Origin of the sequence: Rhizobium sp. 'Codium 1', assembly GCF_020889605.1 — a bacterium.
GTDB classification, from domain to species: Bacteria; Pseudomonadota; Alphaproteobacteria; order Rhizobiales; family Rhizobiaceae; genus Allorhizobium; species Allorhizobium algae.
Window position 1 is genome coordinate 56,040 of sequence record NZ_JAJGPW010000005.1, and the last position, 112,393, is coordinate 168,432.

109 protein-coding genes and 1 tRNA gene (2 of these 110 only partly in view) are annotated in these 112,393 nt (G+C 61.9%); 50 read left to right on the forward strand and 60 right to left on the reverse strand.

The window, feature by feature from the left end:
- From purF to alr, 6 genes are all read right to left on the reverse strand, one after another.
- Window positions 1–604, reverse strand: the start of a protein-coding gene (gene purF, locus LJE98_RS13815; protein ID WP_229575811.1) for an amidophosphoribosyltransferase. The gene continues 887 nt to the left of window position 1, outside the view; 604 of the gene's 1,491 nt are visible here — the first part of the coding sequence; it begins with the start codon at window positions 602–604; its stop codon lies off the left edge, out of view.
- Between the two features lie 124 nt (window positions 605–728).
- Window positions 729–1,325: a CvpA family protein gene (locus LJE98_RS13820; RefSeq protein WP_229575812.1), complete on the reverse strand. Its 597-nt coding sequence runs from the start codon at window positions 1,323–1,325 to the stop codon at window positions 729–731.
- 88 nt (window positions 1,326–1,413) lie between these two features.
- Window positions 1,414–2,817, reverse strand: coding sequence for a DNA repair protein RadA (radA, locus tag LJE98_RS13825; protein ID WP_229575813.1), 1,404 nt, complete (start codon window positions 2,815–2,817; stop codon window positions 1,414–1,416).
- Complete coding sequence (locus LJE98_RS13830) at window positions 2,818–3,138, reverse strand: type II toxin-antitoxin system RelE/ParE family toxin (protein ID WP_229575814.1); 321 nt, start codon at window positions 3,136–3,138, stop codon at window positions 2,818–2,820.
- Window positions 3,135–3,425: a ribbon-helix-helix domain-containing protein gene (locus LJE98_RS13835; RefSeq protein ID WP_229575815.1), complete on the reverse strand. Its 291-nt coding sequence runs from the start codon at window positions 3,423–3,425 to the stop codon at window positions 3,135–3,137. Before LJE98_RS13835 ends, LJE98_RS13830 begins: the two co-directional genes overlap by 4 nt.
- Before the next feature lie 52 nt (window positions 3,426–3,477).
- Entirely contained in the window at window positions 3,478–4,644 is a 1,167-nt protein-coding gene (gene alr, locus LJE98_RS13840; RefSeq protein WP_229575816.1) for an alanine racemase, read from the reverse strand.
- 84 nt (window positions 4,645–4,728) lie between these two features.
- On the opposite strand from alr, the gene LJE98_RS13845 reads away from it, so the two are divergent.
- From LJE98_RS13845 to LJE98_RS13855, 3 genes are all read left to right on the forward strand, one after another.
- Window positions 4,729–5,592 carry an AraC family transcriptional regulator gene (locus LJE98_RS13845; RefSeq protein ID WP_229575817.1) on the forward strand — a complete coding sequence of 288 codons (864 nt, stop codon included), beginning with the start codon at window positions 4,729–4,731 and terminating at the stop codon, window positions 5,590–5,592.
- A 69-nt stretch (window positions 5,593–5,661) separates the two neighbouring features.
- Window positions 5,662–6,363, forward strand: coding sequence for an AzlC family ABC transporter permease (locus LJE98_RS13850; protein ID WP_229575818.1), 702 nt, complete (start codon window positions 5,662–5,664; stop codon window positions 6,361–6,363).
- The gene (locus LJE98_RS13855) at window positions 6,360–6,662 is read left to right on the forward strand and encodes an AzlD family protein (protein WP_229575819.1); all 303 of its coding nucleotides are present in this window, start codon (window positions 6,360–6,362) and stop codon (window positions 6,660–6,662) included. The genes LJE98_RS13850 and LJE98_RS13855 overlap by 4 nt, the downstream gene beginning before the upstream one ends.
- A gap of 37 nt (window positions 6,663–6,699) precedes the next feature.
- On the opposite strand, the gene LJE98_RS13860 is transcribed toward LJE98_RS13855, so the two are convergent.
- The 7 genes from LJE98_RS13860 to LJE98_RS13890 all read right to left on the reverse strand — a co-directional run bounded on the left by LJE98_RS13860 (window position 6,700) and on the right by LJE98_RS13890 (window position 13,345).
- Window positions 6,700–8,196 (reverse strand): replicative DNA helicase, encoded by a 1,497-nt coding sequence (locus LJE98_RS13860; protein ID WP_229575820.1) that lies wholly within the window; start codon window positions 8,194–8,196, stop codon window positions 6,700–6,702.
- Window positions 8,197–8,449: 253 nt separating this feature from the next.
- Window positions 8,450–9,025: a 50S ribosomal protein L9 gene (rplI, locus tag LJE98_RS13865; RefSeq protein ID WP_229575821.1), complete on the reverse strand. Its 576-nt coding sequence runs from the start codon at window positions 9,023–9,025 to the stop codon at window positions 8,450–8,452.
- Window positions 9,026–9,038: 13 nt separating this feature from the next.
- Window positions 9,039–10,016, reverse strand: coding sequence for a DUF2232 domain-containing protein (locus LJE98_RS13870; RefSeq protein WP_229575822.1), 978 nt, complete (start codon window positions 10,014–10,016; stop codon window positions 9,039–9,041).
- A 181-nt stretch (window positions 10,017–10,197) separates the two neighbouring features.
- A complete protein-coding gene (gene rpsR / locus LJE98_RS13875; protein ID WP_003502063.1) occupies window positions 10,198–10,446 on the reverse strand; it encodes a 30S ribosomal protein S18 in 249 nt (82 codons plus the stop codon).
- A gap of 23 nt (window positions 10,447–10,469) precedes the next feature.
- Complete coding sequence (gene rpsF / locus LJE98_RS13880; protein ID WP_229575823.1) at window positions 10,470–10,925, reverse strand: 30S ribosomal protein S6; 456 nt, start codon at window positions 10,923–10,925, stop codon at window positions 10,470–10,472.
- A gap of 311 nt (window positions 10,926–11,236) precedes the next feature.
- The gene (locus tag LJE98_RS13885) at window positions 11,237–12,169 is read right to left on the reverse strand and encodes a calcium/sodium antiporter (protein WP_229575824.1); all 933 of its coding nucleotides are present in this window, start codon (window positions 12,167–12,169) and stop codon (window positions 11,237–11,239) included.
- A 132-nt stretch (window positions 12,170–12,301) separates the two neighbouring features.
- Window positions 12,302–13,345, reverse strand: a complete 1,044-nt coding sequence (locus LJE98_RS13890; protein ID WP_229575825.1) for an aldo/keto reductase — start codon at window positions 13,343–13,345, stop codon at window positions 12,302–12,304.
- Window positions 13,346–13,553: 208 nt separating this feature from the next.
- On the opposite strand from LJE98_RS13890, the gene fabD reads away from it, so the two are divergent.
- The 7 genes from fabD to gmk all read left to right on the forward strand — a co-directional run bounded on the left by fabD (window position 13,554) and on the right by gmk (window position 20,146).
- Window positions 13,554–14,498 carry an ACP S-malonyltransferase gene (gene fabD / locus LJE98_RS13895; RefSeq protein ID WP_229575826.1) on the forward strand — a complete coding sequence of 315 codons (945 nt, stop codon included), beginning with the start codon at window positions 13,554–13,556 and terminating at the stop codon, window positions 14,496–14,498.
- 29 nt (window positions 14,499–14,527) lie between these two features.
- Window positions 14,528–15,265 carry a 3-oxoacyl-[acyl-carrier-protein] reductase gene (gene fabG, locus LJE98_RS13900; protein ID WP_229575827.1) on the forward strand — a complete coding sequence of 246 codons (738 nt, stop codon included), beginning with the start codon at window positions 14,528–14,530 and terminating at the stop codon, window positions 15,263–15,265.
- 277 nt (window positions 15,266–15,542) lie between these two features.
- Entirely contained in the window at window positions 15,543–15,779 is a 237-nt protein-coding gene (locus LJE98_RS13905; RefSeq protein ID WP_006727438.1) for an acyl carrier protein, read from the forward strand.
- A 132-nt stretch (window positions 15,780–15,911) separates the two neighbouring features.
- Complete coding sequence (gene fabF / locus LJE98_RS13910) at window positions 15,912–17,168, forward strand: beta-ketoacyl-ACP synthase II (protein ID WP_229575828.1); 1,257 nt, start codon at window positions 15,912–15,914, stop codon at window positions 17,166–17,168.
- 190 nt (window positions 17,169–17,358) lie between these two features.
- The gene (gene mltG, locus LJE98_RS13915) at window positions 17,359–18,582 is read left to right on the forward strand and encodes an endolytic transglycosylase MltG (RefSeq protein ID WP_229576019.1); all 1,224 of its coding nucleotides are present in this window, start codon (window positions 17,359–17,361) and stop codon (window positions 18,580–18,582) included.
- 22 nt (window positions 18,583–18,604) lie between these two features.
- Window positions 18,605–19,495, forward strand: a complete 891-nt coding sequence (locus LJE98_RS13920; protein ID WP_229575829.1) for a YicC/YloC family endoribonuclease — start codon at window positions 18,605–18,607, stop codon at window positions 19,493–19,495.
- A 3-nt stretch (window positions 19,496–19,498) separates the two neighbouring features.
- Window positions 19,499–20,146 carry a guanylate kinase gene (gmk, locus tag LJE98_RS13925; protein WP_229575830.1) on the forward strand — a complete coding sequence of 216 codons (648 nt, stop codon included), beginning with the start codon at window positions 19,499–19,501 and terminating at the stop codon, window positions 20,144–20,146.
- Between the two features lie 61 nt (window positions 20,147–20,207).
- Here gmk and betC read toward each other — a convergent pair whose 3' ends face one another.
- Both betC and LJE98_RS13935 read right to left on the reverse strand, forming a co-directional pair.
- The gene (gene betC / locus LJE98_RS13930) at window positions 20,208–21,725 is read right to left on the reverse strand and encodes a choline-sulfatase (RefSeq protein WP_229575831.1); all 1,518 of its coding nucleotides are present in this window, start codon (window positions 21,723–21,725) and stop codon (window positions 20,208–20,210) included.
- A gap of 11 nt (window positions 21,726–21,736) precedes the next feature.
- Window positions 21,737–22,693, reverse strand: a complete 957-nt coding sequence (locus tag LJE98_RS13935) for a choline ABC transporter substrate-binding protein (protein WP_229575832.1) — start codon at window positions 22,691–22,693, stop codon at window positions 21,737–21,739.
- A gap of 100 nt (window positions 22,694–22,793) precedes the next feature.
- Here LJE98_RS13935 and LJE98_RS13940 point away from each other — a divergent pair, with 100 nt between their 5' ends.
- Entirely contained in the window at window positions 22,794–23,705 is a 912-nt protein-coding gene (locus LJE98_RS13940) for a LysR substrate-binding domain-containing protein (RefSeq protein WP_229575833.1), read from the forward strand.
- Between the two features lie 40 nt (window positions 23,706–23,745).
- Here LJE98_RS13940 and rsmA read toward each other — a convergent pair whose 3' ends face one another.
- The 6 genes from rsmA to lptF all read right to left on the reverse strand — a co-directional run bounded on the left by rsmA (window position 23,746) and on the right by lptF (window position 31,271).
- Entirely contained in the window at window positions 23,746–24,573 is an 828-nt protein-coding gene (gene rsmA, locus LJE98_RS13945) for a 16S rRNA (adenine(1518)-N(6)/adenine(1519)-N(6))-dimethyltransferase RsmA (RefSeq protein ID WP_229575834.1), read from the reverse strand.
- Window positions 24,573–25,595, reverse strand: coding sequence for a 4-hydroxythreonine-4-phosphate dehydrogenase PdxA (pdxA, locus tag LJE98_RS13950; RefSeq protein ID WP_229575835.1), 1,023 nt, complete (start codon window positions 25,593–25,595; stop codon window positions 24,573–24,575). The genes rsmA and pdxA overlap by 1 nt, the downstream gene beginning before the upstream one ends.
- Window positions 25,596–25,613: 18 nt before the next feature.
- On the reverse strand, window positions 25,614–26,558 hold the full coding sequence (locus LJE98_RS13955) for a SurA N-terminal domain-containing protein (RefSeq protein WP_229575836.1): 945 nt from the start codon (window positions 26,556–26,558) through the stop codon (window positions 25,614–25,616).
- A 134-nt stretch (window positions 26,559–26,692) separates the two neighbouring features.
- Window positions 26,693–29,026 carry an LPS-assembly protein LptD gene (locus LJE98_RS13960; RefSeq protein WP_229575837.1) on the reverse strand — a complete coding sequence of 778 codons (2,334 nt, stop codon included), beginning with the start codon at window positions 29,024–29,026 and terminating at the stop codon, window positions 26,693–26,695.
- Entirely contained in the window at window positions 29,026–30,069 is a 1,044-nt protein-coding gene (lptG, locus tag LJE98_RS13965; protein ID WP_229576020.1) for an LPS export ABC transporter permease LptG, read from the reverse strand. Before lptG ends, LJE98_RS13960 begins: the two co-directional genes overlap by 1 nt.
- Before the next feature lie 35 nt (window positions 30,070–30,104).
- Window positions 30,105–31,271: an LPS export ABC transporter permease LptF gene (gene lptF, locus LJE98_RS13970; protein WP_229575838.1), complete on the reverse strand. Its 1,167-nt coding sequence runs from the start codon at window positions 31,269–31,271 to the stop codon at window positions 30,105–30,107.
- 270 nt (window positions 31,272–31,541) lie between these two features.
- Between lptF and LJE98_RS13975 the strand changes: the two genes are divergently transcribed.
- Together LJE98_RS13975 and LJE98_RS13980 are read left to right on the forward strand one after the other, a co-directional pair.
- Window positions 31,542–33,038: a leucyl aminopeptidase gene (locus tag LJE98_RS13975; RefSeq protein WP_229575839.1), complete on the forward strand. Its 1,497-nt coding sequence runs from the start codon at window positions 31,542–31,544 to the stop codon at window positions 33,036–33,038.
- Between the two features lie 20 nt (window positions 33,039–33,058).
- Window positions 33,059–33,508: a DNA polymerase III subunit chi gene (locus LJE98_RS13980; protein WP_229575840.1), complete on the forward strand. Its 450-nt coding sequence runs from the start codon at window positions 33,059–33,061 to the stop codon at window positions 33,506–33,508.
- Between the two features lie 119 nt (window positions 33,509–33,627).
- On the opposite strand, the gene LJE98_RS13985 is transcribed toward LJE98_RS13980, so the two are convergent.
- Window positions 33,628–35,517, reverse strand: coding sequence for an ABC-F family ATP-binding cassette domain-containing protein (locus LJE98_RS13985; protein ID WP_229575841.1), 1,890 nt, complete (start codon window positions 35,515–35,517; stop codon window positions 33,628–33,630).
- Window positions 35,518–35,620: 103 nt separating this feature from the next.
- Window positions 35,621–36,643, reverse strand: a complete 1,023-nt coding sequence (locus LJE98_RS13990) for a diguanylate cyclase domain-containing protein (protein WP_229575842.1) — start codon at window positions 36,641–36,643, stop codon at window positions 35,621–35,623.
- 292 nt (window positions 36,644–36,935) lie between these two features.
- On the opposite strand from LJE98_RS13990, the gene LJE98_RS13995 reads away from it, so the two are divergent.
- Together LJE98_RS13995 and LJE98_RS14000 are read left to right on the forward strand one after the other, a co-directional pair.
- Window positions 36,936–37,235, forward strand: a complete 300-nt coding sequence (locus LJE98_RS13995) for a hypothetical protein (protein ID WP_229575843.1) — start codon at window positions 36,936–36,938, stop codon at window positions 37,233–37,235.
- The gene (locus tag LJE98_RS14000; RefSeq protein WP_229575844.1) at window positions 37,232–38,824 is read left to right on the forward strand and encodes a methyl-accepting chemotaxis protein; all 1,593 of its coding nucleotides are present in this window, start codon (window positions 37,232–37,234) and stop codon (window positions 38,822–38,824) included. Before LJE98_RS13995 ends, LJE98_RS14000 begins: the two co-directional genes overlap by 4 nt.
- A 104-nt stretch (window positions 38,825–38,928) precedes the next feature.
- Here the strand turns inward: LJE98_RS14000 and LJE98_RS14005 are convergent, their stop codons facing one another.
- Window positions 38,929–39,435, reverse strand: coding sequence for a DinB family protein (locus tag LJE98_RS14005; protein ID WP_229575845.1), 507 nt, complete (start codon window positions 39,433–39,435; stop codon window positions 38,929–38,931).
- Between the two features lie 134 nt (window positions 39,436–39,569).
- Between LJE98_RS14005 and LJE98_RS14010 the strand changes: the two genes are divergently transcribed.
- Together LJE98_RS14010 and ndk are read left to right on the forward strand one after the other, a co-directional pair.
- On the forward strand, window positions 39,570–40,253 hold the full coding sequence (locus LJE98_RS14010; RefSeq protein WP_229575846.1) for a glutathione S-transferase family protein: 684 nt from the start codon (window positions 39,570–39,572) through the stop codon (window positions 40,251–40,253).
- 117 nt (window positions 40,254–40,370) lie between these two features.
- Window positions 40,371–40,793 (forward strand): nucleoside-diphosphate kinase, encoded by a 423-nt coding sequence (ndk, locus tag LJE98_RS14015; RefSeq protein WP_102021392.1) that lies wholly within the window; start codon window positions 40,371–40,373, stop codon window positions 40,791–40,793.
- 109 nt (window positions 40,794–40,902) lie between these two features.
- Here ndk and LJE98_RS14020 read toward each other — a convergent pair whose 3' ends face one another.
- Both LJE98_RS14020 and LJE98_RS14025 read right to left on the reverse strand, forming a co-directional pair.
- Complete coding sequence (locus LJE98_RS14020) at window positions 40,903–41,415, reverse strand: hypothetical protein (protein ID WP_229575847.1); 513 nt, start codon at window positions 41,413–41,415, stop codon at window positions 40,903–40,905.
- Window positions 41,412–41,963: a CGNR zinc finger domain-containing protein gene (locus LJE98_RS14025; protein WP_229575848.1), complete on the reverse strand. Its 552-nt coding sequence runs from the start codon at window positions 41,961–41,963 to the stop codon at window positions 41,412–41,414. The genes LJE98_RS14020 and LJE98_RS14025 overlap by 4 nt, the downstream gene beginning before the upstream one ends.
- A 60-nt stretch (window positions 41,964–42,023) precedes the next feature.
- On the opposite strand from LJE98_RS14025, the gene LJE98_RS14030 reads away from it, so the two are divergent.
- The gene (locus LJE98_RS14030; protein ID WP_229575849.1) at window positions 42,024–42,920 is read left to right on the forward strand and encodes a branched-chain amino acid ABC transporter permease; all 897 of its coding nucleotides are present in this window, start codon (window positions 42,024–42,026) and stop codon (window positions 42,918–42,920) included.
- Here the strand turns inward: LJE98_RS14030 and LJE98_RS14035 are convergent.
- The 5 genes from LJE98_RS14035 to LJE98_RS14055 all read right to left on the reverse strand — a co-directional run bounded on the left by LJE98_RS14035 (window position 42,910) and on the right by LJE98_RS14055 (window position 47,150).
- Complete coding sequence (locus LJE98_RS14035) at window positions 42,910–43,383, reverse strand: molybdenum cofactor biosynthesis protein MoaE (protein WP_229575850.1); 474 nt, start codon at window positions 43,381–43,383, stop codon at window positions 42,910–42,912. The genes LJE98_RS14030 and LJE98_RS14035 overlap by 11 nt on opposite strands.
- A gap of 25 nt (window positions 43,384–43,408) precedes the next feature.
- Window positions 43,409–43,663, reverse strand: coding sequence for a molybdopterin converting factor subunit 1 (moaD, locus tag LJE98_RS14040; protein WP_229575851.1), 255 nt, complete (start codon window positions 43,661–43,663; stop codon window positions 43,409–43,411).
- Window position 43,664: 1 nt separating this feature from the next.
- Window positions 43,665–44,246, reverse strand: a complete 582-nt coding sequence (gene pgsA / locus LJE98_RS14045; RefSeq protein WP_229575852.1) for a CDP-diacylglycerol--glycerol-3-phosphate 3-phosphatidyltransferase — start codon at window positions 44,244–44,246, stop codon at window positions 43,665–43,667.
- A gap of 121 nt (window positions 44,247–44,367) precedes the next feature.
- Complete coding sequence (uvrC, locus tag LJE98_RS14050) at window positions 44,368–46,395, reverse strand: excinuclease ABC subunit UvrC (RefSeq protein WP_229575853.1); 2,028 nt, start codon at window positions 46,393–46,395, stop codon at window positions 44,368–44,370.
- On the reverse strand, window positions 46,392–47,150 hold the full coding sequence (locus LJE98_RS14055; protein ID WP_229575854.1) for an SDR family oxidoreductase: 759 nt from the start codon (window positions 47,148–47,150) through the stop codon (window positions 46,392–46,394). The genes uvrC and LJE98_RS14055 overlap by 4 nt, the downstream gene beginning before the upstream one ends.
- A 367-nt stretch (window positions 47,151–47,517) precedes the next feature.
- Between LJE98_RS14055 and LJE98_RS14060 the strand changes: the two genes are divergently transcribed.
- Window positions 47,518–48,177, forward strand: coding sequence for an outer membrane protein (locus LJE98_RS14060; RefSeq protein WP_229575855.1), 660 nt, complete (start codon window positions 47,518–47,520; stop codon window positions 48,175–48,177).
- An 80-nt stretch (window positions 48,178–48,257) separates the two neighbouring features.
- Here the strand turns inward: LJE98_RS14060 and LJE98_RS14065 are convergent, their stop codons facing one another.
- The 3 genes from LJE98_RS14065 to LJE98_RS14075 are packed head-to-tail and all read right to left on the reverse strand — an operon-like array spanning window position 48,258 to window position 50,520.
- Window positions 48,258–48,854: a glutathione S-transferase gene (locus LJE98_RS14065; RefSeq protein WP_229575856.1), complete on the reverse strand. Its 597-nt coding sequence runs from the start codon at window positions 48,852–48,854 to the stop codon at window positions 48,258–48,260.
- 30 nt (window positions 48,855–48,884) lie between these two features.
- Window positions 48,885–49,643, reverse strand: coding sequence for a ribonuclease T2 family protein (locus LJE98_RS14070; protein WP_229575857.1), 759 nt, complete (start codon window positions 49,641–49,643; stop codon window positions 48,885–48,887).
- A gap of 13 nt (window positions 49,644–49,656) precedes the next feature.
- Window positions 49,657–50,520, reverse strand: coding sequence for a 23S rRNA (adenine(2030)-N(6))-methyltransferase RlmJ (locus tag LJE98_RS14075; protein ID WP_229575858.1), 864 nt, complete (start codon window positions 50,518–50,520; stop codon window positions 49,657–49,659).
- Between the two features lie 33 nt (window positions 50,521–50,553).
- On the opposite strand from LJE98_RS14075, the gene LJE98_RS14080 reads away from it, so the two are divergent.
- Together LJE98_RS14080 and LJE98_RS14085 are read left to right on the forward strand one after the other, a co-directional pair.
- Window positions 50,554–52,710: a molybdopterin-containing oxidoreductase family protein gene (locus tag LJE98_RS14080; protein WP_229575859.1), complete on the forward strand. Its 2,157-nt coding sequence runs from the start codon at window positions 50,554–50,556 to the stop codon at window positions 52,708–52,710.
- Between the two features lie 4 nt (window positions 52,711–52,714).
- Window positions 52,715–53,302: an NUDIX domain-containing protein gene (locus tag LJE98_RS14085; protein WP_229575860.1), complete on the forward strand. Its 588-nt coding sequence runs from the start codon at window positions 52,715–52,717 to the stop codon at window positions 53,300–53,302.
- 9 nt (window positions 53,303–53,311) lie between these two features.
- Here LJE98_RS14085 and purN read toward each other — a convergent pair whose 3' ends face one another.
- Entirely contained in the window at window positions 53,312–53,968 is a 657-nt protein-coding gene (gene purN, locus LJE98_RS14090; RefSeq protein ID WP_229575861.1) for a phosphoribosylglycinamide formyltransferase, read from the reverse strand.
- The gene (gene purM, locus LJE98_RS14095; RefSeq protein WP_229575862.1) at window positions 53,965–55,038 is read right to left on the reverse strand and encodes a phosphoribosylformylglycinamidine cyclo-ligase; all 1,074 of its coding nucleotides are present in this window, start codon (window positions 55,036–55,038) and stop codon (window positions 53,965–53,967) included. Before purM ends, purN begins: the two co-directional genes overlap by 4 nt.
- A gap of 240 nt (window positions 55,039–55,278) precedes the next feature.
- Between purM and LJE98_RS14100 the strand changes: the two genes are divergently transcribed.
- From LJE98_RS14100 to ppx, 4 genes are all read left to right on the forward strand, one after another.
- The gene (locus LJE98_RS14100) at window positions 55,279–56,433 is read left to right on the forward strand and encodes an AI-2E family transporter (RefSeq protein WP_229575863.1); all 1,155 of its coding nucleotides are present in this window, start codon (window positions 55,279–55,281) and stop codon (window positions 56,431–56,433) included.
- Window positions 56,434–57,147 (forward strand): DnaA regulatory inactivator HdaA, encoded by a 714-nt coding sequence (gene hdaA, locus LJE98_RS14105; RefSeq protein ID WP_229575864.1) that lies wholly within the window; start codon window positions 56,434–56,436, stop codon window positions 57,145–57,147.
- A gap of 63 nt (window positions 57,148–57,210) precedes the next feature.
- On the forward strand, window positions 57,211–59,400 hold the full coding sequence (locus LJE98_RS14110; RefSeq protein ID WP_229575865.1) for an RNA degradosome polyphosphate kinase: 2,190 nt from the start codon (window positions 57,211–57,213) through the stop codon (window positions 59,398–59,400).
- 12 nt (window positions 59,401–59,412) lie between these two features.
- Window positions 59,413–60,933, forward strand: coding sequence for an exopolyphosphatase (gene ppx, locus LJE98_RS14115; protein ID WP_229575866.1), 1,521 nt, complete (start codon window positions 59,413–59,415; stop codon window positions 60,931–60,933).
- 69 nt (window positions 60,934–61,002) lie between these two features.
- On the opposite strand, the gene LJE98_RS14120 is transcribed toward ppx, so the two are convergent.
- The 11 genes from LJE98_RS14120 to LJE98_RS14170 all read right to left on the reverse strand — a co-directional run bounded on the left by LJE98_RS14120 (window position 61,003) and on the right by LJE98_RS14170 (window position 72,957).
- Complete coding sequence (locus tag LJE98_RS14120; RefSeq protein WP_229575867.1) at window positions 61,003–62,361, reverse strand: esterase-like activity of phytase family protein; 1,359 nt, start codon at window positions 62,359–62,361, stop codon at window positions 61,003–61,005.
- A 108-nt stretch (window positions 62,362–62,469) separates the two neighbouring features.
- Window positions 62,470–64,155 carry an aconitase X gene (locus LJE98_RS14125; RefSeq protein ID WP_229575868.1) on the reverse strand — a complete coding sequence of 562 codons (1,686 nt, stop codon included), beginning with the start codon at window positions 64,153–64,155 and terminating at the stop codon, window positions 62,470–62,472.
- The gene (locus LJE98_RS14130; protein WP_229575869.1) at window positions 64,155–65,165 is read right to left on the reverse strand and encodes a DUF2891 domain-containing protein; all 1,011 of its coding nucleotides are present in this window, start codon (window positions 65,163–65,165) and stop codon (window positions 64,155–64,157) included. The genes LJE98_RS14125 and LJE98_RS14130 overlap by 1 nt, the downstream gene beginning before the upstream one ends.
- Window positions 65,162–66,139, reverse strand: a complete 978-nt coding sequence (locus LJE98_RS14135) for a small ribosomal subunit Rsm22 family protein (RefSeq protein ID WP_229575870.1) — start codon at window positions 66,137–66,139, stop codon at window positions 65,162–65,164. Before LJE98_RS14135 ends, LJE98_RS14130 begins: the two co-directional genes overlap by 4 nt.
- A 9-nt stretch (window positions 66,140–66,148) precedes the next feature.
- Window positions 66,149–66,646: a GNAT family N-acetyltransferase gene (locus LJE98_RS14140; protein ID WP_229575871.1), complete on the reverse strand. Its 498-nt coding sequence runs from the start codon at window positions 66,644–66,646 to the stop codon at window positions 66,149–66,151.
- A gap of 3 nt (window positions 66,647–66,649) precedes the next feature.
- Window positions 66,650–67,795 carry a ribonuclease D gene (rnd, locus tag LJE98_RS14145; RefSeq protein WP_229575872.1) on the reverse strand — a complete coding sequence of 382 codons (1,146 nt, stop codon included), beginning with the start codon at window positions 67,793–67,795 and terminating at the stop codon, window positions 66,650–66,652.
- Between the two features lie 115 nt (window positions 67,796–67,910).
- Window positions 67,911–68,798: an MBL fold metallo-hydrolase gene (locus tag LJE98_RS14150; protein ID WP_229575873.1), complete on the reverse strand. Its 888-nt coding sequence runs from the start codon at window positions 68,796–68,798 to the stop codon at window positions 67,911–67,913.
- Between the two features lies 1 nt (window position 68,799).
- On the reverse strand, window positions 68,800–70,209 hold the full coding sequence (locus LJE98_RS14155; RefSeq protein ID WP_229575874.1) for a multicopper oxidase family protein: 1,410 nt from the start codon (window positions 70,207–70,209) through the stop codon (window positions 68,800–68,802).
- 98 nt (window positions 70,210–70,307) lie between these two features.
- A complete protein-coding gene (locus LJE98_RS14160) occupies window positions 70,308–71,546 on the reverse strand; it encodes an MFS transporter (protein ID WP_229575875.1) in 1,239 nt (412 codons plus the stop codon).
- A 130-nt stretch (window positions 71,547–71,676) separates the two neighbouring features.
- Window positions 71,677–72,522, reverse strand: a complete 846-nt coding sequence (locus tag LJE98_RS14165) for a hypothetical protein (protein ID WP_229575876.1) — start codon at window positions 72,520–72,522, stop codon at window positions 71,677–71,679.
- Between the two features lie 3 nt (window positions 72,523–72,525).
- Window positions 72,526–72,957: an ABA4-like family protein gene (locus LJE98_RS14170; protein ID WP_229575877.1), complete on the reverse strand. Its 432-nt coding sequence runs from the start codon at window positions 72,955–72,957 to the stop codon at window positions 72,526–72,528.
- 99 nt (window positions 72,958–73,056) lie between these two features.
- On the opposite strand from LJE98_RS14170, the gene LJE98_RS14175 reads away from it, so the two are divergent.
- The 3 genes from LJE98_RS14175 to aspS all read left to right on the forward strand — a co-directional run bounded on the left by LJE98_RS14175 (window position 73,057) and on the right by aspS (window position 76,472).
- Window positions 73,057–73,656 (forward strand): TetR/AcrR family transcriptional regulator, encoded by a 600-nt coding sequence (locus tag LJE98_RS14175; RefSeq protein ID WP_229575878.1) that lies wholly within the window; start codon window positions 73,057–73,059, stop codon window positions 73,654–73,656.
- Window positions 73,657–73,716: 60 nt separating this feature from the next.
- Window positions 73,717–74,517, forward strand: coding sequence for an endonuclease/exonuclease/phosphatase family protein (locus LJE98_RS14180; RefSeq protein ID WP_229575879.1), 801 nt, complete (start codon window positions 73,717–73,719; stop codon window positions 74,515–74,517).
- Window positions 74,518–74,681: 164 nt separating this feature from the next.
- Complete coding sequence (gene aspS, locus LJE98_RS14185; RefSeq protein WP_229575880.1) at window positions 74,682–76,472, forward strand: aspartate--tRNA ligase; 1,791 nt, start codon at window positions 74,682–74,684, stop codon at window positions 76,470–76,472.
- Between the two features lie 124 nt (window positions 76,473–76,596).
- Here aspS and LJE98_RS14190 read toward each other — a convergent pair whose 3' ends face one another.
- Window positions 76,597–77,793, reverse strand: coding sequence for a hypothetical protein (locus LJE98_RS14190; RefSeq protein ID WP_229575881.1), 1,197 nt, complete (start codon window positions 77,791–77,793; stop codon window positions 76,597–76,599).
- Window positions 77,794–77,999: 206 nt separating this feature from the next.
- Here LJE98_RS14190 and parC point away from each other — a divergent pair, with 206 nt between their 5' ends.
- Window positions 78,000–80,276: a DNA topoisomerase IV subunit A gene (gene parC, locus LJE98_RS14195; RefSeq protein WP_229575882.1), complete on the forward strand. Its 2,277-nt coding sequence runs from the start codon at window positions 78,000–78,002 to the stop codon at window positions 80,274–80,276.
- A gap of 74 nt (window positions 80,277–80,350) precedes the next feature.
- Here the strand turns inward: parC and LJE98_RS14200 are convergent, their stop codons facing one another.
- Window positions 80,351–82,414, reverse strand: a complete 2,064-nt coding sequence (locus LJE98_RS14200; protein WP_229575883.1) for a putative bifunctional diguanylate cyclase/phosphodiesterase — start codon at window positions 82,412–82,414, stop codon at window positions 80,351–80,353.
- Window positions 82,415–82,577: 163 nt separating this feature from the next.
- Between LJE98_RS14200 and LJE98_RS14205 the strand changes: the two genes are divergently transcribed.
- On the forward strand, window positions 82,578–83,621 hold the full coding sequence (locus LJE98_RS14205; RefSeq protein ID WP_229575884.1) for a class I SAM-dependent methyltransferase: 1,044 nt from the start codon (window positions 82,578–82,580) through the stop codon (window positions 83,619–83,621).
- Between the two features lie 84 nt (window positions 83,622–83,705).
- Here LJE98_RS14205 and LJE98_RS14210 read toward each other — a convergent pair whose 3' ends face one another.
- The 3 genes from LJE98_RS14210 to hemB all read right to left on the reverse strand — a co-directional run bounded on the left by LJE98_RS14210 (window position 83,706) and on the right by hemB (window position 86,132).
- A complete protein-coding gene (locus LJE98_RS14210) occupies window positions 83,706–84,467 on the reverse strand; it encodes an arginyltransferase (RefSeq protein ID WP_229575885.1) in 762 nt (253 codons plus the stop codon).
- 120 nt (window positions 84,468–84,587) lie between these two features.
- Window positions 84,588–85,046: an RDD family protein gene (locus LJE98_RS14215; protein WP_229575886.1), complete on the reverse strand. Its 459-nt coding sequence runs from the start codon at window positions 85,044–85,046 to the stop codon at window positions 84,588–84,590.
- Window positions 85,047–85,115: 69 nt separating this feature from the next.
- Window positions 85,116–86,132 carry a porphobilinogen synthase gene (gene hemB, locus LJE98_RS14220; protein WP_229575887.1) on the reverse strand — a complete coding sequence of 339 codons (1,017 nt, stop codon included), beginning with the start codon at window positions 86,130–86,132 and terminating at the stop codon, window positions 85,116–85,118.
- A gap of 174 nt (window positions 86,133–86,306) precedes the next feature.
- On the opposite strand from hemB, the gene LJE98_RS14225 reads away from it, so the two are divergent.
- From LJE98_RS14225 to LJE98_RS14270, 10 genes are all read left to right on the forward strand, one after another.
- Complete coding sequence (locus LJE98_RS14225; protein WP_229575888.1) at window positions 86,307–86,744, forward strand: DUF6163 family protein; 438 nt, start codon at window positions 86,307–86,309, stop codon at window positions 86,742–86,744.
- A gap of 132 nt (window positions 86,745–86,876) precedes the next feature.
- Window positions 86,877–87,386: a transcriptional regulator LdtR gene (gene ldtR / locus LJE98_RS14230; RefSeq protein ID WP_229575889.1), complete on the forward strand. Its 510-nt coding sequence runs from the start codon at window positions 86,877–86,879 to the stop codon at window positions 87,384–87,386.
- A 299-nt stretch (window positions 87,387–87,685) separates the two neighbouring features.
- On the forward strand, window positions 87,686–89,014 hold the full coding sequence (locus tag LJE98_RS14235) for a L,D-transpeptidase family protein (protein ID WP_229575890.1): 1,329 nt from the start codon (window positions 87,686–87,688) through the stop codon (window positions 89,012–89,014).
- Between the two features lie 189 nt (window positions 89,015–89,203).
- On the forward strand, window positions 89,204–90,493 hold the full coding sequence (glyA, locus tag LJE98_RS14240) for a serine hydroxymethyltransferase (RefSeq protein WP_229575891.1): 1,290 nt from the start codon (window positions 89,204–89,206) through the stop codon (window positions 90,491–90,493).
- A 12-nt stretch (window positions 90,494–90,505) separates the two neighbouring features.
- On the forward strand, window positions 90,506–90,982 hold the full coding sequence (gene nrdR / locus LJE98_RS14245; protein ID WP_229575892.1) for a transcriptional regulator NrdR: 477 nt from the start codon (window positions 90,506–90,508) through the stop codon (window positions 90,980–90,982).
- Between the two features lie 3 nt (window positions 90,983–90,985).
- Window positions 90,986–92,074, forward strand: a complete 1,089-nt coding sequence (ribD, locus tag LJE98_RS14250; RefSeq protein ID WP_229575893.1) for a bifunctional diaminohydroxyphosphoribosylaminopyrimidine deaminase/5-amino-6-(5-phosphoribosylamino)uracil reductase RibD — start codon at window positions 90,986–90,988, stop codon at window positions 92,072–92,074.
- Window positions 92,075–92,653: 579 nt separating this feature from the next.
- Window positions 92,654–93,112, forward strand: a complete 459-nt coding sequence (ribH, locus tag LJE98_RS14255) for a 6,7-dimethyl-8-ribityllumazine synthase (RefSeq protein ID WP_229575894.1) — start codon at window positions 92,654–92,656, stop codon at window positions 93,110–93,112.
- Window positions 93,113–93,115: 3 nt separating this feature from the next.
- Window positions 93,116–93,592 (forward strand): transcription antitermination factor NusB, encoded by a 477-nt coding sequence (nusB, locus tag LJE98_RS14260; protein WP_229575895.1) that lies wholly within the window; start codon window positions 93,116–93,118, stop codon window positions 93,590–93,592.
- Window positions 93,593–93,602: 10 nt separating this feature from the next.
- Entirely contained in the window at window positions 93,603–94,829 is a 1,227-nt protein-coding gene (locus LJE98_RS14265; RefSeq protein ID WP_229575896.1) for an MFS transporter, read from the forward strand.
- A gap of 154 nt (window positions 94,830–94,983) precedes the next feature.
- Window positions 94,984–97,122 (forward strand): sodium-translocating pyrophosphatase, encoded by a 2,139-nt coding sequence (locus LJE98_RS14270; protein WP_229575897.1) that lies wholly within the window; start codon window positions 94,984–94,986, stop codon window positions 97,120–97,122.
- A gap of 95 nt (window positions 97,123–97,217) precedes the next feature.
- On the opposite strand, the gene LJE98_RS14275 is transcribed toward LJE98_RS14270, so the two are convergent.
- A complete protein-coding gene (locus tag LJE98_RS14275; RefSeq protein ID WP_229576021.1) occupies window positions 97,218–97,721 on the reverse strand; it encodes an outer membrane protein assembly factor BamE in 504 nt (167 codons plus the stop codon).
- Between the two features lie 240 nt (window positions 97,722–97,961).
- Between LJE98_RS14275 and LJE98_RS14280 the strand changes: the two genes are divergently transcribed.
- The 9 genes from LJE98_RS14280 (at window position 97,962) to LJE98_RS14320 (ending at window position 104,649) form a co-directional block, all read left to right on the forward strand.
- Entirely contained in the window at window positions 97,962–98,501 is a 540-nt protein-coding gene (locus LJE98_RS14280; RefSeq protein ID WP_229576022.1) for a ubiquinol-cytochrome C chaperone family protein, read from the forward strand.
- A gap of 64 nt (window positions 98,502–98,565) precedes the next feature.
- A complete protein-coding gene (locus LJE98_RS14285) occupies window positions 98,566–99,126 on the forward strand; it encodes a YceD family protein (RefSeq protein WP_229575898.1) in 561 nt (186 codons plus the stop codon).
- A gap of 101 nt (window positions 99,127–99,227) precedes the next feature.
- A complete protein-coding gene (gene plsX, locus LJE98_RS14290; RefSeq protein WP_229575899.1) occupies window positions 99,228–100,274 on the forward strand; it encodes a phosphate acyltransferase PlsX in 1,047 nt (348 codons plus the stop codon).
- Window positions 100,275–100,290: 16 nt separating this feature from the next.
- A complete protein-coding gene (locus LJE98_RS14295) occupies window positions 100,291–101,262 on the forward strand; it encodes a beta-ketoacyl-ACP synthase III (RefSeq protein ID WP_229575900.1) in 972 nt (323 codons plus the stop codon).
- A 109-nt stretch (window positions 101,263–101,371) separates the two neighbouring features.
- The gene (locus LJE98_RS14300; protein WP_054150580.1) at window positions 101,372–101,710 is read left to right on the forward strand and encodes an integration host factor subunit alpha; all 339 of its coding nucleotides are present in this window, start codon (window positions 101,372–101,374) and stop codon (window positions 101,708–101,710) included.
- A gap of 125 nt (window positions 101,711–101,835) precedes the next feature.
- On the forward strand, window positions 101,836–102,369 hold the full coding sequence (locus LJE98_RS14305; RefSeq protein WP_229576023.1) for a MerR family transcriptional regulator: 534 nt from the start codon (window positions 101,836–101,838) through the stop codon (window positions 102,367–102,369).
- Between the two features lie 84 nt (window positions 102,370–102,453).
- Window positions 102,454–102,882 (forward strand): hypothetical protein, encoded by a 429-nt coding sequence (locus LJE98_RS14310; RefSeq protein ID WP_229575901.1) that lies wholly within the window; start codon window positions 102,454–102,456, stop codon window positions 102,880–102,882.
- A 165-nt stretch (window positions 102,883–103,047) separates the two neighbouring features.
- Window positions 103,048–103,124 (forward strand) — tRNA-Pro (locus LJE98_RS14315).
- Between the two features lie 445 nt (window positions 103,125–103,569).
- A complete protein-coding gene (locus tag LJE98_RS14320) occupies window positions 103,570–104,649 on the forward strand; it encodes an alpha/beta hydrolase family esterase (protein ID WP_229575902.1) in 1,080 nt (359 codons plus the stop codon).
- Here LJE98_RS14320 and LJE98_RS14325 read toward each other — a convergent pair.
- From LJE98_RS14325 to LJE98_RS14350, 6 genes are all read right to left on the reverse strand, one after another.
- A complete protein-coding gene (locus LJE98_RS14325; RefSeq protein WP_168801209.1) occupies window positions 104,609–104,758 on the reverse strand; it encodes a hypothetical protein in 150 nt (49 codons plus the stop codon). The two genes, LJE98_RS14320 and LJE98_RS14325, sit on opposite strands and share 41 nt — an antisense overlap.
- A 78-nt stretch (window positions 104,759–104,836) precedes the next feature.
- Window positions 104,837–105,130, reverse strand: coding sequence for a hypothetical protein (locus LJE98_RS14330; RefSeq protein ID WP_229575903.1), 294 nt, complete (start codon window positions 105,128–105,130; stop codon window positions 104,837–104,839).
- A gap of 60 nt (window positions 105,131–105,190) precedes the next feature.
- Complete coding sequence (locus LJE98_RS14335; protein WP_229575904.1) at window positions 105,191–106,423, reverse strand: O-antigen ligase family protein; 1,233 nt, start codon at window positions 106,421–106,423, stop codon at window positions 105,191–105,193.
- Entirely contained in the window at window positions 106,420–107,973 is a 1,554-nt protein-coding gene (locus LJE98_RS14340; protein ID WP_229575905.1) for an undecaprenyl-phosphate glucose phosphotransferase, read from the reverse strand. Before LJE98_RS14340 ends, LJE98_RS14335 begins: the two co-directional genes overlap by 4 nt.
- Window positions 107,974–108,081: 108 nt before the next feature.
- Complete coding sequence (locus tag LJE98_RS14345) at window positions 108,082–109,224, reverse strand: glycosyltransferase family 4 protein (protein WP_229575906.1); 1,143 nt, start codon at window positions 109,222–109,224, stop codon at window positions 108,082–108,084.
- A gap of 3 nt (window positions 109,225–109,227) precedes the next feature.
- Window positions 109,228–109,797, reverse strand: a complete 570-nt coding sequence (locus tag LJE98_RS14350) for a polysaccharide biosynthesis/export family protein (protein WP_370660380.1) — start codon at window positions 109,795–109,797, stop codon at window positions 109,228–109,230.
- A 191-nt stretch (window positions 109,798–109,988) separates the two neighbouring features.
- Here LJE98_RS14350 and LJE98_RS14355 point away from each other — a divergent pair, with 191 nt between their 5' ends.
- Complete coding sequence (locus LJE98_RS14355) at window positions 109,989–112,205, forward strand: exopolysaccharide transport family protein (protein ID WP_229575908.1); 2,217 nt, start codon at window positions 109,989–109,991, stop codon at window positions 112,203–112,205.
- Window positions 112,206–112,224: 19 nt separating this feature from the next.
- Here LJE98_RS14355 and LJE98_RS14360 read toward each other — a convergent pair whose 3' ends face one another.
- Window positions 112,225–112,393, reverse strand: partial view of a GNAT family N-acetyltransferase gene (locus tag LJE98_RS14360; protein ID WP_229575909.1) — the 3' end only. It continues 1,097 nt past the right edge of the window; 169 of the gene's 1,266 nt are visible here — the last part of the coding sequence; the start codon falls outside the window, past its right edge; its stop codon occupies window positions 112,225–112,227.

The following is a 112,393-nucleotide window of genomic DNA, read 5'->3' on the forward strand; positions in this document are numbered from 1 at the left end:
CCAGCGGCCGGATACCGATCGGATCGCGTGCGGCAATCAGCTTGGTGCGGGTGAGGGCGATCATCGCATAGCCGCCTTCCATCTGGCGGATGGCGTCGATGAAGCGGTCGGTGGTCGAGGCATGGCGTGAGCGGGCGATGAGGTGCAAGACGACCTCGGTGTCCGAGGTCGACTGGCAGATGGCGCCGGTCGCAATGATCTGGCGGCGCAGCGTCAGGCCGTTGGTGAAATTGCCGTTATGGGCAATCGCGATGCCGCCTTCTTCGAGTTCGGCAAACAGTGGCTGAACGTTGCGCAGAGCCACTTCGCCTGTGGTCGAGTAGCGGGTGTGGCCGATTGCCTGCGGGCCGGGCAGCTTCGCCAGCGTCACCGGGTTGGTGTAATGGTCACCGACCAGACCCATGTGCTTTTCGGTATAGAACTGCCGCCCGTCGAAGGAGACGATACCGGCCGCTTCCTGACCGCGATGCTGGAGCGCGTGCAGGCCAAGCGCCGTCAGCGTTGCCGCTTCCGGATGCCCGAGAATGCCGAACACGCCGCATTCTTCATGGAACTTGTCGTCATGGCTACCATAGACGACATGGGAGGGGCTGGACTGCTTCATGGCGAGGGCCTTTGCTCCTGGGACAGATGCGGGTGCTGCGCTTTGAACAGTCAAGCCGCCGGTCTGTCCCGATCCGGCGGCGTCTGTCGTGTCTCAAATCGCGCGACGCAAGGCCGCGAGAGGATCAGTTGGCGGGTGCCGGGGTCTGTTCGGCAGGCGCCTGGTCTGCAGGGGCCGTTTCGCCGGCAGCGCCGGCTTCGGCATCTTCGCGACCCAGGATCCGTTCCCGGATCTGCGGCTCGATATCTTCAGGCAGGACTGCCTCGAGTTTCTGCACGAGCGAGTCGAGGAAGGGCTTGGACTTGGAGTTGTTGACCCAATCCGGTCGCTGCGGCTCGTTGATCAACCAGTTCCAGAAGGCGACGGCGACGACGAGCAGCAGCAGGCCGCGCGCAGCGCCGAAGAGGAAACCGAGCGTCCGGTCCAGCGCGCCGATCCGGCTGTCGATGATGAAGTCGGCAATGCGCGAGGTGATGAAGGAGATGACGATCAGTGCGATCAGGAAGATGATGCCGGCAGACCCCGCGAGCGCGATGCGCGCGTCGCTCGTATAGTTCATGAGGTAGGGCACGAGCAGGGGATAGAGATAGTAGGCGGCTGCCACCGAGCCCGCCCAGCTTGCGATGGACAGCACTTCACGCGAAAAGCCGCGCACCATCGCCAGCACCGCTGAAAACAGGACGACGCCGAGGACGATACCGTCAAAAATAGTGATGGGCATAAATTCCAACTCCAGGGCCACCGGCTAAAACCGGCATTGATGTCACCGCGAACCCGCCGGAACGCGTTCTCTCACGCGTCGGACCGGGTCAACCGTCCTCCTGATCTGCGGGGGCTTTCAGCCGGGAACCGGCGATCCGCGCCACGAGATCGGGAAGGCTGTCCACTTCCCTCCATTTGCCCTTCGAACCCTTCGGCAGGTCCGGCGAGGCAGCCGGCAAGACCGCGGCGGAGAAACCAAGCTTTTCCGCCTCTTTCAGCCTCTGGGCCGTGTGAGCCACCGGCCTCACTGCCCCCGACAGGCTGACTTCGCCGAAATAGACGCAATCGGCGGGAAGGGCAAGACCGGCCAGCGATGAAACCAGTGCTGAAGCAATCGCCATGTCGGCCGCCGGTTCACGGATCCGGTAGCCGCCGGCGACGTTCAGGTAAACGTCATGCTGCCCGAGCCTGACCCCGCAATGCGCCTCCAATACCGCCAAAATCATGGCGAGACGTGACGAATCCCAACCGACGACGGCGCGGCGAGGGGTTCCGAGTGATGTCGCAGCCACAAGCGCCTGCACTTCGACGAGCACGGGTCGCGTGCCTTCCATGCCGGCGAAGACGGCCGCCCCGGGCGCCTTTTCGTTGCGTTCGCCGAGGAAAAGCTCGGACGGATTGGCCACTTCCCGCAAGCCCTTGTCCGACATTTCGAAGACGCCGATCTCGTCCGTCGGCCCGAAACGGTTCTTGACCGTGCGCAGGATGCGGTAGTGATGGCCGCGATCCCCCTCGAAATAGAGGACTGCATCGACCATGTGTTCGACGACACGGGGGCCGGCGATCTGGCCTTCCTTGGTCACGTGCCCGACCAGGACCATGGTGGCGCCCGTCTGTTTGGCATATCGGATCATCGCCTGCACGCCGGTGCGCACCTGGGTCACTGTGCCCGGCGCGCTGTCGGCGGTATCGCTCCACAGCGTCTGGATCGAATCGATGATGACGAGATCCGGCCGTTTGCTTTCCGAAATGGTGGCAAGGATATCCTCGACATTCGTTTCGGCGGCGAGCAGCACGTCGGTATCGGCTGCACCGAGGCGCTGAGCCCTGAGCCGAACCTGTGCCACGGCCTCTTCGCCCGACACATAGATGACGCGATGGCCGCGCCTCGACAGGGCCGCCGCCGCCTGCATGAGAAGCGTCGATTTGCCGATGCCGGGATCGCCGCCAATCAGCACCGCCGATCCGCGCACGAAGCCACCGCCGGTGGCACGGTCGAGTTCGCCCATGCCGGTCGGAATGCGCGGTGCCTCCTCGATCTCACCGGAAAGTGCGGTGAGCGTAACGGCACGCCCCTTCTTCGGCGCCTTGCCGGGGCCGGACCCGATCCCGCCCATCGGATCTTCCTCGACGATGGTATTCCACTCGCCGCAGCCATCGCATTTGCCCGCCCAGCGGGAATGAACCGTGCCGCAGTTCTGGCAGACGAATTGGGTCTTGGCTTTGGCCATTCAGTCTTCACTTTCAGGAAAGGTGTCGGGCGTGATGCCTTGTCGACCATGCGTGATGCGGAGAACAACAAGAGCGTCTTCGACGGCACGGAAATAGATGCATCGACGCCTGTAGGGAAATGCGCGTAATCCTGGTTTCAGCCGTTCACGACAGACGCCGGGGTTTTTGGAGCCAGCAAGGTCGATGATCTTCCGCTCGCTATCGCTCGTGAAGCGCTCGGCCGCAAGCGGGCTTCGCTCATACAGGTGATTGTAGATCTGGATCAGATCCTCGATGGCCTGGGGGGGCAGTCGATAGCGTCGACCGGAGCTGCTGCTCACCGTCGTGCCTTCGCTTCCGCGATGACGAACGCAGTGAGATCGCCCGGCTCGGAAAACTCTTTGAAGTCGCCGGCCTCTATGGCTTCATCCGCCTGATCGATCATAAATCGCAGTTCGACGACCCGCTCCTGCTGACGCTCGCTCTCGTCCAGGAGACGAAGACCGGCGCGCAACATATCCTCAGCGGAGGCATAGGCGCCGTTGCTCACCTGCCGTTCGACAAACGCGGATTCGTCCGGCTCCAGGTCCACCTGCACGGTCGAATGGGATGGATGGTCTTCGGTCATCGGTGACTCCATTGCTGGAACAATAGCAGAACAAACCCGGGCGCGCCAGACCTCAGTCCTCGCCCTCCAGATAGATCCGTTCATACCGCAGACCAAGACCCGTCAGCATTTCGTAGCCGATCGTGCCTGCAGAGCGGGCAACGTCATCGAGTCTCATCGAGGGGCCGAAGAGTTCGACATGATCGCCGCTGCGCACAGCATTTTCCGGCAGATCGGTGATGTCGAAGATGGTGAGGTCCATGGTGACCCGCCCGACGACGGGCACGGGCTTGCCGGCGATAACGCCGTGCGCACCCGGAAGCCCGGTCTCGCGCAGCGGGATTCCGGAGCCGGAGAGGTTGCGCAGATAGCCGTCGGCATAACCGGCGCTCGCGACTGCAAGCCGGCTGTCGCGCGCGAGCGCATGGGTCGCACCGTAGGAGACGCTCTCGCCGGCCTTCGCCTCGCGGATCTGCAGGATGCGCGCCTCGGCCTTGACCACCGGCTGCATCGGGTTTTCCGCACCGTTGACGGCTTCGCCGCCATAAAGTGCAATGCCGGGGCGGGTGAGATCGAAGTGATAATCGGATCCGAGGAAAATGCCGGCGGAAGCCGAAAGACTGGAATCGATTCCTTCGAAAGCCGCGCTAACCGTCCGGAATTTCTCCAGTTGTAGCCGGTTCATCGGCGCGGCCGGATCATCTCCGCAGGCGAGGTGGCTCATCACCAGCACGGGATCGAGGCTTGCCGGGCGCGAGACGTCGTCGACAAGGGCGAGCGCATCGGCAAGCGGCAGGCCGAGACGGTTGAAGCCGGTATCGACATGCAGCGCGCAGGGGTAAGGGCCGCGCTCGGTCAGCACTGCCATCCAGAAAGCGAGTTGCTCCTCCGAGGCGATCACCGGGACCAGATCGTTGGCGAAGAAGACGTCTTCCTGGCCCGGCCAGATGCCTGACAGCACGAAGATCCGGGCTTCCGGAGCATAGGGCCGGAGTGTCGCTCCTTCGGCCGGCACGGCGACGAAGAAGTCACGCGCCCCCGCACGGTAAAGTACCTGTCCGACATCCTCTATGCCGAGGCCGTAGGCATCTCCCTTGACGACCGCGGCGGCCCGCGCCCGGCCGGATCGCCGCGCCATTTCGCGCCAGTTCTCGGCGATTGCCGAGAGATCCACGGTCAGGCGCAGCGGTGCCGAAAGAAACTCCTCCGGCGCATCGAGAATGGTGAAACGGTCTGTCATAAAGGCTTCTGGTCGGTTGATCTGTCCCGCGACCCTAGCACTTTTCTTCAAGACGAAAATGCGGCGGCCCGATATTATGCTGCTATGCACAGTGTTTCGCAGCAAGAGGCGGCCGAAGCCAACCCGGTCTCACGGCAGGAGCAGACCCGCTTCTGGCGGGATGCACGTTTCCGCGACATGGAATGCCTGAGCGCCTCTTTCATCACCCATGAATTCTCGCCGCACTCGCACGATACCTTCTCGATCGGAGCGATCGAGGTCGGCTGCCAGGTCGCGAGTATCCGCGGCACGCGCGAGCACACCGGCCCCGGGGCGCTCTACCTCATCAATCCGGGCGAGGTGCATGACGGCCAGCCAGGCGCACCGGAAGGCTATCGCTACCGGATGATTTATCCCGAGGTGTCATTGCTGACGGATATCATCGAGGACGTGACCGGCCGCGCTTTCAACGGCATGCCAAGCTTCGACCGGCAATTGCTCAGTGATCCAGAAGTCGCCAGGGCCTTCAACCTCGCACACAGCCGGATGGAGAACGGCGGGGTGGCGGAACTGGAAAGCGAGGAGAGCATGTACTGCGTGCTCGCCACCATGTTCGCCCGCCACGGCAGCGATATCCTCCGCGCACCCGATCACAGCGAGCCGCGCGCCATGCGTCGCGTGCGCGATTACATCGCCGCCCATTTCGACGCGGAAATCGGATTGGAAGCACTGGCCAAGGCGGCAGGTCTCAGCCGTGCCCACATGATCCGGGCCTTCCGCAAGCACTATTTCATTACGCCGCATGCCTTCCAGACGGACATGCGCATTCGCCATGCAAGACATCTTCTGCGCATGGGCGCCACCCCTTCGGAGACGGCAGCCGCCTGCGGCTTTGCCGACCAGGCCCACATGACCCGTCAATTCAAGGCTCGTACCGGCCTCACGCCAGCGGTCTTTCGCGCCGGCTGATCACTTTCATTCAAGACCCGGCGCAGGCAGGCGCCTATCCCGGCGACTGTGTTCTGTATGGGAGACGCCATGACATCCGCTGCACGCCTGGAGATGCGCCAGGGCTTTCACTCCATCCTACCGCTGACCGTCGCAGTCGTACCCATCGGGCTCGTCTTCGGCGCCGTCGCTGCCACCAAGGGACTTTCCGCCCTTGAGGCCATGCTGATGAGCGCGCTTGTCTTTGCCGGTGGCTCGCAATTCGTCGCGATGGACATCTGGACCCATCCGGCAAACATGGCAGCGCTCGGCAGCGCTGCCCTTCTCGTCAACATCCGGCATGTCCTGATGGGGGCCTCTATCTCGCAGCATATGGCTGAATTCTCTGATCGGCAGAAAGTCATGTCGATGCTCTTTCTCGCCGACGAGATCTGGGCGGTCGCAGAGTTTCGCGCGCGGGGACATCGGTTGACCCCGGTCTGGTTCTTCGCCGCCGCCTTGCCTTTCTATCTTGCCTGGGTGCTGTCGGGGCTCGCCGGAGCCCTCCTCGGCGCCATGGTCGGAGATCCTGCGGTGATTGCCATGGACTTTGTCTTCCCGGCCGTCTTCGTCATCCTGATCGTCGGCTTCTGGCGTGGCAACCATACCGGATGGATCCTCGTCGGAAGCGCGGCTTCAGCCCTCCTGGTTCATCATGTCGTGCCGGGTGTCTGGTATATCCTGGGCGGCGCACTCGGCGGCGTTGCCATGGCCGCCCTTGCCTCGCGCAGGGCGCGGGAGGTTCGTCCATGACCCTCGATCTGATGACGGTACTTGCGATCTGCGCCATGGCGGCAGCCACCGTCGCGACCCGTTTGGCCGGCCTGTGGGTCGGTCGGCTTCTGAAGCTGTCGCCGAATACCGAGGAGATCCTCGGCGCCATCCCGCCCTCGGTTCTGATGGCCGTGGTGGCACCCACCGCCTTTGCCACCGGCTGGGCCGAGACGATCGGATGCGTCGTAGTGGCGATTGCCGCCACCCGCCTGTCGCTCCTGCCCGCCGCCGCATGTGGCGTGGGTGTGGTCGCGGCCCTTCGGTCGCTGGGCCTCTAGCAAACAGAAAGGGCGCCTTGCGGGGCGCCCTTCGATCTCACGGCTCTTCGTATTGAATGAAGCTCGGCTCGGCCAGGTCCGCGAAGCGGGTGAATTCCGACTGGAAGGCAAGCTTGACGGTACCCGTCGGTCCGTGACGCTGCTTGGCGATGATGACGTCGGCCGTGCCCTTGACCTTGTCCATATGCGCTTCCCATTCGGGATATTTCGGATCGGCAAGATCCCGGGGCTCCATGTTCTTCACATAGTATTCCTCACGGAAGACGAAGAGCACGACGTCGGCGTCCTGCTCGATCGAACCCGATTCGCGAAGGTCGGAGAGCTGCGGGCGTTTGTCTTCGCGGCTTTCCACCTGACGCGAGAGCTGCGACAGGGCAACGATCGGTACGTTCAATTCCTTGCCGAGCGACTTGAGGCCCGTGGTGATCTGGGTGATTTCCTGCACGCGGTTTTCGCCCGCCTTGCCGGCACCCGTCATCAGCTGGATATAGTCGACGACCAGGAAGTCGAGGCCGCGCTGACGCTTCAGGCGGCGGGCTCGGGCGGAAAGCTGGGCAATCGAGATGCCACCGGTCTGGTCGATGAACAGCGGCACCTTCTGCATGGTCTGGCTGAAGCCGACGAGCTTCTCGAATTCATGCTCGGTGATGTCACCACGGCGGATCTTCGACGAGGAGACCTCCGTCTGCTCGGACATGATACGCGTGGCGAGCTGTTCGGCGGACATTTCCAGCGAGTAGAAGCCGACGACGCCGCCGTTCTTTGCCTTGAAAGAGCCGTCGGGCAGGACTTCGGGCTCATAGGCCGCCGCGATGTTCCAGGCGATGTTGGTCGCAAGCGAGGTCTTGCCCATGCCCGGGCGTCCGGCGAGAACGATCAAGTCGGAGCGCTGCAACCCGCCCATCTTGGCATCGAGGGACTGGATACCGGTCGAGACACCGGAGAGGTTGCCGTCGCGTTCGAAAGCCGCGCCCGCCATGTCGACGGCCTGGGCGACCGCATCCGAGAAGGATTGGAAGCCGCCGTCGTATCGACCGTTTTCGGCGAGTGCGAAGAGCCGGCGTTCGGTATCTTCGATCTGCGCCTGCGGTGGCATGTCGAGGGGCGCATCATAGGCGATGTTGACGACATCTTCGCCGATCTGGATCAGCGAGCGGCGCAAGGCCAGATCGTAGATAGCGCGACCATAGTCCTCGGCATTGATGATCGTCACCGCTTCGGAGGCCAAACGTGCGAGATATTGCGCAACCGTCAGGTCGCCGACCTTCTGGTCGGCCGGCAGGAAGGTCTTGATGGTGACCGGGTTCGCCGTCTTGCCCATGCGGATGATTTCCGAGGCAACCTCGAAGATCTTCCGATGCAATGGCTCATACAGATGTTCGGGCTTGAGGAAGTCGGACACACGGTAGAAGGCATCATTGTTGACGAGGATCGCGCCCAGCAATGCCTGTTCGGCTTCGATGTTGTTCGGCGCCTCCCGGTAGAGGGGCTCGGCCGGCTGGACCGGGCTCAGTTTGCGCGCAGCATCGTTCATTCGTTCGCATCCGTTCAGTGTGTCGGCGGTGGCTGCACCATAGCGACAAAGCGGGCCGGCGGAATGGCTTCCACCTCAACCCACATTGATTCACAGGCACATTGTCTCCACTTCACAAAAAGCCCAGGAATCCGATCTTTTCGGTTGACTGTGACATTCGGCGAATCGGCGTTGGGATGGTCTATTTTAGCAGAGCACAAACGAAAAACGCCCGGAAAAATCCGGGCGTCTCGTTTCAGCCTGGGGCTGAAAATCAGGCGTCGTCGCCGTCCATGTCGGCATCCGGATCGAAGAAGTCTTCCGGACGCAGGGCGTCTTCGTCGATGCCGTAGATGGCGTCGGCCGAGGTGAGGCTTTCGCCCTTGGACTGGCGCTCGGCTTCGTCGGCCGAACGTGCAACGTTGAGTTCGACGGAGAGTTCGACTTCCGCATGCAGGTGCAGCGTGACCTGATGCAGGCCGATGGCCTTGATCGGGGTGTTCAGCTCGACCTGGTTGCGGCCGATGTTGAAGCCTTCGGCAGCCAGGATCTCGACGACGTCGCGGGCAGCGACCGAACCGTAGAGCTGGCCGGTTTCACCAGCCGAGCGGACGACGATGAAGGACTTGCCGCCAAGAGCGTCGGCGACCGTCTGGGCTTCCGACTTGCGCTCGAGGTTGCGAGCTTCGAGCGTGGCGCGCTCGGAATCGAAACGCTTCTTGTTGGCTTCGTTGGCGCGCAGCGCCTTGCCCTGCGGCAGCAGGAAGTTACGAGCGAAGCCGTCACGAACCTTGACGGTTTCGCCCATCTGGCCGAGCTTTGCGATGCGTTCGAGGAGAATGACCTGCATGATCCTGTTCCTTTCAGTTGTCAGTGTCGGAGTTTGATGTGTCGGCCTTGCCGGCCGGCGTCAGGGCAACGGTCCTTCGTGTGTCCGAAAGGCCGATGATGAAGGGGATCATGAGCGGAAGCAGCATGATCGAAGAGAGGTAGGCGAGTACGAGTGCCGGCAGGCGCCAGTCCTTGCCGCGGGTCTTCAGATGCAGCGAGGCGAAGCCCGCCATCAGGAAGCCGGCGCCGAAAGTGCCGCAGACGGTTGCGCCAATCATCGCGGGTACGCCGCCGATGAAGCAGGCGACGATGCCGGCGAGGAAGATGAAGACCGTGTTGCGGTTCATGCGCAGAGCCGACGGAAAATCCTCGCGCGGACGCTTGTTGCGGCCCGAAGCGGTGACGATCCGCATGGCGATGTAATACATCATCGTCAGGAGCAGCACCCAGGTGCCGCCCTGGATGATCGGCAGCAGCACGACCATGCTGCGCTTCAGCTGTTCGAGCGCCACCGCATCCGGTGCCATGGCCGGATCCTGCGCATTCATCGCCTGTGTCATGGCGTCGACCAGCTGGCCGGTAAACTCCGGCCCGAAGCCAATGATGACGCCGAGCACGACGACGGCAATCGCCACGAAGCTGCAGATCTGCAGAAGAATGTCGGAGAGCGGGTACCAGGCGATCAGATGATCCGGACCGCCGATTTCGGACGCCGGGCGCGCCAGGCTCGACAGGTGGGCCAGCCAGCCGGCGGGGGCGAGCGTGAAGATCGCCATGCCGAAGGCAAACATTGGCGAGACGCTGACCGTGCCGAGCAGGGCGGCGGTCACGATCGCGGTGATCGCCGCGGCATTGCCCCAGCCGAGGCCGACGATGAGAACGGGAAGGGCGGATGCTGCATAAAGAATGGAGGCAAGCGTCGGCTGCGCCGCAGCACCCAGCACAAGCAGGGCGGCGGTGATGCCGGCAACAAAGCCGGTCGTCAGCAATTTCGCATTCAGTTTTTGCAACGTCGCTGTCCTGCTGGTTCAAGCAGTTAGGGGAGGGGCTCGAGCGATCTCGCAGAAGCATCCCCAACATGGGATTTCGCCTGGCGTCGCGACAAGCGCGCCACCGGGCGTCGGTTCCGATCCGCGCCCAACGCGGAAGGGATGAAGCCCGCCGGCAGGCGCCGGCAGGCTTCAGATCAGATTACGCTACGACGTAAGGCAGCAGGCCGAGGAAACGGGCGCGCTTGATGGCCTGGGCCAGTTCGCGCTGCTTCTTCTGGGAAACTGCGGTGATACGCGAAGGAACGATCTTGCCGCGCTCGGAAATGTAGCGCTGCAGGAGACGGACGTCCTTGTAGTCGATCTTCGGAGCATTCGCGCCCGAGAAGGGGCAGGTCTTGCGACGACGATGGAAGGGACGACGTGCCTGAGAAGAGGATGCATCAGCCATTGTGTTTTCTCCTTTTGCTCAGATTACGCGCGGTCTTCGCGCGGACGGCGCTCGAAGCCACCTTCGCGGGGGGCACGGTCCGGACGCGGACCACGATCGCCGAAGTCGCGGCGCGGGCCACGATCGTCGCCGTCACGACGCGGACGGTCGTCACGGTCGCGCTTCTGCATCATCGCGGACGGGCCTTCTTCGTGGGCTTCGACGGCGATGGTCATGTAACGAAGAACGTCTTCGTTGATGCGCATCTGGCGCTCGACTTCGTGAACAGCAGCCGCCGGAGCGTCGATGTCCATGAGAGCGTAGTGAGCCTTGCGGTTCTTCTTGATGCGGTACGTCAGGGACTTGAGGCCCCAGTTTTCAACGCGCCCGACCTTGCCACCGTGAGCTTCGATAACACCCTTGTACTGTTCGACGAGGGCATCAACCTGCTGAGCGGACATATCCTGCCGGGCAAGGAATACGTGTTCGTAGAGAGCCATGTAAGCTTTGCCTTTTCTTGCGGTTGTCGTCACCCGGATCCGGCGCTAAGCCTCAACGACTGCTCCTGTGCGGCACAGGCCACGGCAAGAAAAGCGTTGTGTTCGAGACGGTCGAGAGCGGAGACACGGGAGGCCGGAAACCCTTATGGTTCCTGCTGCAAGCCTCGCGACCTGCCAGCCCTCCGTTCAGCCACCAGCCAGAGGACCGGGTGTTGTGAACGGCGCGCTTATACGCGCATTGGCCACAAAAGCAAGGGCCGCACGGCAATTTCTGCCGGCGGCCCTGCCGATAATCTGTGGCCGTCCCGTCTTCAAACCTGCACCAGTGCCGCTGTGTAGCCGACATAGGCGACCAGCATCGCGCCTGCCGTCAACCTGCGCACTCCCAGATGGGCCAGCAGCAGGAAGGCGAAGCCGAGCGTGACGGCCAGCATGACAGGCACGTCGAAGCTTCCAAAGCGTGGCGCGACGGCAATCGGCTGGATGACCGAGGTCACCCCGAGAATAAACAGGATGTTGAAGATATTCGACCCGACGATATTGCCGATCATGATGTCGGAATGCTTTCGAAGTGCCGACATGACCCCCGTGGCGAGTTCCGGAAGGGAAGTCCCGACGGCGACCACTGTCAGTCCGATGACCGCCTCCGAGACGCCGAAGTCGCGAGCGAGGCTGGTTGCGCCGCGCACGAGAAGTTCGGCGCCGACGAAAAGCGTTGCGAGGCCGCCGAGAATGAGCACGGTCATGAAGCCCGTGCCGAGCGTCTCGTGCCTCACGTCTTCATCCGCGAGCTCTTCGAGCGATCCCTTGCCTTGAACATAGGCATAGACGATGTAGGCAAGCAGGGCCGCGACCATCAGCAGCCCTGCCAGCCGTCCGATGGTCGGAAACTGCGTGAGGCCGAGCAGAAGGATTGCCGCGCCGATCATCACATAGGTGTCGCGCTTCACACCCTTGTCCCAATGGGTGATGGGAAAGATCATCGCGCAGGCGCCGACGATCAGCAGAATGTTTGCGGCATTGGAGCCGACGACATTGCCGAGCGCGATATCGGATGAGCCGGTCAGGGCGGCACGGACGGAGACCAGAAGTTCTGGCATGGATGTGCCGAAGCCGACGATGACCAGCGACACGATCAGCGTTGGAATGGCCAGCTTCTGTGCGACGGCAATCGCCCCGCGCAAAAGCCACTCCGCCCCGAAGTAAAGGCCGACCAGGCCTCCGGCTACGAAAAGGTAATCCAAGCATTCCCCCTGTGTTCCGGACGAAATGGCCGATGTCCTGATCGCCGCCGTAAATGGGATCGGGCAGCGGCGATGGTAGGGTGCACCTATTCACGTTTTTGTAGGTGCTGGACGCCGACTATCCTCGAGATGTCAGATCGGCATCGGATACTCGCGGTGGATCTTCGCGATTTCCTTGATGATGTCGTCGGAGAGGGTGAGGTCGGCGGCTCCGATGTTGATCTTCAACTGGTCCATCGTGGTCGCGCCGATGATGACCGAGGCCATGAAGGGGCGTGTCAGGCAGAAGGCCAGCGCCATGGCCGAGGGGTCGAGTCCGTGTTTGGCGGCCAGCTCCACATAGGCGCGGGTGGCGGCTTGCTGCTGCGGTACCAGACGTCCGCCGATGTCGCCATTGATTGAACCGCGTGAACCGGCCGGCTTCCGTCCGTCGAGATACTTGCCCGACAGAATGCCGCCGGCGAGTGGCGAATAGGCGAGCAGGCCGACGTCCTCATGGTGCGAGAGTTCGGCGAGATCGAGATCGTAATGCCGGTAGAGCAGATTATATTCGTTCTGGATGGTCGCGACGCGCGGCAGACCAGTGGCTTCCGCGAGCGAGAGATATTTCTGCGTGCCCCATGTGGTCTCGTTCGATAGCCCGATGGCTTTCAGCTTGCCGGCCTTCACGCAGTCGCCAAGAGCCTCAAGGATCTCCGAGATCTCGGCGGAAGCCCTTGCCTTGTCCTGCTTGAAGGGGTTGTAGCTCCAGGCGCCGCGGAAATGGAAATGTCCACGGTTCGGCCAGTGGATCTGATAGAGATCAACATAATCGGTCTTGAGCCGCATAAGGCTGGCATCGAGGGCCTCCTTCACCGTGGCGCCGGTAATCGGCTTGCCCTCGCGGATATAGGGTCGGCCCGGTCCTGCGACCTTTGTTGCCAGAACGACCTTGTCACGCTTGCCTGAATTCTTGAACCAGTCGCCGATCAGGCGTTCCGTGTCGGCATAGGTCTCTGCAGAAAGCGGCGTCGTTGGGTAGAGTTCGGCCGTGTCAAAGAAGTTGACGCCATGCTCGAGCGCATAATCCATCTGCGCGAACGCATCCTCGGGACTGTTCTGTGACCCCCAGGTCATCGTGCCCAGGCAGATTTCGGAAACAAGGATATCGGTTCGGCCGAGCCGGTTCATCTTCATGGGTATGCCTCGATAAATGGAGAGAGTGTCTTGGGAGACGGAGAGCGGTCAGCGGCAATTTAGGCAGAAATTGATGCACCGCAAGATGCCGATAGCTGTGGAGCAGCCCTTGTGGAAGGCCCGTTGGGCTGGTTGCGGAAGGGGTGCGAGGCTTGACTCGCAAGGTCCATATGTGAATTGACAGGGAAAAACCCAGGGAGAAACGCCCATGTCAGTCGCATTCACATTTCCCGGCCAGGGAAGCCAGGCCGTCGGAATGGGCAAGGAACTTGCCGACAATTTCGCCGAAGCCCGCGCCGTCTTCGCGGAAGTCGACGAAGCGCTCGGCCAGAGCCTGTCCGACATCATGTGGAACGGTCCGGAAGAGACGCTCACTCTGACCGCCAATGCCCAGCCGGCTTTGATGGCGGTCTCCATGGCAGTCATCCGCGTGCTCGAAGCCAAGGGTCTCGATCTGAAGACGAAGGTCGCCTTCGTTGCCGGCCACTCGCTCGGCGAATATTCGGCGCTGTGTGCCTCTGGCACGTTCTCGATCGCCGATACCGCGCGTCTCCTGCGCATTCGCGGCAATGCCATGCAGGCAGCCGTGCCGGTCGGCGCTGGCGCCATGGCCGCGATCATCGGTCTGGAACACGGCGACGTACAGGCCATCTGCGCGGAGGCCTCTGCTGTCGGTCCGTGCCAGATCGCCAATGACAATGGCGGCGGCCAGCTGGTCATCTCCGGCGGCAAGGCGGCCGTCGAGAAGGCTGCAGCGCTGGCGACCGAGAAGGGCGCCAAGCGCGCCATCATGTTGCCCGTTTCTGCGCCTTTCCATTCGGCCTTGATGGGCCCGGCGGCAGATGCGATGCGCGAAGCTCTGTCCAAGGTCGAGAAGAAGGATCCCGCGGTGCCGCTGATCGCCAATGTCCGCGCAACGCCTGTCACCTCCGCTGCCGAAATCGCCGACCTGCTGGTCGAGCAGGTGACGGGTCAGGTCCGCTGGCGCGAAACCGTCGAATGGTTCGGCGCCAACGGCGTCACAACGCTTTATGAAATCGGCGCCGGCAAGGTCCTCACGGGGCTCGCCCGCCGCATCGACAAGAACATCAGCGGCATTGCCGTGAATGGCCCGGCCGATATCGACGCGGCGATCGCCGCGCTGAACGGCTGATCGCCTCAACGACAAGAAGGAATTCAATCATGTTGGATCTGACCGGCCGCAAGGCACTCGTCACCGGCGCCACCGGCGGCATTGGTGAAGAAATCGCAAGGCAGCTGCATGCCCAGGGCGCAATCGTCGGCCTGCACGGCACGCGTGTCGAAAAGCTGGAAGCGCTTGCTGCCGAACTCGGCGACCGCGTGAAGATCTTCCCGGCAAACCTGTCGGATCGCGACGAGGTGAAGACGCTCGGCGAAAAGGCCGAAGCCGAACTGGAAGGTGTCGACATCCTCGTCAACAATGCCGGCATCACCAAGGACGGCCTGTTTGTGCGCATGTCCGATGCCGACTGGGATGCGGTTCTCGAGGTCAATCTGACCGCCGTCTTCCGCCTGACACGCGAACTGACCCATCCGATGATGCGCCGCCGTTTCGGCCGCATCATCAACATCACCTCCATCGTCGGCGTGACCGGCAATCCGGGTCAGGCCAATTACTGCGCATCCAAGGCCGGCATGATCGGCTTTTCGAAGTCGCTCGCCCAGGAAATCGCCACGCGCAACGTGACTGTCAACTGCGTCGCGCCCGGCTTCATCGAAAGCGCAATGACGGGCAAGCTCAACGACAAGCAGAAGGACGCCATCATGGGAGCAATCCCCATGAAGCGCATGGGCACCGGAGCCGAGGTCGCCTCCGCCGTTGTCTACCTCGCCTCCAATGAGGCAGCCTACATGACGGGGCAGACGCTGCACGTGAACGGCGGTATGGCGATGATCTGATCTCGTTGCCGGAAACTGCCCCTCTGCAATAGGATGTTGACCGAGGCAAAGGGGCGAATTTCTGGCTTTGCGGCGCGCTGAAACCGTGTTAAGCGGGCCATGACTGTGAGCAGTTGCTCCGTCTCATGAGCCGAAGTTTATGCTTTTGTTCGCATAAACCGCTCTGGGTCTGGGCCGAACGGGTTTGCTGGTGGGGACGAAAGCGATCACTGGCGGAATGCAGGGCAGGGACGCCATTAAGGCTCCCTCTGAATTTTAGAAGGTCGAGGATACCGACATGAGCGATATCGCAGAACGCGTGAAGAAAATTGTAGTTGATCATCTCGGCGTTGACGCTGAAAAGGTTGTCGAAGGCGCCAGCTTCATCGACGATCTGGGCGCTGACTCGCTCGACACCGTCGAACTCGTCATGGCGTTCGAAGAAGAATTCGGCGTTGAGATCCCGGACGATGCTGCTGACTCGATCCTGACGGTCGGCGACGCTGTGAAGTTCATCGAGAAGGCTCAGGCCTGATCGATCACACTGCTGCGGAAGGCGGGCTTTATGCCCGTCCTGTCCGCTTGGGCCCGCGATGAGCGGGCCTTGTTGTATCTGGACCTTTGTTTACAATGACTTCGGTCAAAGAATTTGGGTGGGCCTCGCACGATGAGACGTGTCGTCATCACCGGTACCGGCATGGTATCGCCTCTGGGATGTGGAACGGAATTGACCTGGCAGCGGCTGCTGGCCAGCCAGAGCGGCGCCCGGCGCGTCACGGAGTTCGAGGTCGAAGATCTGCCTGCCAAGATCGCCTGCCGCTTGCCCACCGAGGGCGAAGGTGCCTGGAATCCGGATGACTGGATGGAGCCCAAGGAGCAGCGCAAGGTCGATCATTTCATCATCTTTGCAGTCGCTGCGGCCGACATGGCGCTGAAGGATGCCGGCTGGGCGCCGAGCACCTACGAAGACCAGTGCCAGACCGGCGTGCTGATCGGCTCCGGCATCGGTGGCATCGAAGGCATCGTCGAGGCGGGGCACATCCTGCGTGACAAGGGGCCGCGCCGGCTCTCGCCCTTCTTCATTCCAGGCCGCCTGATCAATCTGGCCTCCGGCCATGTCTCCATCCGCCACAAACTGCGTGGCCCCAACCATTCCGTCGTCACGGCCTGCTCCACCGGCGCGCATGCGATCGGTGATGCTGCCCGTCTCGTGGCGCTCGGCGATGCCGACGTCATGGTCGCCGGCGGCACGGAATCGCCGATCAACCGCGTTTCTCTCGCGGGCTTTGCCGCCTGCAAGGCACTCTCGACCGCCCGCAACGACGATCCGACAGCGGCCTCCCGTCCCTATGACAAGGACCGCGACGGTTTCGTCATGGGCGAGGGCGCCGGCATCGTCGTGCTCGAAGAACTGGAACACGCCAAGGCTCGCGGCGCCAAGATCTATGCCGAAGTCGTCGGCTATGGTCTTTCTGGCGACGCCTTCCACATCACGGCGCCTTCGGAAGACGGCGACGGGGCGTTCCGCTGCATGACCATGGCGCTGAAGCGTGCCGGCCTTTCGGCGGGCGATATCGACTATATCAACGCCCATGGCACCTCGACCATGGCGGACACGATCGAACTCGGCGCCGTTGAACGGCTTCTGGGCGAGCATGCTCCGAAGGTCTCGATGTCCTCGACCAAATCGGCAATCGGCCACCTGCTCGGTGCCGCCGGTGCCGTCGAGGCAATCTTCTCGACGCTGGCGATTCGCGACAACATCGCGCCGCCGACGCTCAACCTGGACAATCCCGATGTCGAGACGAAGATCGATCTCGTGCCCCACAAGGCGCGCAAGCGTGAGATCAACGTCGCCCTGTCGAATTCCTTCGGCTTTGGCGGCACCAATGCATCGCTGGTGCTGAAGCGCTACGAGGGCTGATCTGAACCCGGGCGGCAGGAGTTTGGTCCCGTCGCCCGTGATAGCTCTGGATGAAGGCGGGATGCTCTTGCCCGCTCCCTTGGACTGCGGTTAGAAATCATGCCAACGCCCGGCGCACCGCGCCGGACGATGACCCGGATTTTTGCCGCATTGCTGGATGAAACAGCCGCGAGTGCGAAACAAAGAAGGATTGCCGGTGACCGACAACAGCCAGAATGGCGGTAGCCAGAACAACGGTGTCTCCTTCGGCCGCGATGCCGATAACCAGCCGGGCAAGGGCCCCTTCATTCCGAAGTCGCCCAACGAGGCGCTGCGCCCCGAGCGCGTGCCCCAGCCGCCGCGCCGCTCGCGCAAGGCTCGCAGCCAGCTCGTGATCTTCCTGAACTTCCTGATGACCATGGCGGTCTTCGTCTGCGTCGTCGCTGTCGCAGGCTTCTTCTATGTCATGGACAGCTATCAGAAGCCCGGACCTCTGGCGGCCAACACCAATTTCGTGGTGCGCAGCGGCGCCGGTCTCGCCGAGATCGCCAACAATCTCGAGCGCAACGGGATCGTCTCGGATGCCCGGATCTATCGATACGTTACCACGACCTATCTCGCCGACGGCCAGACCCTGAAGGCCGGTGAATACGAGATCAAGGCCGGTGCCTCGATGAAGGAGGTCACGGCCCTGCTCGAGTCCGGCAAGTCGATCCTCTATGCGGTGTCCTTCCCGGAAGGCCTGACCGTCAAGCAGATGTTCCAGCGTCTTGCTGCCGATACGGTGCTGGAAGGTGAACTGCCGACGGAACTGCCGCCGGAAGGCAGCCTGCGCCCCGACACCTACAAGTTCACCCGCGGCACCAACCGCGCCGAGATCGTCACGCAGATGCGTGCGGCACAGGATCGGTTGATCGACCAGATCTGGGAGAAGCGCGATCCGGATCTGCCGGTCGAGACCAAGGAAGAATTCGTCACGCTCGCCTCGATCGTCGAGAAGGAAACCGGCAAGGACGACGAACGCGCCCACGTGGCCTCCGTGTTCATCAATCGCCTGAACAAGGGCATGCGCCTGCAGTCGGACCCGACCATCATCTATGGCCTCTTTGGCGGTGACGGCAAACCGGCCGATCGTCCGATCTTCCAGTCCGACATCCGCAAGGAGACGCCCTACAACACCTATGTGATCAAGGGCCTGCCACCCGGTCCGATCGCCAATCCGGGCCGCGCGGCACTCGAATCCGTCGCTCATCCGTGGAAGACGGAAGATCTCTACTTCGTTGCCGACGGCAATGGTGGCCACGCCTTCGCGCCGACGCTGGACGAGCACAATGCGAACGTGCGCCGCTGGCGCAAGATCGAGGCCGAACGCGCCCAGACGCCGCCGGCGACCCTCGATGTCGAACCGGAAATCGATCCGGCGGCGAACGATTGAGACTGGCATCAGGGGGCGGGGCATGACACTGCAATCCATGACGGGCTTCGCCCGCATCGAAGGTTCGTCCGGGCGATACCGCTGGGCCTGGGAACTGCGTTCGGTCAACGGCAAGGGGCTGGATCTGCGCACGCGACTGCCGCAGGGACACGAAGCGCTGGAAACCGACATTCGTCGGCTCGCTGGCGAGCGTCTGACCCGCGGAAACCTGCAGATTGGTCTCAGCGTGGCGGTCAGCGAAAACCGGGTGGAGGCCGTGCTCAACCGGGATGCGCTCGCAGCCGTGCTTTCGCTTCGCGACGAACTGGGCCCCGACATGCTCGATCCCGCGCCGCTGCGACTCGACACGCTGCTGTCGATCCGGGGCCTCGTGGACATGCGCGAGGCGACCGACGACGCGGATGCGATTGCCGCTCGCGACACCGATATCCTTGAAGGCCTCGAGCGCGCGGTCACTGCGATCACCGAGATGCGCACGGCGGAGGGCGCGGCGCTCCGTCGTATCCTCGAAGAACAGATCGCAAGGATCGAGGATCTCGCCCTCCAGATCGAGGCCGATCCTTCCCGTTCTCCGGAAGAGATCGCCCGCCGCCTCGAAGCCCAACTCGCCACGCTGATGGATACGACCAATGGCCTCGACCGCGATCGCCTGCATCAGGAAGTCGCCATGATCGCCACCAAGGCGGATCTGCGCGAGGAGATCGACCGGCTGAAGGCGCATGTGACTGCCGCCCGCGAATTGCTCGCCACAGGCGGCCCTGTCGGCCGCAAGCTCGATTTTCTGGCGCAGGAATTTAACCGAGAATCAAATACTATCTGTTCCAAATCCAATGCCGTCGCCGTCACCGCAGCCGGCATCGAATTGAAGGTCGTCATCGACCAGTTCCGCGAACAGGTCCAGAATCTGGAGTAGTCCATGGCCGAGAGTGAGTCTGCACACGTCAAGATTGCCAGGCGCGGCCTGATGCTGGTCATCTCCTCGCCATCGGGTGCGGGGAAATCCACCATTGCCCGCACGCTGATGGACAAGGACAAGCGGATTGGCCTTTCGGTCAGCGTCACCACGCGCCAGCGTCGCCAGAGCGAAATCGAAGGCGTGCACTATAATTTCGTGTCGCAACGGGAATTCGAGCGACTGCGCGACAGCGACTCGCTTCTCGAATGGGCGCAGGTGCACGGCAATTATTACGGCACGCCGCGCGAGGCCGTGGAAACGGCTATGGGCGAGGGGCGCGATATGCTCTTCGACATCGACTGGCAGGGCGCCCAGCAGTTGCAGGACAAGATGTCGGCCGATGTCGTCTCGATCTTCATCCTGCCGCCGACCATGGCGGAGCTCCAGTCCCGGCTGCATCGCCGGGCCGAGGACACCGAGGAGGTCATCCAGACCCGCCTTGACAATTCCCGTGCCGAGATCGCCCATTGGCGCGAATATGACTATGTGATCGTCAACGACGACCTGCAGGCGGCTTTCGACGCGGTTCAGTCAATCGTCAAGGCCGAGCGTCTGCGCCGCGACCGCCGTCACGGTCTCTTCGATTTCGTCGAGGGGCTGATCGCCTGACACTTTAAAATTGCGAATGAAAGAAGGGCGGCAGATTGTATCGGCCGCCCTTCTTCTTGGATCATTCGCCTCTCGGGAAGCGCTGGTTTTCCTCGAGAATGTTGAGGTCCATGTGATTGCGCATGTAGCGCTCCGAGGCCTTCTGCAATGGCTGGTAATCCCAGGGGAAGTAGGCGCCGTTGCGCAGCGCGGCATAGACGATGTGTCGCCGCGCCTGGCTTTCCCGAACGGCTGCATCGAAGCGCTGAAGATCCCAGCGGCTTGAGGCTTCCTCGCCAAGCAAGGCCATGATCTCGGCTGCTGCCGGATCTTCCGCCAGATTGGTGAGTTCGTCTGGATCGGCTTCGAGATCCGTCAGGACCGGCGGATCAGCCTCGCAGAGCGTCAGTTTGTACCGCTCATTGCGCAGCCCGACCATTGGGCTCACCGTACCCTCCGCCGCATATTCCATGGGCACGATGCCTCGCCCACCGGTGCCGGTCGCAAGAGGCATCAGGTCCTCGCCATCGGTCCAGTCGGAGATGGTCGAGATGTCGATACCCGCAAGGCCGGCAAGCGTTGGCGTGACATCGAGCGTGGAAGCCGGCGTCGTCACCAGTCTGCCTTCGATCCCCGGGATTGCCATCATCATCGGCACCCGCGCGGAGCCCTCGAAGAAATTCATCTTGAACCAGAGGCCGCGCTCGCCCAGCATGTCGCCATGGTCGGAGACGAAGAAGATGACCGTATTGTCCGACATGCGGGTGCGATCGAGCACGTCGAGGATCTCGCCGATCTTGTCATCGACATAGGAGATGTTGGCGAAATAGCCCTGGCGTGCCCGCGCGACATTTTCGTCAGTGATGTCGAATTCGAGATGGTCGCAAGCATCCATCAGGCGGCGCGAATGCGGATCCTGACCGTCGTAGGGAATTGCAGGCACTCGCGGCGCAAGGGCCTCGCAGCCGTCATAGAGATCCCAGTATTTCCGCCGTGCGACATAAGGGTCGTGCGGATGCGTAAAGCTCACCGTCAGGCACCAGGGTCGCTCGTCATGGCCGCGCGAGAGGTCGTAGAGCCGGCGGGTCGCGTTGTAGGCCACCTCGTCGTCATACTCCATCTGGTTGGAGATTTCAGCGACACCCGCACCGGTGACGGAGCCGAGATTGTGGTACCACCAGTCGATGCGCTCGCCCGGCTTGCGATAGTCAGGCGTCCAGCCGAAATCGGCGGGGTAGATGTCGGTCGTCAGCCGCTCCTCGAAGCCATGCAACTGATCCGGCCCGACGAAATGCATTTTGCCCGAAAGGCTCGTCTGGTAGCCGGCCGCTCGCAAGTGATGCGCATAGGTCGGTATGTCCGAGGCGAATTCGGCCGCATTGTCATAGACGCGGGTGCGGCTCGGCAATTGGCCCGACATGAAGGAGGCCCGTGCCGGGGCGCAGAGCGGACTTGCCGTATAGGTATTTGCGAAGCGCACGGAGCGCTTCGCCAGGGACTTGAGATGCGGGGCATGCAGGAAGTCGGCGGGACCATCCGGAAAGAGGGTCCCGTTGAACTGATCCACCATCAGGATCAGGATGTTGGGGCGAGAGGTCATGCGTCGATCCCTCAAAGACCGAGAGCCGACTTGACCGCAGCGTCACCCGGCTGCCCGTCGAAGGTGGTGACACCCTTCAGCCAGCCGTCCAGAACAGCCGGGTTGGACTTCAGCCAGGCCGATGCGACTTCCTTGGAATCCTTGCCGCCGAGGATCTCGCCCATCAGCACGTTCTCCATCGAGATGTCGAAGGTCATCTGCGTGAACAGAGTTGCGGCATTCGGGCAGCCCTCGCTCCAGCCGCTGCGCGCGAGTGTGTAGACTTCGGCGCCGCCGAAATTCGGACCGAAATAGTCGTCGCCGCCGGAGAGATAGGTCAGATCGAAGCGCTCGTTCATCGGATGCGGTGCCCAGGCGAGGAAGACGACTCCCTTGCCTTCCTTCGAGGCACGCTCGACTTGGGCCAGCATGGCCTGTTCACCCGACTCGACCAGTTCCCAGTCCTTCAGTCCGAACTCGCCGGCATCGATCATTTTCTGGATGTTGGCATTTGCCGGAGCGCCCGGCTCGATGCCGTAGATCTTGCTTTCGAATTCGTCCGGGTTCTTGCCGAGATCGGCGAAATCCTTGATGCCCTTTTCCGCGGTCGCGGTGGGTACGGCGAGCGTGAACTTGGCACCTTCCAGATTCTTTGCAACAACCTCGATGGCCTTTGCGCTGTTCAGGTCGTCGATGAAGGCCTGCTGCGCCGGCATCCAGTTGCCGAGGAAGACGTCGATTTCGCCGTTCTTCATCGACTGGTAGCCGATCGGCACGGAGAGCGTCTTGACGTCCGGCTGGTAGCCGAGAGCCTCCAGGACGACCGTGGCGACGCCATTGGTCGCGGTGATGTCGGTCCAGCCCGGATCGGACAGGCGGACGGTCTTGCAACTCTCGGCGTCCTGCGCGGCTGTGCTGCCAGCCATGAGAAGCAGTCCAAGACCCGCTAAGCCGCCGAGCCTGCTGCGATTGCCTGATGTCATGCGCATGGTGGTTCCCTCTTTTTGTGGTATTGTCTTCGCTTATTCAAGATGCGGTACGAGTGCCTGTGAAGCTGGTATTTTTTGATGTTTGCCATAAGTCCTCTCTATGTCTGACGAGCTGATAGATCTGGCCTGGATGCGGCTTCTGGTCGAGGTCGATCGCCGAGGTTCGCTGTCGGCCGCCGCCGAGGCGCTCGGCCTCAGTCAGCCGGCCGTCAGCTATCAGATCCGTCTTTTGGAGCAACGTGCCGGACTGCCGCTTCTCCAGCGGCTCCACCGAGGCGTGCGCTTCACCGACGAGGGCCGTCGCCTGCTGGCGATCGCCGAACGCACCGTGGCAGAGGTGGACAGCCTGCAGCGGAGCCTGCGCGCCGCTCGCCGCCGTCCGACCGTCCGTCTTGCGACCGATTACGCGTTTTCCAGCCTCTGGCTCATTCCGCGCATGCATGCGTTTCGCCAAAGTCATCCGGAAATCGACCTGCAGATCGTCGCCACACAACGACTCGGACACCATTGGCGTGAAGATGCTGATCTGGCGGTCGCCTTCGGAACCGTGGACGAGTTTTCGGCCCGGGGCAGGTTGCTAATGCCGGAGCGGGTGGTGCCGGTCTGCACGCCGGCTCTCGCCGCGCGGCTGGCTGGGAACGCGAGCGCCCTGGTGCAGGCGGGACCACTAATCCATCTCGAAGCGGATAATCTCTCCCCCTGGCTCGATTGGAAAACCTATTGCGCAGGCGCTTCGATCGGCGCCATAGAGCAGGATCGTCCAGGTGATCTGCGCTTCAACACCTATGCGCTGGTCATCCAGGCCGCCTTGAGCGGGCAGGGGTTTGCCCTCGGCTGGTTGGGCATCATCGATCAACTGATCGATTCGAACCTGCTGGTCGTGACCGGACAGACAGTGCAGGTTCCGGAACGGGGATATTGGCTGGTGGATGGGACCGACAGCCCTGCTGCCAGACTTCTGGCCACCTGGCTGGTCAACGAAACAACAGCGCCGGTCGCGGCTCCGCCCTGAGCCCGGCCCACAGGGCGGGCGGCTCACCGCTTGCTGAAATTCAGATCAGGTTGGCGATCCGGCAGAATTCCTCGACGCTGAGCGTTTCCGCCCGGCGCTGCGGATCGATATCGGCGCGGGAGAGCAGCGCCTCGCCGCCGATCGGCTTGAGGCTCTGTCGCAGCATCTTCCGACGCTGGCCAAAGGCCGCCAACGTCACCTTTTCCAGCTTGTCCGGATCACAGGGCAGGGGCTTTTCGATCGGCTCCAGATGGACCACGGTCGACGTCACCTTGGGCGGCGGCGTAAAGGCCTGCGGCGGTATGTCGAAAGCCATGTGCGCATTCGTCCGCCAGCCGCAGAGCACGCCGAGACGGCCATAGTGATTGTCGTCCTCGCTGGCCACGATCCGCTGTCCGACTTCCTTCTGGAACATCAGCGTCAAAGACTGCCAGAATGGCGGCCAATGCCCGGGTAGCAGCCAGTTGACCAGCAATTGCGTGCCGACATTATAGGGGAGATTGGCGATGATCTTGACCGGTTCCCCCCGAGCCAGCGTTTCGAAGTCCGTCTTCAGCGCATCCCCCTCGATTACCTCGAGGCGGCCGGGATAATGATCTGCGATTTCCTGGAGTGCCGGCAGGCAGCGCGCATCGCGCTCGATGGCGATCACCTTTTTTGCCCCGAGCGCCAGAATCGCGCGGGTCAATCCGCCCGGTCCCGGTCCCACCTCGATGACGGTCGCCCCTTCGAGCGAGCCGGCCGTACGTGCGACCTTCTGCGTCAGGTTGAGGTCGAGCAGGAAGTTCTGTCCGAGTGCCTTCTTGGCATCCAGTCCATGGCGCGCGATGACATCGCGCAGCGGCGGCAGTCCGTCGAGTGCAGCCATCAGCCGGTTACACCCTTCGCCTGGCTCATTCTGTCGGCCATCTGCAACGCTGCAACCAGGCTGGTTTCCCTGGCATGCCCTGTGCCGGCAAGGCCGAAGGCCGTGCCGTGATCTGGTGACGTGCGGATGAAAGGCAGTCCCAAGGTGACGTTGACGCTGTCGTCAAACCCCAGCGCCTTGGCGGGGATCAAGGCCTGGTCGTGATACATGCAGATCGCAACGTCATAACGGCCCCTGGCATCATCATGGAACATGGTGTCGGCGGGCAGGGGGCCGAAGGCGTCGATGCCTTCGTCGCGCAACAGGCGGATCGCGGGATGGATGATGTCGTCGTCCTCGTGCCCGATGGCGCCCCCTTCTCCCGCATGCGGATTCAGGCCCGCGACGGCGAGCCGTGGCGAGGCAAGGCCGAAGCGGGCGCCGAGATCCCGCGCAACGATGCGACACGTGTCTACGATCAGGGTCTCGGTGAGCGCCGTAGGGACATCCTTGATCGGAATGTGAATGGTCACGGGAACCGCCTTGAGCTTCGGCCCGGCCAGCATCATCACCGGCATGCAGGGTGTGCCGGTCGTCCGCGTGGCGAGAGCGGCGAGGAATTCGGTGTGGCCGGGAAAGCCGAAGCCGGCCTCATAGAGCACAGACTTGGCGATCGGATTGGTGACCACGGCGCGAACCTGGCCGGACAGGCAGAGCGAAACGGCCGTCTCGATCGCTGCGATCGTGCCGCGCGCATTCGAAACATGCGGCTTGCCGGCGAGGACATCGACCCCGGTCGGAATGCTGTGGACTGGCAGGGCATCGCCGAAAAGCGCGCCGGCATTTGGCGCATCCGTCTCGACGATGGGCACATCCAGATCGAGCTGTCGCGCACGGACCCGGAGGACGGCCGGATCGCCGATGTAGAGAAACGGCGGCAGTCCGCTTTCGCCCCGTCTCAGCCATGCCTGGAGAGCAATATCCGGCCCTATACCGGCCGGATCGCCCTGGCTGAGGGCAAGCGGGAGGACGCCATCGGTCATCGATCGGCCTTTCGCCGCTTACTGCAATACGATCTGGGCCTTGGACCGCAGTTCTTCGAGGTATTTCTCGGCGTTCGGGTTCTCGCCCTGCTGTTCCTTGCCGATGTCCTCGGCGCGGAACACGACCTCTGCTGCGACATCGTCCGAGACCTGGCGCTGATTGCAGATGGCGAGATATTCGACGCCACGTTCGGTCACGCGTGTGCCGGTCGTCCCGCCATTCGCCTTCTCGATCAGGGGCTTCCACTCCGGCGGCAGTTCCGGCTCCAGCACCCGGCCAAGATTGCGGATCGAGACGTCGAGATAATTCTTGGCGAACTCCATCGCCTGATCGCAGCCTGGGAAGGAGGCGCGGGACTTCTCTGCCTCCGCCTTGCGCTTGCCCACGATGCCTTTTTTCGATGCGGGTACGACGAAGACGACCTGCTTGAGGAAGTATTCGGTCGTGATCGGCTTCTGCTTGTTTTCCAGAAGGCGCGTGACGAGATCCTGGTTCGACAGGCGACCGCGCGAACCGGCGCCGTAACGCGCATTGACCAGACGCGGCCAGCTCATCGAAACCGCAATATAAGCCTTGAAATGTGCCGCGCCGACGCCGGCCCGATCGAGGACCGAAGTGAGCTGCGAGACCGACAGCTTGTTCGAACTGGCGAAGCGTTCGAACGAGGCATCGACATCCGCCGTGCTGACGGACAGGCCGACGCGGGCGATCTCTTCGCGCTTCAAGGCTTCGTTGACGAGTTCTTCCTTGGCGATTTTCTGCAGGTTGCCGCTGCGGCGCTGCAGGCGCAGGAAAGCGGCACGCCTTGCGACATCACCGCTTGTGATCGCCGTCTTGTTGACGACGGCAACGACGGATGTCGCTGCCTGCGCCGGCGCGCTCATCGGAGTGGGGCTCACGCTCAGGGACAGCGCGATGACGCCGGCAAGCAAGACGCTGGTGCCCTTTTTCGCTGTAGCCATCTGTAATCCTTTCTCCGGAAGATCATGCATCATCCGGACGTTCAACATTAAACGTTCGACGGAGTTTAAAACTGCCGCACGGATTGCACAATCCGTGCGGCAAAACAATGACCTCCGCAGAAGCGGTTCCGACGTCAGAACGACGTATCGCTCAGATTGATCTCGCCGAGCGTGCGGAAGACCAGCCTGCCGCCGACCGTCCAGTCGTTTGCGGTCTCGTCGTTCGGGTCATACTTGTCCGAATAGGCGATCGAGAAGACGGTACATTCGTCAGCATAGGAAATGCCCACGCTGCGGCGGTTGAACGAATTCGCGTCGATATCGTAGTTAACCGAACCGAAAACGGACCAGTTCTGATTGAGCTTGATCGTCGATGAACTGGCGACGGTCTGATTGTCTTCGTCGAAGGAATATTCGGGACGGGCATCGACATGGGTAAAGGTCAGGCTCGTCTCGAAGCGGTCCTGCGCGTAAGTGGCGTTCAGGTCGGTTCTGCGAACTTCGAGCGTCTTCTCATCCAGGCGCACGCCGGCGGAAAGGGATAGGCCCACCGGCAGTTCGAAGCCAGCCGATGCCACAAAATCGGAGACATCCGTCTCGAGACCTGAATCGGTGCCGACAGCCAGAAGGTCCTCGGTCGCATAGGAGTTCAGGCCAGCCAGATGATAGGACTGGCCGATAACCGCGCGGACACCGACGCCATTGTCGAAGCTGCCCGTGTAACGCATGCCGACATTGGCCCGCGTTCCACCCTCGACGCGGTCGAAGCCCGAGAACTTGTTGCGCGAGAAGAGGTTGCTCGCATCGAAGACCAGGCTTTGCGAGTCCTCGTTGGGCAATTCGCCCGCGTAGTCCTCGTCGTTGCGTGCATAGATCTGGGCGATCGGCTCGATGATATGCGTGCTGTTGCCGCTGGTGATCAGCCAGGGATACCGAACCTCGACGCCAGCCGTCAGCAAGGCGCGCGCCGGGGCGTCGTTCGAGGTGTAGCTGCCGGCATAATTGGCAGGCGTATCCATCGCGAGACCATAGACGTCGCCGCGTGCGGCGAGCAGAGGCGTGATCTGCAGGCCGCCCGGCCCATCAAAGGTGCGCTCCCATGCGAGTTCGCCGCTGAGGCGGTTCATGTTGCCCTTGAGGCCACGATAGAGATCGTCGACACCGTCGTCATCCATATCAGCCGTTTCGTCCGAGAAACGGGAGAGCGAGGTGAAATTCAGCGTTCCGGACAGCTGGCCGCCTGCCACGAGTTCAGGCGCATAATAGCTGTAGTCGATGACCGGCAGGACCGTAGCCTGCTTCTCTTCGGCAGTGTTCTCAAGATCCGCGTCCTGAACGTCGAAGTAGTAGCCGCGCATGTCGAAGAAATTGCGCTCGCCGACACCGGTCAGGTAGGCGGTGTTGGTGTTGGTCGAGCTATTCAGACCTTCAACGCCATAGGTACGCGCGAAGTTGTTGTCCGTCTGAAACATCACGTCCCAGCCGAAGCTCCAGCGCGGATTGATCTTGAAGTCGCCCTTGGACGCGACGAGGCCGCGGAAATCCCGCTGGGCGTCGCTGGTGCCAGCGGTGAACTCGTCGGTATTCATCTGGCTTATGCCGGCAAGGCGCAGGCTGGCCTGTCCCTTTTCAAACCGCTGACGAACTTCGGCTTCCAGAAGCACGCCCTGGGCGCTGAACCCGGTCGTCGTGATCGTTGCATCGCGATCCGGCGCAATGGCAATATAATAGGGGACCGAAATGCCGAAGCCGACATTTTCACCCGAGCGGAATGCGGGGAAGAGGAAACCGGACTTCCGCTTCACGGTATTGTCGGGAACCTCGATGAAAGGCAGAGTGGCAATCGAGCGTCCGAAAAGTTCGAATCGTGCCTTTTCCAGACGAACGGTCTGCTTTTTGCCGTCCTGCACGACCCGTTCCGCCTTGACCTGCCAGATCGGCGGTCGCGACGGATTTTCGGCGCAAGGCAGGCAGGCCGTATAGACGCCCTTGTGCAAGATCATCTGGGTGCCGCCGACGCGCTCGGCGCTTTCGGCAACAAGACGCGTATTGTCGGAGGTCTCGACGCGAAGCGCCCTCAGGAAACCGTCGGAAAAATTGTCCGTGACATCAAGCGATTCCGCATAGATGCGGTTGCCGGTCGGCTCCACAAGCTCGATATTGCCGGCCGCGGTGACGCGACCCGTCTTCTGGTCGTAGACGACCTGTCGGGCAACCATCTGGTAGCCCGCATAATTGATCTGGACCGCGCCATTCGCGACAACGCGCTCGGCATCACGGTCATAAACGAGTTCATTGGCTGCAAGGAGCAGCTTCGCGTCATCAGGGAGTTTGCTTGCCGTCGTCGCTGAGTCCGACAGGCTCTGCGCATGCACGAGAGGCGCGGTGAGCGGCAAAGCGCACACAGCGACACTGGTCAGCAGGGCTACTGAGAGCCTCCTGATATTCCCGCGGTCTTTTACCGCCACTAACCATCCTCCTTGTGAAGCAGAATCGTTGCCCCTAATGCCATCGCTACGACAACTGGGACCCAGGCCGCAACATACGGCGGCATGACGCCGCTGCTTCCGAATGCCCTGACGAGCACTGTGACAACATAAAGCACGAAGCCTGACAATATTCCACCGAGAATCACCGTCCTCGATTGGTTGATACGGCTGAATTTCAGCGAAACGGTTGCCGCGATAAGCGTCATTGCAATCATCAGGAAAGGCAGCGAAAGCAGCGAGTGGAACTGGGTCTCGAGCGCATATGGCGCGATTCCGAATGACCGGGCAACTTCAATTTTCCGAAAAAGATCATAAAAAGCAACGCTTTCAGGCTTTGCCAGTCGTTGCTGAACGAATTCCTCGTTGAGGTTGGTGGCCACGCGCGCATCGGCCACGCGCGACTGGATCTCGCCGGGACGTGTCTCCAGCACGTCGGTAAGCATCCAGTAACCATCTTTCAACTTCGCAGTGCGTGCATCCTGACGAAGGATGATGCGGCCATCCGGGTCGAAGTGCAGCAATACGGCATCGACGAGCAGCGCCCCATCCTCCAGGACGGCGCGCGCGCCAAGCGCAACATCGTTATCTCCGCTCGATTGGCGCAGCCACGGAATGGGTGCGGGCTTGGAACTGCCCGAGGTTCCGCGCCATTGTGTCTCGATTTCGGTGCCCTGCCTCGCGCCCCAGGCTGCCAGGGGGTTGATCACCAGCATCGTCAGCAATCCGAGCAGAGTGGCGCCGACAAGAAAGGGGGTCATGAACTGCCAGACGGAAATGCCCGCCGCCCGCGCGACCACCAGTTCGGACTTGCGGTTCAGCGCGATCAGCGTCGCCATTCCGACGAACAGGCCGATGAAGGGTACGGTCTGCTGGAGGATGAGCGGCAGCCGTAGCGCGGTCAGGTAGAGGACGCCGGGGACCGAGTAACCCGGCAGGCTGTCGTACCGGCCCGAGGTTTCGGTGAAATCGATGAGGTAGGTGATCGAGACGACGCCAAGCAGGAACCAGAACGCGGTGATCATGTAGCGGCGAAAGAAATAGAGGCCCAGAGTCCAGATCACGCGGCACCTCCGGTTCCTGCGCCGAGGCGCTTCTGTGTCAACGTCACCGCAGTCTGGATCAGGGACGAGATCGCTTTGGGCAGCTTCGGGCTGCGGTTCGTGACCAGCATGAAGGCAGCCGCAGCGCCGCATGCGAGCGGAACAAGATAGAGCAGCGGGACGAGTGCGGTCGAAGCCTCCGCCAGTGAAGTCATGTAGTTCGACGCCCAGAACAATGTGAGCGCCATCAGCAAGGCCGACGCCATCGGGTGCAGGCGCGCCTCGCGATGGGAGCGAGCATCTCCGCACATCATCAGGCTGATCAAGGCAAAGACGAGCGGGAAGAAGGAGGCGCTGATCCGGCGGTGAAGTTCTGCGCTGAAATCATTCGGCTTGGCGATGTACCGCTCGTCGAGCGGATCCGGATCCATCAGATAGAAGAGATCGCGGTCCTTCGCACTGAACCGGGCCTGGCCGCGCTCCTCGGACAGGTCCGAAAGGTCGAAAGCGTAGCGATCGAAGCGGATTACGGTTACGTCGCCACTCGGCGCCTTGCGTTGCACTTCGCCGTCCTGCATCACGAGCGACTTGCCGCTCTCGTCCACGGCGCCCTCGCGCGCATAATAGATGAGTTCGGAGGCGGGGTCGCGGGAATCGGCAACGAGAAGGCCCTTCATCGTCCGTCCCGACTGGCGCTCGGAAATCTGGACATAGAGACCAGGCTCGATCTGACGAAACGTCTTCTCCTCGATGACCGAAGAAAGCAGGTCTGCATAGGCGGTCGCGATCATCGTGCGAACATTGACGCGCATGGCGGGTTCGACGAAGCCCATCATGACAAAGGAGAAGATGCTGAGCCCGGCAGCAAGCAGGATCAATGGCCGCTGGATGATCGAACGAGGTGCCCCGGCCGCGTCGATCACGGCGAGCTCCGAATCGTTGTTCATCGTGGTCAGCGTATGGGTGATGCCGATGACGAGTGCGAAGGGCAAAACCGTCGCGACGATGGTGGGCAGGATCATCGTCGCCAGCACCATGAAGGAGCCTACGGACTGCCCGCTGTCGGTCACAAGGTTGATGCGCTGCAATACCTGCGTGGTCCAGATGATCGCCAGCACCGGAAGCAGTGCTGTAAGAAACATCAGGACGACCCGTCGCAGAATGTATTGTTCGAGTATCTTCATAGGGTTCCCTTGCAGGCGCGACACGCAGACTTCGCGCCGAGGATCGACTTTCTCTACGACGCTTGCGTCGATTTGGCGACCAGCCCATCGCATTTTCCCCGGTCCCGTAAAATTGTTTTTTCTGGCACCGCGATAAATCGGACACGCTCGCGACGGATCCGAGCAATCCGGGGATGAGGCGACGAATGACGGGGCAAACTCTTGCCATCGTTTGCGAAAAGACCATGATCCCTGCAACCCTTCCGTCATACCAATTCAAGGTGCCCCCAAATGTCGTTGAAACTCGTCATCTCTTTCGCCAAGTCCCACACTGCGACAGGCGGCCTCGCCATCCTGCTGACGGCGTCTGGCGCAGAGAAGCCGGCAGGGGCGACGGAGGCGGATCCGGCGGGCGTCTTCGCCCGTGCAGCGAAGGCTGGGAAGTTCACCGGCAAGGCACTTTCGACGCTGGATATCGTCGCACCGCATGGTTCCGCACTGGATCGCCTCGTGGCGCTCGGAATGGGCAAGCCTGATTCACTGGTCGCCCATGACTGGCTGAAGGCTGGCGGTTCTGCGACGGCCGCCTTGAAGGGGGCAGAGAATGTCGCGGTCTATCTCGATGCGTCCGGCATTGACGTAACGCCCAAGGCGGCTGCCGATTTCGCCCTGGGCATGCTGATGCGCGCCTACAAGTTCGACACCTACAAGACGAAGAAAAAGGCGGACGACGACGAGGAAAAGGCGGCAAAGACTGTCAAGGTGACCATCGTGACCGAGCAGGCGGCCGCCGCGAAGAAGGCATTTGCCGAAGCCGAAGCCATTGCCGAAGGCGTCGTGCTCGCCCGCAATCTGGTCAATGAGCCAGCCAATGTTCTCGGTCCCCTAGAATTTGCCGCCAAAGCAAAGGAACTCGAAAAACTCGGCGTCGAGGTCGATATTCTCACCGAGAAGGAGATGTCAAAGCTCGGCATGGGCGCACTTCTCGGCGTGGCACAGGGCTCGGTGCGTCCGCCGCGCCTCGTCGTCATGCAGTGGAAGGGCGGCAAGTCCAAGGACAAGCCGATCGCCTTCGTCGGCAAGGGTGTCGTTTTTGATACGGGCGGTATTTCGATCAAGCCGGCCGGCGGCATGGAAGACATGAAGGGCGACATGGGCGGCGCAGCCGCAGTGGCCGGTCTCATGCACGTGCTGGCGGCCCGCAAGGCCAAGGTCAACGCCATCGGCATCCTCGGCCTTGTCGAGAACATGCCGGACGGCAATGCCCAGCGTCCGGGTGATATCGTGACCTCCATGTCGGGCCAGACCATCGAGGTCATCAACACCGATGCCGAGGGACGCCTCGTTCTCTGTGACGCACTCTGGTATTGCAACGATCGTTTCGAGCCGGCCTTCATGATCAACCTCGCCACCCTGACGGGCGCCATCACGGTTGCGCTCGGCAATCAGCAGGCCGGCCTGTTTTCGAACGACGACGACCTGTCCGAAAAATTGCTGGCGGCGGGCAAGGTGACCAACGAACGCCTGTGGCGCATGCCGCTGGGCAAGGAATACGACAAGATGATCGACTCGAAGTTCGCCGATATGAAGAACACCGGCGGGCGTCTGGCGGGCTCGATCACGGCTGCCCAGTTCCTCAAGCGCTTCGTCAAGGACACCCCCTGGGCGCATCTCGACATCGCCGGTACCGCCATGGGCTCGCCCAACGACGAGGTAAACCAGTCCTGGGGCTCCGGCTACGGTGTCCGCCTGCTCGACGAACTCGTGCGGGCAAACTACGAGTCGTGATCCTGGAGCCTGAGCGCCGGATGGCCGAAGTCCTGTTCTATCACCTGACGGAATCGAAACTCGAGGATGCGCTGCCGCCTCTCCTGGAGAAGAGCGTCGAGCGCGGCTGGAAAGTTGCTGTGCAGACGCGCGATGCCGAACGGCGTGATGCGCTCGATGCCCATCTCTGGACCTTTCGGGAGGAGAGTTTTCTCCCGCATGGCACGGATGAGGGTGCATCGCCGGATCGGCAACCCGTGCTGCTCACGATCGAACGGGAAAACCGCAATGCAGCGAGCGTCCGTTTCCTCGTGGATGGAGCCGAGCCGCCCGAGGATCTCGCTTATGACCGCGTGGTCTTTGTTTTCGACGGCTATGACGCTGCGCAGCTCGAGGCAGCACGCGGCCAGTGGAAGAAACTCAAGGCCGCGGGACATGCACTGACCTACTGGCAGCAGAGTCCCGAGGGGCGGTGGGAGAAGAAGGCGTAGCGGCCCGATGCAGATCGCCGCAGCCAGCCGATATCGGTGCGGTGAGGATCCTCGCCAGCATGGAGAAGGACAGCACTGGAGGCCTCGGCGCCGTTCTGGGGGAAGCAGGCGCGTGGGCTTTAGCCGGCCATGCCTTCTTCATACTCGGCCGAAAGCTCGAGCCACTGCTCTTCCGCCGCTGAAAGCTTGGCGGCCGCTTCGCCGCGCTGTTTGGCTTTTTCGGCCGCCTTGGCTGGTGCCTTTTCATACAGCATCGGGTCAGCAAGCTCCTTGTCGAGCGCCTGAATCAAACTCTCCAGCTTCTTCGTCAAGGCCTCGACTTCGTTGATCTTTTTCTTCAGGGGCGCAAGGCTCGCCCGCCGGTCGGCCGCCGCTTTGCGCTGCTCGGCCTTGTTGACGGTGTCAGCACCGCTGTCGACCTTGTCCTTCTCGACCGGCTTTTTGCCCGATGCGATGATCAGCGAGCGATACTCCTCCATGTCGCCGTCGAAGCTGGTCACAGTGCCGTTGTTGACCAGCCAGAGCCTGTCGACGGTCGCCTCGATCAGATGGCGATCATGGCTGATCAGGATGACGGCGCCCTCATAGTCGTTGAGCGCCTCGATCAGTGCCTTGCGGCTGTCGATGTCGAGATGGTTCGTCGGTTCGTCGAGGATCAGAAGGTTCGGCGCGTGGAAGGCCGCAAGCCCCATGAGAAGACGGGCCTTCTCGCCGCCCGAGAGATCCTTGGCGGCCGTTTCCATCTTCTCGGTCGCCAGGCCCATCTGCGCGACACGGGCACGCACCTTGGCTTCCGGCTCCAGCGGCATCAGCCGGCGCACATGGGCGACCGGGCTTTCATTCGGGATCAGATCGTCGAGTTGGTGCTGGGCGAAGAAGCCGATCTTCAGGCTCGACGCGGTCTTCAACTGTCCGCCCTGGGCTTCCAGACGTCCGGAAATGAACTTTGCAAAGGTCGATTTGCCATTGCCGTTCGAGCCGAGCAGCGCGATGCGGTCGTCATTGTCGATCCGCAGATTGAGGTTCTTCAGGATCGGTTTGCCGGGCTCATAGCCGACCACCCCCGCGGAAATCGCGACGATCGGGGAGGCGGGCTGCTTCTCCGGCTTGGGGAAGGTGATCGGATGGACGTGATCCTCGATCACCGCTGCCACGGTGCCCATGCGCTCCAGCGCCTTGATGCGGCTCTGGGCCTGCTTGGCTTTGGTTGCCTTGGCGCGAAAGCGGTCGATGAAGCTCTGCAGATGTTTGCGCGCCGCGTCGTTCTTCGCCTTGGCCTTGGTCTGCAGTTCGTCGTTCTCGGCCTTTTGACGCTCGAAGCTGTCATAGCCACCACGATAGAGGGTGAGCTTCTGCTGATCGAGATGGATAATTGAATTGACGGCCGTGTTCAGAAGATCCCGGTCATGGCTGATGATGATGACCGTGTGCGGATAGCGCCGCACATAGTCCTCAAGCCAGAGCGTGCCTTCAAGGTCGAGATAGTTGGTCGGTTCGTCGAGCAGCAGCAGGTCCGGCTCGGCGAAAAGCACTGAGGCGAGCGCCACGCGCATGCGCCAGCCGCCGGAAAAGGATGAAGCCGGGCGCAGTTGCGCCTCATGGTCGAAGCCGAGGCCTGACAGGATCGTCGCGGCGCGGGCTTCCGCCGAATGCGCGCCGATGTCCGCCAGGCGCGTCTGGATTTCGGCGATGCGGTGCGGGTCGGTCGCAGTTTCGGATTCCGCAAGCAGGGCCGCGCGTTCCTTGTCGGCGGCAAGCACGATCGAGATCAGCGAATCTTCGGTCCCCGGCGCTTCCTGTGCGACCTGGCCGATGCGAGCGTTTTTCGGGATCGAGATATTGCCGCTTTCGGAGGCCAGATCGCCCGTGATGATGCGGAAGAGGGTCGACTTGCCCGCTCCATTCTTGCCGACAAGGCCAGCCTTTGTGCCGGCCGGCAGCGAGACGCTGGCATGGTCGATGAGCAGGCGGCCTGCGATGCGGGCGGAGATGTCGTTGATGGTGATCATGGTTCTGGCTTTTGGCCGATGTCACGGCCAAAGGCAAGCGGGCGAGGGCGCCCAGTTCAACCTGCCAGTCGAAGCCGTCAGTCGAAGCTGTCAGCCGATTCCGTCAGGCGACGTTGCGCTTGCCGGGCTTGTGGCCGATGATCGGCTGGCGCGGGTTCTGCCGGGCCAGCATCGTGGCTGTCTTGGCAATGGCAAGCCAGCTTGTCGGATCCGGCGCCTCGTGGGCCATGGCGTGGCCGATGGCGAGCGGCAGCCCGCCGGCATTTTGTGAGGTTGCCGAGGCGAAGACGAGATTGTTTTCCGCCGTCGTGAACAGCCGTTCGGCGATGATATGCGCCTCATCGGCATTGATGCCATCGAAGACGAAGGCAAAGGTGTCGGCCTCGATCCGCGCGATGACGTCATGCTTCTTGATGGCCTTGCGGAAAATGCCGGCAAGTCCCCTGATGAGCTTGCTCACGGCCTCGTCGCCATACTGCTGCTTCAGGCCGGAATGATCGAGGATCTCGATCAGCACGAGCGCACTCGGCTTGGCAGCCGAGGCCTCGGCATGGGCCTCTTCCAGTTTCTGCAGGAGGCTGATGCGGTTCGCGAGCCCCGTCAGGTGATCACGGTTCATCGCTGCCTGGGCGGCGCGGATGCCGCGATCGGCGCTTATCAGGCTCTCCAGCCCTTCCGCGACCTCTGATGAAAGTGCGGTCTCGGCCTTGATCATGTCTGTTGCGATCGAGGAGAGCAGGTTCAACTCGCCGAGAAGCTGATTGATGCCGATGGACTCATCTTCGCGGATCGAGCGGATGACACCCTCCACCGAATTGGTAAAGGCCCGCTTCTGGGTGAGGCCGAGCGACAGGTGATTGCTCATTCGGGTCAGCGTCTTCAGGGTCTCGTCCTGCAACCGCTCGGCCGAAACGCCGCAATGAGCGGAAATGCGATGCTTGAGGCCGAGCTGGTCGAGTGCCATTTGCGGCGGGCGTGTGCCGAGCGCGGCGAGTTCGCGCGCAAGCTCCAGATTTCCGGCGGTAAAGGCTTCATGAACCAGTTCGAAATTGCGTGGAAGGCCGGCGATCTGGTGCTTCAGCATGAAGGCCGTGACCTTCTGGAGATCTTCTGCAAGTCCGCTCATCAATACCGTCCTGACCATGCGATGTATTGCGTTTCATCTGCCGGGAGCTCGAGTTTTTCCCGCACATTTTAGGCGTTTTAACACTGGAATACATACGAAACGGTTAAATCAGAAGATTTGGCCCCCTGCATTTCTATGCTTCATGTGAGGGCAAAATTCCCCAGAAAAATGAGGGGGTTCACCGTTCGATTAAGCATATATTAGAAATGTTCATGGTTTAACCAACTGTCTGATTGCATGCCGGGCGTATGGCTTTCGCTGGAGCCTTCGCCCGGCGAACATCCATAGGCCCATGAAGTTTCTTATTTCCGCAGTCTACTTCTCGCTGGCGGTCGCCGTCGTCGCTGTCATTGCGGCAAGGCCGTCCGGCCCCTTCGTGCTCGTCGTAACCTCACCCACTGCGCAAGCGGCTGGTTCAATGGCCGTCATCGACCGGGCAGACGGCGCTTTTGTTTGGGCCGGAAGCGTCCCCTGGATGTCGGTCGCCTACTCGCAGGCTCCCGATTTCGCGGAGCGGCTACTCGACGCGGGCGCGTTGCTCGTCATCAACCATGATCTGGCACTTGGTTGCCTGCAAGGAATGAACACATGAACGAACTTGAGAAGCTCAGAGACAGAGTCTCTTACGGCATCGTCGGACTGCTCTGGACCAACTTTGCCCTGATCGTGATCCGCAACCTCTTTCGCGAGGAAGGTGCCGACTGGACGATGATCCTCGGCACCGTCATGCTGTTGCTGCCGGCCACCTTGCTGTGGAGCCGGGATCGCACGGGCGCGACCACCCGTATGGTGACCTCGATGGCCAATGCAGCAACCGTTGCCATCCTCGTTTTCGCGTTCCAGGGATCGCCGCTGCAGATCGACCTGCACATGTATTTCTTCGCAAGCCTGGCAATCTGCGCAGCCTGGATCGACTGGCGGGCCATCATCGGCTATGCCGCCCTCGTCGCGGTCCACCATCTCCTGCTTTATGTCGCTATGCCCTTGGCCGTGTTCCCGGGCGATTCCGATTTCTCACGCGTCATTCTGCATGCCGTCGTGCTGATCGTGCAGAGCGTGGTCCTGATCGCCCTGACATCGGCCGTCGTCAAAGCCTTCGATGTCTCGGACAAGGCGGTTGCCGAGGCGGTTGCCGCCGAGCGCGAAGCGGTCGAGATGGCCGATCGTGCCCGACGCACGGATGCGGCTGCCGAGGCTGAACGCTGCAAGCGGGAAGCGGAGAAGGCGCGGGAAGCCGAAGCAATCGACTACGCCGTGGCCGAACTGGCGAAATCATTGCAGAAGCTGGCAGATGGCGATCTGTCGTGCCGTATCGACGGCAATTTCTCCGGCCCGCTCGATGAACTGCGGACCTCCTTCAACGCTTCTGTCCAGAAACTCGAAGTCGTCGTGTCCCAGGTTGGCCAGGTCGCCACTGTCCTGCGGAATGGTGCCGGTCAGATCGACCACGCCAACAACGACCTGTCAGCGCGGAGCGAACGCCAGGCGGTTTCCGTCGAAGAGACCGCAAGCGCATTGTCCAGCGTGATGTCGACCGTCAAGGAGACGGCATCCGTTGCCGATTCGGTCGGCAAGCTGGTCAACCAGGCAAGAACGGGTGCAGAGCGCTCCGGAACCATCGTTACTGATGCCGTCTCCGCCATGAGCCGCATCGAGCAGTCGTCGCAGTCGATCTCCAACATCATCGGCGTCATCGACGAAATCGCCTTCCAGACGAACCTGCTCGCGCTCAACGCCGGCGTCGAAGCAGCCCGCGCCGGTGAAGCCGGCAAGGGTTTCGCAGTCGTCGCCCAGGAAGTCCGCGAGCTTGCGCAACGCTCGGCCAATGCCGCCAAGGAGATCAAGGCCCTGATCAACACCTCGGGCGAGGAAGTCCGCCACGGTGTGTCGCTGGTCGACCAGGCGGGCGAGGCGCTGAGCACGATTTCGACGGAGGTTCAGGCGATCAGCCGGGAGATCTGCAAGATCATCGATGGTGCGAAGAGCCAGGCACAGGGGCTGGCCGAAATCGACTCAGCCATTGGCCACATTGACAGGAACACCCAGCAGAATGCGGCAATGGTTGAAGAATCGAGCGCCGCAATCCAGCAATTCGTCCAGGAGGCAACGACCCTCGATCAGCTGATGGCTCAGTTCCAGGTGGGCTCGAGGACAGGCCACACGTCCCGGCGGGCCGCCTGACGGCGGACGGGTTTCCACAAGTTGTGAAACACAGGAGGTCGCGGTTGCCGCGGCCTCCTTTTTTTGTGTCGAGGCCCGATCGTTCAGAGCGCTGGTGCGACACCTCACACCCAGGCCTTGCCCTCGCTGCGCAGAAAATAGATGAGGTCGAGTCCGAGGCTTGGCTTGCCCATTGACGTCAATCCGGCATGCACCTGTCCCCTGTGATGGGTCTGGTGATTGAAGATATGGGTAAGGGCAGGCCAGAGCTTCTGCGTGACGATTTCGGGTGAACTGACCGGCGAATAGCTGAACGGCTGCTCGATCGCCTCCGGTGTCAGGCTCCGGGTAAAGCGGATGAGGCGGTCGTCTTCTTCCACCCGCGCGGCACGCAGATCCTCGAGCCGCTCATAGGGGCGTTCGTTGAGGGCCTTTGGCTTCGGGCCTTGGCCGGTGAAGCGGTTGAGCCAGATCCGGTCAGCGGTGATCAGATGGCTGAGAGTGGCGAAAACCGAGCCGAAGAAGGCACCCGTGTCCTGGTGCAGCTCTTCCTCTGACAGCTGCGCTGCCGCAGCATAGACGAGCCTGTTGGCCCAGGCATTGTAGTCGGCGAGCATGTGGTAGTTTTGCATGTCGTGCTCCTGATCAAGGTCCAGGTTCAGTCTAGACAGGTTTCGCCGAAATGGGATTGATGGGTCCCATGAAAATTGCTGATTTGCATCCCGCTACCGGATGGGCATGTGTGATGGGACACAAGGAGAAACCGATGACGATCACGCTTTATTCGCTGTGCGGTGCCGATGCCGCTCGCCCCTTCTCGCCACACTGCTGGAAGGTGGTCATGGCGCTGCGTCACAAGGGCTTGAGTTTCGAGGAGCGGCCGCTGGCCTTCACGGTGATCCCGACCGTGGAGAACGGAGCCTCGAAGACCGTACCGGTCCTGCGCGATGGACAGGAACTGATCTCCGACAGTTTCCGCATCGCGCAATACCTCGAAGAGGCCTATCCGGATGCGCCGAGCCTCTTCGGCGGGCAGGGCGGTGTGGCTGCGGCGCGTTTGGTGGAAGGCTATTCGCAGCATGTCGTGCATGGCGTGATCATGCGCATCCTGCTGGTCGATATCCATGACATGCTAGCCCCTGTCGACCAGGCCTATTTCCGCAAGAGTCGTGAGGAGCGGCTGGGAAAAAGCTTCGAAGAAATGGCCGCAGGACGCGATGCCGCGATCGCCGCCTTGCCGGCAGCCCTCCAGCCGCTGCGCCACACGCTCTCCTTCCAGTCCTATATCGGGGGCACGACGCCACTCTTCGGCGACTATATCCTCTTCGGCGCCTTGCAGTGGTTGAGGGTCACCACGGGGTCGATTCATCTTCCGGACGACGATCCGGTGAGCCTCTGGTTCGACCGCTGCCTCGGTCTCTACGACGGTGCCGCTCGGGCGGTTGCATGAGTGTCTTCCAGGGCCGGATTGTGACGTCCGCGTGAAAATAGAAGACCCCTCTTGTCTTCGTGATTCGGGGCGGGTAGATACCGCCCACTTTCCCTGACAGACAAAAGGATGAGACAGATGGCGATTGAACGCACCTTCTCGATGATCAAGCCCGATGCCACCAAGCGCAACCTGACCGGTGCGATCACCAAGGTCTTCGAAGACAACGGCCTGCGCGTCGTCGCTTCCAAGCGCGTATGGATGAGCCAGCGCGAAGCCGAAGGCTTCTACGCCGTTCACAAGGAACGCCCGTTCTTCGGCGAACTGGTTGAAGGCATGACCTCGGGCCCGACCGTCGTTCAGGTTCTCGAAGGCGAAAACGCCATCCTGAAGAACCGCGAGATCATGGGTGCCACCAACCCGGCCAACGCTGATGAAGGCACCATCCGCAAGATGTTCGCTCTCTCGATCGGCGAAAACTCGGTACACGGTTCGGACGCTCCGGAAACCGCTGCCGAAGAAATCAAGTACTGGTTCGCCGACACCGAGATCGTCGGCTGAAACAAGTCCTGAGGCGAGAGCTTCCAGATATCTTGAAAACGTGAGAAACCGGGGCCGAAAGGCTCCGGTTTTTCGTTGCGAGACGATGGCCGGCGACAGACGCTGGAGCTCAAGCGGCTGGGCAGGTCTGCCCCTTGGCATAATCTACCGTACCGTCGGCGCCATAGACCTCGGGATTGGGGGTGTAGACTGGCCCAACCACCAATGCCTTCCCCGGCATGACCGTCTGGTCGAGGCTTGAGGTCAAAGTCGTCTCGATTGTCTGCAGCACTTTGTCCGACGCATCGAGGATACGGATCGAGACCGCATAAGGGCGGTCCTTGATGACGCAATGCACCGGCGGGCTCTCCAGCGACACTTTCTCCCAGAACGGGAAGATCTTGGTGCGGGTGACAAGGGGAGCGCCGCCGGCAGGGTTCTCAAATGTCGTCTCCACGAAACTCGGATCGGGCAGCGGCCCATTGCGGGCAAGCGTCACGACATAAGTTGCCTGCGCCACACGATAATTGAAGATGAACACCTTGCCGGAGAGCTTGAGGGGTTCGTCCAGGTCCTCGCGCTGGCAACCGGTAAGCCAGGATAGCGCCAACAACACGGTGACGGCGATCGGGATAGCCTTCATGGCGAAACCTCCTTCCTCTTGCGGTGATAGTGGCGGTTGGCCTTCACCCGATTGCCGCAGACCGCCATATCGCACCATGTCCGGCTGCGGTTCTTGCTTCGGTCGATGAAGAGCCATCCGCAATGCCCGCAGATCTTCACGCGTTCGGGGCAAGGTTCGCAGACGAGGGTGAGCGCCGAGCGCGCTGTCGCTGCCTCCAGACTGTCATCACCAGGGGCGGCGCGCAGGGCAGCCGCCGCCGCTTCCAGCAGTGCGGCGAGTTGGTGCCGCCCCTCTTCGCCGAGCACCCGTTGACGAAAATAGGTGTCGATCGCTTCCCGGAGTTCGAAGAAAAGTGGCGCGTTTTGCGGCCGCACCGGCTGCAAGACGTCGAACCTGCCCCGTTCTGCGGAAAGTCGCGAGGCCGCATCCGCGAAAGCCCCAAGCTGCTCCGGCACGGCAAATCGGTCGCGCCGGCCGTCTGGTTCGTGTCGCAGGATGACGCTGTTCGCCACATCAAGCGCGAGCGCGCCGCCGACGAAGCGGTGAGGGGTCCAGGAAAAGATCATGGTGTCTAATATAACTGGTAAAAATCATTTTGACAGTTATAAAAGTCACTGGAGGGACATATGGTCTATGTGGTCCAACAGCTCCTGAATGCGCTGCCGCTGGCGAGCCTCTATGCCTGCCTGGCTTTCGGATATTCGCTTGCATTCGGCGTCACCAGGCGACCGGACATCACCTTTGGCGCATTTGTCGCCTTCGCCGGCCAGATATGCCTCCTGTTCACCGATTATGGCTGGAACCACCTCTATCTCGTGCTGCCGGCTGCGGTCGGGCTCGGCCTCTTCGCAGGCGCTGGTTACACCCTTGTCGCCGGCTTCTGGAATGCGCGCACCGTGATGCTGCCGCTGCATAAACGCTCCCCCAATGCGGTAATCGCAGCCTCGCTCGGCGTGCTGCTTCTCCTCTCGGAAGGCGCGCGTATTGCGCTCGACACCCGAAGTCTCTGGCTGCCGCCCATGGGGGAGCAGTTCGTGCCGCTCTTCGTGATAGAGGGATCCCAGATCGGTCTGACCCGCCTGCAGATCCTGCATGTCGGGCTGATGCTCTCCTTGGTAGCCGGCGGCCATTGCCTGCTGTCGGTCAGCCGGGCAGGGCGTCTCTGGCAGGCTGTCTGCCAGGACCCTCTCGCCGCGAGGCTCGTCGGCATCGACGCTGACCGCGTCTTCGTGGCGGCGCTCGTGGTCGCGAGCGCCTTCGCTGCCTTCGGCGGCCTGTCCGCGACCGCAGTGTACGGCACCATGGATTTCGGCGCGGGTCTGATGTTTGGATTGAAAGTGGTTCTGATCGCGGCCGTCGGCGGCTATTCGCGTCCGCTGCATTCGGCGCTGGGTGCTGCGGCAGTCGGATTTGCCGAGCAACTCTGGAGCGCCTATGGCGCGATGATCTGGCGTGACGTTGTCATCATTTCAGCGCTTGTCTGGCTGCTGGTGATCAGCAGGCGCGAACGGATCATTCCGTGAGCCAGCGATCCCGCGCGCTGTCGTCGGCATCCTTCGCTTCGACCCACGCACCGCTATGGCCATCCTTCCCGTGCTCCTTCTTCCAGAAGGGGGCGGAGGTCTTGAGGAAGTCCATGACGAAATTGGCGCCATCGAAGGCCGCCTGGCGATGCGGTGCTGCGGCAAGCACAAGCACGATCTGCGCGCCCGCCTCGATCCGGCCGAAACGGTGGATGGCTGTGAGGCCCAGAAGCGAAAACCGGTCGATGGCAATCTCTGCGATGCGCTGCATCTCGGCTTCTGCCATGCCGGGATAATGTTCGAGTTCGAGTGCGGCCAGGGCCCCGGCTTCGTCACGGCACAGGCCGACAAACGAGACGAGCGCACCGACATCCTTTCGCCCGTTCGTGAGCTTCCGCGATTCTGCGGCAGCGTCGAAATCATCCGGCTGAACGGAAATGGTGGGTATGGGCCTGGCCGTCATGGTCTCAACTCCCGCGGCGGGCCTTTTAGCCCCCGGTCATCGGCGGAAAGATGCCGATTTCGCGGGCGCCCGCGATCGATTCGTGGTGCTCGATATGCTCCTGGTTGACAGCGACGCGGATCGCTTTCGGAAAGCGGAGAGCCTCTTCATATCCTTCGCCGAGCGTCGCGAGCCAGGCAACGAGATCACCGGCGGTCTTCACCTCGACCGGTATGTCGAGCTCTTCTTCGCCTTTGCCGACCCGCTCGCGAACCCAGGCGAAGTAGACGATCTTCGCCATCTCAGTCCACCATGTGCTTTGCGCCGGCGCGGAAATAGTCATAGCCGGTATAGATGGTCAGGATCGCCGCGATCCAAAGCAGGGAGATGCCAATTTCAGTTGTGTAGGGCAGCACCTTGGCGCCTGCGGGTCCGGCGAGCAGGAAGGCGAGCGCGAACATCTGCGCCGCCGTCTTCCACTTTGCGATCTGCGTTACCGGCACGCTAACCTTCAGTGCCGCGAGATATTCGCGCAGGCCCGAAACCAGGATTTCGCGGCAGAGAATGGTGATCGCTGCCCAGATCGACCAGCCGGCGATTGTGCCATCGGCCGCCATCAGCAGAAGTACCGAGGCGATCAGCAGCTTGTCGGCGATCGGGTCGAGCATTCTGCCGATGTTCGACGTCTGGTTCCAGATCCGTGCCAGATAGCCGTCGAGATAGTCCGTGATCGAGGCGGCGATGAAGATCGCAAGGCCCGTCCAGCGCGCGAAATCGGAACTTTGCAGTTTGCCTTCGACGAAAAAGCACACGACGATGAGCGGCACGGCCAGGATGCGGGCGTAGGTGAGGAGATTGGGAATGTTGTATGCGCGCGAAGCCATGATGCCCTGTCTTTATATTCTGGTGCTTCAATAGATGTGAGGGTTTTCGGTCGGGGCCGTCAACCTAAGAATTTTGAATGACCTTCGCGAACCTCTCGACCCCGGATGCGTCATTTCCGTGTCAGTCGCCGCTGCTGTCGTGAAAATGGTTGTAGATCAGGCGCGCGACGGCTTCGGATATGCCCTCGACCGCCATCAGGTCGCTGACGGCGGCCCGCGACACGGCTTTGGCCGTGCCGAAATGCTGAAGCAATGCCCGCTTGCGAGTCGGACCGATGCCGGAGATTTCGTCGAGCGGGTTCTTGATCATCTCCTTCTTGCGGCGCGCCCTGTGGGAGCCGATGGCGAAGCGGTGGGCTTCGTCACGCATGCGCTGGATGAAGTAGAGGACGGGATCGCGCGGCGGCAGCGTAAAATCGGGCTTGCCCTGGACGAAGAAGCGTTCGCGACCTGCATCGCGGTCCACGCCCTTGGCAACGCCGATGGCAATCACGCTGTCGGTGATGTCGAGTTCGTCAAGGATCTTGCGCACCGCCGACATCTGACCCTGGCCACCATCGATCAGGATGACATCGGGCCAGGCGGGAAATGCCGTATCGGCGCTGTCCTCGGGCGCCGCACTGCGGTCCGGTTTGCCTTCTTCCTTCAACAGACGCGAGAAGCGCCTCGTCATCACTTCCCGCATCATGCCGAAGTCGTCGCCCGGCGTGATGTCGGTCGATTTGATGTTGAACTTGCGGTACTGGCCCTTCACGAAACCCTCGGGCCCCGCGACCACCATGCCGCCGACGGCATTGGTGCCCATGATGTGCGAGTTGTCGTAAATCTCGATGCGGCGCGGCACGTAAGGGAGCTGAAAGGTCTCGGCGAGCCCTGCAAGCAGGCGCGACTGGGAGGCCGTCTCGGCCAGCTTCCGCCCATGCGCCTCGCGGGCATTGGAATTGACGTGATCGACGAGATCCTTTTTTTCCCCGCGCTGCGGCACGCTGATCGATACCTTGTGGCCGGCCTTCTCGGATAACGCCGTGGCGAGAAGGTCCTGTTCCTCGACCTCTTCCGACAGGAGGATGAGCCGCGGAACGGGCTTGTCATCATAAAACTGGGCAAGGAAGGAGTTGAGCACCTCCGCTGCGCTGAGTTGCGGGTCGGCTTTGGGGAAGTAAGCCTGGTTGCCCCAGTTCTGGCTGGCCCGGAAGAAGAAGACCTGGATGCAGGAAAGCCCGCCCTCGTGATGGATGGCGAAGACATCGGCTTCTTCGACGCCGGCCGGATTGATGCCCTGGTGGCTCTGAACATGGCTGAGCCCGGCCAGACGGTCGCGGTACACGGCAGCGCGCTCGAAATCGAGATCCTCGGCCGCCTCGTTCATCGCACGCGCGATGGACTCCTTGACGTTCTGGCTCTTGCCCGAAAGAAAGTCCTTCGCTTCACGAACGAGACCGCTATAGCCCTCGTCGCTGATTTCATGGGTGCAGGGACCCGAGCAACGCTTGATTTGGTAAAGCAGGCAGGGCCGGGTGCGGCTTTCGAACACGCTGTCCGTGCACGTGCGCAACAGGAAGGCGCGCTGTAGCGAATTGATCGTCCGGCCAACGGCGCTGGCCGAAGCAAAGGGGCCGAAATAGTCGCCCTTGCGGGCACGCGCGCCGCGATGCTTGTAGATGGCAGGCGCGCGGGTATCCCCGGTGATCAGGATGTACGGAAAACTCTTGTCGTCGCGCAGAAGCACGTTGAAGCGCGGCCGCAGGCGCTTGATCAGGTTTGCTTCGAGCAGCAGTGCCTCGACTTCGGTGCGGGTCGTGACAAATTCCATGTGGACGGTATCGCGCACCATGCGCGCCAGCCGGTTCGAATGGACGCGCCCCTGGGCATAGTTGCTGACGCGCTTCTTGAGGCTGCGCGCCTTGCCGACATACATGACCTCGCCGTCCTTGTTCAGCATGCGGTAGACGCCCGGAGCGTTCGGCAACCGCTTGACGAACTCGCCGATCAGATCGGCACCGGTCAGTCCGGTCTCATCAAGACCATCGACATGCCAGTCGATCTCGATCCCGGTGCGCGCCGGTTCGGGATCGACGGCAATGTCCTCGTCGTCGTCTTCCGTTCCGTCATAGAGAACGCCACCGTCGGGCAGCTTTCCTCCATTCATTCATTGATCTCCGTGCCGTGCCAAATCAGATGCTGGCCCCCATCCAAGGCGATCATTTGGCCGGTGATCGACGGTGTGTCAAAAAGAAACCGGATCGTACGGCCGAATTCGTCGAGCGAAGGGCCGCGCTTCAAGGGGAGGCTGTCTATCTGCGCCTCGAAATCCTCCGGCCGCTGTCGCTCGGAAATCAGGGTGGGGCCGGGGCCGATGGCGTTGACCCGCACCCGAGGTGCAAAGGCCTGCGCCAGCGTCTTTGTCGCTGTCCAGAGCGTCGATTTGGAGAGCGTGTAGGAGAAGAAGGTGGGTTTTAGCGCCAGCACTCGCTGATCGATGATGTTGACAATGAGGCCGGATCGATCTTGCGGCAATTCCCTGACCAGGGCACCGCTCAAAATGGCGGGCGCCCGAACATGCACATTGAAGTGACGATCGAAGACAGCGGCATCGAAATCGACGGCCGTATCGTCTTCGAAGACCGACGCATTGTTGACCAGCAGGCCGACAGGGCCGAATTTCGCCGTGGTCCGGGCGATAAGTGTCTCGATCTCGGAAATGTTACCGAAATCCGCCTGAAGCGCGATCGCCTGCTTTCCTTGTGACCTGAGGTCCTTTGCATGAGCTTCCGCCGCCTCGAGCGCGCCGTTTGCATGAAGGGCAACGGCGAAACCATGTGCAGCCAAGTCTTCGGCTATGGCGCGGCCAAGTCGTTTCCCGGAACCGGTGACCAAAGCCACCTTGGGGATGCTGTTTTGCATGGGATTACCTTGCGTCGTCAGGGTTGGTGCACTGCATATATGTCGTCTTTGCGAGATTTAAACCGTGCGAAAGCGAATCTCGGCGGGTCTTTAGCTTGGGGCTTCACCAGTACAGAATGAGTATAACTTTTGATAACCTTCAACTAATTCTGTAAAGGATTTGTTATGGTTAACGAATAGTTTGTGTCTTTTAAGCAACGTCCCGATTTGGTCACTGATGTGCCACAATGAATTCACATTTCGGCTCTTTCAATTCCTCAATTGGCCGCCAAATGTACATTCGGAACGGGCAGGGAATACCCAATTAACGTTCAGGCCGCCGTTGGTTCTGATTGAAGTGCGGCCCGGAACTGTAAAGGAGACTAACATGCGTAACCTCAAGATCATGCTTCTGGCATCCGCCACCACCGTCGTCGCTTTCGCCGCCCAGGCTGCTGACGCGATCTACCAGGCACCGGAAGCCCCGGCTGCTGCCGAATCCTACTCTGCGCCGGCCGGCAACTGGTCTGGCGCCTATGTCGGCGGTGGCATCACTTATGACATGGGCAAGTTTACCGGCTCGTCGGACGGCCGCGACGCCGATGGCATCGGCGGCACCGTTTACGGCGGTTACAACATGCAGAGCGGCTCCATCGTTTACGGTGCTGAAGCCGACATCAGCTACGCCGGCGAAGACGGCTCGGCCGGCACAGACGCAACTGCAGGCAGCCTCAAGGGCACCCAGGGCGTCAACGGCTCGGTCCGTGGTCGCGTCGGCTACGACCTGAACCCCTTCCTCGTCTACGGTACGGCCGGTGTGGCTGTTGCCAACCACGAGCTGGAAGGCAATGGCACGAACGACGAGAAGCTGGCAGCCGGTTACACGGTTGGCGCCGGTGTCGAGACCTTCGTCACCGACAACATCACCGCACGCGTCGAATACCGCTACAGCGACTACCAGAAGCGCGACTTCGATCTCGGCACTGGTGCGATCTCCAAGGGCTTCGACGACCACTCGGTCAAGGTCGGCATGGGCGTGAAGTTCTGATCCACGCGATCAACTGCACAAGGAAAAGCCGGGCATCGTCCCGGCTTTTCTGTGTCTGGAGATAAGAGAGCGATAGCGGCTCAGGCCTTGGGCCGAAGCGCTGGATAGGGCTCGAAGGCTTTCGCAAACTTGGCCGGCCATTCGGTGAGCGCTGCCCGGCCTTTCTCCCAATCGCCGGGGAAACGCAGCATCAGATAGCCGAGCGTGGCTGCAAGCGCGAAATGCCCGCCATGCAGCTTCTTGCCGATCTTCGGCAGGTGTTTGTCCAGATGGTCGAGGCTGCGATTGATCTTCGCCCACTGCCGCTCGATGACGTCCTGGCTGACCAGTTCCGGTGGCCGGAAGCGCTTCTCGTAGACAATGGCCAGCAGGCAATCGGCGATCCCGTCTGCCAGCGCTTCCAGAACCTCGGCCTCGGTCCGCTTTTCGTTCTTCTTCGGATAGAGACGCTTGTCCGAGGCCCGGTGCAGGTATTGCATGATCGCGCGACTGTCGAAAATGGCGGTGCCATCCTCGGTAACCAGCGTCGGGATCTTGCCGAGCGGATTGGCGTCGAGCAGGTCCGACGGGTTTTCCGCCGTGTTCACCCGGATCTCCTCCAGTTCGATGCCGAGATGGCGGGCCGCCATGCGGACTTTGGAAGAATAGGGCGAGGCGGGCGCGAAGAGCAGCTTCATGATGGGTTCCTGTGGCTCTCGTTGCGGGGGTCAGCGTGTGGCTGGAATGACGATGTCTGACCGGCGGCAGGATCGGCTGTCGACTTCGGGGCAGGTCCGGAAGCCCAGCGACTTGTCCAGACAGATCCTGACTTCATCGACTCTCTCCCTATCACAGGTCACCGCCACTGCCGAGCGGGCAAGGCCCGGATTGCTGCGGATGAAGGCTGCTTCAACCGCCTGCGGAGATGTGCGGCTTTCCCTGTCGACATTCGAAAGCTCAGCCGGAATGCGAATGCTATCATAGGCTTGGCGGACCAGCTTGAAGTAGTCACTCATGGAAAGGCTGGAGCAGGACCCGTGCTTGCGCCACTGGTGACCGATCAGGCCCATGCTCGGCATGATGTCCATGACCGTGCGTCCGATCCGTTCCGGCACGCGGGAGCCCTCCGAGGTCGGACAGTTTTCCGGCCAACCCTTGTCGTTCTGCGGCCAGAGCCCGTGTACGACCCAGCCGAATTCCTTGTCCTCGCCGCATTGCTCGCGATTGCGGCCTGCCGCTTCGCTGTCGCAGAAGGTTGGCGACCAGGAAAGCGCGAGCACGTAAAAATCGAAGCCACGCCCCTGTGGGACCGACGAGGCCGGTTTGATGGGGGAAGGGGACTGGTTCGCCGAAGGCTCGGCTGAGGGCGCGGGCGAGGAGACCGTTGCGACCGTCCGATCGGTGGGTGCCTTGGCCGGCAGGAAACTGTAGACGGCAGCTGCAGCAAGCATCAGGCCGAAGGCGATGAAGCCGGTATAGCGTCCCATTGCGATCCTCCGCTCAGTCTTCCCCACGCAGCCAGAAACAGCGATGCGAGGCATAGCGGTCCTGTGCCATCAGCCGCTTCAGCTCGGGAAGTGCCAGATGCATTTCGTCTTTCAGCGTGAAGGGCGGATTGACGATGACGAGCCCGGTGCCGGACAAGCCCGTCTGTTCCCGGTCACTCTTCACGTGCAGTTCGGCACAGAGCATCTTCGGAATGCCGAGTGCTTGCAGCGCCTCGTGAAACTCCTTGATCGGCGCGCCCTTCTTGATGGGGTACCAAAGGCAGTAGACGCCGTTGCCGAAGCGTCGATGCGCCTTGGCGAGCCCGTCGACCAGCCGCTCGTATTCGCCTTCGATCTCGAAGGGCGGGTCGACCAGCACGATGCCGCGCTTCTCCTTCGGCGGCAGATGGGCGTTCAGTGTCAGCCAGCCGTCGAGTTCCGTCACACGCACCTGGAAGTCACCCTCGAAGAGACGTGACAGCGCCCTTGAATCCTCCGGATGCAGTTCCATCGCCGAGAGCCGGTCCTGCGGGCGGAGGAGATCGCGGGAAAGCTTCGGGGAACCCGGATATTTGACAAGCGGCCCGCCAGGCTTGCGATCGGGGTTCAATGCCTTCACCGCATCGAGATAGGGCGCCATGATCTCGGCCACCTTGTCCGGCAGCTCGGCATCGATGACCTTGCCAATGCCCTCGAGCCATTCTCCGGTCTTCTGCGCTTCGTCCGAGGAGAGGTCGTAGAGGCCGATCCCGGCATGCGTGTCGAGCACGCGGAACGCCTTGTCCTTCTGCTGCAGATAGACGATCAGCCGCGACAGGACGAGATGCTTCAGGACATCGGCAAAATTGCCCGCGTGATAGATATGGCGATAATTCATGTGCGGTTCCGATGGCGTCGATGATTTGTTCGAATGGGGCTTTTGAGGTGTCAGGCCATGGCCTATAACCGGCCCATGAACATCCAGAGCCCCATCCGAAACCGGTCGGTCGGTCATACGGCCTGTCCGCATGACTGTCCATCCACCTGCGCCCTCGACGTCGAGCTGACGGAGGACGGCCGCGTCGGCCGTGTGCGGGGAGCGACCGGGAATAGCTACACCGCCGGCGTCATCTGTGCCAAGGTCGCGCGGTATGCCGAGCGGCTCTATCACCCGGATCGCCTGATGAAGCCGGTGCGCCGCGCCGGCGCAAAAGGGGCCGGTCAGTGGCAGGATGTCACCTGGGAAGCCGCCCTTGACGAAATCGCCGACGCCTTTGTCAAGGCCGAACAGCGCCATGGCTCGGAGGCCGTCTGGCCCTATTTCTATGCGGGCACAATGGGCCTCGTGCAGCGCGATTCGATCGAACGCCTGCGCCATGCGAAGCAATATTCGGGCTTCTTCGGCACGATCTGCACCAACATGGCCTGGACCGGCTATGTCATGGGCACCGGCACGTTGCGCGGCCCGGACCCGCGCGAAATGGCGGTGTCGGACTGTGTCGTGATCTGGGGCACCAATGCGGTGGCGACGCAGGTCAATGTCATGACCCACGCAATCAAGGCCCGGAAAGACCGTGGCGCCAGGATCGTCGTCGTCGATATCTACGACAATCCGACAATGAAACAGGCCGACATGGCCCTGATCCTGAAGCCGGGCACGGATGCGGCACTGGCCTGTGCTGCCATGCATGTTGCGTTCCGCGACGGCTATGCCGACCGCGAATACATGGCGAAATTCGCCGACGATCCGGCAGGGCTCGAAGCTCATTTGAAAGACAAGACGCCGGAATGGGCATCGGCCATCACGGGCCTCTCGGTCGAGGAGATCGAGGCCTTCGCCCGCCTCGTCGGCCAGACGAAAAAGAGTTACTTCCGCCTCGGCTACGGCTTTACCCGCAGCCGCAACGGTGCGGTTTCCATGCATGCGGCCCTGTCGCTCGCAACGGTGCTCGGCTCCTGGCAATACGAAGGCGGCGGTGCCTTCCATTCGAACAGCGACATCTTCCAGCTGAACAAGGCGGAGCTGATGGGCACGGCCATGGTCGATCCTGACATCCGCATGCTCGACCAGTCGCAGATCGGCCGTGTGCTGACCGGCGATGCGGAGGCTCTACGCCATCGCGGACCCGTAGACGCGCTGATCATCCAGAACACAAACCCGGTGAATGTGGCTCCCGAACAGCGGCTGGTGAAGCAGGGCTTCCTGCGCGACGACCTCTTCGTCGCCGTGCATGAGCAGTTCATGACCGAAACGGCGGAACTCGCCGATATTGTGCTGCCGGCGACCATGTTCGTCGAACATGACGACATCTATCGCGGCGGCGGCCAGAGCCATATCCTGGTCGGGCCGAAGCTCGTCGACGCCCCGCCGCTGGTGCGCACCAATCTCTTCGTCATCGAGGAACTGGCCAAGCGCCTCGGCGTCGCGGGTCGCGCCGGCTTCGGCAAGACCGAGCGCGAGCATATCGAGCGCATGCTCTACATCAGCGGCAAGCCGGATTTTGACACGCTGATCGAAGACAAGTGGCTGGACTGCCAGCCGGCCTTCGACGACGCGCATTACCTGAACGGCTTTGGCCATCCGGACGGCAAGTTCCGCTTCAAGCCGGACTGGGAGAACACACCGACCCCGAACAAGCCACCGGCAAGGCTCGGATCGCTTGGTCCGGTCAAATTGCTTCCAACCTTCCCCGATCAGGTCGACCTGATCGAAACCGCTGATGCCGAGCATCCCTTCCGGCTCGCGACATCCCCGGCGCGCAATTTCCTGAATTCGACCTTCGCCGAAACCAAGACGTCCCGCGACAAGGAAGGCCGGCCCGAGGTCATGGTCAATCCGGTCGATGCAGCAACGCTTGGCCTCGCCGAGGGCGACATCGTGCAATTGGGCAATACACGCGGGCAACTTCGCATCCATGCGAAGATCACCGATGCGGTGAAATCAGGCGTGCTCGTGGCCGAGGGCCTCTGGCCGAACAAGAGCCATCTCGACGGCGAGGGCATCAATGTCCTGACCGGTGCCGATCCGGCAGCTCCCCATGGCGGTGCCGCTTTCCACGACAACAAGGTCTGGATGAGAAAAGCTTGAAAGCATGAGCATTTTCGACAAGGCCCGGATCGCCATCCTGGAAGACAAGACGCTGTGGAAGGGATGGAGCCACCTGCGCGGCATCACCTTCGATTTTTTCCGCGAGGGCAGGGCGCCGCACAGGCTGACCTGGGAGGTCTTCGACCGCTGGAATGCCTCGGCCATTCTTCTGCACAATGTCGAGCGCGACACCGTCACCCTGGTGCGACAGCTGCGCATCGCCGCTCATCTCTGCGGCGAACATCCCTATCTGCTTGAAGCCCCGGCCGGCTTCATCGATGACGGTGAAACGGCGCTGCAGGCGGCTCTGCGCGAAGCACGCGAAGAGACCGGCTACCAGATTGCCAAGGCGACGCCGGCCTTTGCCGCCTTCATGTCGCCCGGCTCCGTCACCGAGAAGCTGCACGGCTTCTACGCCGCCGTCACCGATGCCGACCATGTCGCCGAAGGGGGTGGCCTCGAGGATGAGCACGAGGATCTGGAGGTCGTCGAGATCGGTTTCTCTGAAGCCATGGAAATGGTCGATGCAGGCGAGATTATCGACGCCAAGACGATCATGTTGCTGCAATGGGCAGCGCTGAACAAGCGCTGACGCAGTGCCTCAGGCGCTGATCAGCCTGACGTTCGCATCCGTCTCGGATGCCAGCCGTTCGACACTCCCGTCGGCGCGCATAGTGACGCCACCCGATGCGACAAGCTTCAGCGCTGCCGCATAGGTTTGATGCTCAACTGTCAGCACCCGTGCGGCAAGTGCCTCGGCCGTATCGTCGATCAGCACAGGCACGACCGCCTGGGCGATGACCGGCCCCTCATCCATGCCTTCGGTGACGAAGTGCACGGTGCAGCCGGCGACTTTCATGCCGGCATCGATGGCCCGCTGATGCGTGTGCAGGCCGGGAAAAAGCGGCAGCAGGGACGGGTGAATGTTGAGGATCTTTCCCTCATAGGCGCGGATGAAGTCGCCTGAGAGCAAACGCATGTAGCCCGCGAGGCAGATTATATCAGGGCCGATCTCGGCGAGTGCGGCAAGGATCGCGGCCTCATGCTCGGCCTTGGAGCCATAGGCCTTGCGCTCGAAAACGTGTGTCGGAATGCCGAGCGCTTCCGCCTTGGCGAGACCGCCGGCCTCAGGCTTGTCGGAAATAACCGCCACGATCTCGGCCGGATAGTCGGCCGCATCGCAAGCCTTGGCCAGCGCCAGCATGTTCGACCCGCCGCCTGAAACGAAGGCGACGACGCGTTTGCGGCTGTCGCTCATAGGGCGAGCGTACCCTTGTAGGTCACGCCATGCGCACCCTCTTCGCGGGCGATCATGCGGCCGAGGCGGGCAACGGTTTCACCCTCGGCTTCCAGCGCCTTGGTGACGTCGTCAACCTTGTCGGCGGAGACCACGACGATCATGCCTATGCCGCAGTTGAAGGTGCGCAGCATTTCATTCTGGGCAACGCCGCCGGTCTTGGCGAGCCAGGAGAAGACGGCCGGCACCTGGAAGGAGGAGAGATCGATCTCGGCGGCGAGGTGCTTCGGCAACACGCGCGGAATGTTCTCCGGGAAGCCGCCGCCGGTGATATGGGCGAGCGCCTTGAGCGACTTGGTTTCCCTGATCGCCTTCAGGAGCGGCTTCACATAGATCCGGGTCGGGGTCAGCAGGGCAGCACCCAGCGACTGCCCCTCGGCGAAGGGAGCCGGTGCGTCCCAGGCAAGGCCGGAGAGTTCGACGATCTTGCGCACCAGAGAAAAGCCGTTGGAATGAACGCCCGAGGAGGAAAGCCCGAGGATCACGTCGCCCTCGGCGATATCGCCTGATGGCAGCAGTTCGCCGCGCTCGGCAGCACCGACGGCAAAGCCTGCGAGGTCGTAGTCGCCCTTGGAATACATGCCCGGCATTTCAGCGGTCTCGCCGCCGATCAGCGCGCAGCCCGCCTCGCGGCAGCCAGCAGCGATGCCCTGAACGATGGCAGCCCCCTGGTCCGGATCGAGCTTGCCGGTTGCGAAATAGTCGAGGAAGAGAAGCGGCTCTGCGCCCTGCACGACGAGGTCGTTGACGCACATGGCAACGAGGTCGATGCCGACGGTGTCGTGAATGTTGGCGTCGATGGCGATCTTCAGCTTGGTGCCGACGCCATCATTGGCTGCCACCAGGATCGGATCCTTGAAGCCGGCGGCCTTCAAGTCGAAGAGCCCGCCGAAGCCGCCGATCTCGCCATCCGCACCGGGGCGCCGGGTCGACTTCACGGCCGGCTTGATCTTCTCGACCATCAGGTTGCCGGCATCGATGTCGACGCCCGCATCGCTATAGGTCAACCCGTTCTTGCCAGCCTGGCTCATGCCTGCCTCCGATCCTGCGAGAATTTCGGCTGGCCATGGCATGAAGAGCCTTCAGATGCAAGCTGCGAGGTGCAGAAGCCCACGATTTCCCGGGCATTCTGGCATCCCATTGCACCTTGTCGCTGCCGATAGGGTCGGAGTTCTTGACCAAGCCTTTGCCTGTACCCTATCTCCTTCTCTGGCGCCGCAGCATGCGAACCTCGTTTGCAAGTGGCAGGTTACGTGGGAATGGAGACGCATATGGCTCGCAACATCAGTGCAATTGGCCTGCGCCGCCAGGTGTTTTTCTGGCTGGTGACCCTGGCGATCTTCATCGCCTTCCTGATGCTGTTCTCGTCCATCCTGTTGCCTTTCATCGCCGGCATGGCGCTTGCCTATTTCCTCGATCCCGTCGCCGACAGGCTGGAGCGTATCGGCTTGAGCCGCCTGATGGCGACAGTGGTGATCCTCGTCTCCTTCGTCATCGTGTTCGTTCTGTCCCTGATGATCATCATCCCGGTGCTCGCCAGTCAGCTCAACGAGTTCATCCAGCGCGTGCCCGGATACATCACACAGCTGCAGACCTTCATCGCGACCTCGAACGCCTCCTGGCTTCCGGATTGGGTCGATGGCCAGATGGGCACGATCCGGGAGAATTTCTCGCGTTATCTCAGCGAAGGCGTCGGCTTCCTGGGAACTCTGGTCGAGCAGATCTGGAATTCCGGCAAGGCGCTGCTCGATATCGCCTCGCTTCTGGTCGTGACGCCGGTCGTCGCCTTCTATCTGCTGCTCGACTGGGACCGCATGATCGAGAAGGTCGACAGCTGGGTGCCGCGCAACCAGCTCGGCACGGTGCGTCAGCTCGCGACCGAACTCGACAACACGATTGCCGGCTTCGTGCGCGGCCAGGGGTCGCTCTGCCTCATCCTCGGCATTTTCTATGCGATCGCGCTCTCGGCCGCCGGCCTGAATTTCGGCCTGCTCATCGGTTTCTTCACCGGCATGATCAGCTTCATTCCCTATGTCGGCTCGACGGTCGGCCTGCTCCTGTCGCTCGGGGTTGCCATCGTCCAGTTCTGGCCGGACTTCATCTGGGTCGGCGTCATTGCCGGCATCTTCTTCCTCGGCCAGTTCATCGAGGGAAACATCCTGCAGCCCAAGCTGGTGGGCAAGAGCGTCGGCCTGCACCCGGTCTGGCTGATGTTCGCGCTCTTCGCCTTTGGCGCGCTCTTCGGCTTCGTCGGCGTGCTCGTGGCGGTGCCGGCTGCCGCCGCCATCGGCGTGCTTGTCCGGTTCGCCATATCGCGTTATCTTGACAGCGATCTCTATTACGGAACGGCGCTTGTCATTGCGCCGCCGTCCCCTGCCGTCGGCGAGATCGAACCTCCAAGCTCCAGAGACGTGTCCGAGACGTGAATGACTGACGCCAAGATGGCTCCCGCAAAGCGTGGAGCCGCCGAACAGCTGCCGCTCGCCTTCGAGCATGGCTCTGCCACCGGCCGCGATGACCTGCTGGTTTCCGAGCGCATGGCCGCGGCCGTGTCGATCGTCGACGCCTGGCCGCACTGGCCGTCGCCGGTGGTGATCCTCGCAGGCCCGGAAGGTTCGGGGAAATCGCATCTCGCCCAAATCTTTCGAGACATCAGCGGTGCGGCCGATATTCTGCCGCAGCCGGGCGAGGGGGCATCGCAAGTCGCGGCCATCGGCCCCGTCCTGTTCGAGGATGCCGACCGCCGGGGTTTCGACGAGGTCGAGCTGTTCCACGTCATCAATGCGGTGCGCCAGCACGGCACGACACTGCTCATCACGTCGCGCAGCTTTCCGCCCTCGTGGAATGTCCAGTTGGCGGATCTCAACTCGCGCCTGAAGGCGGCCACCGTGGTCGAGATCGGGGCTCCGGACGAAGACCTTCTCGGTCAATTGATCACCAAACTCTTTGCCGACCGCCAGCTTTGCATCGATGACAAGATCGTCGGCTATATCGTCAGCCGCATGGAGCGCTCCTTCCTTGCCGCCCAGATGGTGGTCGATCGCATGGACAGGCTGGCGCTTGCCAGGCGCGTCAGGATCACACGCAGCTTGGCGGCAGAGGTGCTGGAAACGCTGGAGGCGGCCGACGGTACGGATTGAGCGTCACAGATCTGTCGTCATACTGTTATAATTGGCCGGGAACGATAACGAAGGGACGGAATCATGGACAGCGCGGTACACAGTACGGGCGGCGACAGAGGCGAGACAGCACCCGCCGAGGACCTGTTGGCCAGCCCTCTGCGCTTCATCAACCGTGAATTCTCCTGGCTGCAGTTCAACCGTCGTGTTCTCGAGGAAACGCTCAACACCGCGCACCCGTTGCTGGAGCGCGTTCGTTTCCTGTCCATCTCGGCAGCCAATCTCGACGAATTCTTCATGGTCCGCGTCGCCGGCCTCGAAGGTCAGGTCCGCCAGGGCATCGTCATCAAGAGCCCCGACGGCAAGACCCCGGCCGAGCAGCTCGACGACATCCTGAAGGAAATCGACAATCTGCAGATGGAGCAGCAGGCGTCGCTCGCCGTCCTGCAGCAATATCTCGCGCAGGAAGACATCCTGATCGTGCGCCCGGCGGCCCTTTCCGAGGCGGATCGCACCTGGCTGGAGACGACTTTCGAGGAGTCGATCTTCCCGGTCCTGACACCGCTTTCCATCGATCCGGCCCATCCGTTCCCGTTCATCCCCAATCTCGGCTTCTCCATGGGCCTGCAGCTCTGCTCGAGCCGCAATGGCGATCCGATGACCGCGCTGCTGCGCCTCCCGACCACCCTCGACCGCTTCATTCGCCTGCCTGATGACGGCAACACGATCCGCTACATCACGCTGGAGGACATGGTCGGCCTTTTCATCAACCGGCTTTACCCGGGCTATGAGGTCAAGGGCTTCGGCACCTTCCGCATTATCAGAGACAGCGATATCGAGGTCGAGGAAGAGGCCGAGGATCTCGTGCGCTTCTTCGAAACGGCGCTGAAGCGCCGTCGTCGCGGTTCGGTCATCCGCATCGAGGTCGATTCCGAAATGCCGGTCGCGCTTCGCCAGTTCGTTGTGCACGAACTCGGTGTTGCCGATAATCGCGTCGCGGTGCTTCCCGGCCTGCTGGCGCTCAACACCATATCCGAGATCACCAAGGCGCCGCGCGACGACCTCCGTTTCGAGCAGTACAATGCCCGCTTTCCCGAGCGTGTCCGCGAGCATGCCGGCGACTGCCTCGCGGCGATCCGCGAAAAGGACATGATCGTCCACCACCCCTATGAGAGCTTCGACGTCGTCGTGCAATTCCTGTTGCAGGCGGCCCGCGACCCGGATGTGCTGGCGATCAAGCAGACGCTTTACCGCACCTCCAACGACAGCCCGATCGTGCGCGCCCTGATCGATGCCGCCGAAGCCGGCAAGTCGGTGACGGCCCTGGTCGAGCTCAAGGCCCGGTTCGATGAGGAGGCCAACATCCGCTGGGCCCGCGACCTGGAACGCGCCGGTGTGCAGGTCGTCTTCGGCTTCATCGAACTCAAGACACATGCCAAGATGTCGATGGTCGTGCGCCGCGAGGATGGCAAGCTTCGGACCTACTGCCACCTGGGCACCGGCAATTACCATCCGGTCACGGCGAAGATCTATACGGACCTCTCCTTCTTCACCTGCAACCCGAAGATCGCCCATGACATGGCGAACATCTTCAACTTCATCACCGGTTATGGCGAGCCGGAAGAAGGAATGAAGCTTGCTGTGTCGCCGCATACCCTGCGCCCACGGATCCTCACGCACATTCGCGAGGAAACGGAGAACGCCAAGGCAGGGCGTCCGGCCGCGATCTGGATGAAGATGAATTCCCTCGTGGATCCCGAGATCATCGATGCGCTCTATGCGGCGAGTGGCGCCGGCGTCGAAATCGATCTGGTCATCCGCGGCATCTGCTGCCTGCGGCCACGTGTGCCCGGACTGTCGGAAAATATCCGGGTCAAGTCGATCGTGGGGCGCTTTCTCGAACACAGTCGCATCTTCTGCTTCGGCAACGGCCATCGCCTCCCGTCGGAAAAGGCGCTCGTCTATATCGGCTCGGCCGACATGATGCCGCGCAATCTCGATCGCCGCGTCGAGACCCTGGTGCCCCTGATCAATCCGACGGTGCATGAGCAGGTCCTGTCGCAGATCATGCTGGGCAACCTGATTGACAATCAGCAGAGCTACGAGATATTGGCCGACGGGACGTCACGCCGCATCGAAGTGCGACAGGGTGAGGAACCTTTCAACGCCCAGCACTATTTCATGACAAATCCCAGCCTGTCTGGTCGGGGTGAAGCTCTGAAGTCGAGTGCACCGAAACTGATCGCCGGTCTGATTTCCGGCAGGAAACGATAACACTGGACCCTCATGACAAGATCTGAAGCGCAGGGGCGCCTTCCGGGTATTGCCCCTGTCTCCGTTGTCGACATCGGCTCGAACTCCATTCGTCTCGTGATCTATGAAGGGCTTTCGCGCGCGCCGACGGTTCTCTTCAACGAGAAGGTGCTTTGCGGCCTTGGCCGGGGCGTGGCCACGACCGGTCGGATGGACGAGGAAGGTGTCGAGCGGGCGCTGGCAGCACTGCGCCGGTTTAGGGCGCTCTCGAACCAGGCCCAGGCGACTCGTATGTATGTGCTTGCCACCGCAGCCGCCCGCGAGGCCTCCAACGGCCCCGATTTTATTGCCCGTGCTGAAGAAATCCTCGGCCACGAGGTCCAGGTACTGACCGGCGAGGAGGAAGCGAAATACTCCGCTCTCGGCGTCGTCAGCGGCTTCCACAACGCGGATGGCATTGCCGGCGACCTTGGCGGCGGGTCGCTCGAACTGATCGACATCAAGGGCAAGGGCTTCGGCAAGGGCATCACGATGCCGCTCGGCGGCCTGCGTCTCTCGGAGAGCGTCGATGGTTCGCTTCCCAAGGCCCGCACGCTGGCGAAAAAGCTCGTCGGCGATGCCGCCCTGCTGAAGAAGGGGCAGGGGCGCACCTTTTATGCCGTGGGCGGCACATGGCGCAATATCGCCAAGCTCCATATGGAGATCCGGAAATATCCCCTGCACATGATGCAAGGCTACGAACTGCCCTATGACGAGATCGCTTTCTTTCTGGAAGAGATCATCTCGGGTGCGAACAGCCGTGATCCGGCCTGGTCGACCATTTCCAAGAGCCGACGCAACCTGATCCCCTTCGGCGCGATCGCCATGCGCGAGGTGATCGAGGTGATGAAACCGAAAGGCGTCTGCTTCTCCGCCCAGGGTGTGCGCGAGGGCTATCTCTATTCGCTGCTGCTCGAAGAGGAACAGGCGCTCGACCCCCTGATCGAGGCTGCCGACGAGCTGGCGATCCTGCGTGCCCGCTCGCCCGAACATGCCCGCGAGCTCGCGGATTGGACGGGCCGGATGATGCCCTTCTTCGATATCGAGGAAACGGAAGAGGAAAGCCGCTATCGCCAGGCCGCCTGCCTGCTTGCCGATATCAGCTGGCGTGCCCATCCCGATTATCGCGGCCTGCAGGCACTGAACGTGATCGCCCACTCCTCCTTCGTCGGCATCACCCACCCGGGCCGCGCCTTCATCGCGCTCACGAACTATTACCGCTTCGAGGGCCTGCATGACGACGGCCAGACCGGACCGCTCGCGGCAATCGCGACCGAGCGCCTTCTGGACCGGGCAAAGCTCGTTGGCGGCATGTTGCGGGTGGTCTACCTCTTCTCGGCATCCATGCCGGGCGTCGTCCACAACCTCACATTCCGGCGATCCGACAATGCCGATCTCGACCTCGAATTTGTCGTGCCGAAAGCCTACGAGGAGTTCTCCGGGGAACGGCTCGATGGTCGCCTGATGCAGCTCGCCAAGCTCACCGGCAAGCGGCTGGCCTTTGTCTTCGAGTAGGGCCGATTGACGAACCGATCAGAGTGAGAGCGGGCCTTGAGCCCGCTCTCTTCGTTTCAGGCGTCGCGCTTACTTCGCGCCAAGGAATTCGCCGACTTCGAGCAGGACGAACTCGTTGTCATCGGCCTTGTCCAGCGCACGACCGGCCGAGAAGGGCAGGTTGTTGTCGTTGCCGACGATGATGTGGGTCGGATCGACCACGTCGACATTTTCGATGGTGACGAAGGGCATGTCGTAGAAGCCTTCGCCGCCGCCCTGGCGCTTCTTGTTGTCGGGGTCTTCGATCTTCATCAGGTCGATGTAACCGATCTTGCGCACCGCCTTGCCGGCATTCTCTTCCGTCATCTCGATCTTGTAGATCCGCTTGTGCTTGGCCGGAACGGCGAAGCAGTCGGCAGCCGGTGCCTTCGGATCAGCGCAGGCCTTGTCGGCCACGCCAGCACCATTGTCGCGCTCGATGACGAGTGCCGTCGTCTCGTCGATCATGTTGAAATCGCCGATCGCCTCGCCGCCTTCCGACAGCGGATAGAGCCAGGTCTTGCCGGTCCAGGCCTTGGAGGCGGCATCGAGTTCGATGATGCGCAGTGCGGTCAGACCGTCCGCCTTTTCCACGGAACCGTCTTCGAGATAGAGCGGGCCTTCGAGCATGCCATAGAGTTTCGTGCCATCCTTCGACATGGCAAGTCCCTCATAGCCACCGGAACGCTTCAGGTTGAACACCGGCATCTTGGCGGAAGGATTGGCTGGAACGACGAGCGTCGGATTGTCGGGCGACTTGACCTCGATCCCGCCGGCCTTGGTGGACATGACGTCGGTCAGCGCGCCCTCGGTCGAGAACTTCAGCATGTAGGGGCCGAGCTCTTCGCCGACCCAGAAACCGTCTGAGACCGGCTGGATGGACTCGACGTCGAAATCGGCACCCGTCAGATAGCGTTTGTCCGAGCCTTCCATGGCGATCGGGAAGGGGGCCTTCTTGTCCGGGTCGGAGAGGAACAGGGTCTTTTCGACGTTTACAGTGCCCGCTTCCCAATCGAAGGTCAGGTGATGCAGCATCAGCATGGCGTCGGTGGAATTGGCCTTCGAGCCGAAGCCATTGTCAGAGAGGCTCCAGAAGGTGCCGTCTTCCATGGCCTTGATGCCGGAGAAGCCCTGCAGCGGCTGGCCGTCGAAGGGAAGCGACAGGCCCGTCAGGCGCACGCCGTCCTTGCCGGGAACGCTGCCGAGCGCATCCGTGCGGCTGCGGTCAGCCGTTGTGAACTTGCCGGAGGTCTTGAGATAGGCGGGCGCATCGGCGGGGGCTGCGATGATCGTGTTGGCCGGCAGAATGGCGTGGTTGACGAGCTTGGCCGGGAAGGCCTTCTCCTCGGCCGAGGCCTGGGAGACGAAGAGGACGAAGAGGGCGGCAGATGTCAGAAGGGCTTTGGTCATGGCGTCACCTTGTTGGACGGGAGGAAACGCCGCTGTCCTTAAGGAGCCTTCATGTCGCACCGATTGCTGTTGGGTGAAGTTTCAGTGACGCCACCCGTTACCCACAGGCTAGCCGAGCCAAGCGGGCAGATTACCGCGATCTTCACCCGCCACAGCGGCTTCCACACACGCCGCGAGGCTGCCAAAGCGCATAGTGCGCCCAGTGAGGCCCGGGCCGTAATGGGCATATTTTCCGGAATTGGTCATGATGGTGAGGGCGTCGACCGGAATGATCGGCTCGGTCACCATGCACCAGCATGTATCGTTGACGAGGGTCACCCCGAATGCGATCAACGCTGCCACAGCCCCCGAGGCCTCTGCCTTCGCCATCTCTGCGCGCCCGCAGGTAACAACGAGCGGCACGTGGGCATGCCGCGTTCTGCCGTGGCAGAGCGCGGCAAGGGCCGCCATTTCTGTCGCGGAGAAATGTGGATTGCCGAGCGAGACGAGCTGCACTGCACCCGGACCCGCACCGTTCAGCTCGTGCCAGGCACGCAGCAGGTCATCGGCAGTGAGTGCAGTCGTCTGCAAATCCAGCGCCGCAAAGGTCTCAGGCTCGCATGCCTCCGGTGTCACGCCCGCGATATGGAACATCGGTGCTGCCGAGGTGGTGGCGAAGGCAGCCCCGAAGGCCTTGAGCGCGTCCGAATCCGGCTCGTATTCCGATAGCCCCTCAACGAGCGGGATGGCATCAGGCGAAACGGTCCCGATCAGATAGCCGATCAGCGGCCAGAGGCTGTCGTCCGCATTCGCAAGCGGGGGCACGGTGACGCGGAGCCGTGGCGCGCGCTCCTCCGGCAAATGACAGCCCGCCTTGGGTGCCCGGCCCGTCAGCGCGATCGCGATGTCGAGATAGTCGGGATATTTCATCGTGCGCGCGCCGAGCACGCTGTTGGCATAGACGACGGCATTCGATTCCGCCCAGACGATCTGCTCGTCACGCGCGGGTCGATCGTCGAGCAGATAGGGTGCGCAGGTGAAGGTCGGTTGCGCTCCCATCGCCACATAGGCATCGGCCACGGCCGCTGCCGGTTTGCCCAGCGCTTCCGGTACGCCTTGAGCCAGCCAGCGGCGATGATCGACCGAAATCGCATTCAGCGTCGTCGGCACCACGACGCGCCCGCCCAGGTCGCGCAGTTTTTCCGCAAAGGCGAGACCGCCGGGACCGGTATAGATGCAGCCGTCGATATGGGCGCGCGTGATGTCGATCAGTTCGGCCGCGCCTTCGAGCGCTGCCATTCTCAGCACCATCCGCATGGCAACGGCAGCCGCTTCGCCACGCTCCCCCGCGAGAATGGCTTGATCTTTGTCCGTGAGCGCGATGTTGGAGCCAACGTCGGCGAGAGCGTTGCTGATCCGGATGCGCCCGGCTGTCTTCAGCCCGGCAAAGGCTTGCCCGCCGACCGCAATGACCGGAATGGACCGCCCGAAAACCTCCTCTGCGACGATGACGCCGAGCGTGATGATGGCCTCGGGATGTTCGAGCACGATCGCCGCAGGGCCCTGGCCGTTGAGAATCAGTTCGAGGATGACGCCGCTGCCGGTGCATGAGCCACGGCTCGTCGGCAGCGCCAGCACGCGACCCGTCAGCCGTTCACCACTCAAGGGATGATGCCGGTCGATGATCTCGCCAGTCACGGCATCGACGCCGCCCCAAAAGCTGAGCGCCGTGTCGGTGAACAGCACTTCGCCCTCGGCAGATCCGGAGACGAGCACGCGGCCCGTGATGTCGACGGTGTCAGTGAGACTGCTCATCAGTCCGTCTCCGTCAGGGCCAGTACGGCAAAACTCGCAAGCCAGTGTTCACCCATATAGTCGCCAGCCACATGCGCAATGCCGGCTTCGAGATGGTCATGTGCCGCTTCGAGCATCACAGCCTGGCGCGGGTCCGTGTCCAGCAGGGGGCTTGCGAGCGATGCCCAGCACCAGGCGCGGCTCAGGCTCAAGCCATCGAGATGGGCAATCTTCCCGTCGGAGCGGTCGGAAACCGAGGCGGGCGCAAAGAGCGTGCGGGGCTGCTTCCCTGCGATTTCAGGCAGGAAGTCGTCGAACCAGCGGCCGAAGTCGGAGGCCGGCAGAAGCCGGCGCATGCATTCGGCCTCGATCAGCGTCGGCGACAGAAAGTCGTCACCCGAAGGCTCGCCCCAGGCGGGGCAGGCAGCATCCGTGCCGTACCACCGCAGAGCGGTCTGTCTGAGCAGATCGAACAGCGCCGCATCACCGACCGTCTCGGCATAGTCGGCGGCCAGCCTGAGCGCAAAGGCGGTGTTGTAATGCGTGCCCACCCGCACAGGATAGGTCGCAAGCGGCAGGAAGCCGCGGAAACGCTGGACGATCCGAAGGGTCAGCGGCGACAGCGCCTCGGCCCAGGTGGGATCCTCAAGCGCGCGCAACTCGGCGGCAAGCTTCAGCAACCAGCCCCAACCATAGGGCCGCTCGTAACCGCGTGCCATCGGACGGTCGAAATAGGCGCATTCGCCGGCGACCCTGTCGGGGACCAGCATCGCGCCAAAGAGATACCGGATCGCCTGCGCCTCTGGCATGTCGGGATAAAGCCGCAGCAGCCGCGCCAGCATCCAGTAGCCGTGCACGCAGGAATGCCAGTCATAGCTGCCATAGAAGACCGGATGGAGCTCGGACGGCGTCCGGGCGTCATCGGGCCCTTCGAGCCCGTGCAGGATGTGGTTGGGATATTCGCGGGTGACATGGCCGAGCGCGATCGCGGCAAGGCGGGAGGCAAGCTCGGGTGTCAGCCGCGTCGTCATCCCTTGTCTCCGAGTTCGAGCCGGTCGCCCCAATCGGCCCGACGGATTTCCTTGAAGGCGTCCCCGTCACGTTTGCTGAGCGTGAGTTCGGAAGCCGTCCCGTCGGTGCGACAGAGCTTCACGCGGCCGACGCCGCCATTGACACGCGGCGGAGACAGCACGCGGTCACCGCGGATCGTCACAGGCTCGCGCGAGGCGGCGATGAAGATGTATTTCTCGTCCTCCCACGGCACTTCGGCGCCCTTGGCCAGACGATGCACCCGCGAGCGTGCCACCCGCCTTGAGAAATGGCACCAGTCCGGTGCCACGATCGGACAGTCGTGAGAATGCATGCAAGGGGCCACAAGATGGGCTCCGAGTGTGCGCAGCTTGTCACGAACCGCGAGAATACGCTGCCAGCCGGCCGGTGTGCCCGGTTCGATCACGACGAGCATACCCCGCGTGAGGGTCCAGAGCCTTTCTGTGACAGATGCGATGCTTGCGGGCGGAAGTTCGTCCAGGACATAGGCGAGCGTCACGAGATCGGCATGATCGAGCGTTGGGATCTTGCCGGTGACGTCGCCCGACTGCCAGCGGCTTGTCACGGTGCCGGAGGCGGCAAGTTTCTCGCCGACGCTGCGGATCGCGCCGCTGGCTTCCACCATCTCGGCAGAGCCCAGGCTCGACCAGGTGTCGGCCGCCGCCCAGAGTGCTGTGCCGGGTCCGCAACCGAGATCGATGAGTGTCTCCGGGGCAAACTCCGGTACAGCATCCTCGACCATGGCCAGGGCCGCGCGGACCGCGGCGAACGTGGCAGGCAGGCGGGTCGCGAGATAGCCCTTGGCGGCCAGCGCATCATCAATATGGAAGCGCCCGTCACGCACTTCGCGCCGATATCGATCAGACAGCTGGGCGCTCGCCTTGGCAAGCTTGTCCAGTGGCTCGCCTGATAGCATCTGGTCGACGGCCGAGCGGAGGGGGGCGGGAAGCTCCATGAGGACAGCTCAGCCGCGTCGCGCCGCCCATTCCGGGCGGAGAATGGACATCATGAAAAAGTCGCAGCGGCTGCCATCCGGCAGGAGACCCGCCTCTCGCATCACGCCTTCATGGATGAAGCCGTTTCTGCGGTACACGGCCTGCGCCCGAAGGTTTTCGCGCACAACGTCGAGCCAGAGGCGATGCGTATTGGTTTCGAGGAAGGCAAAGTCGACAGCACCGGCCAGCAAGGGCGTGCCCACCCCTTTCTCCGGACTGGCCACGGCGATGCGCTTGACACAGGCATTGCCGTCACGGTGCCCGAGATCCATCAGAATGACGAAGCCGAGGGAGACGCCTTCCGCGTCCTCGCCGATCAGATAGGCGAAGGTGGGGTCCGGAAGCTGAGCCTGGTGTTCGTCGAGACTGTAGCGCCCGATAAACTGATCATAGCCGGGCTTGCGCTCGGTCTCCATGATGAACGGAATGTCCGCCTCCGTTGCACGGCGCAGGGATAGCGCCGCCATGGATCAGAACTCCACCGCTTCGACGCGCTTGTCGACGAAGCGAAGGCCGACACCGCCGGAGATCAGCTTCAGCGCCAGATCGCCGAACAGTTCCTTGCGCCAGCCCTGAAGGGCCGCCACTTCGGCCTTCTCGCCTTCGGCTGCGATCTTTTCCAGGTCTTCGCTGTTGGCGATCACCTTGGAGGCGACGCCGTGCTTTTCCGAGGTCAGGCGGAGCAGGACCTTCAACAGTTCGACAGCCGACTGCGTGCCCTCGGGCGCATGCGCATGACGCTGCAGATGCGGCATGTCGGCCTTGGGAAGAGCGAGTGCCGTATTGACCTGTTCGATGATGGCAGCCCCGGAACTCGACCGCTCCCAACCTTTTGGAATGGTGCGCAGGCGACCCAGAGCCTCGGTATCCTTCGGCTGCTGCTGGGCGATTTCGTAAATTGCATCGTCCTTCAAGACGCGCGAGCGCGGCACGTTGCGGGCGCGCGCCTCGCGCTCCCGCCAGGCGGCGACATATTGCATGACCGCAAGTTCGGTCGGCTTGCGCAGGCGCATCTTGAGCCGTTGCCAGGCTTGTTCGGGCGGCAGGTCATAGGTCTCGCGGGACTCGAGGATCGCCATTTCCTCGGTCAGCCATTCGGCCCGGCCTTCGGCTTCCAGCTGGCCCTTCAGCTTCAGATAGACGTCGCGCAGATGAGTGACATCGGCCAGCGCATAGTCGAGCTGCTTTTCGGACAGAGGACGGCGGCTCCAGTCGGTGAAGCGCGAGGTCTTGTCGATATGGACGTTTTTCACCTTCTGCACGAGCTGGTCGTAGGAGACCGAGTCGCCGAAGCCGCAGACCATGGCCGCGACCTGGGTGTCGAAGATCGGGTGCGGGAGCAGGTCGCCCAAATGGAAGATGATTTCGATGTCCTGGCGGGCCGCATGGAAGACCTTCACCACGGCGGTATTCGCCATCAGTTCGAAGAAGGGCTTGAGGTCCATGCCCTTGGCCATGGGATCGACGATGTATTCATGCTCCGGGCTTGCCATCTGGATGAGGCAGAGTTCCGGCCAGAAGGTCGTTTCGCGGAGGAATTCCGTGTCGATCGTGATGAAATCGGATTGGGCGAGAAGGCGGCAGGCCTCTTCGAGCGCGGCAGTGGTATCGATCATTTCGTCTCGGTCATGGAAACTACAGGATCAACCTTAGTTTCCCTTCTGGCCTTCCTTGTCAATATGAACAGCGGGGAAAGCAGGCCGCAGCGGGCCTCGCATGGCCAATGTCCCCTTATTCGTCGGGGGATGCGCCCTTCAGAACCGCTATGTTCTGGCTGTGGACGGCCTCATAGGGCGCGAAATAGGTGAGCGTCCCCGCTTCGAGCTCAGGCGCAATGAAGCTTTCCAGCCCCTCATCCTCGAGGTTGGGATCGTCGAGACGGGACATCAGCCGCGTGAGATAGTCTCGCGTCGCAGTTATCAGCGACGGTGGATAGCCGCCGGATGCGATCACCTGCTCGTCGCCGTGATTGGGCAGGATGTGGCTGACGTCGAGCATGGCCAGCCGGTCGAGTTCGGCGATGTGCCGCGCGGTATGCTCCGGTTCGGAAATATAGGTAACGGTGTCTTCCAGAGTGTCGCCGGCGAGCAGCACGCCAAGATGCGGCAGAAGCAGGACAGTGCCATCGGCACTGTGAATATCGAACTGCATCAACCTGACCGTGATCTCTCCGAGCACAAGCACCATTTCACCCTCGAAAACATCGGTCGGCATGATCACCGGATTGATCGGCGGATCCTTGGTGACAAGCACCTGGCGTTTCTCGATCAGGGTGTTGCGCGTCAACTTGTTCGACAGGATCGGACAATCGATGAAACCGGCACTGCCCGCCACATGATCCGTGTGCCAATGGCTGAGCACGACCCGGATTCTGGTTGCGCCCAGGCCATAAAGATGGCTGCGGATGGCGCGCGCGTGGTCGAAGGAGATATGGGTGTCATAGACGATCGCGTCCGTTCCCGAGACGATCGCATAGCTCGCAACACCGAGGCTGTAGGCGCCGTCATCGAGCCAGTTGGGCTTGTCCGAATGCAGCCGCTTTCCGTCGATGCGCCCGTCATAATAGGCAAAGAGCCCCGGATAGGGCTCGTGGATACGCATCGTCTCGGAAAGGCTCATGTCATGTCACTCGGAAATAGCCGGTCATGCCGGTCTTCTGGTGTTCGATGATGTGGCAGTGGAAGACCCAGTCACCGGGATTGTCGGCCACCAGCGCAAGCTGGACCTTTTCATCCGGTAGCACAAGATAGGTGTCCGACACGAGCGGCTGCACCGGCCGCTTGTTCGAGGCGAGAGCCTTGAAGTTCATGCCATGCAGATGGATCGGATGGGCATGCGGCGTGACGTTCTCGACATTGAGCAGATAGGTCTGGCCGAGCTTCAGCTCCGCGATTGGCGCGGTCGGATCGGGTGTGTCGCCCGGATAGGGCACCTTGTTGATCGCCCAGAAGGAATAGCCGATCGAGCCGCAGATCGATTCGCGCGCCGCATTCTCGGCGGTGGCACTGAGAAGCAGCGGGATCGGCGTGGCGCTGGAAAGGTCCGCCTCCACCCCGGCATTTTCGGCGAGCGGCCCGAGATCGCCGAGATCGCGTTTCAGTGACGCACCGACGGCACGAAACCGTGCCACCACCTTCGGCGTCGAGGGGCGGATGTCCTCCAGCACCATCTCGCCGCCCTCGCTGTCGGCAACCCGGACTGCGAGATCGAGCCGCTGGCCGGGCGAAACGACGGCCATGTCGAGCGCCATGCGCTCCGGCACCGGATGCCCGTCGATCGCGATGATCTGCGCCTCGGCGCCTGCGAGCTTGAGATTGTAGATGCGCGTTACGTCGGCGGCGAGGATACGGACCCGCACCAGCCCTCCGGCTGGCACGTCATAGCGCGGTTCGGTCTGCCAGTTGGCGGTGCGGAGTGTTCCGAAGGTTCCGGTCTTGGCTGCATCGCGCGGCTTGAACTGTTCAATGAACTGGCTGTCGCCGCCGAGCCGGAAATCCCGGAGGTTCAGCACCACCTCGCCATCGAAGACGGGGTCCCTGTCATCCTCGACCACCAGCACGCCGGCAAGTCCGCGCCCCATCTGGGTCAGCGTGTTGCAATGTGGATGGTACCAGAACGTGCCCGCATCCGGAGGCGCGAAGGCATAGTCGAAGCTGTCGCCGGTATAGACATAAGGCTGGGTGACGAAAGGTACGCCATCCTGATCGTTGGGCAGACGCACACCGTGCCAGTGAATGGTCGTCGGCTCATCGAGCCGGTTGATGAGTCTGGCCGCAAAAGCTTTGCCGCGCCGGGCCCGCAGGATCGGCGGAGAAGGGTCTGCGGTGGTTTGCCCGGCCAGTGCATATCGCATGACGCCACGTGTAGCCTGCTTGCCGTCGAGCAGAACGTCGCCGGTCAGGGCTTCGATCTCGACTGGATCGGGGGCCGAAAAGGCCCGCGTGAGGCGCGGCATCACAGCAAGACCGGTCCCATAGGCACCGAGCACGGCGGCAGATTTCAGAAGGGTGCGTCTGGTAACAATGGTCACGGTCGGAACTCTCGCTGGTCACCCATCTCATAAAGTTGAGGTGTCTGATCAGCAATAGCGACGTTTGGTCATGCTGTCGCAGCCAAGGCAGGGCCGGCTCAACCGCCATCCTTTTCGTTCGGTGGCGTGGCAAGCTTGCTGAAAAATGTCGAGGTGCGCAGCAGGCTGCGGAAGCGCATCCGCCGCTCTTCGGTCGGCACGGCTTCGCGCGCCCGGATACGGGCAAGCGTGTAGGCCGCGAAGAAGGTCAGGACCACGATCACATAGGTGAACAGCGCATGCGGCCCGAACGCGTCCATCAGGAAGGAGGCGAAGAGCGGTCCGACGACCGCGCCGACCGACCAGAAGAACAGCGTGCCGGCAGACACCAGGGCATGTTGACCCGGTGCCGCATGGTCGTTGGCATGAGCCGAGCAGAGTGAATAAAGCGGCAGTGCAAAGGCGCCGAAGGCGAAAATGCCGATGAAATTGGCGACGTCGCTCTCTCCCGCGAGGAAAGCGAGGAAGATCGAGGCGAACAAGGCCCCGATGGTCGAAACAAGAATGATGACACGGCGATCCAGCTTGTCGGAATAATGGCCGAGCGGATATTGCAGCACGATACCGGCGAAGATGCCGATGCTCATGAAGCTCGCGATCGAGGTCACCGACATGCCGATGCCATCGGCATAGATCGGCCCGAGCGAGCGGAAGCTCGAATTGGTGAGACCGATGACGATGCAGCCGACGGTCGCGAGTGGCGACACGGACCACAGGACCTTGATGTCGAACTTGACGTCCTTGGGCGGTGCAGGGCTCGACTTGTCGGCGAACGAGATCGGCACGAGCGACAGCGAGAGGGCCATGGCGATAATGGCGAAAAGATCGATGCCGCTGACACCGAAGAGCGGGATCATGTACTGTGCCGCCGTCACCGAGCCGAGATCGACGAAGCGGTAGACGGAAAGCGTGCGCGCCCGCGTGGCATTGGTGACGCGGGCGTTGAGCCAGCTTTCGACGACTGCGAAGAGGCCGGAAAAACAGAGGCCCTGCACGAGGCGCATCAGGAACCAGGAGATCGGATCGATCATCAGCACCATCATGATCGAGGCTGCCGAGGCGATGGCCGCAAGCGCCGAGAAGGCGCGGATGTGGCCGATCGCCCGCATGATCTTGGTGATGTAGACGCAGCCGAGCACGAAGCCGATAAAATAGCCCGTGCCGACCATGCCGATGACCGAGGTGCTGAAACCTTCCTCGATGCCGCGAAGCGAGATGAATGTGCCCTGCAGACCGTTGCCGCCGATCAGGATGCCGGCGGTGAGGAGGAGAGGGATGAGGGGGCGGATATCGTGCATGATGGGCCTGCGGGCCGCGGCGAGGGCGTGTGATGTGAGTCTGTGCCGTGGCAGACCGCATTCCTAGCCTCGAATCGCCGTTTGCAACAGGTCAAAATCCACGCTTGCCGCCCACCTGCATTGGATTCCTTCAAAGCAGGGGGTAGCCCCGCACGGCCTGGATGAAGGTGGCACCCACGACGGCAAGACAGACGAGCGCGCCGATCACGATGCCAGGTCTGGCGAAACGTGCTGCGAACCGGTCGAGACCGAGGCCGAGGAGCGGTAGTGCCTGCATGATGTGGGTGGCGAAGAAATACGGCACACGCAGATCGCCCCCGCTGCGCGACCAGCCGAAGAGCGGCAGCCCGCCGAGATCCGTCCTGACGCCGCCGACCCAGTGGCCTGGGCCGTCGATCTGCCCGCTGCCGAGCGCGAAGGCGGTGAAGAGTGTCGCCACACTGCCGAGCACGAGACCCCAGCCGCCACCGAGGCGCAGGCCGATGGGTGCGTCCGGACGCGGTCGCAGCAGGATGTAGAGCCCGATCACGAGGCTCGACAACACGAGAAGGGCAGCACCTGCGCCCATTACATTGTAGGCCATCGCCTCGGCCGGACTGCCGACGTTGAAATGTGAGGCCCTGCCGCGGGCGGCCTGCAGCGTAATGTAGAAGATCTCGCCGCTGGCGGTGATCACGGCGACGAGGCTCGCAAGCCAGACGCCGCGACCAGAGCGGGTTTGAACGTCGATCAGCGGCAGGAGAAGCAGCAGCGTCCCGAGCATCAACACCAGCGAAGCCTGGAACTTCAGGGGTTTGATCCAGACGCTGATGTCGTTCATCAGTCGATCGTCGATAAAGAACGCGGTGAGGCTCGGCAGCGCCAGTGCCACCTGCAGGCCAATGCCGACGATCAGCAGGCTGCGGGTGCGGCGCTCGGCCGCCACGAAGTTCTGCGCCGGGGCGAGCGCCAGGCTGTCATGGAAGAGCATGGTCATCAATCAGGCCTTTCGGGCGGTGAGCGCCATTTCGCTGGCGCGGGTGATGAAGAACAGCAGGAGGCCGAGCGGGCCGAACATGAAGGTCGCGACCAGCATCGGCGCCTGCAGCAGCCGGTTGTAGCCGCGCTTGTCGGCCTCGACGGCGATCCAGGTGCCGATGAACAGGTCGAAGGCGAGGTAGTGGACCCAGCCTGCGACCAGCACCGGATCGTCCAGGAACAGGGTCCGCACCTCGGCAATCGAGCCGAAGCCGCCGCCCTCGACGCGGAAGAAATAGACGAAGATCAGGACGGCATAGGTGAGCGATAGCGCGCCGATCAGTCCGCATCGGATGAACCCGATGAGGGCGGGCCAGCGGGGTGCCAGAATGAGTAGGAGCCAGCCGGCCATGGCAGTGCTGCTGGTGGTCGAAAACACGGTATCGGGGGACATGGGAGCCTCATCTTGACGGTGACAAGATTAGCATGCGGGATAACTTGCCAATGTCAAGATTGGTTTTGACGGCGCGGTTTCGAGCGGTTATGAAGGGGCATGGCGAGACAGAAATCCTATCACCATGGCGACCTGCGCCAGGCGCTGATCGACACCGGGCTCACCATGCTTGAAGAGCATGGCCTGGAAGGCCTTACGCTGCGCAAGCTGGCGGCGCGTGTCGGCGTATCCCACGCGGCTCCCGAACATCATTTTCCGTCGTTGCGCCACCTGATGACGGCCTTTGCCGTCGAGGGATTTCGTCAGTTTGCAGCCTCGATGCGCTCGGCTATGGCGGTGGCGCCCGATGATCCGGCAGAGCAGTTGCGTGCAGCCTCCCGCGGCTACCTCGCCTTTGCCTCGGCCCGGCCGCATCTCTTCAGGCTGATGTTCACGGCCAGCCGGCTTGACTGGGACGATCCGGCCATCGGCCCGACTGCCAGTGCCGCCCATGCGGTCCTGGTGGAAATCTCGGTTCCGGTTGCGAAACGCATGAAGCTGGATACACCTGAGGGCAGGGCTGCCGTCGAGCAACTCGTCTGGTCACAGATCCACGGCCATGCGCATCTGATGATCGACGGCAAGCTTCAGCAGGACGGGGGCGGTTGCGCGCCCTTCGCCCCGCCGCTGGATCTGGCGAGCGTGCTTTTGCCGGAGTGAAGGGCGCGAACGCCTCACGCAGAACACGGTTCTCCGGCAACGAACAGAAAGCGGAACGGGATGAAGATAATGTGCCTCAACGGTTGGGGCGGAAAGCTGCATCAAGAACTGACGGCATACGTCAAGGACGTATCGCCCGATATCCTCTGTTTGCAGGAGGTCACGCACAGTCCTGCTGCAGAGTCGGAGTGGCTGACCTATCGAGACGGCGACCACATTCTGCCGCAGCGGGCGAACTTTTTTCGTGATGTCGCCCACGTGCTTCCCGATCATGTGTCCGTGTTCTGTCCGGCAGCACAAGGAACGCTTTGGGATGGAGAACGTGCGGTGCCGTCCCAATGGGGACTGGCGACCTTTGTCCACAGTGCCCTCCCGGTGACCGCGCAGGCTCAAGGCTTCGTCCATAAGGCATTTTCGCCGCATGGTTATGGAGAGCACCCGAGATCCAGAAGCGCGCATGCCATTCGCGTATACGACTACGAACAGGACCGGTTCCTGTGCATCGCCCACATGCACGGGCTTCGCGATCTGAACGGCAAGAGTGACACGCCCGACCGCAGGCTGCAGGCCGAACGACTGGTGGAACTGGTCGCCCATGTGTCTGAGCCGGAGGATGGACTGATCGTATGCGGAGATTTCAACATCGAGCCGAACAGCGAGACCTTCGAGATACTCGGCACGCTCGGACTCGTGGACCTCGTCACCACGAGAGGGATTCGAGGCACTCGCACGTCACATTATGCGAAGCCGGGCAGGTTCGCCGACTACATGCTGGTCAATGAACACGTCGCGGTTTCGGACTTTTCAGTCGTATTCGATCCAGAGGTTTCAGATCACTGCCCGCTGGTGCTGACGATCTGATTGGTCCTCAGGTGTGAATTGCGTCAATTGACGCGAGGAGCGAAGCCCCAAGCCTCCAGCCTTGACAAATCAGGCGGGTCATGCGCTTTTCCGCCCGATTTTCTATCGGTCGCGCGCCTCTCATGATGGTGCCCTGGCGTCCGTCACATTCGGGAAACTTGACCATGCATCCTTACCGCAGCCACACCTGTGCCGCTCTTCGCAAGTCCGATGTCGGGCAGACCGTCCGACTCTCCGGCTGGGTTCACCGTGTCCGCGACCATGGCGGCGTGCTCTTCATCGACCTGCGCGATCATTATGGCATCACCCAGGTCGTGGCCGATCCGGACAGCCCGGCCTTCAAGGCGGCCGAAATGGTGCGCGGCGAATGGGTGATCCGCATCGACGGCCGCGTCAAGGCCCGGACCGACGAAACGGTCAACAAGAACATGCCGACTGGCGAGATCGAGCTTTATGCCCAGGAGATCGAGGTTCTCTCGGCTGCCAAGGAACTGCCGCTGCCGGTCTTCGGCGAGCCGGACTATCCCGAGGATGTGCGCCTGAAGTACCGCTTCCTCGACCTGCGTCGTGAAACTCTGCACAAGAACATCGTCAAGCGCACCCAGATCATCTCCTCGATGCGCACGGGCATGGCCGCTGCCGGTTTTGCCGAATACTCGACCCCGATCCTGACGGCCTCGTCGCCGGAAGGCGCGCGCGACTTCCTCGTGCCGAGCCGCATCCATGAAGGCAAGTTCTTCGCGCTGCCCCAGGCACCGCAGCAGTACAAGCAGTTGCTGATGGTCGCCGGCTTCGACCGCTATTTCCAGATCGCACCCTGCTTCCGCGACGAAGACCCGCGCGCCGACCGCCTGCCGGGCGAATTCTACCAGCTCGACGTCGAGATGAGCTTCGTTACCCAGGAAGACATCTGGGGCACGATGGAGCCGATGATGACCTCCGTCTTCGAGCAGTTCGCCGAAGGCAAGCCGGTCACCAAGGAATGGCCGCGCATTCCCTATGACGTCGCGATCCGCAAATACGGCTCCGACAAGCCGGACCTGCGCAACCCGATCATCATGGAAGGCGTCACCGACCACTTCCGCGATTCCGGCTTCAAGGTCTTCGCCGGCATGATCGCGTCCAACCCGAAGGTCGAGATCTGGGCGATCCCCGCCAAGACCGGCGGCAGCCGCGCATTCTGCGACCGCATGAACGCCTGGGCGCAAGGGCAGGGCCAGCCGGGCCTCGGCTATATCTTCTGGAAGGAAGAGGACGGCAAGATTGCCGGCTCCGGCCCGCTTGCCAAGAACATCGGCGAAGAACGCACCGAAGCGATCCGCCAGCAGCTGGGCCTCGAGCCGGGCGACGCCGCCTTCTTCGTCGCCGGCGATCCGGCCAAGTTCTACAAGTTTGCCGGTGAAGCCCGCACGCGCGCCGGCGAGGAGTTGAACCTCGTCGACCGTGATCGTTTCGAAATGTGCTGGATCGTCGACTTCCCGTTCTACGAATACAACGAGGACGAAAAGAAGATCGACTTCGCCCACAACCCGTTTTCCATGCCGCAGGGCGGTCTGGAAGCGCTGGAAAGCCAGGATCCGCTGTCGCTCAAGGCCTATCAGTATGACGCGGTCTGCAATGGCTTCGAAATCGCCTCTGGCTCGATCCGTAACCAGTCGCCGGAGCTGATGGTTAAGGCCTTCGAAAAGGTCGGCCTGTCGCAGAGCGATGTCGAGGAACGCTTCGGCGGCATGTACCGTGCCTTCCAGTATGGCGCCCCTCCGCATGGCGGCTGCGCCTTCGGCATCGACCGCGTGGTCATGTTGCTGGTCGGCGCGAAGAACCTGCGCGAAATCTCGATCTTCCCGATGAACCAGCAGGCCCAGGACCTGCTGATGAACGCCCCGTCGCCGGCGACGCCCGCGCAGCTGCGCGATCTGGCGCTGCGTGTCGTGCCGCAGCCGAAAAAGGACTGATCGGGTCCGGGTATCTGGAGATGACGAAGGCCGGGAGTGATCCCGGCCTTTTTTGTTGTGTCTCGGGACATGCAAAAGCCCGGCTGCTTTCGCAACCGGGCTCTTGTCTTGAACGCCGAGGCAATCAGTCGTTTGCGGTGACCTTGAGCCCGATCAGGCTGGGGATCGTTTCCGGCGCGCCCATGGCCGCACCCATGATCATCGGGAACGCAATCGGATTGGCCGGAGCGGCGGCAATGGTGAGTGCCTTCGGATCGTCGATATAGGTGTTGACGGCAGCCGAGACCTCGTTCTGCAGCGCACCGAGCTTGGCCTGGGCGAGCAGGATCGGGACCATGCCCTTGACCATCTGCGCCATCGTCGCGCCATCGGTCCCCTGGCTCTTGCCGGCATAGTCGAAGCCGCGCTTGGTGATCCCTGCGTCCTCGAAGCGGATCTGGGCATCAACAAGCGACATCTGCTGCACGAGCCCGAGCATAGCGAGACCGGCGGCCTGCTGGGCCTGTTCGTTCTGCGGCTGTGCCTGCATCATGCGGGCCTGTTCCTGCATCTGCTTGACGAGCTCGAGCGTGTAGCCGGACATCGAGAAGGCGAGGCTGAGCTTGCCGACATTGGCGAAATCGATCGAATAGTCCTCGATGTCGATCGTGCCGCTTTCGACTTCCCAGCTGCCGGACAGGTTCATGTTGCCGTCGAGGCTGGTCAGGCCGAGCGCTTCGATCGTTTCCCGGGCCTTCGGGTCTTCGACCGCGCCGAGATCGGCCTTCACGCCGGTGACAGTCCCCTCGAAGGTAATGGTGCTTTCATCCTCGGACAGGCCCATCGTACCCACGGCTTCCGACAGGGAAAAGACGGGCTTGCCGTCAGCGGTGACGGCTACCGGGCCACTGTGCGCCTCTTCGTAGAACATCAGCGAATCGATACCTTCGGCAGTGGTGTCGCCGGGCACATAGACGCCGGAGAGGTAGAGGTCCTGAACCTTGAACGTGGATTTCTCCTCGGTGACGTTGACCTCGGGAAATTCAACGCGCTCGATGTAGTAGGAGCCGCCTTCTTCCTCGCTGACACCCTGGAGCGTCACTTCCTCAAGTGCCAGGGGCTTTCCAGCCGAGGGGCCGTCAACGCCGAGCTTCAGGCCCTTGAGGATCACGTCGGTGCCGTCGACCTCGATGCTGTCCGCAGTGATGCTCGTACCGCCGGTGGCGAAGGAGGCATTGATCTTCTTGAGCAAATCCTGTCCGTCCAGCGCGAGCGCGGGGCCGGTGAATGCGCAGAGCGCCGCGCCCGCAAGCAGAATTCGGGTGGAACGGTACAAGGTCATGACGAGGTCCTCTGTTGATTTTGGCAGCGTTTGACGTGCCCAAAAGGTCGGCGATATTTATAAGGGGGATTGAAAAAACGTCCACCGGTTTTCGCCATAGACCGGTGCGTGCCGATTGTGGCGTGATGACGGTCACAGCCCCTTAATCCACAGGCAGAATCCCCGGTTTCCTTGCCGTTCCGGGTCATCTCCGCTAGGGGAGACCCATGGGGACAAATCAGCTTCCGCCCGAAGAGGGTGGCGACAACATTCTTCCGGTTGACCTGAAGGCGGCGCTCGAAGAGCGCTATCTCGCCTACGCCTTGTCGACGATCATGCACCGCGCTCTGCCGGACGTCCGCGACGGACTGAAACCGGTGCATCGCCGTATCATCCACGCGATGAGCGAGATGGGCATCAGGCCGAACTCGGCCTTCAAGAAATGTGCCCGTATCGTCGGTGACGTCATCGGTAAGTTCCACCCGCATGGTGACCAGTCGGTCTATGACGCTCTGGTGCGCCTGGCTCAGGACTTCTCGCAGCGCTATCCTGTCGTGGACGGGCAGGGGAACTTCGGCAATATCGACGGCGACAGTGCCGCCGCCTATCGTTACACCGAAGCCCGCATGACGGATGTCGCGGCCCTGCTTCTCGAAGGCATAGATCAGGACGCCGTCGATTTCCGTCCGACCTACAACGAGGAAGACGACGAACCGACGGTTCTTCCGGGCGCCTTCCCGAACCTTCTCGCAAACGGTGCCACCGGCATTGCGGTGGGCATGGCGACCTCGATCCCGCCGCACAACGCCCATGAGCTCTGTGATGCTGCCCTCTACCTCATCAAGAACCCCGGCGCCTCCGTCGAGGATCTGTTTGCCAATCCGGAGCATCCGGAGCGCGGCGGCATTGAGGGGCCAGACTTCCCGACCGGCGGTGTGATCATCGAGAGCCGTGCCTCGATGCTCGAGACCTATCGTACCGGACGCGGCGGCTTCCGCGTGCGCGCCAAGTGGGAAATCGAGGATCTCGGCCGTGGTGGCTATCAGATCATCGTCACGCAGATCCCGTTCCAGGTGCAGAAGTCGCGCCTGATCGAGAAGATCGCCGAACTCCTGATTGCTCGCCGCCTGCCGCTGCTCGAAGACGTGCGCGACGAAAGTGCAGAAGACGTACGCCTTGTCCTCGTGCCGAAGAGCCGCACGGTCGACGCCACGCTGCTGATGGAATCGCTATTCAAGCTCACCGAGCTCGAGAGCCGTATTCCGCTCAACATGAACGTGCTGTCGCAGGGCAAGGTGCCCAAGGTCATGGCCCTCAACGAGGTGCTGACCGAATGGCTGGACCACCGCAAGGACGTGCTCGTCCGCCGGTCGAAGTTCCGCCTGGCCGCAATCGACCGCCGCCTCGAGATCCTCGGCGGCCTGCTGATCGCCTATCTCAATCTCGACGAGGTGATCCGCATCATACGCGAGGAGGACGAGCCAAAGCCTGTCCTGATCGCCAAATGGGATCTGACCGACAATCAGGCGGAAGCCATCCTCAACATGCGCCTGCGCAACCTGCGCAAGCTCGAGGAATTCGAGATCCGCAAGGAGCATGACGCGCTTTCCGCTGAAAAGGCGGAGATCGAATCCCTCCTCGCCTCCTCGGACAAGCAATGGCAGACGGTCGCCTGGGAAATCGGCGAGGTGAAGAAGAAATATGCGAAGGCGACCGAGCTCGGCCGCCGCCGCACCGTCTTCTCCGACGCCCCGAGTGCGGATGTCGAGGCGATCCAGCAGGCGATGATCGAAAAGGAACCGATCACGGTCGTCATCTCGGAGAAGGGCTGGATCCGCGCCCTCAAGGGCCACATCGCCGACACATCAGCGCTGACCTTCAAGGAAGGCGATGCGCTGAAGGTGGCTTTCCCGGCCCAGACGACCGACAAGATCCTGATCGTCACGACGGGCGGCAAGGTCTATACGCTGGGCGGCGACAAGCTGCCGGGTGGCCGCGGCCATGGCGAGCCCTTGCGAATCATGGTCGACATGGAAAACGATCAGGATGTCCTCACCGCCTTCGTGCATGACGCCAGCCGCAAGCTCATCCTCGTCTCAACCGCCGGCAACGGATTCATCGTGCCGGAAGGCGAGGTTATCGCCAATACACGCAAGGGCAAGCAGGTGATGAATGTCGGCATGCCGGACGAGGCCAAGCTCGTGGTGCCGGTCAGCGGCGACCATCTGGCCGTGGTCGGCGAAAACCGCAAGCTGCTCGTCTTCCCGCTCGTCCAGATTCCGGAAATGACCCGAGGAAAGGGTGTCCGCCTGCAGCGCTACAAGGATGGCGGCATTTCCGACGTGAAGTGCTTTGCGATCGCAGACGGCCTGACCTGGGCCGACAGCGCCGGCCGCACCTTCACCAAGACGAAGGACGAGCTGGTCGAATGGCTCGGCGAACGCGCAACGGCCGGACGTCTGGTTCCGAAGGGCTTCCCGCGCAGCGGCAAGTTCTCTGGCTGATATCCCTGGACATGAGACGAAAAAAAAAGCCGGTCCCTGGGGGCCGGCTTTTTTGTGGGCGATTGTTTCGGGGGTCAGCGACCGCCGACGCTCGCCAGTCGTGGAAAGGGCTTGATCCGCACTTCATCGATCGGCGCCGGGCGGCCGAGAAAGTAGCCCTGTCCGAGTTCGATGCCGAGTTCGTGCATCAACTCGACATGGTCGGCGGTTTCCAGGCCCTCGATCAGGATCTTCAGGCCGCGATTGCGGATGAGGCGGATGATGTCTTCCAGCATGGCGCGGCCGGCAGGCCGGCGCGCATCCTGAAGGAAGGAACGGTCGATCTTGACCGTGTCGAAGGGGAAGAGCCTGAGCCAGGAAAGGCCCGCGAAACCCGTGCCGAAATCATCGAGCCAGATCCGGATGCCGAGCGCCTGCAAGTCGGTGATGCAGCGGATGACATCCGACTGCCCCTCCATGTCGATGCCTTCAGTGATCTCGAAAGCGAGTTGCGATCCGGCAACGCGGGTTTCTTCGAGAATGGTCGAAACGGCCAGAGCAAAGCCGCGCGACTTGAGCTGGATGGCCGACACGTTGACGCTCGCCATCGGTGCGACGCCTGTCGCCAGCACCTCGGTGCAGGCGCGCCGGATCGCCCAGAGGCCGAGGTCGAGGATGGCGCCCGTGCGTTCGGCGACCGGAATGAACTGCGCCGGCGAGAGCGGCGTTCCATCAATCATCTTCATCCGCATCAGCGATTCCACCGCTTCGACACGGCCGGTCTTCAGGTTCTGGATCGGCTGGTACACCAGGTTCACGAGGTCGTTCTTGATTGCCATGCGCAGCGTGGCTGCGATGTTCTCGTTATCGTCGCTGGTCAGCGGATCGTTCGGATTGAAGAGCCGGATACAGTTGCGACCGTTCGCCTTGGCGGAGTAGAGCGCCCGGTCTGCTTCGTTGATGATGCGCTCCAGCTTGGGCCCGGTCTGGGGGCGGGTATAGGATGCACCCACGCTGACGGTGACGAAGGCCTGCCCGTCGCGTCGCTGGTCGTGTACGAGATGCAGACCCTCGACGGCACTGCGGATGATTTCGCCGAGCGCCATGACCTGGTCACGGCCGGTCACGCGCGACAAGACGATGAACTCTTCGCCGCCGTACCGCCCAACTGAGGCGTTGAGCGGCTTCAGCGTCTCACTCAGCACGTTCGCCACGAGGATGAGGCACCGGTCGCCGGATTGGTGACCATAGAAGTCATTGTATTTTTTGAAGAAGTCGACATCGACGAGAATGGCTGCGAAGGCCTTGCCCTCAGTCTGCCAGTCGTTCCAGTGGTCGCGCAATCGCTTGTCGACCGCACGGCGGTTTTCCAGACCGGTCAGGTAGTCCGTGTTCGAGAGACGCTCCAGCGCGACGCCCCGCTTCTCTGCTTCGTCGTGTTGATGCGCGGCTTCGATAGCATTGAGGAAGACGTTGTATCGCTCTTCGTTGAGCTTCCAATTTACGTAGGACGTGAACAGGAAACATGAAGCGTAGAACAGAATGATCACCGCGCTTTGAGCGAACGAGAGCGCCGGCGCATAAAACATGCTGATCAGAAATATGACAAAAATGGTTAGTGAAGTCAGAACCGACATGCGGAAGACGAGGTTGAAGAAGAGGTTGGCACTCATCATGAAGATCGTGCCGAAGAGCATGTAATAACGGAAAGCGTCCTCTGCCATTGTATGGGTCGAGGGGACCAACCAGGCTAGATAGCCCATGACGACGGTCGCAGCACAGCTTAGATCTACCCAGCGAAGGTCCACGCGTCGCGTAACCAAGACTTCGACCACTGCGAGTGCGGATACGGCGACGACCACGCGCGCGATCACAGTCTGGAACGCAACGTCGGGTATAAGGAGCGCATCGGCGGCGCCGAAAAGCAGGTATACGAGAGCCGCGAGCCAGAGTCCTTGCCGCGTCTGACGCAGCTGCGTAGAACTGCGATGTACTTGGTATAGCGCCTTCAGGGCCGGCGCAGTCAGTGTCTTGGAGTCGACTGCCGGCGGGCTGTAGACCGGAGGACCGGACCGGCTTCCGCCGGACTGCGGCGCGGCCTGCGTCAGCAATTTTTCATCGCGACAACCGCGCACTGGGCTCTTGATGACCCGATCCATCACGACTCCATCGTTGGCGCAAACATCTGGCGCCGTGCTACACCATCCGTCTCACGTATTAACTATGTTTTAATGTCTGACTTAATTCGGAGTGCACTTACTGGCTTCTGCGATTATGGTTTACGAAGAATTAATATCAGCATTGAGTAAAAAGGAGCGAAGTGTGAGCGATTTGGAGATTGCATTCGATGGGCAGAGCCTAATCACGCCTGACTCCATTGCGGCGAAAGTCTTCGCGACCTCGTCTAAGGTCAGCGACAAGCAGGTTGCCGAAGCGCGTACCGAAATGGCACTTCACCTTCGCATGGCCGAGCAGCAATTCGAGCAGAAAACTCCGGTTGGACAGATCATGCTCCGCCTGCTCACTGGCCTCCATGGACTGCGCAACCGCTACTCGCTGAACGTCTGGGAGCAGCTCATTCCCTTGGCGCAGACCCACGCGATTGCTCGGCACTTCCATGAGGATCCTTTCACCCGCTGGTCTTTCGAGAAACCGCGCGGCTACTCGGGTGATGCGGGACTGCTCGACTTCATCTATGGCCACCCATCAGTCCAGTCGATGCTGGATGCGGCAAGTCCGATGGGCAAGGAAGTCCACGCCTTCACTAGCCAGTCGCCAGCGTGCGCCGCCGTCCGCGAACGGCGCGATCTGCTTGCCCAGTTTGTCGATGACGTAGCGTCTTCCCGGGGCGGGGAGGCTGAGATCCTGACGATTGCAGCGGGCCATCTGCGCGAAGGCAGTATGTCTCAGGCGCTGAGGGACAAGACGATCAAGCGTTGGCTCGCTCTCGACCAGGATCCTCTGAGTGTCGGTGCGGTGGCAAGTGAGTTCGCTGGCACGGCAGTGGAGGCGGTCAACGGATCCGTTCGCACAGTTCTGACCCGTGCCCAGACCCTCGGCACCTTCGATTTCATCTACGCCGCCGGCCTCTACGATTATCTGGCCGACGAGGTGGCGATCAAGCTGTCCCAGCGGTGCCTGCAGATGCTTAAGCCGAACGGAACCTTCCTGTTTGCCAACTTCTCGCAGGAAGTCCCCGACGACGGCTATATGGAAACCTTCATGAACTGGGCGCTTTTGCTTCGGTCGGAAGAAGACATGTGGCGGATCATGCGCGGAGCGACTCAAGGTCTCGATGTCGAATGCTCGCTGCGCTTCGGCCAGAACAAGAACATCGTTTACGGCATCATCCGCAAGCTGTCCTGAAACGAAACAGCCCTCCGCCCAGAAACTGGGCGGAGGGCTCGAAGAATCCCAAAATGGCACGCTTGTAAGCGGTGATTTTGAAGATTACCCCTCAAGTTCAGGGGTAAACCGTGCCCAACCCTGGCTCATCAGGTGCTCCTGCGGCTGAAATCGGGTTTTGTAGCCCATTTTCTTCGAGCCCTGCACCCAATAGCCGAGATAGACATGCGGCAGGCCGAGGGCCCGCGCCCGGCGGATGTGGTCGAGCACCATCATCGTGCCCAGTGACCGCTTCTCCATGTCCGGATTGTAAAACGAATAGACCATCGACAGCCCGTCGCTCATCAGGTCCGACAGGGCGACGGCGACCAGTTCGCCCTGCGGTTGGGGGGAGACCCCGTCACCGGGCGTGCGCAGGCGGTATTCGATCACCCGCGTCTGCACATGGCTGTCTTCGATCATGATCGCATAATCGAGCGCCGACATGTCCGACATGCCGCCATTCTGGTGCCGATGGTCGAGATACTGGCGGAAAAGCGAGAATTGTTCGGTCGACGGCTGGGCCGGAAAGACCGTCGCGATGATGTCGCTGTTGACAGCCTCGATGCGTCGGAAGCTGCGGCTGATCTCGAACTTGTTCACGAGAACCCTGACCGAGACGCAGGCCCGGCAGGATTCACAGGCCGGCCTGTAGGCGATGTTCTGCGACCGGCGGAAACCGCCCTGGGTCAACAGATCGTTCATTTCGGTGGCGCGTGGACCGACGAGGTGGGTGAACACCTTCCGCTCCATCTCCCCCGCCAGATACGGGCACGGAGCTGGCGCCGTCAGGTAGAATTGCGGGGAAGGGGAGGTCTGCGTGTTCATCTGCTGCCGAAGAGAATCCTCTAGCCAGTCCTGTTCGAGCTAGGATGGCGCAAGAATCGAAAAGGTCAACACTCCGGCGCAAATGCCGGAGCGCATTGTCACGAAAAGAGATTTCGAGACCTAGTAGGTGCGGACCGCAGCGGTGCCGAGCAGGAGGTCATGCACCAGACGCGAACGTTCGATGAAGAGGCCGGCCAGCAGGATGAGCGGTGTCAGGACCGAGTTCAGGATCCAGAACAGGGCCAGATGCGCGATCGCGGTGACGAAGTCGATCTTGCGTCCGTCGAGGCGGACCATGGCGATGCCCATCATTCGCATGCCCGGTGTCGCCTGGGAGGGGCCGGCAAGCGACATGCCGAAATAGAGACCCGCAACGACGAAGAACAGGATCGGATAGAGCAGCCAGCCCAAGCCGAGCGTCAGCACGCCGAGGAAGAAGACGATGACTGCCGCCGGGATCCACAGGAGACCGATGAACAGATAATCGACCAGAAAGGCGACGACACGCCGTGAAAGCACGCCGCTATAGGCGCGCCAGTCTTCGGGGGCGGCATAGGACGGGTTGCTGTCGAGGCTCATGTCGGGCTCCTTGTGCGGTTCTGTTTCAGATATGGGGAGCGCGATGCCGAATGCAATAATTCGTGAGGATCAGCCCTGTTTCGCGAGAAGTCTGGCCACTTCGGGCGCAAAATAGGTGAGAATGCCGTCACAGCCCGCCCGCTTGAAACAGAGCAGCGTCTCCAGCATTGCGCGCTCGCCGTCGATCCAGCCATTGGCGGCGGCAGCCTTGATCTGGCTGTATTCGCCGGACACCTGATAGGCAAAGACCGGCAAGCCGAAGGCTTCCTTGATCCGCCAGCAGATGTCGAGATAGGGGAGGCCAGGCTTCACCATCAGCATGTCGGCGCCCTCTTCGACATCGAGCGCGGCGTCCCGCACGGCTTCGGTGCCGTTGGCCGGATCAATGTAATAGGTCTTCTTGTCGCCCTTCAAAAGACCGCTGGTCGAGATCGCCTCGCGATAGGGGCCATAGTGGCAGGAGGCGAACTTGGTCGCATAAGACATGATGCCGACATCCTGGTGTCCCGCGGCGTCCAGCCCCTGACGGATCGCCCCGATCCGGCCATCCATCATGTCGGAAGGTGCGATGATGTCGGATCCCGCATTGGCCTGCGCAATCGCCGCCTCGACGATTTGCTCTACCGTCTCGTCATTGACGATCTCGCCATCGCGCATGATCCCGTCATGGCCGTGGCTGGTGAACGGGTCGAGCGCGACGTCGGTGATGATGCCGATATTGGGCACGGCTTTCTTGATGGCCGCCGTCGTCTGGTTGATCAGGTTGTTGGCGTCGAGGATCTGCGATCCCGTCTCGTCACGCAGTGAAAGATCGATGTTCGGGAAGGTCGCGAGCGCCGGGATGCCGAGGTCGGCGGCTTCCTTCGCGGCGTCAACAGCCTTGTCGACACTCATTCTGAAAACGCCGGGCATGGCGGCAATCGGATCCATGATGTTCGATCCTGGCACAATGAAGATCGGCCAGATCAGGTCATCGACGGTGAGACGGTTCTCCAGGACCATGCGGCGCTGCCAGTCTGATTTGCGCAGGCGGCGCATGCGCCTGTGGCCGGTAACTGCGTCTACCAGATGTGTCTTGTCCGTCATCAGCGTGATCCTCGTCTGTATCGGGCTGCTGATTAGCACGATGGCGGAAGCTTGCAAAACGGAAGGAGGCAGGGTCGGCCGGATCAAACGGTCGCAGCAGGCGCGCGCGATCAGCAGGGGAGGGTGCTCCGCCTGCGCTGGCGGAGGTCTTGCCTGCGGCCTATTCTGGCCCGCATGGAAGCTGATTCGACCAACACGCCCATTCGAAGCCTGACGGAGGCCGTCTTCGTCCTGTTTTTGCGCATCGTGGCCCTCGCCTGCCTGTGGTTCGGCCTGCAATACTGGGCGCTGCTCGTCGGCTTCAGTCACAATGGGCTGGGGCGGTTCGACCTCCTCACCGCACCCTGGAGGGTCGCGGCCACGGGCCTCGCCGTGGTCTTTCCCGTGGCGGCGCTCGGGCTCTGGGTCGCCGGCTCCTGGGGCCCCGTCATGTGGCTTCTCGCCGCTGGCGGCCAGATGCTTATGTTCACCGTCTGGCCTGAAGTCTTCGGCCGCAACCCGCTCGCCGTCACCATGCATACGGCGGTCTTCGCGGTATATCTGCTTTTCCGCTTGGCGTTGTGGATCGAAGGGAGACACAAGCAGGAGCGTATAACGGTTGATTTACCCTGATCGCAGGAGGGGCTCTGGTAAGCCTCTGTTAAGCCTGCGTTTTAAATAGAATTTTATGCGCATTGGATACGGTCCTCATCAAGGCGGGAGAAAAAACCAACACCGCCAAACAAAACAGTGAGGCAGACCGATATGAACACCAAGCTCAAGCCGCAGCCGACCACTCTCGACCCGCAGGAAGAAGCGATCCGCTCGCTCTATCTCGAATCCCTGCACCTCGTCGAGCGCCTTCACCGCCGCCTTCTCGACGTCATCAAGGACGAGTTCGACCGCAAGGGTCGCTCCGACATCAATGCCGTCCAGGCGCTCCTGCTTTTCAACATCGGCAATTCGGAACTGACCGCCGGTGAGCTACGCTCGCGTGGTTACTACCTGGGCTCGAACGTCTCCTACAATGTCAAGAAGCTCGTCGACCTCGGCTTCATCAACCACCAGCGTTCGCGTGTTGACCGTCGTTCGGTCCGCATCAGCCTGACGGATGCCGGCCAGGAGATCGCCGAAACCGTTGCCAAGCTCTATGAGCGCCACATCGGCTCGATCCAGAAGGTCGGCGGCATCGGTGAAGACGAGTTCACCCAGATGAACAAGCTCCTGCAGCGTCTCGACCGCTTCTGGAACGACCAGATCCTGTATCGCCTCTGAAGAGTCCCGAACGACCTCCACAAGCGATCCACCGCTCGAAACCGGATGCTTCTCGAGAAGCGTCCGGTTTTCGCGTTTCAACCCTCACGATGCCGCCTAATGCCTACACACTCCCGTGACACACCCCCTTGGTGACACGAATTGGCCATATTGATATGGGACCGCCGGAACGAGAAATGGAGGCGTCTGACCCGTCTCCGATCGACCCCGCAACGCAGATTTCAGCCCTCGTGGCGGCGCTTTGTTAACCATGGCGCGATATGCGTTTGGTTCAGGTTCAGGATGAAACGGTAGGAAATATGTCCAAGAAGTCTGGAATTGTTGCTCTTTCGCGCCGATCGCTTCTCCGCGGTGCAGCTGCCGCCGGTGCTGCGGCGTTTGCCGGGCAAGCCGTGGCGCAGGACGCGATCAACGATCTCATCAATGCGCCGCGTCGTGGCAACTGGGACGACCAGTTCGACGCCCAGGCTTCCCGCACGGCTGCCGCCGTCTCGTCCAACAGCTCCATGCTGAGCGCCAACAATCTCGCCTATATGCAGCAGGCCATCGGTCAGTATCAGACAATCGTCGCCAATGGCGGCTGGCCGACCGTCAACGCACCGGGTGCGCTGCGCATCGGCGCCATGGATCCGTCGGTCCAGAGCCTGCGCCAGCGCCTGATGATCGCCGGCGACCTTCCGCGGGAGGCCGGGCTTTCCGATTCCTATGATTCCTACGTCGATGCTGCCGTGAAGCGTTTCCAGGCGCGCCATGGCCTGCCGGAAGACGGCGTGCTCGGCGAGTTCACCGTCAAGGCGCTCAATGTCGGTGCCGATGTTCGTCTGAACCAGCTCAACACCAACCTCGTCCGCCTGCAGTCGATGTCCGGTGACCTCGGTCCCCGCTACGTAACGGTCAATGTGCCGGGCGCTTCGGTCGAGGCCGTCGAGAATGACCGTGTTGCTCTGCGCAACACCGCCGTTGTCGGACGTATCGACCGCCCGACCCACATGATCAATTCGAAGATCTACGAGGTCATCCTCAATCCCTACTGGACCGCGCCGCGCTCGATCATCGAAAAGGATATCGTGCCGCTGATGCGCAAGGACTCGACCTACCTGACGCGCAACAGCATTCGCCTGTTCGATGGCAGCGGCAATGAAGTCGCGCCGGAAACCGTGGACTGGAACGCCGCCAAGGCCCCGAACCTGATGTTCCGCCAGGACCCGGGCAAGATCAACGCCATGGCGTCGACGAAGATCAACTTCCACAATCCGCACAACGAATACATGCATGACACGCCCCAGCAGGGCCTGTTCAACAAGCTGATGCGCTTCGAATCCTCGGGCTGCATTCGCGTGCAGAACGTGCGTGACCTGATCACCTGGCTCCTGCGCGACACGGAGGGCTGGTCGCGCCAGGAAATCGAGCGCGTCATCACGACCCGCCAGAACAATCCGATCAAGCTGGCCGCGGAAGTGCCCGTCTATATCGTCTACATTACCGCCTGGTCGACGAACGACAACATCGTCCAGTTCCGTGACGACATCTATCAGAAGGACGGCGACGCGCAGCTGGCGCTGCAGGCCAATATCGGCGTCGAACAGTTTGCCGGTTCGGTCGAAGAGGACTTCGTCCCGTTGCAGTAAGGCCTAGCGCCCCGCTCGCTCCGGCTATTGGATTTGAAAGCCGCGCCTCGTGCGCGGCTTTTGCGTCTGTCCTGTGACGTTTCGACATGCAGCGTCAATTGATCCGCAAATGTCGCTCTCCGTATTGCTCTCGTGACTGCGGAACGTTAAGACCCCACAGCATCAAACGCTTTTGAGGAGCCTGCGATCATGTCGAACAACGATGCCTTCTTTTCTCGTTCTCTCGCCGATACGGACCCGGATATTTTCGGTGCGATCGAGAAGGAACTCGGTCGCCAGCGCCATGAGATCGAGCTGATCGCTTCTGAAAACATCGTCTCCCGCGCCGTGCTCGAAGCCCAGGGCTCGATCATGACCAACAAGTATGCCGAGGGATATCCGGGCAAGCGCTATTATGGCGGCTGCCAGTTCGTCGACATCGCGGAAGAACTTGCGATCGATCGCGCCAAGAAGCTCTTCGGTGTCAACTTCGCCAACGTCCAGCCGAACTCCGGATCGCAGATGAACCAGGCGGTCTTTCTGGCGCTTCTGCAGCCGGGCGACACCTTCATGGGCCTCGATCTGAACTCTGGCGGCCACCTGACCCATGGTTCGCCGGTCAACATGTCCGGCAAATGGTTCAACGTTGTCTCCTATGGCGTGCGTGAAGACGACCACCAGCTCGACATGGAAGACGTCGCCCGCAAGGCCGAACAGCACAAGCCGAAGCTGATCATCGCCGGCGGCACTGCCTATTCCCGCACCTGGGACTGGAAGCGCTTCCGCGAGATCGCCGATTCGGTCGGCGCCTATCTCATGGTCGACATGGCGCACATTGCCGGTCTCGTTGCCGGTGGACAGCATCCGTCGCCGTTCCCGCATTGCCACGTCGCGACCTCGACGACCCACAAGTCGCTCCGCGGTCCGCGCGGCGGGATGATCCTCACCAATGACGAGGATCTGGCCAAGAAGTTCAATTCGGCCGTCTTCCCGGGGCTTCAGGGCGGGCCGTTGATGCATGTCATCGCCGCCAAGGCCGTCGCCTTCGGCGAAGCGCTGCAGCCGGAATTCAAGGACTATGCCGCTCAGGTCGTGAAGAACGCCAAGGTTCTGGCCGACACGCTGATCAAGCACAATCTCGACATTGTCTCGGGCGGCACCGACAACCACCTGATGCTCGTCGACCTGCGCAAGAAGAACGCCACGGGCAAGCGCGCGGAAGCGGGTCTCGGCCGTGCCTTCATCACCTGCAACAAGAATGGCATTCCCTTCGATCCGGAAAAGCCCTTCGTCACGTCCGGTATCCGCCTCGGCACGCCGGCCGGCACGACCCGCGGCTTCAAGGAAGCGGAGTTCACCGAGATCGGCAACCTGATTGTCGAGGTCCTCGACGGCCTGAAGGTTGCCAATTCCGATGAAGGAAATGCGGCCGTTGAAAGTGCCGTGCGCGAAAAGGTCGTGGCTCTCACCGACCGTTTCCCGATGTACCCCTACATGTAAGGTTGGACGCGGATGCGCTGCCCCTTCTGCGGATCGGACGACACCCAGGTCAAGGACTCGCGACCGGCGGAGGACAACACCTCCATCCGCCGGCGGCGCATCTGTCCGGATTGTGGGGGGCGCTTCACAACCTTTGAACGGGTCCAGCTGCGCGAGCTGATGGTCCTGAAGAAGACCGGCCGCAAGGCTCCCTTTGCCCGCGACAAGCTGGTGCGGTCCTTCCAGATCGCACTGCGCAAACGCCCGGTCGATCCCGATCGCATCGAGCGCGCCGTATCCGGCATCGTTCGCCGCCTGGAAAGCTCCGGCGAAACCGAAATCTCATCCGAAGAAATCGGTCTGCAGGTTCTCGAAGCCCTGAAAACGCTCGATGACGTGGCATTCGTCCGCTACGCGTCGGTCTATCGGGACTTCTCCCATGCCGAGGACTTCGAAAACGTCATCGCCGAGATCAACGCCAAGATCTCCCGCGACAGCACCGCGGACTGAGGCGTGTCGATTACCGCCCGGGACGAAAGGTTCATGCGGGAGGCGATCGGGCTTTCCCTGAGCCATGTCGGACGAACCGGTTCCAATCCCTCTGTCGGATGCGTGATCGTGAAGGACGGCCAGGTCGTCGGACGGGGCGTGACGGCACTTGGCGGCCGGCCGCATGCTGAGCCACAGGCCCTGGATGAGGCCGGAGTGAAGGCGAGGGGAGCGACGGCTTATGTCACCCTCGAACCCTGCTCGCATCACGGCAAGACACCCCCTTGTGCCAATGCAATCATTGCTGCTGGCATTTCCCGCGTCGTCGTGGCCGTGGCGGATCCGGATCCCCGGGTCTCTGGTCAGGGGCTGAAGATGCTGGCCGATGCCGACATCGAGGTGACCATCGGGGTTCTCCAGAAAGAAGCCAGGCGGGCCATGTCCGGCTACCTGACGCGCCAGACGAAAGGGCGCCCGCAAGTGATTCTGAAACTTGCCGTTTCCGCCGACGGCATGCTGGGTCGCGAGGGCGCCGGGCAGGTGGCGATCACCGGTGCGCAGGCACGCACGGAGGTTCACCGGCTGAGGGCCGCCAGCGACGCGATCCTCGTCGGCATCGGCACGGCGCTTGCGGATGATCCTGAACTCACAGTAAGGCTGCCGGGACTGGAGGAGGCCTCGCCCTTGCGTGTCGTGCTCGACCGTCGCGCGGAACTGCCGGCATCGTCGAAGCTCGCACGCACAGCGGGCTCCGTCCCCGTGCTCGTCGCAATATCGACGGGTGCCGAGGGAAACAGAGCAGCGCTCGCCGACGCGGGTGTCGAAATCGTCGAGCTCGAAGGTGTTGAAGACTTGTTGTCCACGCTCGCGCAGCGCGGGATCTCGTCCCTCATGGTCGAGGGAGGAGCGAGGGTGGCCTCGGATCTGCTGTCCCGAGGCCTTGTCGATCGCATCCACCTGTATTGCGGAGAGATCGTCGTGGGGGAGGGTGGGATCGCATCGCCCATTACCGCTTCGCAGTTGCCAGCGGGCTTCGCCCTGGCCGAGGAGCGAATGCTGGGGCGAGACCGGCTGCGGATCTATGATCGCCTGCCGGCCTCCGCCTGGGTTTAACCCCAGAAAAGCATGATCAGAATGATGATCGGGATCGGAATACCGAGAAGCCAGAGAAGAATGCCGCGACCCATGGGGACCTCCTGTTGCATGTCGGGCCCGGTCCTCCGCGCCCTGTGCCTCACAAACGGATCATCTCGTCTGATTGTTCCCGAACAGCTGGCCCTGCGTCCGTGACGCGGAGCAAGGGGAGGCCAAAGCGGAGCCGGTGGACGTGAGTGGACGTCGAAGGTAGCGCCGCCATCAGGCCTGCTTACCGCCGACGATAGTGCGAAAATTCGCGATTGTGTGCGCATCGCTCAGCTGCAAGAGCAAAGGTGGGATCCATCTGTCGCGGGATCCAGACCCTAAAGGTCTGATTTGCATGAAACAACGGTCACATAGTCCGCCCGGTTTCGGTTAATATTAGCGAGACTGGAACAAGGGGCGTGTTGAGCCTGCCTCTCAGGCTTGCCGAGGTGCCCGCCCGGCGCATCCCCGCCCTGACGCAAAAACACTTGCCTTCCATGATATGGCGTGGTTTGACCGCGTTTCTGTTCGGCCAGCAGCCGCAATCACATTCAAGATCGGATCAGACCCATGGGAAACAAGACGGCTTCGCCGCATTTGCTGATCGTCGAGGCACGCTTCTACGACGACATGTCTGACGCCCTTCTGGACGGTGCCAAGCACGCACTCGAAGAGGCAGGCGCGACCTTCGACCTCATCACCGTTCCCGGCGCCCTCGAAATCCCGCCGGCCATCGCCATGGCGCTTGATGCCATGGATGACGAGGGGACGCAGTATGACGGCTTTGTCGCGCTCGGCATGGTCATTCGCGGTGAAACCTATCACTTCGACATCGTCGCCAACGAATCCTCGCGTGCTCTGATGGATCTCGCTGTCTCGGAATCGCTCGCCATCGGCAACGGCATCATGACCGTCGAGAATGACGAACAGGCCTGGGCGCGCGTCAAGCGCAGCGACAAGGACAAGGGCGGCTTTGCAGCCCGCGCTGCACTGACCATGATCGAACTGAAGCAGAAGCTGGGTGGCTGAGTGATGACGGGCGAAGACAAGCAGATGAAGCCGGCAAACCAACGTGGCGCAGCCCGCCTCGGCGCTGTGCAGGCTCTGTATCAGATGGATATCGCCGGATCCGGCGTGCTCGAGGTCGTGGCCGAATACGAAGCGCATCGTCTTGGCCAGGAAGTCGACGGCGAAACCTATCTCAAGGCGGATGCCTCGTGGTTCCGCTCGATCGTGGCTGGTGTCGTGCGTGACCAGACCAAGATCGACCCGATGATCCGCGCCGCGCTGCAGGACGACTGGTCGCTGTCGCGCATGGACAGCACGGTTCGCGCCATTCTGCGTGCGGGCACCTTCGAATTGATCGAGCGCAAGGATGTGCCCATTGCGGTCATCGTAACGGAATATGTCGAGATCGCGCAGGCCTTCTTCCCCGACGACGAGCCGAAGCTGGTAAACGCCGTTCTCGACCGCATTGCAAAGCAGGTTCGCGCCCCGGCGCAAAAATAGGAACGGACGAATGAGCGCAGCGACTGAGGCAGGGCTGGACGGACAAATCTTGACAGCCCGGCGCAATGTCGGACTGCTCGCGGTGGCCCAGGCGATCCTGGGCTCCGCTCCGCCTCTCGCTTTCGCCGTCGGCGGCCTTGCCGGTTTTCAGATGCTCGGTGCCGACAAGTCGCTGGCAACGGCACCGCTGACGGGCTTCAATGTCGGCGTGGCCTTGGGCGCAATTGTCGTGGCGGCTGCCTCCCGCGTTCTTGGCCGCCGCGAAAGCTTCATGGTCGGAGCGCTGATGGGCGCCCTCGGCAGCGCGCTCGCCGCCTTCGCCCTCATCCAGTCCAATTTCTGGATCTTCGCCTTTTCGCTGATGCTGATGGGCATTTCCGGCGGCTTCACCCAGAAGATCCGCTTTGCCGCCGCCGATGCCTCGCCGAGCTTCTACAAAGGCAAGGCCATTTCCTGGATCCTGGCGGCCGGCATCATCTCGGCGATCGTCGGGCCACAGATCGCGATCTGGCTCAAGGACGCGCTGGCACCCGTCACCTTTGCCGGCGCCTTTCTCGGCATGGTGCCGCTGCTCCTCTGCGCCATCGCTGTTCTTTTTTTCCTGAAGCTGCCGACGATCGCCGAGAAGAAGGCAGAAGCCACGGGGCCGACACGGCCACTGAGGGAAATCGTCATGACGCAGCGCTTCATGACCGGCATGATCTGCGGCATCAGTTCCTATGCTTTGATGACCTTCATGATGACCGGTGCGCCGCTCGCCATGGTCATCGGCTGCGGCTTCTCATCAGAACTGGCGACCCTCGGCATCCAGTGGCATGTCATCGCCATGTTCGCTCCGAGTTTCTTTACCGGCGTTTTGATCACCCGTTTCGGAGCCGAGAAGGTCGTGGCCGCCGGCCTGCTCATCCTCATGGCCTGTGCCGTTGTCGCGCATACGGGCATCGAACTCTGGAATTTCTGGGGTGCGCTCGTCCTGCTCGGTATCGGCTGGAACTTCGGCTTTATTGGAGCGACCGCCATCGTCGCCTCCAGCTACCGTCCGGCAGAGGCCGACAAGGTGCAAGGCTTCCACGACATCATCCTGTTTTCGACTGTGGCGCTGTCGTCTTTTTCCTCCGGCAAGGTCTTCACCGCTTTTGGCTGGTCCGTGATGAACCTGGTCATCTGGCCGGTGACGATCCTCTGCCTTGTGCTGGTCCTTCTCCAGCTTAGGGCAGCCGCCCGCAGACCCGCCTAGGTTCCCTGCAAGCTGCGAAATATGCGTACTTGACGCGATGAAAAGCGCAACGCAATCTCGCCTCGCGTCGACGAGGTCTCGGAGGAGGGGGCCTGAGTCTGCGAGTCATGGCCCGCGATGAGTGAGGCGCGGGCAATACGGGAGGGTATTGCGAATGACGGTTCTTCTAGGCGTAATATTATGCGGGCTTCTGTCCGTGGTCTACGCGGTCTGGGCGACACGCTCGGTTCTCGCCGCAGATCAGGGCAATGACCGAATGCAGGAAATCGCAGGTTATATTCGCGAGGGCGCGCAGGCTTACCTCACTCGGCAATACCTGACCATCGCGATCGTTGGCGCCGTCGTATTCGTCGGTACATGGCTTCTTCTCTCCGGCACGGCTGCCATCGGCTTCATGATCGGCGCCGTGCTCTCCGGCGCTGCCGGCTTCATCGGCATGCATGTCTCTGTCCGCGCCAATGTGCGCACCGCGCAAGCCGCATCCCACAGCCTCGCGGCCGGTCTCGACATCGCCTTCAAGTCGGGCGCAATCACCGGCATGCTGGTGGCCGGTCTCGCCCTTTTGGGTGTCTCCATCTATTTCTACATCCTGACCGTGATCCTCGGCCATGAAAGCGGCTCGCGCGACGTGATCGACGCCCTCGTGGCACTCGGCTTCGGCGCCTCGCTGATCTCGATCTTCGCGCGTCTCGGCGGCGGCATCTTCACGAAGGGCGCCGACGTTGGCGGTGACCTCGTCGGCAAGGTCGAAGCCGGCATTCCCGAAGACGATCCGCGCAATCCGGCCACCATTGCCGACAATGTCGGCGATAATGTCGGCGATTGCGCCGGCATGGCAGCCGACCTGTTCGAGACCTATGCCGTGTCGGTTGTCGCCACCATGGTTCTGGCCGCAATCTTCTTTGCCGGTTCCTCGGTGCTCGACATTGCCATGATCTATCCGCTCGCGATCTGCGGCGCCTGCATCATCACCTCGATCATCGGCACCTTTTTCGTCAAGCTCGGCACCAGCGGTTCCATCATGGGCGCGCTGTACAAGGGCCTGATCGTCACGGGGCTTCTGTCTGTCGGTGGTCTGGCGCTGGCAACCTCGCTCACCATCGGCTGGGGCTCGATCGGCACGGTCGCCGGGATGGACATCACCGGGATGAACCTCTTCATCTGCGGTGTTCTCGGCCTCGTCGTCACGGCCCTGATCGTCGTCATTACCGAATACTACACCGGTACGAACAAGCGTCCGGTCAACTCGATCGCCCAGGCCTCGGTCACCGGTCACGGCACCAATGTCATTCAGGGCCTGGCCGTGTCGCTGGAATCGACGGCGCTTCCGGCGATCGTCATCGTCGGCGGCATCATCGCGACCTACCAGTTCGCCGGCCTCTTCGGCACAGCGATAGCAGTCACCACCATGCTCGGCCTTGCCGGCATGATCGTGGCCCTCGACGCCTTCGGCCCGGTCACGGACAATGCAGGCGGCATCGCTGAAATGGCGCATCTGCCGCCGGAAGTGCGCAAATCCACCGACGCGCTCGACGCCGTCGGCAACACCACCAAGGCCGTCACCAAGGGGTACGCCATCGGTTCGGCCGGTCTCGGCGCCCTTGTGTTGTTCGCAGCCTATTCCAACGACCTGGCCTACTTCGCGGCGAACAGTGCCCAGTATCCCTATTTCGCCGACATGGGGCCGATCTCGTTCGATCTCTCCAACCCTTATGTTGTAGCCGGTCTGATCTTCGGCGGTCTCATCCCCTACCTCTTCGGCGGCATCGCCATGACGGCCGTCGGCCGTGCAGCGGGCTCGATCGTCGAGGAAGTCCGTCGCCAGTTCCGGGAAAAGCCAGGCATCATGCAGGGCACCGAAAAGCCGGACTACGGCCGGGCCGTTGATATCCTGACCCGCGCGGCGATCAAGGAAATGATCGTCCCCTCGCTGCTGCCGGTTCTGGCCCCGCTCGTTGTCTATTTCGGCGTGCTTCTCATCTCCGGCTCCAAGGCGTCGGCCTTTGCGGCGCTCGGCGCCTCGCTGCTCGGCGTCATCGTCAACGGCCTCTTCGTCGCCATTTCGATGACCTCGGGCGGCGGTGCCTGGGACAATGCCAAGAAGAGCTTCGAGGATGGCTTCATCGACAAGGATGGCGTCAAGCACCTGAAGGGTTCGGACGCCCACAAGGCATCCGTCACGGGCGACACGGTCGGTGATCCCTACAAGGATACGGCCGGACCGGCGGTGAACCCGGCGATCAAGATCACCAACATCGTGGCGCTCCTGCTTCTGGCCGTTCTGGCAGGCTGAGGCCGCGCACAATAAGAAAGACCGCGGAAGGCGCCTTCCGCGGTCTTGTCATGTCTGCGCTCCGGTGGACAGTGAAGTCCCCCGGGGAGGTGGCCTTACTGGCCGCCGAGAATATTGCGGACGCTGTTGGCTGCACCGCCGCCGCCGGCAAGCAGCTGCTGCAGGAAGGTAAGGTCGCGACCGCCGGTCGGGGTCGTACGGGAAATCGAGTCGAATACCTTGCCGTCCTGCAGGGTATAATTGGCGCGCTGCGCCACGACGCCGTCCTTGTCAAAGTAGATCGCCAGGATCTGCTGATCGACAAGGCGCTGCTTCATGAAGGCCACGGTCCGGGTCCGCTTCTGGGAGATGTAGTAGAAGACCTCACCGTCGAAGGTCGCGGTGGTCGACGGTGTGCCAAGCGAGAGCAGCACCTGTTCGCGGCTCGAGCCGACCGGCACGAGATCGAGCGCGGCCTGGTCGACGACATAGCCGTTGTGGAAGACCTCGGAGGTTTGGCAGGCGGAAAGGCCCAGGGTAACGGCAACAGCAAGTGCGGTCGCGCTCAGGAGCTTCCTGTCCGACTTGAAAATCCGAATGTCCACGCAAACGTCTCCCATGACTGTCGATGGCACTTAAAATGCCGGATCGCTTCTGCGCATAGCATTGTGGCCTTTCCGGGGAAAGCTGCCGCAATGAAGGCGTTGCCGTTTTCTCGGTCATTCTGCCACGAGATGCGGCATCGGGGCCGGAGTTCGGCATTGCAATTCACGCCTGCTTCGGTAAACCAGCTTTCGCAATCATGCAACATGACCACGTCCGGGCTCACCACTTCGGTCGGCTCTTTTTGGTGGAATTGGATGGTATTCGGCTTTTTTAGGCAGAAAAGAAACAATCAGGTGATCGTCGAGCGCCAGTATGGCGCTCTGACGGAGGCCGCGCGCACGCCTGCCTTTTATCTCGACATGCATGTGCCCGACACCGTGATCGGCCGTTTCGAACTGCTGACGATCATGTTGATCCTGTATTTTCGCCGCACGGCGAAGTCCCCGCGCAGCGGCCAGGAGATCGCGCAGAACATCATCGATGCGTTTTTCGAGGATGTCGATCATTCGATCCGCGAGCTTGGCGTCGGCGATCCGGGCGTGCCCAAGCGCATGAAAAAACTCGCCGGCATGTATTATGGCCGCCTCGAATCCTATGCCGGTGCGCTGAATCGCAGCGACCGGGCGGAGCTGGCCGCGGCGCTCAAGCGCAACATTCATCCCGACGGGGGCGAGACGGCACCCTCCATGCAGGCGCTGGCTGACTGGATGTTTAATGCCGAGCAGGCGCTAGCGACCCTGGATGAGAACGAGATTGAGACGGGCAGGGCCCGCATTGCCGTGCCCGGCGCCTGAGCAGCGTCCAGCGCTTTTGGGCGCAAACGCTTCGGGCCCGACGGCGAAACGAGGAATAGGGAAGATGACGAGCAGCAATACGAAGGATGGCGGTGAATTCACCTATCTGGTGAAGGTCGGCCATATCTCTGCCAATCCGGTCCGGGTGCACGTGGAGGCCGACGAGCGCGAGCGTGCGAATCTGGCTGAACTCTGGAGGGTGGAGGCCGTCAACCGGCTTTCCGCCGACCTGCAGATCGCCCGCTGGAAGAAGGACGGCGTGCGTATCACGGGGCGTGTGTCGGGAGAACTCGTGCAGGCCTGCGTGGTGACCCTGGAGCCGGTGGTCACAACGGTCGAGCAGGAAATCGACCAGATCTACGTGCCGGAAGGCTCCAAGCTCGCCCGCATCGTGCTTGATGGCGCCGGTGAGATGGTGCTGGATCCCGACGGCCCTGATCTGCCGGAACAGTTCACCGGAGATACGATCGATGCAGGCGCTCTGGTCGCCGAATTTGCCGCCCTTGACATCGACCCGTATCCCAAGAAGGAGGGTGTGACCTTCCAGGAGCACATCGAAAGCAGGGATGAGGTGGACAAGAAGCCCTCGCCCTTCGCGGTCCTCAAGGACTGGAAAAAGGATTGATCATCCCCCATCTGCACCTGCGGGTGGGTTGTGTGCCGAGTGAAAAGCGCTATTTTGGCCGAAAATATCGCTGACCAGCGATGAAGAAGGGTCAGGTCTAAGTGATCAGAATTTCTGTCGACGTCATGGGTGGAGACTTCGGTCCCGAAGTCGTCATCCCCGGAGCCGCCAAGGCACTCGAGCGTCATCCGGATGCCACCTTCCTTCTCTTCGGACAGCAGGAACGCTGCCTGCCGATCCTTGCGCAGTTTCCGAAGCTCAAGGAAAAGTCGACGTTCCACCACTGCGATATATCCGTCACCATGGACGAAAAGCCGAGCCAGGCGCTGCGTCGTGGCCGCTATGTCTCGAGCATGTGGCGATCCATCGAGGCTGTGAAGACCGGCCAGGCCGATGTTGTCGTTTCTGCCGGCAATACCGGCGCGTTGATGGCCATGGCCAAGTTCTGCCTGCGCACCATGGCAACCATCGAACGCCCCGCGATCGCCGCCATCTGGCCGACGCTGTCTGGCGAGAGCATCGTGCTCGACGTCGGTGCGGGTATCGGGGCCGATGCCCAGCAATTGCTCGATTTCGCTGTCATGGGTGGTGCCATGGCACGCGCCCTGTTCGAAATCGAAAAGCCCATGGTCGGACTGCTCAATGTTGGCGTGGAAGAGATCAAGGGCCAGGAAGAGGTCAAGGAAGCCGGACGCCTGATCCGCGAAGCGGGTCTCGACACGATCGACTATTACGGCTTCGTCGAGGGTGACGACCTCGGCAAGGGGACCGTCGATGTGGTGGTGACGGAAGGCTTCACCGGCAATATTGCCCTGAAGACGGCTGAAGGCACGGCCCGGCAGATCGCCGAATATCTGCGTTCGGCCATGTCACGGACCTGGATGGCCAAGCTTGGTTACATTCTTGCCAAGGGTGCCTTCGACCGGCTTCGCGAGAAGATGGACCCCCGCAAGGTCAATGGCGGGGTCTTCCTCGGCCTGAACGGCATCGTCATCAAGAGCCATGGTGGCACGGATGCCGAGGGATTTGCGGCGGCTCTGGACGTGGGCTATGACATGGCCCGAAACGGTCTCACGCAGAAGATCGAAAACGACTTGAAGAAATATCACGCGCGGCACCCGTCCCCGGCTGGCCCCGAAGCAGCGTGAAAGGTGGGAAACATCCATGATCCGTTCTGTAGTTCGCGGTTTCGGAGCGTCGCTCCCGAAACGGGTGATGACCAATCGCGATCTCGAAAGCCTTGTCGAAACTTCGGACGAATGGATCGTCCAGCGAACAGGCATCAAGCAGCGCCATATCGCCGGTGAAGGCGAGACGACTGCCTCGCTCGGCGCAGCCGCTGCTGAGGAAGCGCTCGCCCGCGCCGGCCTGACCGCAGCCGACATCGATCTCATCATCTGTGCCACCTCGACGCCGGACAACACATTCCCGGCGACGGCGGTGAACATCCAGAATCGCCTCGGCATGCATCACGGTTTCGCCTTCGATGTACAGGCCGTCTGCTCCGGCTTCGTCTATGCTGTGGCAACCGCCGATCTCTACATTCGTGGCGGCATGGCCAAGCGCGTGCTCGTCATCGGTGCGGAAACCTTCTCCCGTATCCTGGACTGGACCGATCGCACGACCTGCGTCCTCTTCGGTGACGGTGCCGGTGCTCTCATTCTGGAGGCTCAGGAAGGCGAGGGGACCATTGCCGATCGCGGCGTGCTGACCTCGAACCTTCGCTCCGATGGCGTCCATCGCGAAAAGCTTTATGTCGACGGCGGTCCGTCGACCACGGGTACCGTCGGTCACCTGCGCATGGAAGGCCGTGAAGTCTTCAAGCATGCCGTGGGCATGATCACCGACGTGATCGAAGGGGCCTTCAACGCGACCGGCACGACGGCCGATGACGTCGACTGGCTCGTGCCGCACCAGGCAAACAAGCGCATCATCGACGGTTCCGCGAAAAAGCTCGGCATCCCTGACGCCAAGGTCGTGATCACCGTCGACAAGCACGGCAACACGTCGGCGGCTTCCATTCCGCTGGCGCTCGCCACCGCCGCCGGGGACGGTCGTATCAAGCAGGGAGACCTCGTCATGCTCGAAGCGATGGGCGGTGGCTTCACCTGGGGTGCGGTGCTGCTGCGCTGGTAGCAATTTAAAACCCTAAAAATTGCGTGCCGACAAGCACTTGACCGTCGCGGCCAAGGGCAATAGTCTTTGCCCAATTCAACAAGATCATTGATTTAGGCGGGCGAGAACTATGGCCGGGAAGACAGTGACGCGTGCGGATCTGGCAGAATCAGTTTTTCGCAAGGTAGGTCTTTCCCGAACCGAGTCAGCCGAACTGGTCGAGACCGTTATCGACGAGATATGCAACGCCATCGTCCGCGGCGAATCCGTGAAGCTGTCCTCCTTCGCCACTTTCCAGGTTCGCAGCAAGAACGAGCGCATCGGCCGCAATCCGAAGACGGGCGAGGAAGTGCCGATTTCGCCACGCCGCGTCATGACCTTCAAGGCGTCCAACGTCCTGAAACAGCGCATCCTGCGCGCCCATATCGCCCGCAAGGCCAAGCAGAAGCCCGTCAATCCGGCGGCCTGATATCGGCCAAAACCGGTGGAGCATTCGCCCTCCGGTCACCGAGTGCTTGAAAAACCGTCCTCAAACCGTTGAAATATGAGCCGAGTCGCGCGCCCGCGTGACCGTCGAGGAGCGCCGTGATGCAGTTGGACAAGAGCCCGGATGCTTTCCGCACCATCAGCGAGGTGGCGGATGATCTTGATCTGCCACAGCATGTCCTGCGCTTCTGGGAAACGCGTTTCCCGCAGATCAAGCCGCTGAAGCGGGGCGGTGGTCGGCGCTATTACCGGCCTGATGATATCGAGCTTTTGAAGGGCATTCGCCACCTGCTCTATGACCAGGGCTATACGATCAAGGGCGTCCAGAAGCTCCTGAAGACCAATGGCAACAAATTCGTCATGGCCGTTGCGACCGGCGATGTAGCCACGATGGAGGCGCTCGTCGCCGCCAGCGCTGCCAAGGGAGACGATCCCAAGGTCAATCTCGACGAGGACCAGGTCGTTGGCCGCCCAAAGGTGCGCACCAGCGGCCGATTCTTCGGCTTGGTGGGAGGCGCCGGTGATGATGCGCCCGAGATCTCGGTCGGCAAGGGATCGGTCGGCAAGGAAGACCGCGCCCTGTTGCAGGAAGCGCTCTTCGACTTGCTCGAATGCAAGCGTCTGCTCGATCAGGTACGCTGACGCGCAATCCGCCAAACCTTCCCGAGTGGAACAGGAAAGCATCTCATGGCGTTCCGGAACCAAACGCAATCCGCGCGAGGTTCCATGAAACATATTCTGATATCGATCTCCATCCTGTCCCTTCTCGGCGCCATTCCGGCCCATGCCCAGGAAACGCTGGACAGACAGAAATCCGTTCCGGACGCCGCCGCCGAGGCGAGGCCCGCAACCGTGGAGGAGGCCTGCATCTTCGTCGCTGAAAGCATGCTGATGGTGAAGGACCTGAAGATCGGTGTGGTCCAGTCCTTCCCCGAACTCGATCCGCCCGGTGCCCGTCTCACCTATTCAACCCGCTTGGACTCGGAACCGCAGAATGTCACCGACGAGATCGAATGCCAGTTCGAAAGGGGGGCAGAGCCGCTTCAGGTGACCCGCTTCTGCATGGACTCAACCTGTTATGCCGCCAGCAGCGACGAGCCGGAAGACCGCCGTCGCTTCGAGGAGATCCGGGCCCTGATGCAGCGGCTGGACTGAGGGCCCTGCATTTTTTCACACGCCTCGGAGTTTCCCCTTGCGCAGAAATAGCTGACTGGCTAAAGGGAACGTGCTGTCGAGCAGGTCGATTGTGTCAGGCATTTTCTGCAGAACATCAGTTCTCTGGGAATTTCCGGGCAGACGGTCTGATCGATTTGCCGGTGACGGAATGTAGCGCAGCCCGGTAGCGCACTTGACTGGGGGTCAAGGGGTCGTGGGTTCGAATCCCGCCATTCCGACCATTTGAAATAGCCAGCCCCCCAAAGGCTGGCTATTTTTTTGCTTGCACCACGGCAACAGGTTCGGCCGATTTGACGGCGCTCGGCGCTCGGCGCTATTCCGCGGTGCGCAAAGAACTGAAGAAACGGATGAGAAGCATCCGATCGTCTTCGTCTTCTACATTGTAGTCGAATATCATGGCCTGCCCTCCCTGGTTGAAGAGCCATTTTTCGAACCGATGATGAAAGCGTCAATCTGGCTTTTCGGCGTATCTCAGAACGGCGTTTTCTCCGACGGCGTGTCGAATCTGCTCGACGAACGATGCGGAGTTTCAGAAATTTTCACGCATGATCCGAGCAGCTTAGGTTGCTCTCTCCGGGTTTCATCGCTTTTCTTTTGGCCGGGTCCTACGCTTGCTGCAATGCAGCATTATATTGGGTCAAGGTTCGAAGGGAGCCGCGATCCCCCATGCGCTTCAAGTTTTCCATGTCTCCGCTCTCTGCGATCCTGCGCAGCCAGAAGCGTCTCCGCCGCAGCATCGAAAAGGCCATGCCGCAATTTCGTCTGCCCGAAGCGCCGAAGGTGCCCAAGCCCCGGGCTCCGCGGTCCGTCCTGGTGCATGTTCCTGCCTTTGGCAGCAATCCCGGGAGGCTGCGCATGTTGGAATATGTGCCACCCGTCCGGCGCGAACCACAGACACTTGTGGTGGTGCTGCATGGCTGCCTTCAGACAGCGGAGAACTACCATCGCGGTAGCGGCTGGAGCCGCATGGCAAGGGACAAGGGCTTCGTGCTTCTCTATCCGGAGCAGGTTCAGGCGAACAACCACAACCTCTGTTTCAACTGGTTCCGGCCAAGCATGGTTGCGCGGGATCGGGGCGAGCTGATGTCGATCCGCCAGATGATCGAGCACAGCGTCGAACGCCACGGCATCGCCCGTGACAGGATCTTCATCCAGGGACTGTCGGCCGGCGGCGCCATGGCCAATGCCCTGCTGGTCACCTATCCAGACCTCTTCGCCGCCGGACAGGTCGTCGGCGGTCTTCCCTACGGCGCGGCGCGTGATGCGATGTCGGCCATGTCGGTGATGAAGTCCGGCAGCCGTCGCAGTCGCGAGGAATGGGGAGATCTGGCAAGGGCAGTCGGTGGCGAAGGAAAAGGCACGCGGCCTGCCGTCTCGATCTGGCAGGGCAGGGCGGACCGCGTGGTCTCGCCGCTCAATGCAGAAGCGCTGCTGAGCCAATGGCTGCAACTTCATGGCCTGGATGAGAAGGCTGCGGCGCGCGAGACGGGCGCTGAGGGTGATGCACTGATCTGGCGGGATGGGGATGGCAAGACACTGATCGAGTACCGGCTTCTGGAGGGGCTGGATCACGGTCTGCCGGTGATCGTCCGCCACGCCAATCACAAGCGCCAGCCCTACATGATTGAGGGCGCCATCGGCGCCCCCCAGCAATTCTACGAGACCTTCATCCGGCAGCGCATCCAGGCTGCCGGCGGACAATCGATCAGTTCTCCTCGATCGAAACGCCGTTCTGGCCAATCTTGAGCTCGACGCCACTGGGCTCCTGCTCTTCCTGGTAGACATAGATGCCGAGGCCGATGACGGCGACCACGAGTGCGCCGATGATGAGGTAGAGGCCATTGTTTCGGCTCATGAATATTCTCCTGTCTGTTTGTATCGGACAGGGAAAGCAGAAAGCCGGCTTATTGTTCCATCGCCATATCGGAAAAACTCAATCGTCGTTGGCGGCGGTCAGTTCCTCGGGGCGCATTCCGTCATCGCCGGCTTGCGCAGCCAGGCGCAGACCTTCCCCTCCAGGACCGGCATCGCCCGGCTGCAGGAAGACCACGCCCATACGCTCCAGCGCGGTCTTCAGCGCCGCGTGATGCTGCGGGGTTGCGTCATATCCGTTCGAAGCCTCGATTTGCAGGATCAACAGAACGGGAACGCCGCTCTCCTGGCCGAGCCTGTCGATGGTGATGTCGAGCATCGCGCGCGCTGCGCGTATCTGAGCGGGTGTGATCATATGATAAGTATGGGGTGCTGCAGATAAAATTCAATGCGCCGGACGCGCATGCCATTGCGGTCAAGCGCGTTTCGCGCGCTGGAAACGCCATTCGGCGGCCCCACAGCCCCAGACGATACCGAGAACAAGGTAAAAATGGCGCCAGTGATCCGTATCGATGACGGCGCCGACCAGCATATGTCCGATCAGAACGATCCAGGCGATCATCAGATAGGGTTGCCAGGGCCTATCGCGCAGCATGTAGCGAAAGCCCATGGACACGGTCCAGAGGATCATTGCGAGGTAGGAAAGAAAGCCGATCCAGCCATAGGCCATCAGCGATTTCAGGTAGATGTTGTGCTCGTCTTCGGGAAAGATCTTGCCGAACATCATCGGGCCGATCCCGAGTGGTCTTTCCATCGCCATCTCGAACCCGAGCTTGTGGCGGGCAAAACGACCGAGATGGCCGCCGTCATAGTCCTGCACAAGCTGGGTGCGGGTCTCGAAAAGCCCGCGCACCTTCTCGAATTGCAAGGCCACGAGCAGCGCCATCACCATGGCAATGACGGCGGTGAGCGACAGGACGAGGATCTTCAGGCGGAAGGCATTGGTGCGCTCCTTGAGCAGCATCACGAAGACCAGGGCGACGGCGCAGAAGAGGAAGAGTCCCCAGGCGGCACGCGAGAAGGAGAGGAACACCGCAAAGGAGAGGATCAGGATGCCGAGGATCCGCAGAGGCGATTCCGTCAGCCGACCCTTCAGCAGCCCATGCAGCAGGTAGAGCATCGGCGCGACCAGAAAGGGCCCGAAGACGTTGGGGTCCTGAAAGGCGCCCATGGCGCGATCGTAGCGGGTAAAGACCTCCGAGCCGGGAAAGGCATGGAAATAGCCGAGAATGCCGAGCATGCCGGTAATCATCGCCGCGGCGACCCAGGCCTGGAATATAAGCTTCAGCCTCTGCGGCCGATCCTCGATGACGGCGGCATAGAAGACGGCCGTCAGTGCCAGGAAGATCGATACGGCGACATAGAGCACCTGATCTGTGAGGATGGTCGGCAAGACGGTGAGCGCTAGCAATCCGCCGACATTGAAGATGAGCAGCAGCGCGAGGAGAGGGGCGACGGCACGGGAAATCTTGAGGCCGAACAGGAACCACAGGGCAACCTGACCGACCATCAGCACTTCATAAGGCGCCGGCTCCGAGATTACGAAACCTGACAGGAAGACGCCGAAAGCCATGATCCAGGAGATCATCAGCTGGACGGCGGCGGCCTGCGGGTTGAACGGCCGGATCTGGGCGGCGATGGCGCTCAATAGGCGTTTTCCGTGTTCAGCAGCTTGATCGGCGTCAGGAACAGGATCTTGAGGTCGAACCAGAGCGACCAGTTCTCGATGTAGTAAAGGTCATAGGCCGTGCGGAACTTGATCTTGTCGTCGGTGTCGATCTCCCCACGCCAGCCATTGATCTGCGCCCAGCCGGTAACCCCGGGCTTGACGCGGTGCCGGGCGAAATAGCCCTCGACGATTTCACCGAAGGACTTGTCGCGCGTCTGGCCGAGCACGGCATGGGGACGCGGGCCGACAAGCGAGAGATCGCCGCGCAGCACGTTGAAGATCTGCGGCAGTTCGTCGATCGAGGTCTTGCGGATGAACCGGCCGACGCGCGTGACGCGCGGATCGTTCTTCGTCACCGCATTCTTGGCCGTCGGGTCGCTCATCTCCGTGTACATCGAGCGGAACTTCAGGACGTTGATCACCTCGTTGTTGAAGCCGTGGCGCTTCTGCACGAAGAAGACCGGCCCCTTGGAGGTGGTCTTCACGGCAATGGCGGTTGCGATGAACACCGGCCAGAGCAGGATGAGGGCGAGCACGCTGAAGAAAATGTCGAAGGCGCGCTTGGCAACGGAATCCCAGTCCCGGATCGGCTTGTCGAGAATGTCGAGCAGGGGCACGGCGCCGACATGCGAATAGGCGCGCGGGCGGAAGCGCAGATTGTTGGAATGAGCCGCGAGGCGGATGTCGACCGGCAGGACCCAGAGCAACTTGAGCAATTGCATGATCCGCGCTTCGGCACTCAGCGGCAAAGAGATGATCAGCATATCGATATGGGCAAGCCGGGCGAATTCGACGAGTTCCGCCACAGTCCCGAGCTTCGGGTAGCCTGCGACGACATCGGGAGAGCGCACGGAATTGCGGTCGTCGAAGATGCCACAGATGCGGATGTCGTTTTCCGGCTGCTGTTCGAGCGCTCTGGCGAGATCCTTGGCGGGCTTGCCGCCACCGACGATCACGGCGCGGCGCTCCATGACGCCATTGCGTCCCCAGCGGCGGATCGCAAGGCCGATCAGGTTGCGCTCCACGAGCAGGAACAGCGCGCCGGCGCCAAACAGCACGGCAAGCATGGTTCGGTAGTTGGTGTCATGAGCGACGAAGAGCAGGTTGGTCAGTGCGACGAAGCCGACCGAAGCCGTCCAGCTTCCCAGAACGCGAGCCATGGACCGCATCGGCGATCGCAGGATCGAGACATGGTAGCAGTCGCTGGCCTGCATGAAGAGAAGCGCCAGCAGGGCGCCGACGATGCCGCTGATGCCGCTGTCGAGAAAATGCCCGCCAGGGTTTTGGGCGAAGAAGAAATTGCTCGCGAGCGCGATGCCGAGCAGGCTGAAAAACTCCAGAAAGCGGAGCTGGCCGATCACGATGCTCGGCGAGTAATTGACCGCCGCATACTGGCCGGCGATCTGGCGGGCGAGTGCACTGATTTCGGCCTTGCGCTCGCCATCGACCTTCTGGGAGGCATCGGCGGTCGCCTGACCGCGACGCAAAGCGTCAAGATCGAATGCCTCGGGTTTGTCGATCTTGTTCATGGGCTTCTCTCGCACGTGTGTGCGGGGAGACTAGCCGGAAGGTCCTAAGAAACGCTTTAGGGCCCCCTCAGAAACAGGGTGGCACGTGCCGCTTTGGTGCAGACTGGATCAAATTCGTGCGAGTTGCGCCCGGTAGAGCGCCTCGAGCTCCTGTGCCATGACGACGGCGGAAAAGCGGGAATGGAAGGCTTCTGCTGTCGGCATGGTGCGCTTCGACCAGTCCGGGTCGGTGAGGGCCCGGGCCATGGTGGCGCCGAAGAGATCGGCGCGTCCGGGCTCGATCAGGGCTTCGCTGTCGCTGCCAAGGATCTCTGGAATGCCGCCGACCCGTGAGGCGATGATCGTCTTCTCGGCTGCAAGGGCTTCGAGCACGATATAGGGCATCGCCTCGGCCCGCGATGGCACCACGACGATGTCGGAATAGGCAAAGGCCTGGGCGATCGGCATGGCGGGACGGAAGTCGATCCGCCGACCGAGGCCCTTCTCCTCCACCATCCGGCGATAGTTTTCGAGATCAGGCCCGTCACCGATGATCAGGCCGCTTAAGGGGCGTCCCACGAGGCGCTCGGCTTCGGCGAAGGCGTTGATGAAGACATCCGGACCTTTTAGGTCGCGCAGCATGCCGATATAGGCGAAATCCACGCCATCGGGTCTGACCGGAACAGGCGAAAAGTCGCGTTCGCTGATGCCGTTATAGACCCGGGTCGCCTGGCACCTGGGCTTGCCGATCTTGGCTTCGTATGTCTGTCTTTCGTAGTCGCAGACAAAGGAGATCGATTCCGTCATGCGCTCGAAAAGGCGCTCAACCGCAAAAACCCCCTGGCCGGACAGCGACTTGCTGGCAAAATGCAGGCTGCCGCCATGGGGGGAGTAGAGGCGGGCGACGCGATACCTTCGAACCCGCAGCAGTGAGCCGATCAATCTTGCGATCACGCCGCCCTTGGCGCCATGACCATGCAGGATATCCGGCTGCAATTCCTTGATGAGTTTATAAGCTTCAGCGAGCGCCGCCATGTCCTTTGGACCGACGGAGCGGCCAATGGGGAAACGTGTGACCCCCAGCGACAGGTAAGGCGTGATCTGATCGAACAGTCTGTCCTCATGCGCACCGCCGGTGGAGCTGTCGCACAGAATTCCGACCTGATGGCCGGCGGCACTGTGCAGCTCGGCCAGATCGCGCACATGGCGGAATATCCCGCCGATGGGCGACCGGAAACAGTGCACGATGCGCAAAGGCTGGAATTCTGCCATTGATCAGAACAGCCGCTCGCGAACGTAGACGGTGTCCCCCGCGAGGATGGGATCCGTGATCGGCACGCGACCTGTGATGATCTGCCCGTTGATCTTGCGTGTCACGTCGACATCGCGCTGGTTGGCCCGGCTGTTGAAGCCGCCGGAGACCGCGATGGCGTTGAGGATGGTCATGCCGGGGACATAGGCATACTGCCCCGGTTGTCCAACCTGACCCATGACGAAGATCGAACGGTAACGATCCACTTCGATGGAGACGTCGGGATCACGCAGGAAACCTTGTTTGAGCTTCTGCGCCAGCGCCCCCTCGAGTTGCGGAAGGGTCGCGCCACGCGCTGCAACCTGGCCCACGAGCGGGAAGGCGATATAGCCGGCCTGATCGACCGTATAGGTGTTGGAGAGGCTGGGTTGTTCAAAGACCGTGACGCGCAACCGGTCGCCGCTGTCGAGGCGATAGGGCTGAACGGTTGCTTCGTGAAAGACCTTGGGCGCAGGTTTGTAGCTCGCGCATCCCGTCAGGACGACGGACAGGAACGCGCTTGCGACGAGAACCATCGCCTGTTTGCCGACCATAGCCATGCGCTGTTGCGCTCCCAGTGAATTCGCATATTCGTTGGCCTGTTATCGAATGATTAGGGTTAATGCCGGGTAAACGGCCGGCGGCCAGGACTGTGAACACCACGCCAAATCCGGGCGGATCCGGGTTAACCCTTGAGTTACCATGATCCTTTACTTTCGCGGACAAGAAGTTCCGGGAGTCTGTAATGCCGAGTTTGGACCGCGATCAACATGATGTCGATATCGACCTCGCCCAGCTCTTTCGCGCCGTCTGGCAGCGGAAGGGGAGGATCCTTGCGGCCACGGCGCTCGTCGGCGTTCTCGCCTTTGTCGGCGCGAACACAATTTCCCCGAGCTACAAGAGCGACGCCAAGCTGCTGATTGAGTCGCGCCAGCCGAATTTCTCCGCGTCGGGCACGGCGTCTTCCACGGCGGAACCCATGCCGGACGAATTGAACATCGCAAGCCAGGTTCAACTGCTGCAGTCCGTCGACCTGATCAAGCAGGTGGCGCGTGATCTGAAGTTGAACGAGCGAACCGAATTCGATCCGGATTCCAGTCCCTCGGCCATGACCGATTTTCTGGTTCTCTTCGGCCTCACGAGCAATCCGCTGGAACTGCCACCCGAGGAGCGGGTGATCAATGCCTTCAAGGAAAAGCTCAACGTCTACCAGGTCGACAAGTCGCGTGTGATCGGCATCGAGTTCACCTCGAAGGATCCGAAGCTCGCGGCCGCCGTGCCGAACGCGATGATGGACGTCTATCGGTTGCTGCAGAGCGGTGCCAAGCTCGACAACAATTCCGACGCCGTCCGCTGGCTGGAGACCGAGATTGCCAATCTGCGTGAGAAGGTCCGCGAGGCTGAGCAGAAGGTCGCCGAATATCGTTCGTCGGCCGGTCTGATGTCCCTTGGCTCCGACCAGAGCTCCTTCAACGGCAAGCAGCTCTCCGATATCTCGACCGAACTTGCCAGGGTTCGTGGTGAACGTGCGAGTGCGGAGGCGACGGCCCAGAACCTCCGCGCCAGCATCAAGGCGGGCAAGTCGACCGATACGCTGGACGCCATCGCGCGCTCCGAATCGATCCAGCGCCTCAAGGCGGCGGAATCGCAGCTCCGCGCCCAGATTTCCGACCTCTCCACCCGCCTGCTCGAAGGTCACCCGCAGATGAAGGCGCTGCGCGCCCAGCTCTCCGGTATCCGCGAACAGGTTCAGGCCGAATCGCTGCGGGTGGCTGCGAGCCTCGACAACGAGGCAGCCGTCGCCCGCGAGCGCGAGACACAACTACTCGCGCAATTGAACACGCTGAAGGCCGATACCGCGCGGTCTGGTGAAGACGAAGTCGGATTGAAGGCGCTGGAACGCGAGGCAACCGCCCAGCGCCAGCTGCTCGAAACCTATCTGGCGCGCTACCGTGAGGCCTCAACAAGGCTCGACAAGGATGCGAGCCCGGCTGATGCGCGGGTGATCTCCACCGCGATCGAGCCTCAGGAGCCGAGCTTCCCGAAGGTCCTGCCGATCACCATCGTCGCCACGCTCTCGACGCTGATCCTCTCGGCCGTGGCGGTCATGCTGGCCGAACTCTTCAGCGGCCGCGCCCTGCGTCCGAGCGGAGCCATGGCGCCCGTCTTCGTGCGGCGCGATGAGGAAGAAGTTGAAGAACAGACGAGCGTCGAGATGCCTCGTCAGCGCCCGCAGGACGCCCCCCCGGCAAGCCTTATGCAAGCAAGCCTTTTGAATGTCGCGCCGGATGCCGACCTCGTGGACGAGATGGAACAGGCGATCGCTGCGGAACACGGGGCAGATGCGCTTCAGGATGCGTCCGGCGAGGAGGCGGATGAATTCTCGGTTGCGTCTGTCGCTGACTATCTGGTCGAGCAGCAAGCACGGATCGCCTTTGCTATATCGCCTTCAGGAGATGACGGCTCGACCGGAACCGTGGCGCTCGCCCGCGAGCTTGCCGATCGCGGCCACCGCACGGTCCTCGTCGACATGACCGGTTCGGCCTGCCCGAGTCGTCTGATGGCCAGCTGGAGAGACCTGCCGGGTGTCACCGATCTTCTGACGGGTGACGCGGCCTTTGCCGATTGCATCCATTCAGACCATTCATCGTCTGCCGATATCGTCCCGCAGGGCAATGCGGATATCCGCCAGGCCATGCGCGGCGCAGACCGGCTCTCCATGATCGTCGATGCACTGGCGGACGTCTATGACGTCGTCCTGGTGGAATGCGGCCCGGCAAATGCAGACGGTGTCGCGCGCCTGAGCCGGAACGGCCACCACGAGATCATCCTCTCGGCGCCCGAGCCGCAGGCGCAGGAACTGGCCGAAATCATGATTGCTTTCGAGGATGTCGGCTACACGGACCTAGTTCTCCTGTCCGTCAAGAACCCGCCGGTCCGCCGCGCGCGCGACGCGGCCTGATCGCCAGATCGAAGGCTGATCAGTCGTCTGTTTTCGCCGGCGGTTGTCCGCTCGTGCCCATCGCCCGCCATCTCTGGATGAGTGCGTAGAGATGCGGATTGCCCTTGATCAGGGTCTTCGTCCGCGCCATGCCCCGATGGGTCATCGCCGCGAGCCGGCCAGCCGGCCTGAGCGGCAGCAGGATGTCA

Excerpts from the sequence above, each read along its gene's own strand:
- fabG (WP_229575827.1), top strand. The coding sequence starts at position 14,528 with ATGTTGGATCTGACCGGCCGCAAGGCACTCGTCACCGGCGCCACCGGC.
- LJE98_RS13905 (WP_006727438.1), top strand. The coding sequence starts at position 15,543 with ATGAGCGATATCGCAGAACGCGTGAAGAAAATTGTAGTTGATCATCTC.
- LJE98_RS14190 (WP_229575881.1), bottom strand. The coding sequence starts at position 77,793 with ATGACCTTGTACCGTTCCACCCGAATTCTGCTTGCGGGCGCGGCGCTC.
- LJE98_RS14000 (WP_229575844.1), top strand. The coding sequence starts at position 37,232 with ATGAACGAACTTGAGAAGCTCAGAGACAGAGTCTCTTACGGCATCGTC.
- LJE98_RS14320 (WP_229575902.1), top strand. The coding sequence starts at position 103,570 with ATGCGCTTCAAGTTTTCCATGTCTCCGCTCTCTGCGATCCTGCGCAGC.
- LJE98_RS14210 (WP_229575885.1), bottom strand. The coding sequence starts at position 84,467 with ATGAACACGCAGACCTCCCCTTCCCCGCAATTCTACCTGACGGCGCCA.
- LJE98_RS14085 (WP_229575860.1), top strand. The coding sequence starts at position 52,715 with ATGAGCATTTTCGACAAGGCCCGGATCGCCATCCTGGAAGACAAGACG.
- LJE98_RS14355 (WP_229575908.1), top strand. The coding sequence starts at position 109,989 with ATGCCGAGTTTGGACCGCGATCAACATGATGTCGATATCGACCTCGCC.
- LJE98_RS14055 (WP_229575854.1), bottom strand. The coding sequence starts at position 47,150 with ATGCAAAACAGCATCCCCAAGGTGGCTTTGGTCACCGGTTCCGGGAAA.
- LJE98_RS14110 (WP_229575865.1), top strand. The coding sequence starts at position 57,211 with ATGGACAGCGCGGTACACAGTACGGGCGGCGACAGAGGCGAGACAGCA.
- LJE98_RS14325 (WP_168801209.1), bottom strand. The coding sequence starts at position 104,758 with ATGAGCCGAAACAATGGCCTCTACCTCATCATCGGCGCACTCGTGGTC.
- LJE98_RS13835 (WP_229575815.1), bottom strand. The coding sequence starts at position 3,425 with ATGACCGAAGACCATCCATCCCATTCGACCGTGCAGGTGGACCTGGAG.
- LJE98_RS13920 (WP_229575829.1), top strand. The coding sequence starts at position 18,605 with ATGACACTGCAATCCATGACGGGCTTCGCCCGCATCGAAGGTTCGTCC.
- lptF (WP_229575838.1), bottom strand. The coding sequence starts at position 31,271 with ATGAAGATACTCGAACAATACATTCTGCGACGGGTCGTCCTGATGTTT.
- LJE98_RS13940 (WP_229575833.1), top strand. The coding sequence starts at position 22,794 with ATGTCTGACGAGCTGATAGATCTGGCCTGGATGCGGCTTCTGGTCGAG.
- LJE98_RS14235 (WP_229575890.1), top strand. The coding sequence starts at position 87,686 with ATGTCCAAGAAGTCTGGAATTGTTGCTCTTTCGCGCCGATCGCTTCTC.
- LJE98_RS14225 (WP_229575888.1), top strand. The coding sequence starts at position 86,307 with ATGGAAGCTGATTCGACCAACACGCCCATTCGAAGCCTGACGGAGGCC.
- radA (WP_229575813.1), bottom strand. The coding sequence starts at position 2,817 with ATGGCCAAAGCCAAGACCCAATTCGTCTGCCAGAACTGCGGCACGGTT.
- LJE98_RS14300 (WP_054150580.1), top strand. The coding sequence starts at position 101,372 with ATGGCCGGGAAGACAGTGACGCGTGCGGATCTGGCAGAATCAGTTTTT.
- LJE98_RS14345 (WP_229575906.1), bottom strand. The coding sequence starts at position 109,224 with ATGGCAGAATTCCAGCCTTTGCGCATCGTGCACTGTTTCCGGTCGCCC.
- pgsA (WP_229575852.1), bottom strand. The coding sequence starts at position 44,246 with ATGGCTTCGCGCGCATACAACATTCCCAATCTCCTCACCTACGCCCGC.
- LJE98_RS14080 (WP_229575859.1), top strand. The coding sequence starts at position 50,554 with ATGGGGCTTTTGAGGTGTCAGGCCATGGCCTATAACCGGCCCATGAAC.
- rpsR (WP_003502063.1), bottom strand. The coding sequence starts at position 10,446 with ATGGCTGATGCATCCTCTTCTCAGGCACGTCGTCCCTTCCATCGTCGT.
- LJE98_RS13955 (WP_229575836.1), bottom strand. The coding sequence starts at position 26,558 with ATGGCTACAGCGAAAAAGGGCACCAGCGTCTTGCTTGCCGGCGTCATC.
- LJE98_RS13985 (WP_229575841.1), bottom strand. The coding sequence starts at position 35,517 with ATGATCACCATCAACGACATCTCCGCCCGCATCGCAGGCCGCCTGCTC.
- LJE98_RS14060 (WP_229575855.1), top strand. The coding sequence starts at position 47,518 with ATGCGTAACCTCAAGATCATGCTTCTGGCATCCGCCACCACCGTCGTC.
- LJE98_RS14170 (WP_229575877.1), bottom strand. The coding sequence starts at position 72,957 with ATGTCCCCCGATACCGTGTTTTCGACCACCAGCAGCACTGCCATGGCC.
- alr (WP_229575816.1), bottom strand. The coding sequence starts at position 4,644 with ATGACAGACCGTTTCACCATTCTCGATGCGCCGGAGGAGTTTCTTTCG.
- LJE98_RS14285 (WP_229575898.1), top strand. The coding sequence starts at position 98,566 with ATGACGAGCAGCAATACGAAGGATGGCGGTGAATTCACCTATCTGGTG.
- parC (WP_229575882.1), top strand. The coding sequence starts at position 78,000 with ATGGGGACAAATCAGCTTCCGCCCGAAGAGGGTGGCGACAACATTCTT.
- LJE98_RS14265 (WP_229575896.1), top strand. The coding sequence starts at position 93,603 with ATGAGCGCAGCGACTGAGGCAGGGCTGGACGGACAAATCTTGACAGCC.
- rplI (WP_229575821.1), bottom strand. The coding sequence starts at position 9,025 with ATGCAGGTCATTCTCCTCGAACGCATCGCAAAGCTCGGCCAGATGGGC.
- LJE98_RS14065 (WP_229575856.1), bottom strand. The coding sequence starts at position 48,854 with ATGAAGCTGCTCTTCGCGCCCGCCTCGCCCTATTCTTCCAAAGTCCGC.
- purM (WP_229575862.1), bottom strand. The coding sequence starts at position 55,038 with ATGAGCCAGGCTGGCAAGAACGGGTTGACCTATAGCGATGCGGGCGTC.
- fabF (WP_229575828.1), top strand. The coding sequence starts at position 15,912 with ATGAGACGTGTCGTCATCACCGGTACCGGCATGGTATCGCCTCTGGGA.
- LJE98_RS14275 (WP_229576021.1), bottom strand. The coding sequence starts at position 97,721 with ATGGGAGACGTTTGCGTGGACATTCGGATTTTCAAGTCGGACAGGAAG.
- LJE98_RS14140 (WP_229575871.1), bottom strand. The coding sequence starts at position 66,646 with ATGGCGGCGCTATCCCTGCGCCGTGCAACGGAGGCGGACATTCCGTTC.
- LJE98_RS14215 (WP_229575886.1), bottom strand. The coding sequence starts at position 85,046 with ATGAGCCTCGACAGCAACCCGTCCTATGCCGCCCCCGAAGACTGGCGC.
- rsmA (WP_229575834.1), bottom strand. The coding sequence starts at position 24,573 with ATGGCTGCACTCGACGGACTGCCGCCGCTGCGCGATGTCATCGCGCGC.
- LJE98_RS14175 (WP_229575878.1), top strand. The coding sequence starts at position 73,057 with ATGGCGAGACAGAAATCCTATCACCATGGCGACCTGCGCCAGGCGCTG.
- rnd (WP_229575872.1), bottom strand. The coding sequence starts at position 67,795 with ATGATCGATACCACTGCCGCGCTCGAAGAGGCCTGCCGCCTTCTCGCC.
- ppx (WP_229575866.1), top strand. The coding sequence starts at position 59,413 with ATGACAAGATCTGAAGCGCAGGGGCGCCTTCCGGGTATTGCCCCTGTC.
- LJE98_RS14310 (WP_229575901.1), top strand. The coding sequence starts at position 102,454 with ATGAAACATATTCTGATATCGATCTCCATCCTGTCCCTTCTCGGCGCC.
- ndk (WP_102021392.1), top strand. The coding sequence starts at position 40,371 with ATGGCGATTGAACGCACCTTCTCGATGATCAAGCCCGATGCCACCAAG.
- LJE98_RS13935 (WP_229575832.1), bottom strand. The coding sequence starts at position 22,693 with ATGCGCATGACATCAGGCAATCGCAGCAGGCTCGGCGGCTTAGCGGGT.
- LJE98_RS14030 (WP_229575849.1), top strand. The coding sequence starts at position 42,024 with ATGGTCTATGTGGTCCAACAGCTCCTGAATGCGCTGCCGCTGGCGAGC.
- LJE98_RS13995 (WP_229575843.1), top strand. The coding sequence starts at position 36,936 with ATGAAGTTTCTTATTTCCGCAGTCTACTTCTCGCTGGCGGTCGCCGTC.
- LJE98_RS14200 (WP_229575883.1), bottom strand. The coding sequence starts at position 82,414 with ATGGATCGGGTCATCAAGAGCCCAGTGCGCGGTTGTCGCGATGAAAAA.
- nrdR (WP_229575892.1), top strand. The coding sequence starts at position 90,506 with ATGCGCTGCCCCTTCTGCGGATCGGACGACACCCAGGTCAAGGACTCG.
- LJE98_RS13975 (WP_229575839.1), top strand. The coding sequence starts at position 31,542 with ATGTCGTTGAAACTCGTCATCTCTTTCGCCAAGTCCCACACTGCGACA.
- LJE98_RS13990 (WP_229575842.1), bottom strand. The coding sequence starts at position 36,643 with ATGAGCGGACTTGCAGAAGATCTCCAGAAGGTCACGGCCTTCATGCTG.
- LJE98_RS14025 (WP_229575848.1), bottom strand. The coding sequence starts at position 41,963 with ATGATCTTTTCCTGGACCCCTCACCGCTTCGTCGGCGGCGCGCTCGCG.
- LJE98_RS14100 (WP_229575863.1), top strand. The coding sequence starts at position 55,279 with ATGGCTCGCAACATCAGTGCAATTGGCCTGCGCCGCCAGGTGTTTTTC.
- LJE98_RS14340 (WP_229575905.1), bottom strand. The coding sequence starts at position 107,973 with ATGAACAAGATCGACAAACCCGAGGCATTCGATCTTGACGCTTTGCGT.
- nusB (WP_229575895.1), top strand. The coding sequence starts at position 93,116 with ATGACGGGCGAAGACAAGCAGATGAAGCCGGCAAACCAACGTGGCGCA.
- LJE98_RS13855 (WP_229575819.1), top strand. The coding sequence starts at position 6,360 with ATGACCCTCGATCTGATGACGGTACTTGCGATCTGCGCCATGGCGGCA.
- LJE98_RS14135 (WP_229575870.1), bottom strand. The coding sequence starts at position 66,139 with ATGGAGCTTCCCGCCCCCCTCCGCTCGGCCGTCGACCAGATGCTATCA.
- hemB (WP_229575887.1), bottom strand. The coding sequence starts at position 86,132 with ATGACGGACAAGACACATCTGGTAGACGCAGTTACCGGCCACAGGCGC.
- LJE98_RS14130 (WP_229575869.1), bottom strand. The coding sequence starts at position 65,165 with ATGACGACGCGGCTGACACCCGAGCTTGCCTCCCGCCTTGCCGCGATC.
- LJE98_RS13820 (WP_229575812.1), bottom strand. The coding sequence starts at position 1,325 with ATGCCCATCACTATTTTTGACGGTATCGTCCTCGGCGTCGTCCTGTTT.
- LJE98_RS14350 (WP_370660380.1), bottom strand. The coding sequence starts at position 109,797 with ATGGTCGGCAAACAGGCGATGGTTCTCGTCGCAAGCGCGTTCCTGTCC.
- LJE98_RS14165 (WP_229575876.1), bottom strand. The coding sequence starts at position 72,522 with ATGACCATGCTCTTCCATGACAGCCTGGCGCTCGCCCCGGCGCAGAAC.
- LJE98_RS14150 (WP_229575873.1), bottom strand. The coding sequence starts at position 68,798 with ATGAGCCTTTCCGAGACGATGCGTATCCACGAGCCCTATCCGGGGCTC.
- purN (WP_229575861.1), bottom strand. The coding sequence starts at position 53,968 with ATGAGCGACAGCCGCAAACGCGTCGTCGCCTTCGTTTCAGGCGGCGGG.
- LJE98_RS14125 (WP_229575868.1), bottom strand. The coding sequence starts at position 64,155 with ATGAGCAGTCTCACTGACACCGTCGACATCACGGGCCGCGTGCTCGTC.
- LJE98_RS14070 (WP_229575857.1), bottom strand. The coding sequence starts at position 49,643 with ATGGGACGCTATACCGGCTTCATCGCCTTCGGCCTGATGCTTGCTGCA.
- hdaA (WP_229575864.1), top strand. The coding sequence starts at position 56,434 with ATGACTGACGCCAAGATGGCTCCCGCAAAGCGTGGAGCCGCCGAACAG.
- moaD (WP_229575851.1), bottom strand. The coding sequence starts at position 43,663 with ATGGCGAAGATCGTCTACTTCGCCTGGGTTCGCGAGCGGGTCGGCAAA.
- LJE98_RS14280 (WP_229576022.1), top strand. The coding sequence starts at position 97,962 with ATGGTATTCGGCTTTTTTAGGCAGAAAAGAAACAATCAGGTGATCGTC.
- LJE98_RS14120 (WP_229575867.1), bottom strand. The coding sequence starts at position 62,361 with ATGACCAAAGCCCTTCTGACATCTGCCGCCCTCTTCGTCCTCTTCGTC.
- LJE98_RS13890 (WP_229575825.1), bottom strand. The coding sequence starts at position 13,345 with ATGAAGATGAACCGGCTCGGCCGAACCGATATCCTTGTTTCCGAAATC.
- LJE98_RS13845 (WP_229575817.1), top strand. The coding sequence starts at position 4,729 with ATGCACAGTGTTTCGCAGCAAGAGGCGGCCGAAGCCAACCCGGTCTCA.
- LJE98_RS14075 (WP_229575858.1), bottom strand. The coding sequence starts at position 50,520 with ATGAATTATCGCCATATCTATCACGCGGGCAATTTTGCCGATGTCCTG.
- LJE98_RS14020 (WP_229575847.1), bottom strand. The coding sequence starts at position 41,415 with ATGAAGGCTATCCCGATCGCCGTCACCGTGTTGTTGGCGCTATCCTGG.
- aspS (WP_229575880.1), top strand. The coding sequence starts at position 74,682 with ATGCATCCTTACCGCAGCCACACCTGTGCCGCTCTTCGCAAGTCCGAT.
- rpsF (WP_229575823.1), bottom strand. The coding sequence starts at position 10,925 with ATGGCTCTCTACGAACACGTATTCCTTGCCCGGCAGGATATGTCCGCT.
- pdxA (WP_229575835.1), bottom strand. The coding sequence starts at position 25,595 with ATGACCGATGGCGTCCTCCCGCTTGCCCTCAGCCAGGGCGATCCGGCC.
- ribH (WP_229575894.1), top strand. The coding sequence starts at position 92,654 with ATGGGAAACAAGACGGCTTCGCCGCATTTGCTGATCGTCGAGGCACGC.
- lptG (WP_229576020.1), bottom strand. The coding sequence starts at position 30,069 with ATGATCACCGCGTTCTGGTTCCTGCTTGGCGTCGTCTCGATCACCTAC.
- gmk (WP_229575830.1), top strand. The coding sequence starts at position 19,499 with ATGGCCGAGAGTGAGTCTGCACACGTCAAGATTGCCAGGCGCGGCCTG.
- glyA (WP_229575891.1), top strand. The coding sequence starts at position 89,204 with ATGTCGAACAACGATGCCTTCTTTTCTCGTTCTCTCGCCGATACGGAC.
- LJE98_RS14180 (WP_229575879.1), top strand. The coding sequence starts at position 73,717 with ATGAAGATAATGTGCCTCAACGGTTGGGGCGGAAAGCTGCATCAAGAA.
- LJE98_RS14330 (WP_229575903.1), bottom strand. The coding sequence starts at position 105,130 with ATGATCACACCCGCTCAGATACGCGCAGCGCGCGCGATGCTCGACATC.
- LJE98_RS13860 (WP_229575820.1), bottom strand. The coding sequence starts at position 8,196 with ATGAACGATGCTGCGCGCAAACTGAGCCCGGTCCAGCCGGCCGAGCCC.
- LJE98_RS13980 (WP_229575840.1), top strand. The coding sequence starts at position 33,059 with ATGGCCGAAGTCCTGTTCTATCACCTGACGGAATCGAAACTCGAGGAT.
- LJE98_RS14270 (WP_229575897.1), top strand. The coding sequence starts at position 94,984 with ATGACGGTTCTTCTAGGCGTAATATTATGCGGGCTTCTGTCCGTGGTC.
- LJE98_RS14035 (WP_229575850.1), bottom strand. The coding sequence starts at position 43,383 with ATGACGGCCAGGCCCATACCCACCATTTCCGTTCAGCCGGATGATTTC.
- uvrC (WP_229575853.1), bottom strand. The coding sequence starts at position 46,395 with ATGAATGGAGGAAAGCTGCCCGACGGTGGCGTTCTCTATGACGGAACG.
- LJE98_RS13850 (WP_229575818.1), top strand. The coding sequence starts at position 5,662 with ATGACATCCGCTGCACGCCTGGAGATGCGCCAGGGCTTTCACTCCATC.
- fabD (WP_229575826.1), top strand. The coding sequence starts at position 13,554 with ATGTCAGTCGCATTCACATTTCCCGGCCAGGGAAGCCAGGCCGTCGGA.
- LJE98_RS14160 (WP_229575875.1), bottom strand. The coding sequence starts at position 71,546 with ATGCACGATATCCGCCCCCTCATCCCTCTCCTCCTCACCGCCGGCATC.
- betC (WP_229575831.1), bottom strand. The coding sequence starts at position 21,725 with ATGACCTCTCGCCCCAACATCCTGATCCTGATGGTGGATCAGTTCAAC.
- ldtR (WP_229575889.1), top strand. The coding sequence starts at position 86,877 with ATGAACACCAAGCTCAAGCCGCAGCCGACCACTCTCGACCCGCAGGAA.
- LJE98_RS14295 (WP_229575900.1), top strand. The coding sequence starts at position 100,291 with ATGATCCGTTCTGTAGTTCGCGGTTTCGGAGCGTCGCTCCCGAAACGG.
- LJE98_RS14010 (WP_229575846.1), top strand. The coding sequence starts at position 39,570 with ATGACGATCACGCTTTATTCGCTGTGCGGTGCCGATGCCGCTCGCCCC.
- LJE98_RS14005 (WP_229575845.1), bottom strand. The coding sequence starts at position 39,435 with ATGCAAAACTACCACATGCTCGCCGACTACAATGCCTGGGCCAACAGG.